Below are 115,343 nucleotides of genomic sequence, written 5' to 3' on the forward strand. Positions count from 1 at the left end.
CCTGCCCTCGCACCGCAAGAAGGCCGAGCCGCGCTTCTGACCCCGGGCGGCGCCCCACCCCCCCCCCCCCCCCCCCCCCCCCCCCCCCGCCCCCCCCCCCCGCCCCCCCCCCCCCCCCCCCCGGGGGGGGGGCCGCCCCCCCCCCCCGCGGCAGTGCGCGCCGCTCAGGACTCCGCCCGGTCGTCCCTCCGGATGCGGTGCAGCGGTGTGTCGTGCGGCTCCTCGGACTCCACGCGCGGCGAGTCCAGCACCACGTCGCTCAGGAGGTCGTAGCGCATGGCCACGACCGCCGCCACGACGAGCAGAAGCCCTCCGACCGCCAGCAGCACCGTGGACATCCCCAGGGCGACGCCGACGCCGCCCACGGCGAACCCGGCGCAGGCGAGCACCACCGCCACCCAGGAGACCGCGCGGCCCCGGTGGTTGCTGGAGGGCGCCAGGCTGCCGCCCTGGCGCTGGAACCCGCGTATGCGGCCGTTCCGCCGCTGCTCGTCGTCGCTGGGGCGGTGCCGTTCCCAGGCCAGGCCCGGGTCGTCGGCGTCGTCGGGGTCCGGCGTCGGGTGGCGCCTCCGGGAGATCAGGTCGTCGAGCACCTCCACCGGACTGCGCGTCGGTGACGCCGGGCGGGCCTCTCCCCTGTCGGCCGCCTCCGCGGCGGTCTCCCGCTTGCTTCCCCTCATGGTCGCTCCCTCGATCGCGTTCGCGTTCGGCGGGCCGTGGTTCGCATCCACGGCGTGACCTTCTACGAATGGCGTACCCGGGGAACGGGTCGCGGCTTCATGAATCGTAGGAAAAGGGTAAGAAAAGCCGATCGCCGACCGCTCCCGCCTTTGACCGGCGGCGGTGCGGGCGGGTGCGCGGGCGCCTTGGCGCAAAACCCGCGGAACGCGTTTGCGGAGGACCCAGGAGCCCGGCGCCGGGCGCCGTCCCGAACCCTCCCGCCGTACCGGGTGTGACGTGCGGGAACATTCGGGGGCGTTTCATCCGTTCCCCTGGGGGAAAGGCGTGCGAGCGCCCCCTCCCGCGGAGGGCGGGCGTATAGTTCGGGTCCTCTAGGATGTAGGCCCGAGGGCCCAGGAACCCCCGCCGCCCTCCGCGGCCACGGGAAAGCGGTCAGGCGGGCCTAGATCTGATCTCCACGTGTGTGGAGCAAACCGCGATCTGCGAGGAGCGCATAGGAAGTGCCAGGGATACTCAACAAGCTCCTGCGCGCGGGTGAGGGAAAGATCCTGCGCCGGCTGAACAAGCTCAAGGACCAGGTCAACTCCCTCGAGGACGACTACGTCGAGCTCACCGACGAGGAACTGCGCGACCTCACCCAGGAGTACAAGGACCGCTACGAGGACGGCGAGTCTCTGGACGACCTGCTCCCAGAGGCCTTCGCGACCGTCCGCGAGGCCGCCAAGCGCACCCTGGGGCAGCGTCCCTTCGACGTCCAGATCATGGGCGGCGCCGCGCTCCACCTCGGCAACATCGCCGAGATGAAGACCGGTGAGGGCAAGACCCTGACCGGAAGCCTCGCGGTCTACCTCAACGCCCTCGCGGGCAGGGGCGTCCACGTCATCACGACCAACGACTACCTGGCCCGCCGCGACGCCCAGAACCTCGGCCGCATCTTCCACTTCCTCGGGCTCGAGGTCGGCGTCATCAGCCCCCAGATGACCGCGGCCGCCCGGCGCGAGGCCTACAAGGCCGACATCACCTACGGGACGAACAACGAGTTCGGCTTCGACTACCTGCGCGACAACATGGCGCTCTCGCTCAAGGACACGGTCCAGCGCGAGCACTACTTCGCCCTGGTCGACGAGGTCGACTCCATCCTCATCGACGAGGCCCGCACCCCGCTGATCATCAGCGGCCCCTCGGAGCAGAACTCCCGCTGGTACGCGGAGTTCGCCAAGATCGCCCCGCGCCTCAAGCGCGAGGTCGACTACGAGGTCGACGAGAAGAAGCGCACCGTCGGCATCACCGAGGCCGGTGTGGCCAAGGTCGAGGACTACCTGGGCATCGACAACCTCTACGAGGCGGTCAACACCCCGCTCATCAGCTTCCTCAACAACTCCCTCAAGGCGAAGGAGCTGTACAAGAGGGACAAGGAGTACATCGTCAAGGACGGTGAGGTCCTCATCGTCGACGAGTTCACCGGCCGCGTCCTCGCCGGACGCCGCTACAACGAGGGCATGCACCAGGCCATCGAGGCCAAGGAGCGCGTCAAGATCAAGGACGAGAACCAGACTCTCGCCAAGGTCACCCTCCAGAACTACTTCCGCCTCTACGAGAAGCTCGCCGGCATGACCGGTACCGCCCAGACCGAGGCGGCGGAGTTCACCCAGACCTACAACGTCGGCGTGGTGCCCATCCCCACCAACAAGCCGATGGTGCGCGAGGACGTCAAGGACGTCGTCTACAAGCACGAGGACGCCAAGTTCCAGGCGGTCGCCGAGGACATCGCCGAGCGCCACGAGGCCGGGCAGCCCGTGCTGGTCGGCACCACCAGCGTCGAGAAGTCCGAGCTGCTGTCGCGGATGCTCAAGCGCGAGGGCGTCCCGCACGAGGTCCTCAACGCCAAGAACCACGCCCGTGAGGCGGCGATCATCGCCCGGGCGGGCAAGCTCGGCGGCGTCACCGTCGCCACCAACATGGCCGGCCGCGGTACCGACATCATGCTGGGCGGCAACCCCGACTTCCTCGCGGACGAGGAGCTCCAGGGGCGCGGCCTGAGCCCGCTGGAGACCCCGGAGGAGTACGAGGCGGCCTGGCCGGCGGCCCTGGAGAAGGCCCAGGCCGACTACGAGGAGGAGCACGAGAAGGTCGTCGAGGCCGGCGGCCTGTACGTGCTCGGAACCGAGCGGCACGAGTCGCGGCGCATCGACAACCAGCTGCGCGGCCGCTCCGGCCGCCAGGGCGACCCGGGTATCTCCCGGTTCTACCTCTCCCTCCAGGACGACCTGCTGCGACTGTTCAACAGCAGCCGTCTGGAGGTGTTCATGAACCAGCTGAACATCCCCGACGACCAGCCCATCGAGTCCGGCATGGTCAGCAAGGCCATCGCCTCGGCGCAGGGCCAGGTCGAGACGCAGAACTTCGAGATCCGCAAGAACGTCCTCAAGTACGACGAGGTCCTCAACCGGCAGCGCAAGGTCATCTACGCCGAGCGCCGCAAGGTCCTGGAGGGCCAGGACCTGCGCGAGCAGATCATCGGCATGCTGGAGGAGGTCCTGCGGGGCTACGTGGTCGAGGAGACCTCCCAGGGCGACCCCGACGAGTGGGACCTGGACAAGCTCTGGCGCGCGTTCAAGCAGGTCTACCCGATCAGCTTCACCGTCGACGAGTTCGTCGAGGAGAACGGCGACCTCCAGACGCTGACCGGCGAGATGATCGCCGAGCGCGTGGTCGAGGACGCCAACGCCGCCTACGAGACCCGCGAGGCCGACCTCGGCGAGGAGGCCATGCGCGAGGTCGAGCGCAGGGTCCTGCTGCAGGTCATGGACCGCAAGTGGCGCGAGCACCTCTACGAGATGGACTACCTCCAGGAGGGCATCGGCCTCCGCGCGATGGCTCAGCGCAACCCGCTGATCGAGTTCCAGCGCGAGGGCTTCGACATGTTCCAGCAGATGCTGGAGGCCATCAAGGAAGAGGCCGTCGGCTACCTGTTCAACGTCGAGGTGCAGGTCCGCAAGAAGGAGGAGCCCGCCCTCACCGCCGCGGCCGCGGCCAGGACCGCGGCGGGCGTGGGCGGGGCCACGGGCGCCACGGCCCTCGCGACCGCGGTGGAGGAGGACGAGGAGGCCGCCGACGCGGCGTCCCCGGACGTGGAGGCGGAGCCGGCCGAGGACGTGGTCGTCCCCGGGTTCGGCGAGGGCCAGCCGGACAGGCTCCAGTACTCCGCTCCCAGCGAGGACGGCACCGTCGAGCGCCACAGCGAGACGGCCGACGAGTTCGCCGGCACGGCGCGCAACGCGCCCTGCCCGTGCGGCTCCGGCAAGAAGTACAAGAAGTGCCACGGCGACCCGGCGGCGGCCAGGTAGGCCCCGGCCGCCGACACGCGTGCGGGCGCGTCCCCTCGGGGGCGCGCCCGCACGCGTTCGTGCTCCTCGGGACGGGTCAGCCCCGTCCGCCGCTCCCGGGGGAGGGGCCGTCGGCCCCGGAACCGGTGGCCTCCTCGGCCGCCCCCGGCGCCGCGTTCTCCTCCGGGTCCGCCTCACGCCCCGGCGTGGGCAGGCGCAGGCGCGTGATCAGCACGTAGAAGATCGCGAAGTACGCCGCGAAGTACAGCAGACCCAGGAGCAGGATCAACCCCAGGCCCTCCGTGTTGTCCTTGGACGCGTTCAGCAGCATGTCGATGAGCCCGGCGGAGAACCCGAACCCCAGCTGGGCGTCCAGCGCGTTCAGGATCGCCATCGAGAGCCCGGTGAGGACGATGTGCACCACGAACAGGGCGGGCGCGACGAAGATGAAGGCGAACTCGACGGGTTCGGTGATCCCCGTCGCGAAGGCGGTCAGGGCGGCCGGGATCATGATCGACCCGATCTGGGCGCGGCGCTCCCGGTGCGCGGCCAGCCACATGGCGAGCGCGGCCCCGGGCAGGCCGAACATGAGGACGGGGAAGAAGCCGGCCAGCAGGCCCCCGGCGTCGGGGTCCCCGGCGAAGTACCGGGTGATCTCCCCCTGGACGACCCCGTCGGGGCCCTCGTACGTGCCCGACACGAACCAGATGAACGAGTTCACCACGTGGTGCAGGCCCAGCGGCAGCAGGATGCGGTTGACGACGCCGTAGATCCCCGCGCCCAGGGCGCCCGCCCCGACGATGCTCTCGCCGAGGTTCTGGATCCATCCGCCCACGACCGGCCAGAGCAGCCCCAGCGCCACGCCCAGGAACAGGCCGGCCAGTGCCGTCACGATGGGGACGAAGCGGCGTCCGCCGAAGAAGCCGAGCCAGGTCGGCAGCTGGATCCGGTGGTAGCGCTGCCACAGCACGGCGGCGATCAGGCCGATGGCGATACCGCCCAGCACGTCGGTGGGGTTCTTGACGGCGTGGTTGATCATCTCGCCCACCCCGGCCACCGCATCGGGGTCGGTGAGCGGTTGCCGCGTCGCAGGGTCGACCGGGAGCGGGTACGTGACCAGCCGTGACCCCAGGTCGCCGGCGGGGCCGTCGAAGGTGACCATCGTCCACGTGGACACCCGGTCGAACACCAGGTAGCCGACGACCGCGGCCAGGGCGGTGGAGCCGTCCGAGCGCTTGGCGAAGCCGATCGCGACGCCCACGGCGAAGAGGAGGGGCAGGGCCTGGAACACCGCGTCGCCCGCGGTGCCGACGGCCCCGGCGACGGGGACCATCCATCCCATGCCCGGGAGCCCGGCCAGGCCGTCCGCGCCGAGCAGGTCCGGCTGGCCCAGCCGGAGCAGGATGGCGGCGGCGGGCAGCACCGCGATGGGCATCATCAGGCTGCGGCCGAGCCGTTGGAAGACGGCGAGGGCCGAGGAACCGGTCTTGCGGGTCCGTGCACCGCCCGCGGGGACGGGTGGTGCCGGGGTCTGGTCCGAACTCATGGTGGGGGGGTCCTCCCTCGGACGCGCGCCCCGCGGGCGCGGGGCGTCAGTCGCCGTGCCGGCGCGGGTCCAGGCGGGAGTGCAGCTGGTAGCGGTCGGCACGGTAGGTGGACAGCGCGAGTTCCACGCACTGTCCCTTGGCGAAGCTGCGGCGCTGCATCACCAGCACCGGGCTTCCGGCGGGCAGGCCGAGGAGCCGGGAGTCGGCCGAGTCGCAGATCCCGGCCTCGATGGTCTGTTCCCCGGAATCCAACAGGATGTCGAACTCGTTTTCCAGCACTTCGTAGAGGGAGCGCTCGGCGAGGTCGAAGTCCTCCAGCCCGGGGACCATGGCGGCGGGGATGTTGGAGCGCTCCACGGCCATGGGCTCGTCGTCGGCGGTGCGCATGCGCTCGATGTGGTGCACCAGGGTGCCCGGTGCGATGTCGAGCATGCGCGCGGTGTGCCCGCTGGCCGGGATGACCTGGCGGATCAGCTCGCGCGCCCCCGGCTCGAAGCCGCGTGCGCGCATGTCCTCGCTGAAGGAGGCCAGGACCAGGGACATCTCGATCTTGGGTCGGGCGATGAAGGTCCCCTTGCCGGGAACCCGGTAGAGCCGCCCCTCGGCCACCAGCAGGTCGATGGTCTGCCGGACGGTCATCCGCGACAGCGAGTACGTCGCGCTGAGCTCCCGTTCGGAGGGGATCATGTCGTCCACGCCCAGACCCGCCGCGGTGATCCAGTCCAGGAGGAGGTCGCGGAGTTGGCTGTACTTGGGCAGCGGGTTGCTGGGGTCGATCGACATGGCGAGCGGCCTTCTCGGTAGGCGGGTGGGGTCGGCGTCAGAACCTTAGCGCGGGAGGCCGCCCGAACATCGGTCGAAGCCGGACATGACTGGTATAGTCCGGACTAGACCATAGCTCCATCCGCGTGTCAATCCACCCAACGGCAAGCGGTGTGAACCGGTATCGCGGCAGGCCGCGGCCCACCCGGTGCGGAGCGTCCAGCGCGGCCCCCGGCGCAAGACCCGGACCGCCCGTCACATCAGGGGAAGGTTCCGCATGACCACCACCACGACGAGCGTGATGCGCTCCGAGATCGCCGAGCAGCCCGAGGCGCTGCGCCGGACCTTCGCGGAGCTGCTGCCGCTGCGCTCCGAGGTCGAGGCGCTGGGCCGCACCACCAAGCACGTGCTGTTCATCGCGCGCGGCTCCTCCGACAACGCCGCCGTCTACGGCAGCTACCTCCTCCAGGCGCACGCGGGCCGCCTCGCGACCCTCGGCTCGCCCTCCATCGCCACCACCTACGGCGCCAAGATCGACCTGTCCGACGTCCTGGCCGTCGCCATCTCCCAGTCCGGGAAGACCGAGGAGATCGTCGAGACCATGCGCTGGGCCGCCGACTGCGGCGCACGCACCGTCGGCGTCACCAACGGCGCCGACTCCCCCCTCGCCGCCGAGGCGGACGTCGCCCTGGTCACCCGCGCGGGGAGCGAGGTGGCGGTGCCCGCCACCAAGACCTACAACACCCAGCTGGCCGCTCTCGCGGTCCTCGCCCTGGGCCTGGGCGCCGACCTGGACCCCGCGGACCTGTCGCGCGTGCCCGACGCCATCGAGGAGACCCTGGCGGCCCCGGCCGACGCCCTGGAGGAGATCGTCGAGCGGATGGTCGCCGTGCAGGGAGCGGTCATCTCCGGGCGGGGCATGGCCTTCTCCAGCGCGCTGGAGGCCGCGCTGAAGCTCAAGGAGGCCTGCTACCTCCACGCGATGGGCCTCTCCTACGCCGACCTCCTGCACGGCCCCATCGCGGTCGTGGACCCGCGGACCCCCGCGCTGCTGATCGCCGCGCCCACCGGGCCGACCCTGCAGGGCACGGTCGCCCTCGCCGAGCGGGCCCGCTCCGCCGGGGCGCCCGTGTTCGGCTTCGGGGGCGGGGACTCCCTCGCCGCCGCCAGCGACGTGTCCGTGCCCGTTCCGGACGTCCCCGAGTGGGTGTCCCCGATGAACCTCATCGTGCCCGCCCAGCTGCTCACCGAGCGCCTGGCCCGTCGCCTGGGCTACAACCCGGACGTCCCGCGGGGCCTCAACAAGGTCACCCAGACCGGCTGACCCCTCCGGGACGGGGCGGCGCCGCGGTCCGGGGCCGCCCCAACACCCCGGCCCGCCCTCGGGCACTGGTGTGTGGCCTGCGCCACCCCTAAGCTCGCCTCAGGTCCCGGGGACATCCCCGTTCCCACGGCACAGCACGGAGGACACATGGCGGACAAGGCAGCGGCGATCGTCGCCGGGTTGGGCGGCGCGGGCAACATCGAGGACATCGAGGCCTGCATCACCCGCCTGCGCACCGAGGTGGCCGACCCCTCCCTCGTGAACGAGATCGCCCTGCGGGCGTCCGGCGCCCACGGGGTCCTCGTCTCGGGCAACGTTGTCCAGGTGGTGGTCGGCCCCGAAGCCGACGCCCTCACCGACGACATCCGCGACATCCTGGATTAACTCTCCCCGTGAGGGAAGGGAAACCCCATGTCAGACGTGATCGGTGCGCTCCGCGTGCTCTCTCCCGTACCCGGAACCGCACTACCCCTCACCACCGTGCCCGACCCGGTGTTCTCCCAGGCCATGGTCGGCCCGGGGGTCGCCATCCACCCCGAACCCGGGCAGGAGGGCGGACAGGAGGGGTGGCAGGAGGCCGTCGCCCCCATCGCCGGGACCCTGGTGAAACTGCACCCCCACGCGTTCGTCGTGCTCTCCCGCGACCAGGGCAGGGGCGTGCTCGTCCACCTGGGCATCGACACGGTCCAGCTCGCGGGGGAGGGGTTCACGCTCCTCGCCGCCGAGGGGGACGCGGTCGAGGCGGGCACACCGATCGTCCGCTGGTCGCCGGGGAGCGTCGCGGCCCGGGGCAAGCCGTCGGTGGTGCCGGTGGTCGCCCTGGACGCGCGGCCCGGGGACCTCGGCGACGTCGCCGACGGCGGGGTCGGCCTCGGGGACCCCCTCTTCACGTGGGGATGACCGCCCGGCGGGGGGGGGGGGGCCGGCCCCCCCCCCCCCAACACCCGCGCCCCCCCCCCCGGGGCCGGGCCGCGCCCCCCCCGGGGGGGGGGTGGCCGCCCGCCCCCCCCCCGCGGGGGGGGGGGGGGCCGGGGCGCCCGGCGCCCCCCCCCCCCCCCCCGCCGAACTTCTCCGGCCGCCCCCGGCGGAGCCTCGGCCCGGCCCCGGCCGGGAGGGGGTAGTCTCCGGCGGCGAACCCCCATGATCCGCCGGAGATGAAACCCGCCATGAAACTGCCCGTTCCGCACGCCCTGGCCCCGGCCTGCGTGGGACTAGCCCTGATCGCCACCGCGTGTTCCACAGAGGAGGTGGGTTCCTCGCCGGAGGACAACGAACCCCAGCCGTCGCCCAGCGCGGAGCCCTTCGAGCCGGTGCTCGCGCCGCGGCTTCTCGCGGACATGGACCTGGACGACAAGATCGGCCAGCTCCTCGTCCTGACGGCGCAGGGCACCTCGGCCGCCGAGAACGCCCTCATGATCGAGACCTACCGCCCCGGCGGGGTCATCTACTTCGACGCGAACCTCACCGACACCGAGCAGATCGCGACCATGTCCGCCGGGGTGCAGGAGCTCGCCGCCGAACAGGGGCAGGGCGTCCCCCTGTTCGTCGGCATCGACCAGGAGCAGGGCCTCGTCGTCAGACTGCCCGTCGGGACCCGGTTCCCCGACGCCATGGCGGTCGGCGCCACCGGGGACCCCGAGCTGGCGGCCCTGCGCGCGTCCACCACCGCCGCCGAGCTGTCGGCCCTGGGCGTCAACCTCAACTACGCGCCCGACGCGGACGTCAACACCGACCCGAACAACCCGGTCATCGGCATCCGCTCGTTCGGCTCCGACCCGGACCTGGTCGCGGAGATGGCCGTCACCGAGGCGAACGCCTACTCCGAGAACGGCGTCGCCTCGGCCGTCAAGCACTTCCCCGGCCACGGGGACACCGACGTCGACAGCCACAGCGGCCTGCCCGTCATCGACCTGCCGCGCGACCGGTGGGAGGCCGAGCACCTGCCCCCGTTCAGGGCCGCCGTCGAGGCCGGCGTCGACATGATCATGACCGCGCACGTCCTCATGCCCCGGCTGGACGGCGGGGAGGACCCCGAACCGGCCACCCTCTCCCCGGCGCTCATCGACGGCATCCTCCGCGACGAGCTCGGCTACGACGGCGTGGTCACCACCGACGCCCTCAACATGGAGGGCGTGCGCCAGCGGCACGACGACGGCGAGATCGCCGTCCGCGTCCTGGAGGCGGGCGTGGACCAGCTGCTCATGCCGCCGGACCCGGCCGCCGCCGTCGCCGCGATCAGGACCGCCGTCGAGGAGGGCCGCCTCACCGAGGAGCGCATCGACGAGTCCGTGCTGCGCGTGCTCGCGCTCAAGGAGAAGCGGGGCGTGCTGGAGGCCGGCCCCGTCGACCCGGCGGCCGCCGCCGAGGTCGTGGACGACCCCTCCCACGCGGAGGCCGCCCAGCGGGTGGCCGACGCCTCGGCGACCCTGGTGCGCAACGAGGGCGACCTGCTGCCCCTGGCCGCGGGAACCTCCGTGAGCGTGCAGGGCGTCGGCTCGGACGTCCTCTCCGAAGGGCTCACCGGGGCGGGGATGGACGTCGTGGCCGACGGCGCCGACGTGGTGGTCGTGGGAACCAACGGCGCACGCGGCTCCCAGGAGCAGCGCGGGATGGTCGAGTCCGCCCGCGCCCGGGGCCTCCCCGTCGTCGTGGTCTCCCAGGGCGGACCCTACGACCTGGAGGCCTTCCCCGAGGTGGAGGGCTTCCTGGCGGTCTACTCCGCCGTGGACGTGTCGGCGAACGCCGCCGCACGCGTGATCGGGGGGCAGGTGAGACCGACCGGCAAGCTGCCCGTGGACATCCCCGGGGCCGGGGTCGAAGCCGGAACCGGCCTCACCCTCTGAACCCGCCCCGGACCAGGTGGCCCGGGGAGCGCCTCGGTGGTTGAAGCGGGCGGGGAACGGGAAGAACCGTTCCCCGCCCGCCCCTACGCGCGTCCGGGAGGCCGGGCGGTGTCCCGGCAGACGGACGCCCGAGGAGGCGATCGGATGGACGGCCGGACCAACGGCACCCGGCGAGGGGTCATCTCCGACTGGGGAGGCGTGCTCACCCCGCCCCTGGCGGACGGCATCCGGGCCTGGCTGGACGCCGACCGGATCGACGTGGAGCACTACTACGAGGTCATGCGGCCCTACTTCGACGGCAGCCTCGCGGACGCCAACCCCGTGCACGCCCTGGAGCGGGGGGAGGTCGACACACGCGAGTTCGAGCGCGCCATCGCGGCGCTGCTGCGCTCCACCCACGGCGGCCCGGTCGTGGCGGAGGGCCTGATCCACCGCATGTTCTCCAACTTCGACCCCGTGCACGCCATGTACGAGGCGCTGCGCGGGGCCCGGCTCGGCGGCGCCGGCACCGCCCTCCTGTCCAACTCGTGGGGCAACGGCTATCCGCGCGAGCACTTCGAGTCGACCTTCGACGCCGTGGTGATCTCGGGCGAGGTGGGCATGCGCAAACCCGAGCACCGCATCTACCTGCACACCTGCGACCTCCTGGGGCTACGGCCCGAGGACTGCGTGTTCATCGACGACCTGGAGCACAACGTCCGCACCGCCGAGGAACTCGGGATGACCGGGATCCTGCACACCGACGTGGCGCAGACGCAGCGGGCGCTCGACCGCTTCCTGGAGCCGGACGGCGACGGCGCGCCGCCCGGGGCCGACCGCCGGGGGCGCGCGGCGGCCTGACCGGTCGGCGGCGCCACGCCCCCTGGCGCGCCCACCTCCGGTTCCTTGGCAGACTCGAGGGGTCCCGCCCACGTCCAGGAGAGCAGCCGCGCCCATGTACGTCTTCCTGCCCAGCACCGTCCCCGCCCTCGCCGCGCTCCTGGAGGAGGGCCGGCTGGAGGGAGCCCCCCTGACGGCTTTCGCGGCCGACCCGGGCCCGGAGGGCGACACCGAGGAGGCCGAGTACGAGGCCATGTACGCCGCCGCGGAGGAGTCCCTGGCCCTGCTGGCCGCCGACCCCGACGCGCCCCGCCGCCGGGTGGTGCTGGCCGCGAACATGCCCGACGCCGTGGTCGAGCGTGAGGGCGGCGCGGCCGACGGGGTGGTCCGCGTGCGGGTGACCGCCGCCGTCCCCTACAAGAAGCTGGCCTCGGCGCACGTGGACGACCCCGCCGCGGCCGCCGACGTCGCCGCCGCCGCGGCGGAGCCCGGATCCGGCGCCGCGGACGACCACGAGCTCATGTGGTTCGCCGTCCAGGAGCTCCGCCACCTCGTGTCCGGGGAGTGACGGGAGCACCCGTCGCCGTACCCGGGGCCGGTCGGCCCGGCGGGGTTTCGGACGGGCCCCGGCCCTGCCGCGCCGGCCGGGAGCGGGCGTGGTTTTCGCCGGGAAACACCCATACGGCAAAATGGGGCCGTCCCTCCATCCCCGAACGCCGAGGAGTCAGCCATCAGCCGCCTGGTGCTATGGAACATCGACCTCACCCTCCTCGACGCGGGCCAGGTGATGAGGGCGGCCTACGCCGAGGCCTTCGAGAAGGTCACCGGCGAGCCGCTGGTCTACCTGACCTCGTCGGCGGGCCGGACCGACTCGGAGATGTTCTTCGAGTTCTGCGCCCGCAACTACGTCGACGTCGACCCCGACACAGCGGTCCTCGGCGAGTTCCTCGCCGCGCTGGAGGAGTCCTTCGGCAACCGCGCCGACGAACTCCTCGCCCGGGGCCGGGTCATGCCCGGCGCGGCGGCCTCCCTGGCCGCCGTCGCCTCCCTGCCCGACACGGTCCAGACCGTCGTCAGCGGCAGCACCCGGGTGAACGCCACGGCCAAGCTGGTCGCGTTCGGCCTGGACACCCACCTGAACCTGGCCATCGGCGGGTACGGGTCGGTCAACTACCCCAAGTCCAGCCTCATCCAGTCCATCAGGCTGCACGCCTCGGGCGAGGGGGGCCGGGCGTACACGGAGGCGGAGACGGTGTTCGTCACCGACTCGGCCCCCGACGTCCGCGCCGCGGTGATCGGCGGGGCCACCCCGGTGGCGGTCCTCAACGGGTCGACCACCGAGGGGCAGCTGCGCGACGCCGGGGCCCGCATCGTGCTGCCCGACCTGACCGACCCGCGGGCCGTGATGACGGCGGTCCACCAGGCGACCGCCGGGTGAGGGCATGTTCGCTCCCGTGAGGGGCAGGATGGCCCCCGTGCGTATCGCCGACGACCACCGCAATCCAGTTCTAACAGTACGTAACCGTCGTGTAACGGTGTTGGTCCTGCCCTCGCGTCCGAAAAGCAGTAGCCTGGTCAGCGGACGAGGCCGGAACAACGAGGTCCCGCGCCTCGCCCCTCCACCGCCTGTGCGCACAGGCTCAACCCAACACCATGGCCGTGGGGGTTCCTTGCGGCCCAAGGCCCTCACGTCGAATCACACCCATGCACAGAAGTTCACAGGTCATATGACCGGGTGTTCTCTCAGCGCTCGTGCGACGTTGCTCACAAAGGAGTGAGATAGCCACATGACCGGGCAATCCGACGTCATCCTCCAGAAGCTGCTCAGCGAGGCGGCCGCCAAGTGGTCCCCGGGGACGCGACTCAGTCCCGAGGAGGCCGACGCGGTGCGGCGCTTCCTTCCCCTCTACTACCGCCACACGGACCCCGAGGAGATCTCCGGGCGCACCCCGGAGCAGATCTGCGGTCCGGCCGGGGCCCACCGCGCCTTCGGCGCCGAACGCGCCCCGGGGCGGGCCAAGGTCCGCGTGTACACCCCCTCCGCGGACCGCGACGGCTGGGAGCAGCAGACCAGCGTCGTCGAGGTCGTGACCGACAACGCGCCCTTCCTCGTCTCGTCCGTGACCATGGCGCTCAACGAGCTCGGAGCGGGCGCCCGGCTGATCATCCACCCGCAGATGACCGTCGGCCGCGACCTCGCGGGCCGCCTGGTGAGGGTGGACCCGGAGCTCGGAGGGGAGGGCCTGCTCCCCACCGACGAGTCCTGGATGCACATCGAGATCGACCGGCAGTCCGACCCCGAGCGGGTCAAGGAGATCACCGACCGCGTGGAGAGCGTCCTCAACGACGTCCGCTACGTGGACGAGGACGCCGCCAAGATGAGCAACCGGGCCATCCGGATCGCCGACGAGCTCGCCGCCTACCCCGACCGCCTCGCGGCCGGAGGGGTCGACCCGCGCGAGATCGGCGAGAGCGTCGACTTCCTGCGCTGGACGGCCGGCCGCCACTTCACCTTCATGGGCTACCGCGAGTACGCCCTGGTCACCGACGAGAACGGCGACGACTCCCTGCGCCCCGAGCCCGGATCCGGCCTCGGCGTCCTGCGCATGGACTCGCCCGCCTCCACCAGCTTCGCCGCACTGCCCCCCGAGATCCGCGCCAAGGCACGCGAGCCCTACATCCTGGTCCTCACCAAGGCCAACTCCCGGGCCACCGTCCACCGCCCCAAGTACCTGGACTACATCGGGGTCAAGAAGTTCGACGCCCAGGGCAACATCGTCGGCGAGCGCCGGTTCCTGGGGCTGTTCACCTCCCAGGCCAACACCACCAGCATCGCCCAGATCCCGATCCTGCGGCGCAAGCAGGCCGAGGTGCTGGCCCTGGCCGGGTTCGAGGCCGACAGCTACGACGGCTCCGACCTCATCGAGCTCCTGGAGACCTTCCCCCGGGAGGAACTCCTCCAGATCCCCGTGAACGAGCTGTACAACATCGTCCGCGGCGTCCTGCGCCTGCGCGACCGCCGCGGCACCAAGCTGTTCATGCGCCGCGACCCCTACGGGGGCCGCTACATGTCCTGCTTCGTGTACATGCCGCGCGACCAGTACAGCACCCGGGTGCGCCTCGACATCCAGAAGGTCCTCGCCGACGCCTTCCAGGGCGCCACGATGGACCACAACGTGATGATCGGCGCCGCGCCGCTCGCCCGCCTGTACCTGGTGGCCCGCGCGGAGCACGGCCGGACCCTCGCCGACATCGACCAGGTCTCCCTGGAGGAGAAGGTCCGCAACGCCGCCCGCTCCTGGGACGCCGACTTCGACGACGCGCTCACGGAGGCCTTCGGCCCCGTCCGGGCCACCGCGTACAAGGAGCGCTACGGCAGCGGCATCACCGAGGCCTACAAGGTCGACAACAGCCCCGCCACGGCCGCCGGCGACATCGGCGTGCTGGAGGAGCTGATGGGCCGCACCGACCCCGACGAGCGGCACGGCGCGTTCTCCGCCAGCCTCTACCGGAGGGAGGCGGACGGCCCCCGCGCCTGGCGGTTCCGGCTCTACCGGATCGGCGAGCCCATCTCGCTGTCCCGCGTCCTGCCCGTCCTGGAGGACCTCGGGGTCGAGGTCGTGGACGAGTGGCCCTCCGACATCTCCGTGCAGGGCGTCGGCAAGGTGTGGGTCTACGACTTCGGCCTCGGCCCCATCCCCGAGTCCGACCTCCGGCCCGACCGCCTCAAGGCGCTGTTCGAGGAGGCCTTCGACGCCTCCTGGCGCGACCTCGGCGAGTCCGACCGGTTCAACGCCCTGGTCGTGCGTGCGGGGCTGGACTGGCGCCAGCTCACCGTCCTGCGCGCCTACGCCAAGTACCTGCGCCAGACCGGGGCCACGTTCACCCCGGACTACCTGGCCGACGTCCTCGTCGCCAACGTCGGGATCGCCAACCTGCTGGTCGAGCTGTTCGAGGCCCGCTTCGACCCCGACCAGCCCGATGCTGGCCGCGACGAGCGCGCCGACGCGATCATCAGCAAGGTCGAGGGCGAGCTGGAGGCCGTGGCCAGCCTGGACCACGACCGCATCCTGCGCTCCTTCCTGGCGGTCATCCGCGCCACCCTGCGCACCAACCACTACCAGGGGCGCCCCTACCTGGTGCTCAAGCTCAACCCGCAGGCGATCCCGGACCTGCCCCACCCGCGGCCGCGGTTCGAGATGTTCGTGTACTCCCCCCGGGTGGAGGGCGTGCACCTGCGCTTCGGCTCGGTCGCGCGTGGCGGACTGCGCTGGTCCGACCGCTTCGAGGACTTCCGCACCGAGGTCCTCGGCCTGGTCAAGGCCCAGATGGTGAAGAACTCCGTGATCGTCCCCAGCGGGGCCAAGGGCGGGTTCGTCTGCAAGCGCCTGCCCGAGAACGGCACCCGCGAACAGGTCATGGCCGAGGTCGTCTCCTGCTACAAGGACTTCATCAGCGGCCTGCTCGACGTCACCGACAACCTCGTCGACGGCCGGGTGGTGCACCCCGAGCGCACCGTCCTGCACGACGGGGACGACTCCTACCTGGTCGTGGCCGCCGACAAGGGCACCGCGACCTTCTCCGACACGGCGAACGCCATCTCCACCGAGCGCGGGTTCTGGCTCGGCGACGCCTTCGCCTCGGGCGGATCGGTCGGCTACGACCACAAGGCCATGGGCATCACCGCGCGCGGCGCCTGGGAGTCGGTCAAGTACCACTTCCGCGAGATGGGCGTCAACGTGCAGGAGGAGCCGTTCACCGCCGTCGGCGTCGGCGACATGTCCGGCGACGTGTTCGGCAACGGCATGCTCCTCAGCAAGCAGACCAAGCTGGTGGCCGCGTTCGACCACCGCCACGTCTTCCTCGACCCGGACCCCGACCCGCACACCTCGTGGGCGGAGCGCAAGCGGCTGTTCGACCTGCCGCGGAGCACCTGGGAGGACTACGACCCCGCCCTGCTCTCCGCGGGCGGCGGGGTGCACCCGCGCACGGCCAAGTCCGTGCCGGTCACCCCGCAGGTGCGGAAGGTCCTGGGCATCGACGGGGACGTCGCCTCGCTCACACCGGACGAGCTGATCCGGCACATCCTCACCTCGCCGGTCGACCTGCTCTGGAACGGCGGCATCGGCACCTACGTCAAGGCCAGCACCCAGACGCACGCCGACGCCGGCGACAAGGCCAACGACCAGGTCCGCGTCGACGCCACGGAACTGCGCGTCAAGGTGGTCGGCGAGGGCGGCAACCTGGGCCTGACCCAGCCCGCCCGCATCGAGTTCGCCCGGGAGGGCGGCCGGGTCAACACCGACTTCATCGACAACTCCGCCGGTGTGGACACCTCCGACCACGAGGTCAACATCAAGATCATGCTCGACCGCGAGGTGCGGGCGGGCAGCCTCGGCAAGGGCGACCGGGACCAGCTGTTCATCGACATGACGGACGAGGTCGCCGACCTGGTCCTGGACAACAACTACGCCCAGAACACGGTCCTGGGCGCCGCGCGCAAGCAGGACCGGCAGATGCTGCACGTGCACGGCCGGTACATGCGGCACCTGGAGCGCACGAAGGTCCTCAAGCGCAAGCAGGAGGACCTGCCCTCGGACAAGACCATCGCGGAGCGGCGCGCCGCGGGCAAGGGCCTGACCGGGCCGGAGTTCGCGACGCTGCTGTCGTACACCAAGATCAGCCTCAAGGACCAGATCGCCGCGTCCGACCTGGCCGAGGACCCGTACCTGGCCGACACCCTGACCGGTTACTTCCCCACGCCCCTGCGGTCGGAGCGCTTCGCCGAGGGCGTGGCCTCCCACCCGCTGCGGCGGGAGATCATCGTCAACCAGGTCGTCAACCAGCTCGTCAACCGCTCCGGGGTGACGTTCGCGTTCCGCCTCAACGAGGAGCTGGGGTCCGGCGCCGCGGACATCGCCCGCGCGTTCCTGGTGGTCCAGGAGGTGCTCCAGCTCCGCAGGTTCTGGGGCGCGGTCGAGGAGCTGGACCACGAGATCTCGGTGGACAGCCAGCTCTCCCTCCTGCTGGAGACGCGCAAGCTGGCCGAGCGCTCCGCCCGGTGGCTGCTGCGCAACCGCACCTTCCCCTTCGACATCCGCAGCGAGATCGGCTTCTTCGCCGACGGCGTCGGGGAGGTGCTGCCCCGCCTGGTCGAGATGCTCCGGGGACGCGACCGCGAGGCGTTCGACGAGCGCCGCGACCGCTACGTGTCGATGGGGGTGCCCTCCGGCCTCGCCGAGCGGGTCGCCGCCATGGTGCCCGCGTACTCCACCCTGGACCTGGTGGAGATCGCGCGCCGCACCGGCCGACCGGTCGCCAAGGTCGCGGAGCTGTACTTCGCCCTGGCCGACCGGCTCAACATCAGCTGGTGGCGCGAGCGCATCATCGACCTGCCGCGCGACGACCGGTGGGCCACGATGGCGCGTTCGGCGCTGCGCGACGACCTGTACGCCGCGCACGCCGACCTCACCGGCCGGGTCCTGGAGAGCGGGCCGTCGGAGGACACCGCCGAGCTGATCGCCGCCTGGCTGGCGCAGAACAGCGAGACGGTGGAGCGCGCCGGCATCACCCTGTCGGAGATCCAGGAGCACGAGCGGTTCGACCTGGCCACGCTGTCGGTGGCCCTGCGGTCCTTCCGCTCCCTGGTCGACTAGCCCGGACCGGAGCGCCGGAGGGCCCCGCGCGACGCCGCGCGGGGCCCTGCCGCGTCCCGGGGTCCTACACTGGGGACCGTGGCAGACATGGACCCAGCAGAGAAGATCAAAGAACTCGCGGCGACCCTGGCGAGCGTCTCCGCAGTGTTGGACCTGGAGGCGATGGGCACCCAGATCGCCGAGCTGCGCGAGCAGTCCGCGGACCCCGAGCTGTGGGCCGACCAGGACAACGCGCAGAAGGTGACGCGCCGCCTCTCCGTCCTGGAGTCCACGGTCAACAAGGTCAACGGCATCAGCCAGCGGCTCGACGACCTCGGCGTCCTCTTCGAGCTGGCCGAGGTCGAGGACGACGCGGACACCAAGGACGAGGCCGAGCGCGAGCTCGAGCAGCTGCGCAAGGAGATCGGCGAGCTGGAGGTGCGGACCCTGCTCAACGGCCCGCACGACGAGAGCGAGGCCATCGTCACCATCAACTCCCAGGCCGGCGGCGTGGACGCGGCCGACTGGGCGCAGATGCTCCAGCGCATGTACCTGCGCTGGGCGGAGCGGCACGGCTACCCTACGGAGGTCTACGAGACCTCCTACGCCGAGGAGGCGGGCATCAAGTCCACGTCCTTCGCGGTCAAGTCGGCCTTCGCCTACGGCACCCTCCGCGGCGAGCACGGCACGCACCGCCTGGTGCGCATCTCGCCGTTCGACAACCAGAACCGGCGCCAGACCTCCTTCGCGGGCGTCGACGTCGTGCCGATGGTCGAGAAGAGCGACCACATCGACATCGACGAGAAGACCGAGCTGCGCATCGACGTGTACCGCTCCAGCGGTCCGGGCGGCCAGGGCGTCAACACCACCGACTCGGCGGTGCGCATCACCCACCTGCCGACCGGGATCGTGGTGTCCTGCCAGAACGAGCGCTCGCAGCTGCAGAACAAGGCGACCGCCATGTCGATGCTCCAGTCCAAGCTCCTCGCGCGCAAGCGCGAGGAGGAGCAGGCGGCGCTGGACGAGATCCGCGGTGACTCGGTGAGCAGCTGGGGGACCCAGATGCGCAACTACGTGCTCCAGCCCTACCAGAGCGTCAAGGACGTGCGCACCGGCATGGAGACCGGCAACACGTCGGCGGTCCTCGACGGGGAGATCGACGATTTCATCGACGCGGAGATCCGCTGGATGCGCAGCCGCGAGCGCGAGGACGGCTAGGCCGTGTCCCGCGGATCGTCCCGGGCCCGCGTCCGCCGGGCCGGACCGCGTCGCCCGCGGTCCGCGCCCGGCGGCGCCCCGGGAGCGGCCGGGACCCGCCGCGGGTGAGGAGACACGCCCGGTCGCGGAAGCGATACCGCGGGTGTCCGGGCGGGGCGGGCGGGGGCGCCGTAGCCCAATGGTGATGAGTACGACTCCGCAGTTTTACCGAAGTTGCTATATGTGAACGTTATCATCGGTTGACACCTCCGATATGCTCGTGGCTGCTGTCCGAGAGTGCACTGACGTTGCGGGCGAGACGCGACCTGGACAATCCGGGCCGCTCCCCCCTCTACACTGTCGGTTGGCCATGTGGCCGGTACGACCCGAGCGGAGTATCCTCCGCCAGGTCGCCCATACCTTCGAGAGCCTTGTGATGCGCCTGTGATCCACTTCGAGAACGTCACCAAGCAGTACCCGACCCAGAAGCGTCCCGCGCTCGACGGTGTTTCCATCGACGTGGACAAGGGCGAGTTCGTCTTCCTGGTGGGCCCGTCCGGCTCCGGTAAGTCGACCTTTCTCCGCTTGGTGCTCAAGGAGGAGAAGCCCGACAAGGGACGCGTCCACGTCGCCGGCAAGGACCTCGCGCGGCTTTCCAACTGGAAGGTCCCGCACCTGCGCCGACGCATCGGATGCGTCTTCCAGGACTTCCGACTCCTGCCGAACAAGAACGTCTTCGAGAACGTCGCCTTCGCCCTGGAGGTCATCGGCAAGCCGCGGCGCTTCATCCGCAAGGTCGTGCCCGAGGTCGTCGAACTCGTCGGCCTGGAGGGCAAGGCCGGGCGCATGCCCAACGAGCTCTCCGGTGGTGAGCAGCAGCGCGTGGCCATCGCCCGCGCCTTCGTCAACCGCCCGCAGATCCTGCTGGCCGACGAGCCCACCGGAAACATCGACCCCGCGACCTCCATCGGCATCATGAAGGTGCTGGACCGAATCAACCGCACGGGCACCACCGTCGTCATGGCGACACACGACGCCGCCATCGTCGACTCGATGCGCAAGCGCGTGATCGAGCTTGAAGAGGGCCTGGTAGTGCGCGACCAGACGCGCGGCGTCTACGGCCAGGCGTACTGACCTCCTTGCTGCGAGGACCGGCGCGGCAAAGCCCCGAAGGATGGACCTTTAACAGATCATGCGAGCACAATTCGTTCTCTCCGAGACGTGGATCGGCCTGCGTCGAAACCTGACGATGACCATCGCCGTCATCACGACGGTGGCCATCTCCCTCAGCCTGTTCGGCGCCGGTCTGCTGGTCAACCAGCAGGTCTCCGAGATGCGCACCTACTGGGACGAGCGGATCACGCTGACCGTCTACATGTGCACCGACATCTCGCCGACCAGCATCTGCGAGGAGAACGGCGCGGCGACGGAGGAGGACCGCACCGAGCTGGCCGCCAAGCTGGACGGCATGAACGAGGTCGCCGGCTACGAGTACCTGACCCCGGCCCAGGCCTGGCAGGACTTCCAGGACCGGCTCGGCGCCTCCAACGAGGCCCTGGCCGGCGCCGCCCAGGAGGGTGACATCCCGGACAACTACCGGGTGCAGCTCACCGACCCGTCGCACTACGACGCGGTGCGCGCCGCGGTCCAGGGGTCGCCCGGCGTCGACAGCGTCTCCAACGACAGGGGCCTGCTGGAGCAGTTCTTCGGTCTGCTGGACGTCCTCAAGTGGGCCGCCCTGGTCGTCGCCCTCGTGCAGCTGGCCGCGGCCGCGCTGCTGATCGGCAACACGATCAGGCTCTCCGCCTACAGCCGCCGCCGGGAGACCGGCATCATGAGGCTGGTCGGCGCGTCCAACTTCTACATCCAGCTGCCGTTCCTCCTCGAGGGCGCGATCGCCGGTTTCGCCGGCGGTCTGATCGCCTCCGGGTTCATCGTGGCCACACGGTTCACGCTGCTCACCCGGATCGAGGAGTGGTTCCAGTTCGACGTCGCCCTCGGCACGGGCGCGCTGATGTACGTCATCGGCGTGTCGATGATCCTCGGTGTGCTGCTGTGCGCCGTGACCTCGTTCCTCACCCTGCGCCGCTACCTGAAGGTCTGACGCGGCCGCCGGGGGGGCGGAAAGACCACAACCGGGGGGCCTCGTGCCCCCCGGACGTATGAAGGGACAGACCTGTGGCACGGGAAACCGGGCACAAGCTCATCGCGCAGAACAAGCGAGCCCGGCACGACTACCACATCGACGAGACCTACGAGGCGGGTCTGGTCCTCACGGGCACCGAGGTCAAGTCGCTCCGGCAGGGCCGGGCCTCCCTCGTCGACGGCTTCGCCCACATCAACGACGGCGAGGTGTGGCTGGAGAACGTGCACATCCCGGAGTACTCACAGGGAACCTGGACCAACCACGCGGCCCGGCGATCGCGTAAGCTACTCCTGCACCGCGAGCAGATCTCCCGGCTCATCGGGAAGACCCGGGAGCCCGGTCACACGCTGGTACCGCTTTCCCTGTACTTCAGCGACGGCCGGGCCAAGGTCGAGATCGCTCTGGCCCGCGGTAAGCGTGAGTACGACAAGCGCCACGACATCGCCGAGCGCGAGGCGAAGCGGGACATGGAACGCGCGCTCCGCCGCCGCAACCGATGAGGCGCCCGAAAGGAACACACACGGTGTCCCCCCGTCCCCTTGGCCGGTTCACGGCCGTCGGCAGCGCACTGATCCTCGCCGCCACCCTGGCCGCCTGCACACCGAACCCCAGTCCGGAGGTGGCGGTCAGGTCCTTCCTGCTCGCCTGGCAGGACGGGGACCACGAGGGGGCCGCGGCGTACACCGACGGCGACCCCGAGGAGGTCGCGGGCGCGCTCACGGACATGCGCGAACAGCTCGACCTGGCGTCCCTGCGCTTCGGCCTGGGCCCCATCACCCGTGAGGGCGACGCGGCCGACGCCGAGTTCGAGGTGCACGCCGACCTCGGCATCGGCGACCCGACATGGAACTACACCGGCCGTATGCCCCTGGTGTGGGGCGCGGACGGCTGGAAGATCAGCTGGTCGTCGAGCGTCCTGCACCCCGACCTCAGCGAGAACGAGCGGTTGGCGGTCAGCTACGAGAGCCAGGAGCGGGGGCAGATCCTCGACCGCGAGGGCGAGCCGCTGGTCTCCGCGGACAGCGTGACCGCGTTCGGCGTGTTCCCCGCCGAGATGGAGGACAAGGAGGCCGGGGTCACCCAGCTCGCCGAACTCCTGGAGGAGGACCCCGACCCGCTCCTCAACCGGGTGCGCTCCGCCCCGCCCGAGCAGTTCCAGCCGCTCGTGCTCATGCGCGGCTCCAGCGTGGACGAGAACCTGCTGAGCGAGGCCGGGAGGATCTCCGGCGTCGACACGCAGGAGGTCGAGATCAACCTGACGCCGTCAATGGCGCCGTTCCTGCTGGGCGAGGTCGCCGGCACCTCCGAGCACCGGGTGTCCTCCCGTGTGCCGGGCCCCTACCAGGCGGGCGACACGATCGGGCTGAGCGGCCTCCAGAACATCTTCCAGCACGAGCTGGCGGGCTCCGGCACCACCCAGGTCGTCTCCCTGGACGACGGCGGAGAGGTCACCGACGTCCTCGACTCGTGGGCGGGGGAGCTCAGCGGGGTCATCGACACCACCCTGGACTCGGGCGTGCAGCGCGCCGCGGAGACGGCCCTGGGGACCCTGCCCGACAACGGCTACCTGGTGGCCGTGGACGCCGCCAGCGGCGAGGTCCTGGCGGCCGCCAACGCCTCCGGCAACACCACCGACGACGCGGCCCTCACCGGCTCCTACGAGCCCGGGGGAGCCTTCACGATGGTGTCGGCCCTGGCGGCGCTGGAGTCCGGCGCCACCACGCGCGACGGCGTGGTGCCGTGCGGTTTCTCGGCCGAGGTCGGCGGACGGACCTACGTCAACCCCAGCAGCGGGTTCCTGTCCGGGGAGCCGGACCTGGCCCGCAACCTGGCCTTCATCTGCAACGTCGGGTTCGTGGAACTCGGCTCCGAGGTGGGGGCCGACGCCCTGGCCGAGACGTCGCAGAAGCTGGGCATCGGCGCCGAGTGGCAGCTGCCCGTCCCCGCGTCCTCCGGCGCAGTCTCCATCGGCGGCGCCGACGAGGACGTCGCCTCCGCCATGATCGGCGAGCACGGCGTCCGGGTGAGCCCGCTGAGCATGGCGCTCGCCGCGGGGGCCGTCGCCGACGGCACCTGGCACGCTCCCACCCTGGTCCGGCAGGAGGGCCCGTCCCCGGCCGGAGCCGAGGCCCTGGACGAGGCCCACCTGGAGGTGGTGCGCACGGGGATGCGCGACGCCGTCGTCAACCGGATGCCCGAACTGCTCGCCGGCGGGGGAGAGGTGTACGGCCAGGCCGCCCGCACCGAGCAGGACGGCACCGCGCTGCACTGGTTCGTGGGCTACAAGGACGGGGTCGCCTTCGCGGTCCTGGCCGAGGTGGACCCGAGCATGACCGCGTGGTCGCAGTACGCGGTGGACGCCACGAACGTCTTCCTGAACACCCTGGCCTCCGGAGCTCCCCCCGAGGGGACGGCCCCGCTGAACGAGGCCGAGCTCACCGGGGGCGGGGAGCAGGTCGGCTGGTAGCGGCCGGCGGGCCCCGCCCCCGCCCCGGCCGGCGGAGGTTCCGCGCCGGGCAAGGAGCGGCAAAGAACGGTCCCCCCGGGCAACTCCCGGGGGGACCGCTCGCGTCTTCCCCTGTGACTGGGACCGCCACGGGGGTAGCGGACCAGTACGTGGGGCAGGACCTCATCTCGGGGGAGATCCTGCCGGTTCCCACGAGGTCGGCCGGACCCTGCCGACCGCCCCCCGTGAGCCGCGTCGACCACTTCTCGCGTCCGCGCTCACGGGGGTTCTCCGCGTCCGGGAGGATTCGGCGTCCCGGGCGGGAATCAGCTTGGCCCCCGTGCCGTTGTAAGGGTAGAGTGACGGACGCACGGGCGTTCGCCGCTCGCGTGTCGGCCGCCCGCCTGACGGGGGGCTTTGACAATTCCACAGGGGGTGATCGGTTTCGACTTCGGTAGTCGTTCCAGGGGAAGCGGGTCGAGGGTTGCGTTTGTGACCTCGTTAATCCTGCATTCGCATAAACACAAGTGCCAATTCTAAGCGCACTGAGTTCGCTCTCGCTGCCTAAGCGATAGCGTCTCTGTCGACCTGGGCATGTCATCGGCCCAGGACTCGGCATCAACAAGGTGACTTACCGCTCAGATCAGGCCACGGGGCCTGAGCGGGACATTTTCGTGGCTGGGCCTGTCAGCGATGTGTCTGTGCAAGCGCTGGGGCCGAGCAGAACGACAGCGCAGACTGCACCCGGAGAAGCCCTGGCTCGGTGCTGAAGGACGCGGGTTCGATTCCCGCCACCTCCACGCGATGACGGGACGGTCCCGTGCGACGGCTCATGCCGCCGCGCGGGACCGTCCCGTCGTTCTGTCCGTGGACGCCTTCCCGGACCCGGCGCGCGGCCTCGCCCCGCGTCTCGCGGTCGGTTCGCGTCACCCCTGTTCCATGACGGTACGGCCCCGCCTGCGCGTGATCGCGCTCGCGGGGCCGTCCGTCGTTCCGGGCCCCGGTCCGCCGCGGTCGGCGGGCCGGGGCCCTCCGTGTGCCCGGACCCGTGACCACTCGGCGACGCCCACCGGGTTGTGACGCGGCCCGGCGCCACCGGCGCCGACCCGGAGGACGAGGCCCTCGTGCGGACCGCCGACGCCTTCGAGGCGCCCGGCCGGCGGCCCCCGGCCTCCCTTCCGCCGCCGGGGCGGAAGAAGTAGCCTCGTGGTCCCCTTGCCCGCGACCCGGCGGGCACGCGGAGCGCCTTCGACACGAGAGTCCTGCTGATGCCGAACAAGACAGCCGAGTCCCTCAACGCGAACCGTTCGTCCCTGGCGCACAAGGTGCGCTACGCGTTGCGCAACCCCGGGAGGGTGGTGCCCCACGTGCGCCGGGCCGTCCGGGACTGGAGACTGCGGATGACCCACCGGGACCACGTGGACTACTACCGGGCGGTGATGGCCTCCGACGCCGCCAGGGACCCCAGGGCCGCGGTGGGCAGCCGGAACGAGGAGCGCTGGCTGGCCCTGGGCCGGATGCAGTTCGACTACCTGGTCGAGCACGGCCTCGAGCCCGGGCACCGGATGCTGGACATCGGCTGCGGCAACCTGCGGGCGGGGTGGCGGCTGATCGACTACCTGGACGAGGGGGGCTACTACGGGATCGACATCTCCCCGGACATCCTCATCGCCGCCAAGGGGGTCCTCGTGGAGCGGGGGCTCCAGTCCAAGCTGCCGCACCTGACGATCACGCGGGACCTGACGTTCTCGTTCCTGCCCGAGGGCCGCTTCGACGTGGTGCACGCGCACAGCGTGTTCTCCCACTCGCCGATCGAGGTCATCGACGAGGCCCTGGCGAACGTGGAGAGGATCCTGGCGCCGGGCGGGTTCTTCGACTTCACGTTCGACCGCACCGAGGGCGAGGAGCACCAGGTGCTGCGCGAGGACTTCTACTACCGCACCGACACGCTGATCGCCCTGGCGGAGAAGCACGGGCTCGACGCGCGCTTCATGGAGGACTGGGAGGAGCGGCCGCACGGCCAGTCCAAGATCCGCGTCACCGCACGCGCGCCCCGTCCCGGGGCGGGCTGAGGCCGGGGCCCCGGGGGCCGCTTCCCGCCGGCCCCGGTCGTCCGCCCCCAATGAATCTACGTCGTAAAGGCCGGAGGGGATGCCACGCCCGCCGGGGGGAACGACCGGTTCCGGCGCACGCCCACGGGCGGCCCCGGACGCGTACGGGGGCGGCGCCGGTCGGCGCCGCCCCCGTACGCGCGGATGCGTGGTCGTCACGCCTCGGTGGCGCCCACCAGCCAGGCGACCTTGTGGGCCGTGACCCCGAGGCTCCCGCTGCTGCCGAGGTGGACCCCGAACGAGGCGAGGAACGCGTAGTCGAATTCCCTGCGTTCACAGATCACGTCCTCGACCGCGCAGGTGGACGCCGGATTGCTCACCCGCAGGTAGGGCGAGCGGCCGTCGACCACGTCCGCCCGGACGGAGTAGCGGGACAGTTCGCCGGCGAGTTTGCCGAGGTGCCCGTGTTCCTCGGAGGGCTCCTGGGTCGACTGCTCGTCCTCGGTCTGTCTCGACTGGGCCATGGCGCAGATCCTTTCGTGTCGAGCGCGGATGCTCTCCTCGATGCCCTGCCGCCATTGTGACTCAAGGTTATAATACCGTTACGCACCCGGATGGCGACACGCCGTCATGCCGTCCAGGCCCCCCGGTACATCACGTCGGACACGGTGAGCCCATCCGACATGACGACGAGGTCGGCGTGGCCCCCGACCTCGATCCGTCCCGCGCCGGCCAGGCCCAGCGCCGCCGCGGGGACCGACGACGCGGACCGCACCGCCTCGGGCACGCCGACCCCCAGCCCCTCGACCGCGTTGCGCACGGCCCGGGGCAGCACGATGGTGCTGGAGGCGATCGCCCCGTTCTCCACCAGCCGCGCCTCGCCGCCGCTCACGCGCACCCGCAGATCGCCCAGCGTGTACTCGCCGTCGCCCAGACCGGTCGCCGACATCGCGTCCGTCACCAGGGACACCCGGTCCGCGCCCGCGGCCGCGAACACGAGGGCCGCCGCGCCGGGGTGGACGTGCACGTTGTCCATGATCAGTTCGAGGGTCACCCGGCCGTCGTTCAGCGCGGCCGCGATCGGTCCCGGATCCCTGTGGTTGAGCGGCCTCATCGCGTTGTACACGTGGGTGGCCACCGTCGCCCCGGCGTCGAAGGCCGCCAGGGTCTGCTCGTAGCCGGCGTCGGTGTGCCCCACGGCGGCCACCACCCCCGAGGACACGGCGGCGCCGATCAGGTCCAGCGCGCCCGGGAGCTCGGGGGCCACCGTGACCATGCGCACGTGCCCCCGGCCGGCCTTCAGCCAGCGGTCGAACTCGGCCGTGTCCGGGTCGCGCAGCAGCTCCGGGTCGTGGGCCCCGCACTTCGAGCGGGCGATGAACGGCCCCTCCAGGTAGATCCCCGCGAGCTCCCCGGCGTCGCAGAGCTCGGCGAGCGCCGCCACCTGGCGGACGGTCTCCTCGGGGGTGGCGGCCACCAGGCCCCCCACCAGGGAGGTCACCCCGTGGCGGCGGTTGAAGGCGACGATCTCGCGGACGCCCTCCGGGTCAGCCTCGGGGAAGGCGTGCCCGGCCCCGCCGTGGATGTGGGTGTCGACCAGGCCGGGGACGACCCACGAGCCGGCGAGGTCGCGGACCTCGCCGGGGGAGGCTCCGGGGGAGGGGGCGTCCGAGCCGAGCGCGGCCACGCGGCCGTTCTCGACCCGCAGCCAGCCGTCGTGGACTCCGTCGGGGGTCACGACGCGCGCGTTGGTGAGCGTGACGGGGGTGTGGGCCATGTTCGAGCTCTCTCTGCGTCTGCGGCGCCCGGTGAACGGGAGGGCGAAGGTTGTGTGGCGCAAATTACATCGGCGTGCCGGCGCCGTGTGGAGGGGGGTGCGCTTCCCGCCGGTGCGCCCCGTATCCCCAGCGGAGCTGGGGCGTTCCGTCCCCTGGGACGGCTGTCCGAGGGCTGGACGGTACGTCGTCGGGGCCTGTCGTCGCGAGGCGGGGGGTCGGCACGCATTGACGATAGCGGCCGCCGCGCCTCATGATGGAGGCATGTCCGCCGGTGAGCTGCTTGTCCAGCGCCTGCATGTCGATCTGAGACAGCAGGCGAGCGCGCTCTGTCGTAGCTAGTGCCTTGCGGGGCCGCAGCCCCGCGCCACGGGTGTACCCCGTGACCGTGCCCTACCGCAGACACCGGACGCTCATCACTCCCAGTTCTGGGCCCGGGTCGTACCCCGGCCCGCGGAGCCTCCCTGCCAGGCCCGACGCACCGAGTCCCGGACGACGAGGTCCGCTCCCCGTGTCGGTAAGAGGAACGACGTCCTCTCCGGTGTCAGCACCCCGATCGCCGCCCCCCGACGTTTCCTCCGGTCGATCCCGGCTCGCTCTGACCGAACCCAGGAGTTCCGCATGACCCGCTTCACCGTGCTCGTCGCCGCCCCCCGCTCCCGTTCCGCCGTCCGCGACGCCGCCCTGCGCGCCGCCTCCGAGGTGGCCTCCCGCGCGGGGGTCGCCTCCGCCCCCGACGTCATCGACCTCGCGGAGCTGGGCCCCGAACTGCTCTCCGAGTCCTCCGAAGCCGTGGACGCCGCCCTGGACACGGTGCGGCGGAGCGACGTCCTGCTCGTCGCGTCCCCGCAGGCCCACGGCACCTACACCGGCCTGCTGAAGGTGTTCCTCGACCGCCTGCCCGAGCTGGGCCTGGGCCACACCGTCGCGGTCCCGCTGGCCGTCGTGGACGACCTGCGCAACAGCCACGGCATCGAGGAGGACCTGCGGATCCTGCTCGCCGACCTGGGCGCCTGGGTGGCCGAGCCCGGCCTGATCCTGGCCGACGACGAGACCGGCCGGCCCGACAGCGTCGTGCGGGCCTGGGCGGACGTCGCCGCTCCGGGGCTGCGCCAGGCCGTCTCCGTGGCCGCCTGACCCGCACCTGTCGTCCCCCGGCGGCGGGCCCGTGGCCGCCTGGCCCGGGCCCGCCGCCGTCTCCGGTGCGCGGCGGCGGCGCGGGGCTCCGCCGGGCGGCCGGGGTCAGGCCCCGGGCGCGTCCGTGCCGTGCGGGGAGGGGCCGGTCGGCGCGGCGTCGGCGAGGTGCGCCCGCCTGCGGCTGGTGTCGGCCTCGGCCCGGGCCACGTTGCCGCGCACCAGGACCACCACGACCAGGGTCAGCGCGAAGCCGCCGATCCGCAGCGCCAGCATGAGCGGGTCGTCGGGCAGCCGCTCCCCGAACAGGATCGTGCCCGTCACGACCATGAACACGTTGCCCGCCACGTTGGACACCGGTGCGGTGATCGACGCCCGGGAGCGCTGGAGCGAGGTCTGGAAGAGGACGATGCCCACCGCCCACCCGACCGCGTACAGGTAGGGGTAGGGGGACAGGAGCGCGGGGACCACGGCGGCCCACAGGCCGTGGTCGGCCAGCAGCCCGCCCAGGCCCTTGCCCTGGAGTCCGGCGCTTCCCTGGGCGAAGCCGGCCGCGGCGCCCAGGGCCGCCGCCGACATGGACCGGCCGCTGCCGCCGGTGAGGGCGACCACGGCCAGGCACACCGCCACGGTGGCCAGGCTGACGGTGACGAGCAGCCCCGGGTCGGCGGTGGTCCCGGTCTCCGCGCCGTCGGCGGTCGACAGGGTGAGCAGGCCCAGGGCGACCGGCATGAGGGCCAGGGCCACGTATTCGCCCCGGGTGATCCGGTCGCCCACGACGAGGGTGATGACGAGGATGCCGCACGCCACCCCGGCGGCGAACGCGGGCTGGGCCACGGACACCGGCGCCAGGCCGAGGGAGACGATGAGCCCCACGCTGCCGAGTGCGGTGAAGAGGCAGCCGAACACCCAGCGGGGGTTGCCGAGCAGTACGCGGGCCAGGTGGAGGGGGCGGTTGACCGAGATCGACTCCGACCCGTGCAGAGCACGCTGCTGCACGCTCAGGCCGACGGTGTAGACCACGGCGGACAGGAGCGCGACCAGGAGTCCGATCACGAGAGGGCCTTTCGGCTCGGAGGCGGCGGCATCGGGAGGGCCCGCGCGTCGGCGCCCGGCGCGGCGGCGCCGGGGCGGGGGGTTCGGCGGACGCGGGTGGCGCTAACGTCGGGATGCGCGGTCCCACATCGGCCGCCGGAGGACTTTGGACGGTTGACGACCTCCATATAACCAGTTCTAGTCTGGTCTGACGAGCCCCATGTCCTCGTCTGAACAGCCAGGGACGGAGCAGCTCCGGGAGTAGGCATAGAACCTGTTCCGGGGCTGTCGAAGGGCGCGACGGCGAGGAATGGGGCATGGTGAAGGACCCAGGCGAGCCCGGCGAGGACACCTCCGAGCCCCGGGGCGGGGCGGCCGGCCCTCTGCGCGCGGAGGCGGGGGACGGCGCGAACGGTGCCCCGGAACCGGACACGGAGGAGCACTCCTCCGCGGCGGGCGGGGCGGGCCCCCCGCCGTGGTCGCGGGCGGCGGGGCTGCTCCCGCCCGCGTGGCGCGGGTACGCGCGGGGCTTCTCGTGGCGCGGCCTGCCCTGGCCGCGCCCGGCCCCCTGGCGGTACCGCTCCTCGCGCTTCGAGCCCGGCCCGCTCGGGCTCCTGGGCGTCATGCTCGCGGCGATGGCCGTCACCCTCTTGCTCCTCCAGACCGGTTCGGGAGGGGTACGGGGCGAGGGGGACGGCGTCGCGGAGGAGCCCGTCACGGTTCCGGGGCCGCCCGCGGGCGAGCTGCGCCTCATGCTGGTCGGCGACTCCCTGACCCAGGGGAGCAGCGGCGACTACACCTGGCGCTTCCACCTGTGGTCCCACCTGCGGGAGGCCGGCGTCGAGATCGACTTCGTCGGGCCCCGCGACGACCTGTACGGGCTCGACGACGGGGAGCCCGGGAACCGGGACTACGCCGACCCCGGCTTCGACACCGACCACGCGGCGCGCTGGGGCACCTCCACGAGGGAACTCGCCACCGGCGTGGCGGAGGTGGCGGCCGAGCACGCCCCCCAGTACCTGCTGCTCCTCGCCGGGACCGAGGACATCCTGGCCGGGCGCGGGGCGGACCACGCGCTGGAGGGCATCGGCGAGACGGTGTCCACGGTCCGTGTCGTGCAGGGCGAGACGCGCTTCGTCATCGGTGAGCTGCCCGCGGTGGAGGGCACCGGCGACGACGGCCGGTTCAACGGGGAGATCGCCCGGTTCAACATGGGACTGGTCGACCTGGCCCGGCAGCTCACCTCCAGCGACTCGCCCGTGGTCGTCGCCCGGGTCGCCGACGGCTACGCGCCGGCGCGCGACAACTGGGACGAGGCGCACCCGAACGCGCGCGGCGAGCTGCGGATCGCCGCGGCGTTCGCCGACGCGCTCGCCGAGCCGCTGGGCGTGGGCCGGGCGTTCGAGCGCCCGCTCCCGCGCGTGCCCGTCGGGCCGCCGACCGCTCCCGAGCCCGTCGCGGAGGAGTCCGGGGACGGGCTCGTGCTGAGCTGGGAGGCCGTGCCCGGGGCGACCGGCTACCGGGTGGTGCAGCGCCGGGTGGAGCCCGATCCCGACGAGGCGTCGGTGCTGCCCGTCGAGGTGGAGGACGACGGCGGCGACAGGTCCGTGCTGGTGGGGTCGCTGTTCAGCGGTGCGCGGTACGAGTTCGTCGTGCGACCGTTCAAGGGCAGGGACGAGGGCGCGGAGTCCGAGCCCCTGCAGCTGGTGTGGGACGACGACCCGCCCCCCGGCCCCGACGGGATCGCGGTCCGGGACGGCGGGGCGACGGTGGTGTGGGACGCGGTGGAGGAGGCCTCCCACTACGAGGTGTGGGTGCGGCCGCTGGACTGCGTGTCCGCCGACGAGCGGAGGTCCCCGGCGGCCCCCGAGGACGCGGACGGGGTGCCGGGCCGCCCGGACGACGGGAACGCGGCCCCTCCGGACGGTGGCGCGCCCCCGTCGCCGCCGGCGCCGGACCCGGCCCCCACGGACCCGCCCCCGCCGGCCCCCGGTCCGACCCCGGAGCCCGAGGCGCCGCCGCCCGCCCCCTCGGAGCCCGACGGGGGCTGTGAACGGCGCGACGGCCGCGGCCCCGAGGACGGGGAGGGCTGGCGCACGCTCGGCTCGGCGGGGGAGGAGCCGCGCTGGACGGCGACGGTGTCGGGCGCCTACGAGGTCGTGGTCCGCTCCTACCGTGACTACGTGGAGGGCGGTTTCTCCGACAGCGCGCTCCTGGCGGGCGGCTGATGGCCGTGCGGAGCGGTGCCGCGGGCGGCGCCCGGGGGCTCCGGTGGGCGGCACGCCTGCTGCCGTGGGCGGTGGGCCTGCTCGCCGGTGTCCTGGCGCTCGGTCCGGCGCTCGGCCCCGGGTACGTGCTCCGCTACGACATGGTGTTCGTGCCGGACCTGTCCCCGGGCACGGTCCTGGAGGGGGCGGACGGCTTCCCCCGGGCCGTCCCCAGCGACGTGGTGGTGGCCGCGCTGTCGCGCGTGCTGCCGGGTGACGCGGTGCAGGCGCTGGCGCTGCTGGCGGTGTTCGCCGTGGGAGGGGCGGGGGCGTCCGTCCTGTTCGTCCGCGCGTCGGCGGGGAGCGGGCCGGTGCGGGCCGGGGCGCTGGCGGCTTCGGCCGCCGCGGGCCTGGCGTACGTGTGGAACCCGTTCGTCGCCGAACGCCTGCTGCTGGGCCAGTGGGCCGTGCTCCTGGGCTACGCGGGGCTGCCGTGGGTGGTGGGGGCCGTCGTCCGGTCGGCGGCGGTCCGGCCGGCAGCGGGGTTCGCCGGGGTCGTGCGCGCGCTCGTCCCGGCGGCCGTGGGCGGGTTCTCGTCCGTGGTGCTGACCGGGCTCACGGCGGGCCCGGTGGCTCTGTCGGGGGCCCGTCGGGCGCCCGACGGCGCCCCGCCCGGGGCGGTCGGACACGGCGGAGGCCGGTGGGCGCGGACCGGGATCTTCCTCGCGGCGCTGGTGACGGTCGCGCTGCCGTGGCTGCTGCCGTCGCTGACGAGCGGGGCGGGGACCGACCCGGCCGGGGTGGAGGCGTTCGCCGCCAGGTCCGACACCCCGTTCGGCACGGCGGTGTCCCTGCTGCTCCTGGGCGGGGTGTGGAACTCGGGGGCCGTTCCGGCGGGCTACGGCGAGCCGGTGACGGCCGCTGCGCGGCTGCTCCTGTGCCTGGCGGCGCTCGCGGGCTGGGCGTCGCTGCTGCGGAGGCGACGGCCCCCCTTCGGGGCGGGGCTCTCCGCGGCCGCCGTCGCGGGCCTGGCGATCGCCCTGCTCGGCGCCACCGCCCCCGGCCGCGAGCTCCTGGCCTGGCTGGTCGGGGTGTGGCCGGGGTTCGGGGTGCTGCGGGACGGACAGCTCTACGTCGCCCCCCTGGCGCTGGTGCAGGCGCTCGGGCTGGGTGCGGCGGTGCTGTGTCTGTCGGGCTCCTCCTCGGCGGGGGAGGGGGGCGCCCCGCCGGAGGGCCTCTCCGCGGCGGGCGCCGTCCGTTCCCCGGGGGGAGACGGCCCCCCGCCGGGGGGCGGCTCCCGCACGGAGCGCGCAGGACTGTGGCGGATGGTGCTGGCGGTGTTCGCGGGGCTCCTTCCCGTGGTGACCCTCCCCGGTCTCCTGTGGGGCGCGGGCGGTGCGCTGGCTCCCGCCGACTACCCGGCCCCCTGGCTGGAGGCCCAGCGGGCGGTGGCCGGGGACGGGCGCCCCGGGGCGGTGCTGGTGCTCCCGTGGAGCGCCTACCGGGGGATCGACTGGTCCGGCCGGCCGACCGTCGTGCTCGACCCGGCCACCAGGCTTTTCGACCGGCGGACGGTGTGGAACGACGACCTGGTGGTCGGCACGCCGGACGGCGGCGCGGTGGTGGTGACCGGCGAGGACGTCCGGGCCCGGGAGGTGGCCGGGCTGCTGCGGCCGGACCCGGGAACCGGCCTGCCCGAGCGGCTGGACCCCGGGGTCCTGGCCGGGGCCGGGGTGCGGTACGTGGCGGTGTCGGCACCGGTCGATAACCAGTTCTGGTCGGGGGTCGACGGGCTGTCCGTGGTGGTGGAGGGGGCCGACATGGTGCTTCTGGAGGTCCAGGATCACCACATCAAGGCGGATAAAGCCACCATCCCGGGGTTGGAAGTTACCGGCGGGTTAGTTACAGTTGGGGCAATCATCTGGTCTATGGCTAGATCAGGTTCTAGTCTCGTTTTCCAGTGCCTCGGCCCCAGTTCGGGGTCGGGCGCGCGGAAGGAGATCCCCAAGTGATCAAGGTAATCGCCGCCTGCGTCATCGGCGCGGCCCTGGCGGGGGGTGGCACCGTTCTGGCCACCAGCCTCGCCACGGACTCGACCGCGACCGTGGAGCCGGTGAACGAAACCCTCTACAACTACGGCGACCGCTAGGAAGCCCGAGTTCGACGGAGGACAGCGGGCGCCCCGTCCCCAGCGGGGCGCCCCCCCCGAAACCCCGCGGCCCCCGTCCCCGGCCGCCCCCCCACAGACGTCCGGTCGACGGGTCTGTTCGGCATGCGTTCCACCCTTCCCCCGCGTGATCGCCGTGCGTGTCCGGACGCGCGCGGAGGGTGTCCTCGGCCGATCCTCCCGGACTCCGCGCGGAAGGAGAGCGTGTGGTCTTCCAGAAGGTCCGCCCCGGGGCGGAGCCCGCCCTGCCCCGGGTCGCCGCGTCCCCGGCCGCCGTCACCGCCCCCGCCCCGGCCGAAGCCGGCACGGAGGCGCCCCCCGACCTCGGACCGCGCCTCGACGGGGTCCGCCTGGTCATGATCAACTGGCGCGACCCCTGGCAGGCCGCCGCGGGGGGAGCCGAGGAGTACGCCTGGCGGATCAGCCGCCACCTGGCCGAGCGCGGCGCCATCGTCACCTTCCTCACCAGCCGCGAACCCGAGCAGGCCCGCGTCGAGACCCGGGACGGCATCGTCATCAGGCGCATGGGCGGCACGTTCACCGTCTACCCGCGCGTCATGGCGTGGCTCGCCCTGTGGCGGCGCGAGTACCTGCTCGCCTTCGACTGCATGAACGGCATCCCCTTCCTGTCCCGGCTCGTCCTGCGCCGCAGCACCAGGGTGGTCAGCGTCGTCCACCACGTGCACGACCTCCAGTTCAACGCCTACTTCTCGGCCCCGCTCGCCCGGGTGGGCCGCTTCATCGAGTCGGCCGTCGCCTCCCGCGTGTACCGCGGCTGCACCACCGTCACCGTGTCGGAGTCCTCCCGCCGGGCCATGCGCGAGAAGCTCGGCTGGAGGGCGCCCATCGAGATCGTCCACAACGGGGGCACGCCCCCGGAGCCGCCCCCGCGCCCCGCCGCCCTCCACCACCCCCGGACCGCGCCCTCCGGCCGGCTCCTCCCCGGTCCCCCCGGCCCCGCGACCGGGCTCGGGAGCCCCGCCGTCGTCAGCCTCGGCCGCCTCGTCGTCCAAAAGCGCGTCTCGCAGGTGGCGGACCTGGCGCGCAGCCTGCGCGGCGAGCATCCCGGCCTGAAGGTGCACATCATCGGGCGCGGCCCCGAGGGCGACCACCTCGCCGAACAGGTCGTGCGCGACGGCACCGGCGACCGGGTCCGCCTGCACGGGTTCCTCTCCGAGGAGGACAAGAACGACGTCCTGGCCTCGTGCGACCTCCACGTGACCGCCTCCGAGTTCGAGGGCTGGGGCCTGACCGTCATCGAGGCCGCACGCCTCGGCGTGCCCACCGTGGCCTACGATGTGGACGGACTTCGCGATTCGGTGCGGGACGGTGAGACCGGGTGGCTGGTCCGCGAGGGCGAGGACCTCGCCGACGCGGTCGCCAGGGCCCTGGAGGAGCTGTCCGACCCCCGCCGGGCCGAGGCCGTGCGCCGCGCCTGCCTCGCGTGGGCCGCCCGGTTCACCTGGGAGGCCAGCGGCGCGCGGATGGCCAGGCTGGTCGCCGCCGAACTCGGCCTCCCCGGCGGGACCCCCGACCATCCCGGCGCCGGAGAGGCCCCGGCCACCACGACCACCCCGGGCGCCCCGGCCGGGGCAGCAGGCAGGAAAGAGCGAATGTGACTTCGGCGGAATCCACCGCCAGGCGCGAACCGGAGGATTCCAGCACACCGACCGCCCCCCGCGGAGGGCTGGACCAGAAGCTGATCACACGGCTCAAGGTCCTCACGGTGTGTCTGCTACTGGGCGCTCTGGCAGCGAGCATCGACCCCGGCAGGATCGTCAGCGACACCAAGATCGACCTGACGGCCGACCCCCTGGGGTTCATGGAGCGGGCCCTGCACCTGTGGGACGCCTCCTACTTCGGGCAGATCCAGAACCAGGCCTACGGGTACTTCTTCCCCAACGGCCCCTTCCACCTGCTGTTCGACTCGCTGGGCATGCCCGACTGGCTCGTCCAGAGGCTGTGGATGGCGGTCCTGCTCGTCGCGGCCTTCACCGGCGTCTACAAGGTCGCCGGGGCCCTGGGCATCGGCACCCCCGACACGCGCATCCTGGCCGGGGTCGCCTACGCCCTGGCCCCCCGCGTGCTGACGCTGCTGTCGTACAACTCGGCCGAGCTCCAGCCCATGCTGCTGATGCCGTGGATCCTGCTCCCCCTGGTCCTGGGGGCCCGGCACGGGTACTCCCCGGTCCGCGCCGCCCTGCTGTCGGGCCTGGCGTTCCTCCTGTGCGGCGGCACCAACGCCGCCTCCGAGCTGGCCGTCCTGGTCGTCCCCGGCCTCTACCTGCTGACCCGCGCCAACGGCCCCCGCAAGCGGCGGCTCATGGTGTGGTGGACGGCGGCCCTGGTCATGGCCTCGTCCTGGTACGTCGGGCCGCTGCTCATCATGTCGCGGTACGTGTACTCGTTCATGCCCTACACGGAGGACGCCGCCGTCACCACCGGTGTCACGTCCCTGGTCAACGCGCTGCGCGGCACCTCCAACTGGATGGGGTTCCTCCCGGACCAGGGCAACACCGCCCTGCCCTCCGGCGCGGAGCTGTCCACCACCCCCTGGCTGATCGCGGCGACCGCGGTGGTCGCCGGGCTCGGCCTGGCCGGGCTGGTCAACCGGCGCACCCCCGAGCGGCTGTTCCTCATCACGAGCCTGCTGACCGGCACCGCGGTCGTCGTCGCGGGCTTCACCGGCGACCTCACCGGGCCCTTCGCGGAGACGGTGCGCACCCTCCTCGACGGTGCCCTCTCCCCGTTCCGGAACGTGCACAAGTTCGACGCGCTGATCCGCCTGCCGCTGGTCCTGGGCCTGGCCCACCTGCCGGTCGTGGTGGCGCGCGACCGCGCGGACCGCGGCGGGGGCCCCGCCCCCGGGCGCGTCCGCCGGGCCGTCGCGGGCGGCGCCTCCTCCGTCTTCCTCGTCACCCTCGTGCCCGTCGGCACCGTCGGCATCGCCCCCGCCGGGGGCTACGAGCGGATCCCCGAGTACTGGTACGACGCGGCCGACTGGCTGGAGGAGCGCTCCGACGAGCGCGGCATGACCATGGCCCTGCCGGGCTCCGCGCGCGGCGAGTACGAGTGGGGGCGCCCCCTCGACGAACCCCTGCAGCCCCTCCTGGACGGGGCCTGGACCAACCACCAGATCATCCCGTGGGGTTCGGCGGGCGTCTCCCGCATCACCCACGAGATCGACCAGAGGGTCTCCTCGGGCCGCGGCTCCGCCGGGCTCTCCGCCACCCTCGCCCGCATGGGCGTCACCCACCTCCTGGTCCGCAACGACCTCCAGCGCACCGCCAACAACGGCGGCTGGCCCGCACGCGTCCACCAGGCCCTCCGGAACTCGCCCGGCATCACCGAGGCCGCCGAGTTCGGCCCGGTGATCGGCTCCCTCGACCACCAGTCCGCCTCCCAGTGGTTCGACCAGCCGTACCCGGCCCTGACCGTCTACGAGGTCGGGGAGGCGGCCCCGACCGTGGGCACCGTTCCCTCCGACGGGACGCTGAGGGTCACCGGCGGACCCGAGTCCGTGCTCCACCTGGCCGAGCAGGGCCTGCTCACCGACGACCGCCCGGTCCTCCTGGGCGACGACCCCGGCACCGCCGGGATCGCCGCGGAGGACACGATCGTCACCGACACCGCCCGCCGCCGCGAGGTCGTCTACCCCGACGTGCGCCGCAACGTGTCCGCGACCCTGACCGAGGACGAGGAACTCGAACGCGACGTCCCCGCGCCCGACGTCCTCGACCCGGCCTGGGAGGACCACGTCGCCCACGCCGAGGACATCGGGATCGACTCGGTGAGGGCCTCCTCGTCCGAGAGCGGTGCGGGGGCGCGCGCCGGCGACCGCGACCCCGGGCACGCCCCGCACGCCGCGCTCGACGACGACCTCACCACCTCGTGGCGGTCCAGCGCCTTCACCGGGGCCCTGGGCCAGTGGCTCGAGATCGAGTTCTCCGAGCCCCAGGACCTCACGGGGCTGAGCATCGCCTTCGAGCAGCTCGCCGACGAGCCACCGCCCTCCCGCGTCACGCTGGTCACCGACAACGGCGAGGCGGAGGTCCCCGTCGCCGCGACGGCGGAGCCGCAGGAGCTCATGGCCCCGCCCGGGCCCACCGGCACGCTGCGCGTGCGCGTGGACGAGCTCGCCTGGGAGCCCGAGTACCGGTTCGGCACCCGCGTGGGCATCGCCTCCGTCTCGGTCCCCGGCCTCGAACTGGACCGCACCCTGCGCGTGCCCGGCCCCGCGGACGCCGGGACGCTGCTGTTCACCGGCTCCACCGGGACCGCGCCCGGCTGCATGGAGGGCTCCCACGTGTGGGTCTGCAACCCGCGCCTCCAGGTGCAGGGGGAGGACGCACGAGGGCTGGACCGCACCTTCGACCTGTCGGCGGACGCGGCCTCCGCGCCGCACTCCGTGACCGGCGAGGTCGTGCTCACCGACCCCAGGGAGGCGGAGAACGCCGCGAACCGGGCCGGCCCCCACCCGCACGTGACCGCCTCCTCCACCGCGGTGGAGCACCCGGCGGCCATGGGCCGGGGCGTCCTGGACGGTGACGAGAGCACCGTCTGGTACCCGGACCCGGAGGAGAAGAACCCCTGGCTCGACATCGACCTGGGGGCTCCCACCGGGATCGGGTACCTGGCCGTCGAGTTCCCGCGCGCCGACAGCGTGATGCGGCCGATCCGCGTGACCGTCGAGGGCGGCGGCACCGTACGCGAGGGCTGGATCGACGGCAGCGGCCGGGTGGACTTCGCCGAGTTCACCGCGTCCTCGCTGCGGGTGACGTTCGAGCGCCCCGAGGGGCAGGCGCTGGAGATCGGCACCGTCGAGATCCCGGGCGTCGAACCGGTCGACCCGCTGCCCGAGGGCGACGCGTCCACCGCCTGCGGCCTGGGCCCCACGCTGCGGGTCAACGGACAGCGCGTGGAGACCCGGATCAGCGGGGGAGCCCTCGCCGACCAGCTCACCGGTCGGCCGGTGCCCTACGAGAGCTGCACGGACCTGGACCTGGTCGAGGGCGAGAACCGGGTCGTGGTCGACCCGGGCAACCGCTACGAGGTGCGCTCGGCGCTCATCGGCTCCGCCGGGCCCGCCGCGGACCGGGCCGAGGTCACCACGGCCGAGGTGGAGGCCCTGCACGAGTGGGGGCCCGGCGAGCGCCGGTTCGACGTGGACGTCGACGAGGACAGCTTCCTGGTCGTCAACGAGAACTTCAACGAGGGCTGGCGTGCGGTCCTGGAGGGCGGGGACGCGCCGCTGGAGCCGATCCGCCTGGAGGGGTGGAAGCAGGCCTGGGTCCTCCCGGAGGGCAGCGCGGGCACGGTCACCCTGACGTACACGCCCGACGCCGCCTACCACCGAGCCCTCGCCGCCGGAGCCGTCCTGGCCGCGGTGCTGGTGGTGGCGGCGCTGTGGCCCCGCCGGCTCCTGCCGGGCGGGCGCGCCCACCGGTCCTCGCCCCCGCGCGGCTCCCGGTCCCTGCCCGCGGCCGGCCCCGGCTGGGCGGGCCGCTGGGCGGTCCTGCCGCTCGGCCTGGCCTACGGGGTCTGGGTCGCGGGCTGGGTCGGCGCGGCCCTGGTCGGTCTGATCCTGCTGTGCATGTGGTGGCTGGGCCGCCGCGCGCCCCGGCGGCTGAGGCACGCCAGACCGGGACGGCCGTCGATGGGCGGGCGCCTCCTGCCCCACCTGGCCGGGCCGTGGCCCCCGGTGGTGTCGCTGGGCCTGGCCGGGCTGTCCCTGGCCCTGGGCACCCACCTGGCCCTGTACATGCCCTTCCACGACGTCACGGAGGCGTTCGGGGGAGCGCTGCGCGGCTGGGCGGCCCAGCTGCTGTGCCTGCCCGCGCTCGCCAGGCTCGTCCTGGCCCTGGGGCAGCGCGGCGACGGGGACCCGGACGACGCCGACCCGGCCCCGGCCCGGGGGGAGGCCCGGGCGGATCCGGGGGCCGCCGGGTCCACCCGCCGTCCGGACCCCGGCGGGGCGGACGGGCGGGGCGCCCCGGCGGCGGAGCCCCGTGACGACGACCTGAGGGAGCCCGACTCCGAGGAGGCCCGAGCATGAGCGCGATCGGGACGCCGGCCGACAGCCAGGTCGGCCCGCCCGGGTCCCCCGCACGCGCCGTGCCGCGGGGCGCCGTCATGGTGGCGCTGGGGGCGTTCCTGCTGACACTGGCCGCCCTGCTGCCGCTGTACGTGCACGAGAGGATCGCCCTGCTGCCGGCGCAGACCCGGTTCGACGTCAGGATGGTCGACGAGGACGCGGGCTACCTCGACACCTCCACCTGGCGGTGGGTGGAGGCCGCGGAGCTCACCCGGGTGACCCGTGTGGACGGCTCGGCCCACGGCGGGGACTGGTCGGCGTGGGAGGTGTCCGTGGACACCTCGGCGCCCGACCGGATGATCGACCACTGGAGCCGGCGGGTGATCGTGGACCGCGAGACCGGCAGGGCGGTCAACTGCTGCGGCGAGCACGTCGACGGCGACCGCGCGGTCCGCCAGGCGGGGCTCGTGTACTCGTGGCCGCCCGGGGCGGAGGAGGGCGACCACCCGTTCTACGACGCGGAGGTGCGCTCCGCGCCGATGCTGGAGTTCCAGGAGTGGGATGAGGTCGCCGGGGTCCCCGTGCGCCGGTACAGCCAGTGGGTCGAGGCCGCCCAGGTTCCGGAGTCGGCGCGCCCGGTGCCCGCCGAGCTGTTCCGGTCCGGCGCCCGGGGGACGGTCACCGCCACGCGCTGGCTGGAGGTGAGCCGCACGTTCTGGGTGGAGCCGGTCAGCGGGATCGTGGTCGACGCCCACGAGACGCGTGCGGAGACCCTGCGTCCGCAGGACGACGGGGGCGAGGTCCCCCTCCTGCACGCGGAACTGGCCATGGCGGACAACCAGGTCTCCGGCTACGCCGAGCAGGCCCGCGTCAGGTCGGTGCTGCTGCGCGCCCTGGACTCCTGGGCGCCCCGGACCCTGGGGCCGCTCGGAGGGCTGGCGGTCCTCGTCGGCCTGGTCCAGGCATGGCGGGGCCACCGCGCGGACGGCGCACCCGCGGACGGTGCGCTGAGCGGGGACGCGGACGCCGGCCGGGAGGCCCCCGCCCGTGGGCGCGGGCGCCGGCGCGCCGGGGAGCCCCTCGACCCGCAGTGGTGACCGGGCCCCGTCCGCGCCTGTGTTCCGGCGGTGGGCGGGAAGGCCACGCCGTAGTATCGGACACATGTGCGGTCGCTATGCCCAGTCCCGGAACGTGCACCAGCTGCAGCTCGCCTTCGGGCTGCCCGAGCAGGCCCTCACCGAGGAGGCGGATCCCCGGTCGTGGCCGCCGCTGGAGGAGCTGGAGCCGGACTACAACATCTCGCCGGGAAGACCGGTGTACGCCGTGCTCGGGTCGCCGCCCCGGGCCGGCGACCAGGGCCCGCCCGGGCCCAGGAGCCTGCACACGCTGCGCTGGGGCCTCGTCCCCTCCTGGGCCAGGGACCGCAACGTCGGCTACCGGATGATCAACGCCCGGAGCGAGACGGTCGCCGACAAGCCGGCCTTCCGCACCGCCTACCGGCGCCGCCGGTGCCTGCTGCCCGCCGACGCCTACTACGAGTGGCAGCTCGTCGGCAAGGACGGCACCGTCCAGGCCAGCACCTCGCCCGCGACCGACCCCCAGCACAAGAAGCGCAAGGCCAAGGCCGACAAGAAGCCCTACGCGATCCACTACCGGGACGACCGCCCCCTGGCGATGGCGGGCATCTTCGAGCGCTGGCGCGACCCCGAGGTTCCCGAGGACGACCCCGCCGCCTGGGTGTGGAGCTGCGCGGTCATCACCACGGGGGCGGCGCCCGGGCTCGACCACATCCACGAGCGCATGCCGGTCGTCGTGCCTCCGGAGGACTGGGCCGCCTGGCTGGACCCCGCCTCGGGCGCCGACGAGCTCGCGCACCTGCTGGGGGAGACCCCCGTCGACCGGTTCGCGGTCGACGAGGTGTCCACCGACGTCAACACCATCAAGAACAACCGTCCCGACCTGCTCGAACCCCTCACCGACACCGGGGGTGGCGAACCGGGGACACTTTTCTGACCCCTGTGGCGGTGGACACAGCGGGGGCGGACCTGTGTATGGTGTGCGGGGCCGCAGGGCCCCGGCGCCGGGATCGAGGCGCCGCGGCACGCACGACGTGCCCACACATGTGAATACGCAACGCGGGAGCTCGCGCCATGGCGGGCTGAGAGGGCGACTCGACGGTGTCGCCGACCGCAGAACCTGTTCGGGTAATTCCGACGTAGGGAGGCATGCCATGACGGCTACCGACGGTCGTGACGTCAGTTCCACCAGAGGTTCCGACACCGCCGTTCACCGGGTGACCACCGGTCCCATCATGGGATCATCCAAGGTCTATCGCGAGGTCGTGACCCCGGAGGGCCACACGCTCCGCGTGCCCCGGCGCAGGGTGGGACTCAGCAACGGCAGCCACTTCGACCTGTACGACACCTCCGGCCCCTACACCGACGACGCCGTGTCCGTCGACGTCCACCGGGGCCTTCCCCCGACCCGCCTGGCCTGGGCCGGGGACCGCCCGCCGGCCGGCGGCGCGTCCACCCAGCTCGCCCGCGCGAAGGCCGGGACCCTCACCCCCGAGATGCGCTTCGTGGCCGAACGCGAGGGCGTGGACCCCGAGTTCGTCCGCTCCGAGGTGGCCCTGGGCCGCGCGGTGATCCCCGCCAACCGCTGCCACCCCGAGTCCGAGCCGATGATCATCGGCAAGAACTTCCTGGTCAAGATCAACGCCAACATCGGCAACTCCGCCGTCACCTCCTCCGTGCCCGAGGAGGTCGAGAAGATGGTGTGGGCCACCCGCTGGGGCGCCGACACCGTCATGGACCTGTCCACGGGCAGGCGCATCCACGAGACCCGCGAGCGCATCCTGCGCAACTCGCCCGTCCCGATCGGCACCGTGCCCATCTACCAGGCACTGGAGAAGGTCGACGGGGACCCGGCCCGGCTCAGCTGGGAGGTCTACCGGGACACCGTGGTCGAGCAGTGCGAGCAGGGCGTGGACTACATGACGGTGCACGCGGGGGTGCTGCTGCGGTACGTGCCGCTCACCGCCCGCCGGGTCACCGGCATCGTCTCCCGGGGCGGCTCCATCATGGCCGCCTGGTGCCTGGCCCACCACAGGGAGAGCTTCCTGTACACCCACTTCGAGGAGCTGTGCGAGATCCTCCGGGAGTACGACGTCACCTTCTCCCTCGGCGACGGGCTGCGCCCCGGGTCGATCGCCGACGCCAACGACGAGGCCCAGTTCGCCGAGCTCCGCACCCTGGGGGAGCTCACCCACGTCGCCCGCGCGCACGACGTCCAGGTGATGATCGAGGGACCCGGGCACGTCCCCATGCACAAGATCGCGGAGAACGTGCGCCTGGAGGAGGAGCTGTGCGGCGAGGCGCCGTTCTACACGCTCGGCCCCCTGGCCACCGACGTGGCCCCCGGCTACGACCACATCACCTCGGCGATCGGCGCCGCGCAGATCGGCTGGCTCGGCACGGCGATGCTCTGCTACGTCACGCCCAAGGAGCACCTCGGGCTGCCCGACCGCGACGACGTCAAGACGGGCGTCATCACCTACAAGCTCGCCGCGCACGCCGCCGACCTGGCCAAGGGGCACCCCGGGGCCCAGGAGTGGGACGACGAGCTGTCCAAGGCGCGTTTCGAGTTCCGCTGGCAGGACCAGTTCCACCTGTCCCTCGACCCCGAGACCGCCCGGTCCTTCCACGACGAGACCCTGCCGGCCGAACCGGCCAAGACGGCGCACTTCTGCTCCATGTGCGGGCCCAAGTTCTGCTCCATGAAGATCACCCAGGACGTGCGCCGCTACGCGGAGGAGCACGGCCTGGACACCGTCGCTGCCATCGAGCGGGGCATGGCCGACAAGTCGGCGGAGTTCTCCGAACAGGGCAGACGCGTGTACCTCCCCCTCGCCGAGTAGCCAGTGTCCCCCGAGGCGGGGGAACCGCCCCGAGGTTCCCCCGCCCGCCTTCCGGCTCCTAGGGCTTGAGCACTCGTACCTTGCGGCTGATGTTGAATCCCAGTCCGTGACGGTAGATCTCCGGCACCCTGTACTGCCCGCTGCTGTCGTCGAAGTAGAACACTCCCGCGGTGAGGAGGGCGTCCGCCTCCTCCGTAGTCAGGCCGACGTCGTCGAGGCTGAAAGGCACGGTGACCGTGGCTCCGCGGCTCTGGAGACGGGCGAGAAGCTTGCCGATATCCTGGTTCTCCGTCTTGATCGCGTCGATCTTGATCTGACTGCACCGGGCCAGGGCGGTGCGCATGGCAGAGGGGGCCAGCACCCGGTCCGTCCAACGGCTGTTGCCGGACCCCAGGGACAGTTTGGCCGACTCGGCGAGGAACGCCGTGACGTCACGGGCCTGGACCTGTTTGTTGTAGTCCGCCAGAGCGGCGGGGACCCAGAGGTGGGAGCGTGCCTCCCGGGACTTCTCGGAGCCCATCTTCCAGCCCCAGAGGGGCACCAGGATCTTGGGCAGGTCGTCCTCAGCGATGTCGGATATGTCCAGTTCGGGCCGGTCCAGTGCCCCGGCCTGGGAGGCGATCCACACGGTCAGACGCAAGGAGTCCGTGCTGTCCCAGCGCAGCGCGTACGACTTGTACCGGTCCGCGAGCTGGCTGCTGTTCTGCTGTACCGCCCAGTTCACCAGGTCCCTGCGGACGAAGGCGATGATGCCGAGTGGTCGCCCGCGCAGGGCACGGAGCCAGTTGAGGGTGTCGATCAACAGCGTTCGCAGCGCGGTGCGCTTGACCTCTGAGTCCAGTTTCTGGAGCATGTCCTCCAAACCGTCGATCACGAAGACGGCGCGCACCCGCGCTCCGAGCGCGACCAGCGCCTCCTCGGGAGAGCGGTCGGACACCTCGGCCCCTGCGGCCATGGCGAGGCAACGCAACCACATCGACCGCCACCGGAGGGTGTCGTCGGCGGGGAGGTCGGAGAGGGCCCGGCTGAGGGTGTCACGGATATCGATGGTGGTCGCTGCCGTACCGCCGTGTCGCTCCGCGAAGGAGTCCCGCAGGGTCTGTGTCGTCAGGCTCGCCTGGTTCTGCTGGAGGGAGTCCGGCTCCAGGACGGGCACGATCGAGGCGTCCAAGGTGACATCGGAGACGTCCGACTGCTCCGCGAAGAGGCGCCATTCCCGTGCCGCGCACGCCTTCGCGTACGTGAAGGTCTTGCCCGCTCCCTTGGCTCCGAGCACCAGGGCGATCGGGGGTTCGGTCCGGTGGTCGCCGACCAGGCGCCGCAGGGGCTCGGTGGCGAGGAACCCGGTCGCCGACGTGAGGCCCTGGTTCTCGGCGTAGACGAGGTCTTCGGCCGAGCTCGCCAGGTGCCGGCGCTGGTCTCGGACGTCGATCCGTTGTTCTTCCGGTGACGGGGTGACCTGGACCGGTGGTTCCGGCACCAGCGCGGACAGCGTCTCCCTCACCCCTGAGCGTTCGATGGCTGCCACCACCCCGTCCCACTGGGGCGGGAGCGCCAACAGGTTCTCGTTGAAGGGGCTCAGCAGCGGCGGCGTGAACACGTCGGTGTCGAGAAGCGTGTTCTCGTCCTCAAGGCTCTCTTCCGTGACGATGACCGAACCGGCCAGTGCGTCCGAGAGGTTCCGCTGCGCGGTCTCGACCTGTTCCCGGTGCGCGTCGTGGCGGAACTGGGTGATCACTGCGGAGCTGACAGGATCGGTGCCGTGGATCGACGGCGCCCGGTGGCCGAGTTGCCTGATGAGTCGGGTCGTCCCGGAGAGGGACTGGCCGCTCAGGGTCGTGACGAAGACGCGCTGGATCCTGGGGTCGAGCAGGAGTGGCGCGGACAGTTCGGAGGAACCGGCACGAAGGTCCACGATGACGACGTCTGCCCCGGCCGACTCCGTGAGTTCCGCCAGGGCCTCGGAGACGAAGTAGCGCGAGCGGTCGGGCGTCAACAGATCGCCGGGGTCGATCCTCGGCGGAGTGAGGAGACTCCGTCGGCTGGCGGGCAGCACGAGCACGGCTCCTCCGCCGGGATACCTGCCGATGTGCTGGTTGGGCAGGTACGACGCGGCCAGGGCGACGGCGCGTGTTCTGTCCTCGTCGACCGAACCGTGCAGGCTTGCCAGGAAGTCCTCGTAGGCGAAGTCCATCTGCCCGCCCTGCTCCTGGTACATCCACGTGATGCCGGGAGCTTCCAGGTCGGCGTCCACGAGAAGGACACGGCTGCCGCGTCGGGCGAGGTGGTCGGCGAGGGCGACGGCATGGAGGGTTCTTCCCACCCCGCCCTTGAAGGAGTGGAACGCGAGAACCTGGACCCCGGAGGCGAACTGGTCGGATCCGGGACGTGGTAGCGGGTCGGCCAGCTCGCGAACGATGCGGCGTTCACGGAGCTGGGGCAGACGGCGAAGGTCCGAACCGCCGTGACCGGCTCTGATATCGATGGGAAGAGCCGGAGCCGGGTCTTGGGACGGCCCGTCGAGGAGCAGAGCCGGCTCCCCGCCCACTCGTGAGACAGATCCGGGGCCGAAGCACTTCTCGTCCTCCAACCAGGCGAGGACGGTACTCGGCTCAGTGCCCTTCACGACCTCCATCTGCAGCCCGTCCCACCAGGCGTCGACTTCGAGAAGCCACGTCGGCCAGCCGCCGCCCAGAGCGAGCTCGCTCAGCCTCTCCTCGACGTCCACCCATGTGTACAGGCGGACGGGTGCTGATGAGACCAGGTCCTCCACTGTTCCTCCTCGTTCCCTGTCGTCAGTTCACAGGACTCGGTTCACGCCTGCTGACACCAACGGATCAGCGATCGGAGTGCGACCAGGGCCTTCTTCTCATCCGACGGATCCAGTCTCGCACCGTAGCGCCAGGCTTCGTGGAGGTCCCTGATCGGGACGCGCTGGTTCGCGTCGTGTCTGGCACGGCAGTCGGTGAGCCCGCTCATCACGGAACCGGGCAGGTTGAGCTCCCTCGCCAGGCTCCGCAGATCGTGGGACCTCTCCAGACTGACGGAGTCCCGGCTCCCCGACCGGCGGATCAGCTCCGCCTTGAGTCCGCACTCCGCGGCGTAGAACAGGAGAAGGCAGGCGACGTCCCTCTGCTCGTCCACGATCTGCTCACCCCACCTCGCCAAACGGTCGCGGTTCGCGAGGAGAGCGGCGCGCCCAACATTGACACCCATGTGGGAGATTGTTCCAGGATCCCATGCCCGGCGGAGCATATCCAGGCCACGGGATCGGGCCGCCCGAGGGGCGGCGAAGCCGGCGTGCCACCCGCCGCTCCCGGGTCCCGGGCGGCCCGTGGCACGGACCGCAGAACCCACGGGCACCATCGGCTCCGCAAAAGATCCACCGACTCGCGCATTCCGCCCACCGCCGGTTCCGCCGGCCTCGGCCTCCGACCGCCCGGGCGGTCGGAGGCCTCAGCCGGGCTTGCGGGCGCTGGCCACCAGGTGCACGCCGACGTAGTCGTCGGACTCGGTCGCCCGCAGTTCCATCTCCACCAGGCGCCCCATCGACCTCGGGTCGCGGGCCAGCATCATCTCCACCGTGGAGGCGGACAGCACCGTGCGGGGCTTGATCCACTCCAGTTCCAGACCCGCGTCCGAGAGCGTCTCGGTGAGCTGCTCGGCGGTGAAGCACCGTGTGATGGAACCGTCGGGCCAGGGGACCAGGAGCACGTCCGCGCTCGGCGCGTGGCTCAGCTCCGGCCAGCGGTCCTGCTCGGCGAGCAGCGCCATGCCCAGCACCACGGAGTCCACGCACAGCAGGGCGCGTCCCCCCGGGCGCAGCACCCGGGCGACCTCCGCGACGGAGGACTCGGTGGCCAGGTGGCGCGACAGGACCCGGTTGTCGGCGATGACCCCGTCGAAGACCTCGGAGGCGAAGTTGCGCAGGAAGGCGGAGTCCCCGACGACGTGGCGCAGGCGCCCGCGCCGCGCCGGGCGCGGCACCACCGCGCGCCCGTTGACGAGGGTGAGCGGGCGGCGCACCGCCATGTCGGTGGAGGGGAGCAGGGTCACGACGTCGTGGCCGGCGGCCACCGCTCGCGGGGTGCCCTGGTAGTCGGGGCTGGACACGTCGAGGAGTCGGGAGGGCGCCTCGGGGAGCCAGCGGGCGATCTGCGCCTCCGCGACCGCCCAGTAGAACCGCCAGTAGTCCGAGAGGCGGTCGGGGGTGGCGAACTGCGCCGCGGGCGAGCGGGGGCGTTCGGAGGCAGGGGTTGAGGACGGTTGCACGTGCGCTCCTCTCCCATCCTTCAAGTGGTCCTACCCGCACTCTGCCATGCCTCACCTCCGATGACCGAGGCAAACGACAATTTCGGGCGGGTAAGGGACCTTCGTCCCCCGGGTGGGGCGGAATCAGCCCGGCGCGAACGTTGTTGTCCTCCACACCGCCGCCGGAAGCGGACGTCCGGGGCGGACGAAAGTCCTATGAGGAGGGTCGTCAGAGCATGCCGACTGCCGGTTCATGTCTCGAGCGCGGGGAGACGGCGTTGCCGCCGCGCGGTGGCGGTGCGCGGGTCAGGGCCACGGGACCGTATCGTTGGGGTATGGATGCCCCAGCTGGGACCAGTGCGAGGAGGCCGACGGGCTTGGAACAGGGCCAGGAGACAGCCGAGGAGAGGGACGAGCGGTTCGAGAGGGACGTGCTCCCCTTCCTCGACCAGCTCTACTCCGCGGCGTTGCGGATGACACGCAACCCCGCTGACGCGGAGGACCTCGTCCAGGAGACCTTCGCCAAGGCGTTCGGTTCGTTCCACCAGTTCAAACAGGGGACGAACCTCAAGGCGTGGCTGTACCGCATCCTCACCAACACCTTCATCAACTCCTACCGCAAGAAGCAGCGGGAGCCGAAGCAGGCGGGGACCGAGGACGTCGAGGACTGGCAGCTGGCCCAGGCCGCGTCGCACACCGCGGCCGGTCTGAAGTCGGCCGAGGCCGAGGCGCTCGAACACCTCCCCGACAGCGACGTCAAGCGGGCGCTGCAGGAGCTTCCCGAGGACTTCCGGATCGCCGTGTACCTCGCCGACGTCGAGGGCTTCGCGTACAAGGAGGTCGCCGAGATCATGGGGACGCCGATCGGGACGGTCATGTCCCGTCTGCACAGAGGCCGTCGCCAGCTCCGGTCGCACCTGGAGGAGTACGCGGCGGAGCGCGGCTTCCTGCCAGCGAGGGCGGCCGCGGCCGCCGGCGTCGCCTCGGGAACGTCCGCTGGTGCGGGTCAGGACGGGTCGGATCGAGGAGATCTGCGATGAGCGGCGGTCACGGCGAACACAGCGACACCCCGTGCAGCGAGGTGCTCGACAAGCTCTACACCTATATCGACGGTGAGCTCGAGGAGCGCAACTGCGAGCAGATCAGGGAGCACCTGGACGGGTGCAGCCCCTGCCTGGAGGAGTACGGGCTCGACGAGGCGGTGAAGAAGCTCGTGGCCAAGCACTGCGGTTGCGACCCCGTCCCGATGGACCTGCGCGACAAGGTGCTGGGGCGTCTGGCCCTGGCGCGCACGGAGCAGTTGGCCAAGGAGGCCGGCGCGGAGGCGCCGGGGACGCCCGCCTGAGGGCCGTGTCCTCGGCCCTCCCCACCCGAGACGGCGGTACCTGGAATTCCAGGTACCGCCATTGTCTATTTTGTGCCCCATTTCTGAATTGACTGACTCTGCCTCCTTGTGTGGCGCTTTAGGGCTTTTGCGTGAATGCCTTCCCGGTTCCCCCGTGGCTGCCGGAGTTTTGGTCACGTGTGGGCGCGGCAACCTTCCTGCGACGTTCTTCGACACGCCCGGAACACCGGCTCCGTCCCCGGCCGTAACCGACTCGGAATGTTTTTTCCCCCGAGTCCCCCAGACTGTTGCGAATGGTTACTTTCCGTAGTCGTTCGAGGTGGTCTCGGCTGGGTGGGCGGGGAGCAATCGTCTTGACGGTGGGTAGTCCGACCTGCTTGTCCGGTGGTTCATGGTTACTCAGGGTAATACAAAGAAATTACTAATTGAATTCGTAATTCCGTATTCCGGAACTTGTGGCCGTCGTGGGGTTCCGGATCTCCGGTGGTTCGGGTCGGAGGTAAACGGGAGTCCGTCGTTGCCCGTTAAACTGGACGCCATATCCAACGAATGGGGTAATTTACGCGGCGTGCCCGGGGGAATGGGGGCGCGCCCGCGTCGGGGAGAGGGGAACAACGATGTTCATCAGCATGCTCCACACCGCGATCGGCGCTCTTTGGGTCGTAACCGCCTTCACCGGGTGGTCCTGGTGGTAGAACAGAACCGGTGAAACCATGACAGTCCGGTCGTCATTGGCGGGGGGTGAACGGGGGTGCGGGCTCTTCCTCGGGGCGCGCGTGTCTACGTCGGAATCATCGTTGTCAGTGCTGTCGCCATCGTGCTCGTCGGTCCCTACTCGGGGATCGATCTGCAGACGCTGGTCCTCGTCGCGATCCTCTTCGTGGTCGCGGAGTCGATCAGCACAGCCGTCCTCAAGGGCGTCAGAGCGGGGATCTCGCCGAGCTCGGCCGTCTCCCTGGCCGCGGTGGTCCTGGTCGGACCGGTCGGTGCGGCGGTGGTCGGTTTCGCCTCCTGCCTCACGATCCGCAGGATGGACCTCGTCAAGAGGGCGTTCAACGGCGCGCAGTTCGCACTGGCGGCCTACGCGGCCGGACACGTCTACCTTCTGCTCGGCGGAACGGTGGGGGAACCGGGCCGGGAGGACTTCCCGGCCGTGGTGCTCCCCTACGTCGCCGCCGTCCTGACCCACTCCCTGGTCAACTCGGCCCTCATCGGCACCCTCATGTGGGCGCTCGGGGTCGTGCGGCCGGGGAGCCGGAGCAGGCTCCACTGGCGCCCCCTGGTCGCCGTCGAGCTGTCCTCCATGGGCTACCAGATGCTGGGGCTCGCCATCGCGGCCGTCTGGGGAGGGGTCGGACTCGTCGCCCCGCTCCTGGTCCTGCTGCCCCTGTTCATCGCCCGCTGGACCTTCGCCCAGCAGCTGGACGAGGCGCGCGCCCACGAGGCGACCCTCGCCACCCTCTGCCAGGCGGTGGAGACCAAGGACTACTACACCCGGGGCCACTGCATGCGCGTCGCCGAGGGCGCCGCCATGATCGCCCGGGAACTGGGTATGCCCGCCGAGCGGGTGCAGAAGATCCGGTACGCCGGAATGCTGCACGACATCGGCAAGCTCGGAGTACCCACCAAGGTGTTGCAGAAGACGGGCAAACTCACCGACGACGAGTACGCGGCCATCAAGCTCCACCCGACCCGCGGCTACGAGATCGTTCGCGAGATCAGCTTCCTGGACGAGGCGCTGGCCGGGATCCGCCACCACCACGAGCGCCTCGACGGGCGCGGCTACCCCATGGGGCTGGTGGGGATGGAGATCCCCGAGTCCGCGCGCATCATCAGCGTCGCCGACGTCTTCGACTGCCTCACCTCCACGCGCTCCTACCGGCAGGCGTGGTCGGCGGAGGACGCCATCGCCGAGCTCCGCGCCTGCGCCGGCACCCAGTTCGACCCCAGGATGGTGGAGGCCCTCGTGCGCGCCGTCGAACGGGAGGGCTGGGAGACGCCGGACATCGCCGAGCCCCCGGGCGGCTGCTACACCGAGGCGGACCCCACGAACCGGACCCGCCCGGGGGCCGCCGACACCGCGGCCGGCGACGAGGCGCCGACGACGCCGGCGCCCGCGCCGGAGGAGGAGGCGTCCGACGCGGCCGCGCCCGCCGACGCCGTGACGGGCGGGAGCGAGCGATGATGACGCAGAAGCAGTCCGACGGCGCGGGGACGTCGCGCCCCGCGCTGAGCGGCCCCGAGGGCGGGGCCCTCAGCCACCAGCGCCCGCGCGGCCCCCTCTGGCGCACGGCCCGGCCGTTCCGCGCCGTGCTCGTCGGCTCGGTGGGGGCCGGGGCCCTGGCCGCGCTGGTGTGGACGGCCGCCACCGGTTTCGTCGAACCCTACGTGGCGCTCGCCTTCTGCCTGGTCATCGCCGTCGGAGAGCTGGCCAGGATCACGCTGCCGGGTTCGCGCGAGGTCGCGCCGATCGCCTCGGCCGGCGCGATCAGCTACGCCTTCCTGCTGACCCTGGGCGCCGGGCCGCTCCACCACTCCGCCTGGCAGGTGGTGGCGGTGGTCGCGCTGGGCGTGGCCCTGGGAGAGCTCCCGCACGTCGCGGTGGGACGCAGCCCCCGGGTCGAGGACGCGGCCCGCAGGGTGCTCGCCGCCACGGTGCTCGCGGTGGCCTTCCGCCCGGTGGCCGAGCAGTTGGGGCTGGCGGGGCCCTCGGTGACGGCCACGCTGCTGATGGCCGCACTGGTCCTGCTCACCTGGTTCGCGGACTCCCTGGTCGCGGCCGTGCTCAGGGCGGAGCGCCTGCGCACGAGGCTCCTGGTCGCCGTCCGGGACGAGCTGCGCGCCCAGTTCGCCACGGGCGCCGCGATCGGCTCCAGCGGTGTGCTGATCGCGCTCGCCTGCACGGTGACCGGCCTGGCCGGCCTCCTGGTGTTCACGGCGCCGCTGCTGGTGTCCCAGGCGGCCTTCCGCCGCCACGCGGAGGTGCGGCGGACCTACCTGGAGACGGTGCGCGCGCTGTCGCGGGTGACCGAGGTCGGCGGGTACGTCGAGAACGGCCACTCGCGCCGGGTCAGCCAGCTGTCCCACGGGATCGCCTGCGAACTGGGGCTGGCCGAGGCCGAGCTGCTGGAGCTGGAGTACGCGGCCCTGATGCACGACATCGGCCAGCTGTCGCTGCGGGAGCCCATCGCGGGCGGGGCGACCGTGCTCGCCTCCCCGCGGGAGCAGAGGCGGATCGCCGAGCTCGGATCGGCGATCATCCGGGAGACCGGCGTGCTGGACAACGTCGCCGAGACGGTCCGGCGCCAGTGCGAGCCGCTCGCGGGCGACGGTGACGAGGGGGTGCCGCCCCTGGGCAGCAGGATCATCAAGGTCGCCAACGCCTTCGACGACCTGGTGGGGGAGAACGGGGACGCGGAGCGCCGCGCCGCCGTGCTGGAACGCCTGCGGATGGACACCGACAGCGAGTACGACCCCCGCGTGGTCGACGCCCTGTCCTCGGTGCTCGCCAGGCTCTGAGACGCCTCCCGGCGTCCGGGGCCGCCCCGCCGCCGCGGCCCCGGACGCCCCGGCGGGGCGCGCACGAGGGGAGCGGCGGGGCCCGTCAGTCCAGGGGCGGGCGCAGGCGGGTGACGAACTTGTAGCGGTCGCCGCGGTACAGCGACCGCACCCACTCCACCGGGTGGCCGTCGCCGTCGAAGCTGTGCTGGCAGTGCAGCACCAGGGGCAGGCCGACGTCCACACCCAGCAGCCGGGCCTCGTTGGGGGTGGCCAGGACCGTCTCGATCGACGCCTCCGCCTCGGCCAGGGAGACGTCGTAGGCGCTCGCCAGGGCTTCGTACAGCGACGCGTAGCGGTCCAACTGGCGCCGGAGGCCCGGGAAGCGCCGTGCGGCGAGGTGGGCGGTCTCCACGGCCATCGGCTCGCCGTTGGCCAGGCGCAGCCGCTCGATGCGCAGCACGCGGCCGCCCGAGCGGATCGCGAGGAGCTCGGCGAGCTGGTCGTCGGCGTTGATGTAGCTCACGTCCAGGATGCGGGTCGCCGGGTGCAGGCCGTGCGCGCGCATCTCCTGCGTGTAGCTGGTGAGCTGGAGCACCTGGGCGACCTTCGGCTTGGCCACGAACGTGCCCTTGCCCTGGATGCGGAGGAGGCGGCCCTCCACCACCATCTCGGTCAGCGCCTGGCGCACCGTCGTCCGCGACGTGCCGAACTGGGTCGCCAGTGCCCGCTCCGGGGGGACCGGGTTGCCCGCGGGCATCGCCTCGATCAGCTCAAGGAGCTGCTTCTTCACCTGGTAGTACTTCGGCACCCGGGGGTTGCCGTCCAGTGTGCGCTGACCAGTCATCAGTCTCCTCCGCCGCGTCCCGCGCTTGCCGCACACACCCCGCCGGCGTGGCCGGTACGGCGGGCGGGCGGCCGCCGATTGGTGTGGACCACTGGTCGAGTGCGTACCCCTTGAGTATGCACGCCTTCATGGGATGATTTGTGAGTGCCTCACCTCAGTGATCTCATCCGGCGACACACGTCACTCAAACAAGCGGACCTGGAGTGGATCCACTCCCTGGTCTCGGACTGGCAGCTCCTCGCGGACCTGTCCTTCGCGGACCTCGTGCTGTGGGTGCGTCTGCGCGAGGACGACGGCTGGGTGTCGATCGCCCAGATGCGCCCCACCACCGGCCCGACCGCCTTCCAGGACGACCTGGTCGAGGCCGTGCTCCTGGACGACATGACGGATGTCACCTCGCGGTCGGCGCCGCGGGCGGTCGGCCGCAGGGCCCTCATCGACCGCGCGTGGAACGAGGGGCGGATCTGCCGCGACGGCGACCCCGACTGGTCCGGGGGGGTCCCCGTGCGGGAGGAGACCATCCCGGTGCGCCGCGAGGGCAACCTCATCGGCGTCATCCAGCGCAGCACCAACCTGAGCTCGGCGCGCACGCCCAGCCGCCTGGAGCTGACCTACCTCCAGAGCGCGGGCGACCTGGCGCAGATGATCGCCGAGGGGGCGTTCCCGTTCAGCGACCAGGGGCCGCTCATGGTGCGGTCCCCGCGCGTGGGCGACGGGCTCCTGCGGCTGGACCAGAACGGCGAGGTGGTCTACGCCAGTCCCAACGCCCTCTCGGCCTACCGGCGGCTCGGGCTGGCGGCCGACCTCGTGGGCGCGCGCCTGGACCGCACCACCCTGGAGCTGGCCGCCACGGGGGAGGCGCGGGACGAGGCCCTCACCTACACCGCGAGCGGCCGGGCGCCGCAGGAGGCGGAGGTGGAGACGCGCGGCGTCACCGTGCAGCTGCGCGCCATCCCCCTGGTCATCGACGGGGTGCGCATAGGGGCGCTGGTGATGGTCCGCGACGTCACCGAGCTGCGGCGCCGCGAGCGCGAGCTGATGACCAAGGACGCCACCATCCGGGAGATCCACCACCGGGTCAAGAACAACCTCCAGACGGTGGCCGCACTGCTGCGGCTCCAGTCCCGGCGCCTGGACGTGCCCGAGGCGCGGGCGGCGCTGGACGAGGCGGTGGGCAGGGTCGGGTCCATCGCGATCGTGCACGAGATGCTCTCGCACACCCCGGACGAGGTCGTGGACTTCGACGACATCGCCGACCGGGTGATCCAGATGGCGGCGGAGGTCTCCTCGACCGGCGGAACGGTCGTGCCCCGCAGGGTCGGCGGCTTCGGGCTGCTCAACGCCCTGGTGGCGACGCCGCTGTCGATGGTGCTCGCCGAGCTCGTGCAGAACGCCGTCGAGCACGGGCTGGAACAGGGGCCGGGGCGGATCGAGGTGCGGGTGCGCCGGTTCGACCCCGAACCCGCCCATCCGGGCTCGGGGAGCCTGGAGCTGGCCGTGTCGGACGACGGCGGAGGACTGCCCCTCGACTTCGACCTGGAGGGCGCCACGAGCCTGGGGCTCCAGATCGTGCGGACCCTCATCGTGGGGGAACTGGGGGGGACCCTGGCGATCAAGCCGATGGAGAGCGGCGGGACCGAGGTCGCCATCAGCCTGCCGCTGGAGCGCGAGGAGGGCGAGGTGCCCTGAGGGGGCCTCCCCGGAAGGGGAGGGGCGTGGGTCCCCGTCGCGCCGCGGGGACCTCTCGTGCTTCCCCGTGCGTGCCCGGGGAGCACCGTCCCCCGGGACGCGCCTCCCGCGGCGGGCCGCGCCGCGGGGGTTCCGCCCGTGTCACCGGAGGGGGTGCGCCGGTGCGGCGGTCCACCGCCGTGGCCGCGGGGGCGGCAGAGGGGGTGTCAGCTGCGGACCATGGAGCGGTGGGAGGAGCCGCGGCGCTTCTTGAGCAGGCGGCGCTCGTCCTCGCTGGTACCGCCCCACACGCCGCCGTCCTGGCCGCTCTCCAGCGCCCACTTCAGACAGGCCGAGCTGACGGGGCAGCGCTGACAGACCGCCTTCGCTTCCTCGATCTGGATCAGTGCGGGGCCGAAGTTCCCGATGGGAAAGAAGAGTTCGGGGTCTTCGTCACGGCAGGCTGCGTCATGGCGCCAGTCCATGCGGTCCACTCCTCACGGTGAGGCGATCGGATGCTTGTGAAGCTTTTCACGATCGTGCGCGTGTGCGGATTGTGCGAAGGGCGCCCGATGGATGGGTCCCATCGGAGGATGTCCAGGCCGAGATGGTTCAGGTTTCACCCCACGGCCATGTGGGAAGCGCCCAAATTAACTCGCCCGTAACTCGCGGCGATATCTTGAGCGTGACAGGGTTCCCCGGGGCATGCAAGAGGTCCCGAGGTCCAAGGTCCTGATCGGTGTGTCGGGTGCGTCACAGTGCTTGCGAATGGCATCTATCACCGCAATTAACAGATGATTCGTAATGCCTTCGGTACAGAGTGGAAGTTGACCTGTTCTCGGTCGCCCAGGTATTCGCCGTCGATTTGGAACGCCCTGGGGTGCGACGACGTGATGCGGAGAGAGTCCTGGTCATGCCACGTGGCGTAGCCGTCCCCCTGCGCCGGCAACCCTTTGGGGAAGAACATTTGGGAAAGAACCCAGCCGGTGATCGCATGGGACGAGTGGGTCAGGGCGAAAGCGTCCAGCCCCAGCTCGAAACGGGACGCGGGGGTCGGCTGAAGGGGGAGGGCGCCCGCGTACGTCCACGGTGTGGTGTTGGTGACGAGCGCGAAATACACCTCTTCGAGGGTCCTTCCGCGGCTGGCCACGCTTAGTGACGGATCGCGGATATCGCCCTGGAAGAACAGCTTTACCGCGACTTCGGCGTACAGCGCCGGGGTGGCCTTGCGGCCGTTCGCGCGCTCGTGCTCCACCTGCTGGACCACATCGGCGTCCCATCCGAAGCCGGCACAGAAAGTGAAGTAGCGGTCGTCCTGGTCGCTGGTGATCCGCCCGAGGTTGATCTCGCGCTCGCGCCCCTCGCGGACCGCCTCGAGCACCGCGCCGGTCGCCTCCACCGGATCGCCGGGCACGCCGAGGGCGCGGATGAACACGTTGGCGCTGCCGCCCGGGATCACCGCGTAGCGCGGTCGCTTCAGCCCCTCGGGGGCCGTCAGGAGGCCGTTGACCACCTCGTTGACGGTGCCGTCGCCGCCGAGGCTCAGCACGAGCTCGTAGCCGCGGGCCGCGGCCTCGCGGGCGAGGACCACGGCGTGGTCGCGGTACTCGGTCTCGGCGACGGTGATGTCCAGCTCCGAGGCCAGGGCGCCCAGGATCACCTCACGGGTCCGTGACGTGGTCGTGGTCGCCTGGGGGTTCACGATGAATAGGGCGCGCACCCGCTCAGTGTAGGCGTTCGGGGGGTACGGGGCCCGCCGTGCCCGTGACGAGCCCCCGCGGGCGTCAGCCGCGGGGCCGGCCCGTCCGGGGGGCGAAGCCCGGGGGCGGGAGGCGGGGCCGCGCGGGCGCGTATAGGCTCGTCGGGTGTCTTCTCGTCCCGTCACCGTCGTCGCCGCAGCAGCGCTGGAGGCCCTGATCGGGCTGGCCGCGGCGGTCGGCGGACTCTACAGTTTCTTCATCGCCGTCACCGGCCGGGCCGGCGACCTCACCAACGCGATCCCCCTGGCCGCCCTGGGCCTGGGCGTGGGCGCGCTGCTGGTGTTCGTCGCGCGGGGGCTCTGGCAGCTCAGGGAGTGGGCCCGGACGCCGGTGTTCGTCACGCAGCTCTTCCTCGCGGTGGTGTCCTACTACATGTTCACCAGCGGGCAGTACGCGATCGGGGCGGTGCTGCTGGGCGTGGCCGTGTGCGCCTCCGCCGCGGTGCTCTCGCCGCCGACGACCGCGGCGCTCTTCCCCGAGGAACGGGGGAAGTAGCTCCGCGGCCGCCGCGGCGGACCGCCGTCCGCTCAGTCGTCCGTGGTCAGGGCCTGGCGCAGCTGCGCCAGTGTGCGTGCCAGCAGACGGGACACGTGCATCTGTGAGATCCCCAGCTCCTGGGCGATCTGCGACTGCGTCATGTTGCCGAAGAAGCGCAGCAGCAGGATGCGCTTCTCCCTCGGCGGGAGCTGTTCCAGGAGGGGCTTGAGCGACTCCCGGTACTCCACGCCCTCCAGGGACTCGTCCACGATGCCCAGCGAGTCGGCCACCGCGGGGGCGTCCTCGTCACCGCTGTCGGGAGCGTCCAGCGAGACCGTCGAGTAGGCGTTGGCGGACTCCAGGCCCTCCAGCACCTCCTCCTCGGTCATCTGGAGGTGGGCGGCGAGCTCCGCGACGGTCGGGGAGCGCCCCTCCCGCTGCGACAGGTCGCTGACCGCCTTGGTGAGCGAGAGCTTCAGCTCCTGGAGGCGGCGGGGAACCCGCACCGCCCAGCCCTTGTCGCGGAAGTGGCGCTTGATCTCACCGACGATGGTCGGGGTCGCGTAGGTGGAGAACTCCACCCCGCGTTCCAGGTCGAACCTGTCGATGGACTTGATCAGCCCGATCGTGGCCACCTGGGTGAGGTCGTCCAGCCACTCGCCCCGGTTGCGGAAACGGCGGGCCAGGTACTCCACCAAGGGCAGGTGGAGCTCCACCAGCTCGTCGCGGATCCGCCGGCGCTCCTCGGAGTCCGCGTCGAGTTCGTTCAGGCGCTCGAACAACAGTCTCGCTCGCGCCCGGTCGGGCACCGCATGTTCGGTCTTCGCTGTCAGAGCGGGCCCCCTTTCGCTCACGCCGACTCCAGGGTGCCGCGGCGTTTGTACAGGACGATGTAGACGCGGTCGTCCGGACCGACCCCCGAGTCGACCTCGCCCGCCAGGGCGGAGAGGACGGTCCACGCGAAGGTGTCGCGGGCGGGAAGGCGGCCGTCTGCGGTGAGCACCGAGACGGAGATGCGCATTCCCTCGGGGGTGAGTTCAAATTCCGTGGTCAGTTCTGTGCCGGGCAACGCCTGGGAGAGGAGCATCGCGCAGGCCTCGTCGACACCGATCCTCAGGTCCTCGATCTCGTCGAGGGTGAAATCGAGTCGCGCGGCCAGGCCGGCCGTCGCCGTCCGCAAGACGGACAGATAAGCGCTGTCCGCAGGCATGTTGACGGTGACAGCGTCCCTGACGCCAATGGCGTCGGCCGTGGGCACAGCGGTTTCTTCGGTCACGTCCCTCCTTCGGGGGGCGAGGTTGCCGCTTGAAAGCAATGTATCTCGTTTCACCCTGCCACTGACGCAGGGAGAACGGATCGTGTCCGGTGGATCCGGAATGAAGGCGAGACGATCGCCCCCTCTCAGTCCCGCGATGAGCTCAGGGCGGTCAGCGCCGCGCCGTCCAGACGGCGCACCGTCCATCCGTCCATGGGCCGGGAGCCGATCGCCTCGTAGAAGCGGATCGAGGGCTCGTTCCAGTCGAGGACGGACCACTCCAGGCGGGAGTAGCCGCGCTCCACGCAGATCTCCGCCAGGGTCCGGAGCAGGGCCAGGCCGTGGCCCCTGCCGCGTGCCTCCTGGCGCACGTAGAGGTCCTCCAGGTAGACGCCGTGCCTGCCGGTCCAGGTGGAGAAGTTGAGGAACCAGAGCGCGAACCCGACGGGGACGGCGTCGCCGTCCCCGCCGACGTCCTCCGCGACGTGCGCGAACACCGACGGGTCCGGGCCGAAGAGCGCGGTGCGCAGGTCGTCCTGGGTGGCGACCGCGGCCTCGGGCTCCTTCTCGTACTCGGCGAGCTCCCGGATCATCCGGTGGATGACGGGGACGTCGTCGGGCCGGGCGGGGCGGATCATCGGGTCACCTCGGGTCACGGATCGGCGGACACGTTCACCCACAGCCTATGCGCTGGGGAGGGAGGGACCCGTGGGCCGCCCGCGCGGCCGGGGGCGGGGAGCCCGGACGTCCGTCCGGGGGAGGGCCGTGGGCCGCCCGCGCGACCGGGGCCGGGCAGCGGGGGCGGCGGGCGCGGTCCGGGGACGGTCCCGCCCGCGCTCAGGGCCGGTGGGCGACCACGCGTTCGACGAGGCCCAGCGCCAGGCGGTCGTGGTGGCCGATCTCGAAGCCGACCTCGGCGGCGACCTCCCGGGGCAGGCGGCGCGGGTTCTCGCGGCGCTGCTCGACGAGCCGTCCGGGCAGGCGGGTGTACTCGATGTGGTCGACCATGAGGAGCCTGCCGCCCGGCACCAGGACCCGGTACATCTCCGCCAGCGCGCGCCTCTGGTCCGCCACGGCGCACAGCGCCAGCGTGCACACGACGGTGCCGAAGGTCTGGTCGGGGAAGTCCAGGTCCTGGGGGTCGCCCTCGACGAGCCGGGCGGGCATGCCCAGCTCGTCGGCTCTCTCCCGGGCCCGGGACAGCGCCTCCGGGTCGGGGTCGATGCCGGTGAGCCGGACCTGGGGCGGGTAGTGGCGCAGGTTCCTGCCCGCGCCCACCGCCACCTCCAGCGTGTGCCCCCGCGCCCCGGCGCACAGGATCTCCCGCGTCCGGCGCATGGCCGGGCTCTGGAAGCGCCCGCCGTGGTCGTGACGGGCGGTCGGCCGCCCCCCGCGCCTGCGGCCGTCCTCGGTGCGCGAATCCATGTCTCCCCCTGGCAGCGGCGCCTACACCACGACTCTGGGTCCCCGCCGTCTTCGGGTCAAGGGGAAGACGGGGCGCGTTCCCGGCCGGTTCCGGCCTTCCGGCCCCGGGCGGGCCCTCCCGGGACCGGGCCGGAAGACGCGGGCGCCCCGCACCGGCGGTGCGGGGCGCCCGGGGAAGGAGACCGACTCTAGAGCACCTTGGACAGGAAGGCCCGGGTGCGCTCGTGCCTGGGGGAGGAGAGCACCTCGGAGGGAACCCCGGACTCCACCACGAGGCCGTCGTCCATGAACACCAGGGAGTCGCCGACCTCGCGGGCGAACCCCATCTCGTGGGTGACGACCACCATGGTCATGCCGCCCCGGGCCAGGTCGCGCATGACGTCCAGGACCTCGCCGACCAGCTCCGGGTCGAGCGCGCTGGTGGGCTCGTCGAACAGCATGAGGGCCGGTTCCATGGCCAGCGCGCGGGCGATCGCCACGCGCTGCTGCTGGCCGCCGGAGAGCTGGTCCGGGTAGGCGTCCGCCTTGTCCGGCAGGCCCACGCGCTCCAGGAGCTCCAGGGCCTTGGCGGTGGCCTCCGCGCGCGGAACCTTCTTGACCTGCACCGGGGCCTCGATGATGTTGCCGACCACGCTCAGGTGCGGGAACAGGTTGAACCGCTGGAAGACCATCCCGATGTCGCTGCGCTGGGCGGCGATCTCGTTGTCGCGCAGCTCGTACAGGCGGCCGCGCTTTTGCCGATAGCCCATGAGTTCGCCGTTGACCCACAACCGTCCGGCGGAGAGCTTCTCCAGGTGGTTGATGCACCGGAGGAACGTCGACTTGCCCGACCCCGAGGGGCCGATGACGCACATGACCTCACCGCGCCTGACCTGGAGGTCGATGCCCTTGAGGACCTCCAGCCGCCCGAAGCTCTTGTGCACGTTGTCGGCCACCACGAGCGCGTCGGCGGGCAGCTGGGCGCCCTCTGCCGTCTCGATTACCTGCTCGCCCATCAGTGAGCCCCTCCGACGATGCGGCCGCGGATACCGCCGTACTGCCCCGGATTGAACCTGCGCTCGATGAAGTACTGGCCGACCATCAGCACGCTGGTGATGGTGAGGTACCACAGGCAGGCGGCGACCAGCATCGGGAAGATCTGGTAGGTCCGGGACCCGATGGCCTGGAGCTGGTAGAACAGCTCGATGGTGACCGGCACGTACGCCAGCAGCGCCGTGTCCTTGAGCATGGCGATGGTCTCGTTGCCCGTGGGCGGGATGACGACCCGCATGGCCTGCGGCAGGGTGATCCGCCGCATGATCTTCCCGCGGCCCATGCCCAGGGCCTGCGCGGCCTCGGTCTGCCCCTTGTCGACGGACTGGAGCCCGGCCCGGATGATCTCGGCCATGTAGGCGCCCTCGGAGAGCGACAGGGCGAGCAGTCCCGCCACGTAGCCGCTCAGGAGGGTGCGGGTGTCGATCTCGAAGAAGCGGGCGTCGCCCTCCAGCCCGAGCCACGGCATCCAGTAGTTGTCGAACGGCAGGCCGATGGCGATCGTGGTGTACAGGATGGCGATGTTGCCGAAGAGCACCGCCAGCACCAGGCGGGGCACGCCCCGGAAGAACCACGTGTACAGCCACGAGACCGCCACCAGGACGGGGTTCCCGGAGAGCCGCATCACCGCGAGGACGATGCCCAGGACGATGCCGATGAGCATCGAGAGCACGGTGGCGCTGATGGTGACCCACACGCCGCGGACCACCGGGTCCGAGAACATGTGCTCCAGCATGAACGGCCAGTTGAACGCGTCGTTCGTGAACAGCATGTGCACGAACATGGCGGCGAGGACCAGGATCACCGCCGCGGCGGCCCACCGCTCGGGATAGCGGACGGGGACGGCGGTGACGGGCTCGGAGGAGCGGCCCGGGGTCGGATTCGGCGACCCCGGACCGCTCACCGGTTCGGTCGGTGAGGACACAGGTCAGTCTTTCGCTCGGTGGATGTCTGCGGGGGTTGTGCCCCTACAGCTCGGGGTTCACCTCGGCGGTCTCCAGGACACCGGCCTCGACGCCCCACTCGCCCAGGATCTCGGTGTAGGTGCCGTCCTCGATGATGGCGTTGAAGGCCGCGGCGACGGCCTCGGCGAGCTCCGTGTCCTCCTTGTGGGTGAGGACGCCGTACGGGGCTGCGTCGTACTGCTCCCCGATGAACTCCAGGACGCCCTCGCCGGTCTGCTCCAGCGCGTAGGCGGCGGTGGGCATGTCGGCCAGGGACGCGTCGTTGACCCCGGAGACGACGGTCTCGGTCGCGAGCGGCTGGTTCTCGAACTTCTGGATGGTGATGGCGTCTTCGCCGGCCTCGACGCAGGCCTCGCTGCGCGCCTCGATGTCGGCGTCGTGCGTGGTGTCGGACTGGACCGCGATGCGCATGCCGCAGGCGTTGTCGGGGTCGACGTCCTGCGGGTTGCCGGTCTGGGCGAACCACTGGGTGCCCGAGGAGAAGTAGCTGATCATGTTGACCTGCTCCATGCGCTCCTCGGTGACGGTGAAGGAGGACGAGCCCAGGTCGTAGGTCCCGGTGTCGACGCCGATGATGATGGAGTCGAAGGCGGTCGGCACCCACTCGGCCTCCAGGCCGAGCTTGCCGAGGGCCGCGGTGACCAGGTCCACGTTGAAGCCGAGGGCCGTCTCGCCGTCCTCGTCCAGGTACTCCCCGGGCGGGTAGGAGGCCTCGACGCCGATCGTGACGGAACCGGCCTCGGCGATGTCCGCGGGCACCAGCGCGGCGAGCTCCTCGTCGACCTCGACGGCGGGGGCCTCGGGCGTCGCGGTCTCCTCCGAGGCGCCGCCGTCCCCGCCGCACGCGGTCAGGGCCAGGACGCCGGCGACGGACAGGGCGCCGAGGGCGAGAGGCGCGGAGTGGGGCTTGAGCAGAGCCATCGTGGGGTCTCCTTCAGAGCACGGAGTGCCTGGTCGGAGGCGGGTTCACGGCCCCACCGCCCGAGCCAAAACGACTATTGAGATCATTGTGCGACAAAAGCTAATAAGTCGGTGCCGTCCCATGGTGCCGACCCGCGATTTTCCTGTGGTCACCGTTGTGAGAGGATTGCGTAACGGGTCATCCCCGTGAGAGGCGACCGCGCAGTACTCGCATAAGAGTCCGGCGAAGAACGACTCGCCCCCGGCGACACCACCGGTCATGGCCGACCGGCGCCGGAGGAGAGCTCCCCTGGCACCTTCACTTCTTCGCGCGCGGTCCGCACCGCTGCCAAGGTCCGCCCCCGTCATGGCCGACGGCCGGGTGGACACGCATACCGAGGGGTTTGAGTAGTGACGACCGTTTCGCGTACCCACCACCAGCATTCCCACCTCGACGAGGACCCCGCCTTCGCGCTGCACCGCGGTGGCAAGCTCCACATCTCCTCCTCCGTCGACGTCCACGACCACGAGGGGCTGTCCCTCGCCTACACCCCCGGCGTCGCCCGCGTCTGCGACGCCATCGCCGAGACCCCCGAGCTCGTCGAGACCTACACCTGGAAGAGCAACCTGGTCGCCGTCGTCACCGACGGCACCGCGGTGCTGGGCCTGGGCGACATCGGCCCCGAGGCCTCCCTGCCCGTCATGGAGGGCAAGTCGCTGCTGTTCAAGCAGTTCGGCGACGTCGACTCCGTGCCGATCGCGCTGGGCTGCACCGGCGTCGACGAGATCGTCGAGACCGTGGTCCGGATGGCCCCGTCCTTCGGCGGGATCAACCTGGAGGACATCGCGGCCCCCCGCTGCTTCGAGATCGAGCGCCGGCTCCGCGAGCGCCTCGACATCCCCGTCTTCCACGACGACCAGCACGGCACCGCGATCGTCACGGTCGCCGCGCTGCACAACGCCGCGCGCCTGACCGGCCGCACCCTCGCCGACCTGCGCGTCGTCGTCTCCGGGGCGGGCTCCGCCGGGGTCGCCGTCACCAAGATGCTCATCGACGGCGGGATCGGCGACATCGCCGTCGCGGACTCCAAGGGCATGATCCACGAGGGCCGGGAGGGCCTGAACCCGGTCAAGCAGGAGCTGGCCGGGATCAGCAACCGGGCCGGGCTGAGCGGCTCCATCGAGAGCGCGCTCGCCGGAGCCGACGTGTTCATCGGCCTGTCCGCCGGTGAGGTCCCGGAGTCGGTCGTGGCCACCATGGCCGACGACGCGATCATCTTCGCGATGGCCAACCCCAAGCCCGAGGTGCACCCCGACGTCGCCCGCAAGTACGCGAGCGTCGTCGCCACCGGTCGCAGCGACTTCCCGAACCAGATCAACAACGTGCTGGCCTTCCCCGGCGTGTTCCGGGGAGCGTTCGACGCCCGAGCCACGGACATCACCGAGAACATGAAGCTGGCCGCCGCCGAGGCGCTCGCCGGACTCGTCGGCGACGACCTGGCCGCCGACTACGTCATCCCCAGCCCCTTCGACCCGCGGGTGGTCCCGGCGGTCTCCGCCGCGGTCGCCGCCCAGGCCCGCGAGGACGGGGTCGTCCGCCCGTAGGACCGCGCGGACCGGTCCGCGGCCGCGGGGCGGCCGCACCGGCCGGACGCGGCCGCGGGACGCACCACGCGGGACCGCGGTGACACGACGGGGCCCGGGCGCGCACGCGCCGGGGCCCCGTTCCCGTGTGCGGGGGCCCGGGACCCGTACACGGGAACGGGGCGGCCGGTGGCGTCGAGCCGCCTCGGAGGACCCTGCCCGGCCCCGAGGTCCCGGCGGGCGCAGCCCGTCCCTCCCCTGTGCGCGGACGGCCCCGGCGCCTCCGGGGTGGGGCCGGCCCCACCCCGGAACCGGGGGAGGGGCGTAGAGCGGAGCCGGGGGTCGCGGCCGTAGTTTCTTCCAGGTCACCCGCGCCACCGAGGGCGCGGACCCGAGCGAGGAGCCCCGCCGCCGATGAACGACCCCGCCCCCGACAGGCGCCGCCCCCGCGGGCGGTGGGCGGCGAAGGCGCTGCCCGCCGTTCTCGCCGTCCTCGCCGCGGTCTGCGCGGTGACGGCAGTACCGCGCCCCTACGAGCTCGGACCGCGGTCCGGCGGGGACGCGGAGCTGGCCGCACAGGTCCGGGACGGGATCACCGACCCCACCGGCTACCACGGATTGGCGGTCGCCGTCGTCGAACCGGACGGGTACGGCGCGCTCCGCGTGCGCACGGCGGAGCTGGGCGGTGCCGGGACCGGCGGCGATCCGGTGGGCCGACGGACCTTGTTCGGATCCGCCTCGGTCGCCAAGGTCCTCCCCGGGATGCTGCTCGCCGACATGGTCGACCGCGGCGAACTCACCCTGGACACACGCGTCGGCGACCTCCTGGACGGCCTCGACTTCGCCGACCCGGCCCTGTCGGGGGTCACGGTGGAGGAGCTGGCGACGCACACGTCGGGGCTGGACAGGGAGGAGACCAGCCTGCCCCAGACCCTGTGGCAGTTCGCCGCCAAGCGCCACCCCGAGCCCCCCGGCTCCGTCGAGGAGTTCCTGGACGACGTCGCCGGGCGGGCGAGGGTCGACCCGGGGCTCAGGGGGGCCAACCACTACTCCAACACCGGCGTCGACCTGCTGGGGCACGCCCTCGCGGCCCGCGCGGGGGCCGACTACGCGGACCTGGTCCGGGAGAGGATCCTGGAGCCCCTGGGCATGGACGACAGCGCGGTCTGGACCGACGGGGCCGGGCCGGGGTTCGGTGTGCACGACGCGGACCGCGGGCGCCCCCTCGTCCCGGACCGCGCCGAGGCCAACAGCCCCTCCGGCGGGCTGGTCACGACCGCGTACGACCTCGGCCTGCTCCTGGCCGCGGTGATGGACGGCTCGGCCCCGGGCGCCGGGGCGGTGCTGCCCGTCGCCCCCGGCGACGTCGAACGGCGCGAACAGGGCCTCGGCTGGTACGTGGAGACGCTGGGGGGCGTGCCGATCACCGGCCACGGCGGCAACGCCACGACCAACGGCCACACGGCGTGGATCGGCTACGCCGGCGACCGGGGCGCCGTCGTCCTGTCCGACACGCACCGGTTCAGCGAGGACATCGGCATCAGGTTGCTCGGAGTCGAGGAGTCCAGCCCGGACAACGCGGCGGGGGAGCGGCTCTACGGGGCGGCCACCGTCCTTCTCGCGCTCGTGCCGGGCCTCCTCGCCCTGGGGTTCGCCGCCCGGCGCCGACCGGGGGTCCTGTGGCGCCGTCCCACCGACCGGCTGGGCCTGGTCGCCCACGGGCTCGCCGGGGCGGCGCTGCTCGAGTACGCGCGCCTCGCCGGGTTCTGGCACCTGGTGTCCCCGTGGGCATGGGTGGCGGGGGTGTGCCTCCTGGCCGCGTCCCTGGCGGTGGGCGCGTACCGGTGGCCGGAGCTCCCGACCGCGCGGGGGACCCGGCGGTGGGCGCGGTGGGTGCTGATGCTCCCCGTCGCCGCGGCGGGCACGGCCCTTCTGGCGGCCCTGGCCTTCCTCTGACCCCGCCGGGGCGGGGGAGGGGACACGGGAGGGCCCGGCAGGCGCGCCCCCGCGACGCCTGCCGGGCCCGAACGCCGGACTACCGGTCCCTGCCACCGCTCCCGTCGGCGGAGCCGCTCCCGGGTTCCGGGGCGTCGCCGCCCTCCGCGGCGCCGTCCGCGCTCCCGTCACCGGGCTCGCCGACGGCCTCGCCCCAGGGGTCCCCTCCCGGGGCGGAGGGCATCGGCCGGGCCTCCGGCCCGTCCTGGGTCCGCTCCCCGGGGGCCGCGTGCGTCCCGGCCGGTCCGCCGGGGCCGCCGGAGCCCTCGGGGCCGGGGGAGTCCCCGGCGTCCCGTGCCTCCTCGGGGGCGTCCCCGGACGTCCCGGGACCGGTGCCGCCGTCCCCGGTCGGCCCCCAGTTCCGCGCGTCCCTGCGGATCACCTCGACCGTGTCGTCCAGGATGCGCCGGAGGTCGTGCGCCGCCGCCTCGCCGACGTGGCCCGCCTCGCGGACGACGTCGCGCACCCTGTCGCCGAAGTCGCGCAGCGCCCGGTCGAACTCGGGCCCCTCGGACCGGCGGTCCGAGTCGCCGCGGCTCCAGACCGCGCCGAACGCGCCGAAGCCCTGGGCGAAGCGCTCCCACTCACGGGCCCAGCGGGGGCCGTCCTCGCAGCCCTGGTCCCCGGGCTCGTCCCGGGGGCCGTCCTGCCGGCCGGAGGTGCCCTCCGACGGCTCGTCGCCCTCCGGGGCGCGCCGTTCCGAGGCGCCGGCCTCCTCCGCGGAGGGGGCGGGCCCCGTGGCGTCGTCGGGACCGCGGCCGCTCCGGTCGCCCCCGGCCGGGGGCTCGGGGCGGCGCGCGCCGCCCGCGGCGAACTTCAGCTCCTCGCGCAGCGAGCTGATGGTGGCGCGCACGTCCTGCTTGACCGCCCGCGCGACGTCCCGGACGGAGTCGGTGAGCTCCTTCTCCAGGTCGTCGAGGTCGCCGCTGCGGCCGCGCAGTTCGGCGCGGCCCTTGTCCGTGAGCCGGTAGACCTTGCGGCCGCCCTCCTCGGTGTGGGTGACCAGGCCCTCCTCCTCCAGCCGCGCGAGGCGCGGGTAGATGGTGCCGGGGGAGGGCGAGTACACCCCGAGGAAGCGGTCGCGGAGCAGGCTGATGATCTCGTAGCCGTGCCGCGGGCTCTCGTCCAGCAGTTTGAGCAGGTAGAGCCGGAGTCTGCCGTGGCCGAAGATGGTGCTCATTCAGGCCCCCTCGGGGATCGCGGCCGGTGCCTCGGGCGCGCGCCGCAGCAGCGCGGTCCGTCCCGACGCGGAGTTGACGGTGATGGAGGCGGGGTCGACACCGCTGCCGATCTTTCCGCTGAGGATCGTCCTGGCCGGGGCGCTGCGCCGGTCCAGGCCGAAGTCGGAGTTCACGGGCGAGGTCGAGGTGCGCAGCTCGACGGTCGCCGAGGTGTCGGCGGGGACCCGCAGGGCGATCTCGCCGGACACCGAGTTGAGCCGCACCCGGCCGGCGGGCGCGATGTCGGTGTCGGCGAGCAGCTGGCCCGACACGGTCTTGGCGCTCAGCGCGGAGAGCCGGCCGCCGGCCACCGCCAGCTGGCCGCTGACGCTGTTGAACTTGAGGTTGCCGCTGGCGCCGCGCACGGCGGTGTTGCCCGAGACGGTGGCGATCTCGGTCTCGCCCGAGGCCTCGTCGAGGGTGATCTCGCCGGAGGCGGTCCGCAGCTGGCTGCGCGCGCTGATCCCCGCCGCCACGATGGGCGCGGTGGCCGTGGTGACCTCCACCGGGCAGTCGTGGGGCAGGCGCAGGTTGACGGTCGCCCTGCGGTGCTGCACCCGCTTGTAGGCGGAGAGCTGCATCGGGCGGAGCCGGTCCAGGAAACCGGGCCCGGTGAGGTCCTCGTACTGGATGGTGAGGATGCCCGCCTCCTGGGTGACCAGGAGGGGGTCGCCCACGATGTCGGTGACTTCGAAGGTGGCCGGGTCGTCGGTGGGCAGGATGTTGACGTGACCGCCGATGATCCGGACCCGCAACGCGACGATGCCGTCCAGGGTCTGGGTCATCGGCCTGTCGATGGTCCAACGCGCCATCGTGTGATCCCTTCGCTTGCTCTGTGCCTTCACGATATGTCGCGAGTGGGGGGAACTCAAGATATGTCGCGTAGTTTCGGGGGCGGTTCAGGGAGGAGCAGGGGTTTCCCCCGAGGCCGGACCGGGGCCCGGGCCCCGGTCCGACCCGGCGGACGGGCGCTGCGGCGGGTCGCCCGGGGGAACGGGCCGCGCGTACGGCCTCCCCCGGGCCCCGGCCGGGCGCGTCCCGGTCCGGCCCCGGACACGCGAAAGGGGCCCGGGTCGCCATGACCCGGGCCCCTCACACCCCGCCGCTCACGCGGAGGGGCGGTGACTACTCCTCGTCGTCCTCGTCGTCCAACCGGGCCAGCCAGGTGGCCAGCCGGTCGACCGGCGTCTCGAACTCGGGGTGGACGTCGGTGAACACCCGCAGCTGCTCGGCGAGCCAGGCGAAGCTGACCTCCTCCTCGCCGCGGCGGCCCTCCAACTCCTCGATCCCGCGATCGGTGTAGTACACGCTCCGCCCCGTCCTCAGTCGGCGGGCGGGAACACCGTGTCCACCAGGGCACGCTGCTCGGCCTCGTGGCGCTTGGCCGAACCGGCCGCCGGCGCGGAGGAGGCCGGACGCGAGATCCGGGTGAACGGACGGTCCAGCTGCTCGGAGAAGACCAGCGCGACGAAGGGCCACGGGCCCATGTTCGCCGGCTCCTCCTGCACCCACAGGACCTCGCCCGCGTTCGGGAAGGCCTTGAGCTGCTCGCGGATCTCCTCGATCGGCAGCGGGTAGAGCCGCTCCGTCCGGATGATCGCCGTGTGCTTGTCACCGCTCTTGCGGCGCGCGGCGTCCAGGTCGTAGTAGATCTTCCCGGAGCACAGCACCACGCGGCGCACCTTGTCGGGCGCGATCGAGTCGTCCGTGATCAGCGGCTGGAAGTGCCCGGACGTGAAGTCCGCGGTGGCCGAGGTGGCGGCCTTCAGGCGCAGCACCGACTTGGGCGTGAACACCACCAGCGGGCGCTGGAACGGCGACTTGGCCTGCCAGCGCAGCAGGTGGAAGTAGCTCGCCGGGGTCGACGGCATCGCTACTGTCATGTTCTCCTGCGCGCACTGCTGGAGGAACCGCTCGATGCGGGCGGACGAGTGGTCCGGCCCCTGGCCCTCGTAGCCGTGCGGCAGCAGCAGGGTCACGCTGGAGCGCTGGCCCCACTTCTGCTCGCCCGCGGTGATGTACTCGTCGATGACGGTCTGGGCGCCGTTGACGAAGTCGCCGAACTGCGCCTCCCACATGACCAGCGCCTCGGGCCTGGTCAGCGAGTAGCCGTACTCGAACCCCAGCGCCGCGTACTCGCTCAGCAGCGAGTCGTGCGCGTGGAACCGGGTGGTCCCCTCGTCGAACTGCTTGAGCGGCGTGTAGGTCTCACCGGTGTCGCGGTCCATGATGGCCGCGTGCCGCTGCCCGAAGGTGCCGCGGCGGCTGTCCTGGCCGATCAGGCGGACGGGGTGGCCGTCGATCAGTACCCCGCCGAAGGCCAGCAGCTCACCGGTCGCCCAGTCGATGGCGTCGGTCTCGACCATCGTCGCGCGACGGTTCAGCTGGGGCGTGAGCCGCGGGTGCGGCGTGAAGCCCTCGGGCAGCGACACCTGGGTGTCGATGATCCGCTTGACCGTCTCGGCGCTGATCGCCGTCTCCACCGCGGAGTGGTCCAGACGCCCCTCGGTGAACACCTCGGGCTTGACCACGGCGCCCGGCTCGATCGGCTTCTTCTCGACCTCGCGGGTCTCGGTGAAGGCCCGTTCGAGCTCGGTCTGGTAGTCGCGCAGGGCCGACTCCGCCTCCTCCACGGTGATGTCCCCGCGGCCGATGAGGGCCTCGGTGAACAGCTTCCGGGTGGAGCGCTTGGCGTCGATGACGTCGTACATCAGCGGCTGGGTGAACGCGGGGTTCTCACCCTCGTTGTGACCGCGCCGCCGGTAGCAGATGAGGTCGATGACGACGTCCTTGTTGAACGCCTGGCGGTACGCGAAGGCGAGGCGGGCGACCCGGACCACGGCCTCGGGGTCGTCCCCGTTGACGTGGAAGATCGGCGCCTGCACCATCCGCGCCACGTCCGTGGCGTACACGCTGGAGCGGCTGTCGGACGGGGAGGTGGTGAAGCCCACCTGGTTGTTCACGATGACGTGCACCGTGCCGCCGGTCCGGTAGCCGCGCAGCTGCGACAGGTTGAGCGTCTCGGCCACCACGCCCTGGCCGGCGAACGCGGCGTCGCCGTGGATCAGGATCGGCAGCACCGTGAAGCCGTGCGGGCCCTTGTTGAGGAGGTCCTGCTTGGCACGGACGATGCCCTCGGCGACCGGGTTGACCGTCTCCAGGTGGGACGGGTTCGCGGCCAGCGAGATCTGGATCTTTTCGCCCTCGCGGGTCTCGAAGACGCCCTCGGTGCCCAGGTGGTACTTGACGTCACCCGAGCCGTGCGCGCTGCGCGGGTCGAGGTTGCCCTCGAACTCGCCGAAGATCTGCCCGTACGACTTGCCGCAGACGTTGGCGAGCACGTTGAGGCGGCCTCGGTGGGCCATGCCGATGACGACCTCGTCCAGTTCGGCCTTGGCCGCCCGCGAGATGACCCCGTCCAGCAGCGGGATCAGCGACTCCCCGCCCTCGAGCGAGAAGCGCTTCTGGCCCACGTACTTGGTCTGGAGGAAGGTCTCGAACGCCTCGGCGCTGTTGAGCCTGTGCAGGATGTGCAGCTGCTCGTCGCGGTCGAGCTTCTCGTGCTCGCGCTCGACGTGCGACTGGATCCACTCCCGCTCCTCCGGGCTCTGGATGTGCATGTACTCGATACCCACCGTGCGGCAGTAGGTGTCGCGCAGCACGCCCAGCACGTCGCGGAGCTTCATGACCTGCTTGCCGCCGAAGCCCCCGGTGGGGAACTCGCGGTCCAGGTCCCACAGGGTGAGCCCGTGCTCGAGCACGTCCAGGTCGGGGTGCTTGCGCTGCTCGTGGTCCAGCGGGTTGGTGTCGGCCATGAGGTGGCCGCGCACGCGGTACGCGTGGATGAGCTCCTGGACCCGGGTGGTCTTGTCGAGCTGCGTCGCCTTGTTGACGTGGATGTCCTGCACCCAGCGCACCGGCTCGTACGGGATCCGCAGCGAGTTGAAGATCTCGTCGTAGAAGCCGTCCTCGCCCAGGAGGAGCTGGTGGATCCGGCGGAGGAACTCGCCGGACTGCGCGCCCTGGATGATCCGGTGGTCGTAGGTCGACGTGATCGTCATGACCTTGCTGATGCCGAGCTCGCTCAGGGTGTCCTGGGACGCCCCCTGGAACTCCGCCGGGTACTCCATCGCGCCGACGGCGAGGATGGTGCCCTGGCCGGGCATGAGGCGCGGGACCGAGTGCACGGTGCCGATGCCGCCCGGGTTGGTCAGGCTGATCGTGGTGCCCTGGAAGTCGGTCACGCCCAGCTTGTTGGCGCGGGCCTTGCGGACGATGTCCTCGTAGCCGCTCCAGAACTCGTTGAAGTCCATCTCGTCGGAGCCCTTGATGCTGGGCACCACGAGCTGACGGGATCCGTCGGCCTTCTGGAGGTCGATCGCGAGACCGAAGTTCACGTGCTCGGGCTTGGCCACGCCCGGCTTTCCGTCGACCTCGACGTAGGAGTAGTTCATCTCCGGCATGGCCTTGGCGGCCTTGACCATCGCGTAGCCGATGAGGTGGGTGAAGGAGACCTTCCCACCGCGTCCGCGCCGGAGGTGGTTGTTGATGACGATGCGGTTGTCGAACAGGAGCTTGACCGGCACCGCGCGCACACTCGTCGCGGTGGGCATGGTCAGACTCGACTCCATGTTGGTAGCGGTCCGCGCGGGTGCACCGCGCAGACGCTCCTGCTTGACCTGGAGTGCCTCGTCCTTGCTCCCCTGCGCGGGCGCAGGGGGGGCAGCGGACTTCTTCGGCGCCGGGGCTGCGGGAGTCTTCTGGTCCTGCGCCTTGGCAGCACCCCCGCCCTTCGCGCCGGCAGTCTCCGCGGGCTTGTAGTCCGCGAAGAAGTTCCACCAGGCCTTGTCGACGGAGTTCGGGTCGTTCAAGTACTTCTGATAAAGCTCCTCGACCAACCACTCGTTGGGACCGAAGTCTGTCAGGGGTTGAGACGCCTCAGACGACACGGCGGAGATCGCCCACTTCCGCAGCTCGCTTGTGAATGTGTATGAAGACGGGTGGCTGCTGGCAAGGCGGGCTCGAAGGAACGTGGGAGCATCCCCGCGCATGCGGGAAGCATCTGACCTGGCCAGCACTCGTCGGATACCAGGCTACTTGTACCGGCCTCCTCGCGGGGAACCCGGGCGTTGTTGAAACTAGGAGATAGGTAACAATGTTTCACATCGTTGCTCTCCCTACGCACGGGTAACTAAGCGAAGCGTCGTTATGCCGTCTGTTTTGGGTGGGTTTCAGGGGATTTTGAGGTGTGAAGACACTGTCCTCCTCCGGCCAACCGGGGTGTGGTGCGTGCCACTCGGGGGCCCGGTGGGGGCGGGAACCGGCGGCGGCCGGACCGCGTCGGAGCGGGTGTGAGCGGCCGGGCGGGACGGCCGGGTTCCCACCGCCGGCGTTTCCCGGCGGAGGCGGGGGGACCCGGGCCCGGCCGCGGACCCCCTTCCCCTTCCCCGGGCCCGGGCCCGGGTGGCCCGGTGGTCGGCATGCCGACTCTTTCCCTGGTCCCCGCGGGCCGCCGACGGGCGAAACGCCGGTCCGGGGCGCCGAGGATGCGCGGATCTGCGCGCTCTCCGGAGTTCTCCCACGGAACAGGCCCCGCGCTGTCTACGATCTCGGTGACGAGCACACCGACGTCGCGGGGTAGGGGAGGCCCATGAGGGGGCTGGGGGAACTGGAGGCGGCCATCATGGACGCGCTGTGGCGGTCGGACGCACCGCTCTCGGTGCGCCAGGTCCGCGAGAACATGGTCTACGACCGCGACATCGCCTACACGACCGTCATGACGGTCGCGAACATCCTCTTCCACAAGGCTCTGCTGGACCGGGAGAAGTGCGGGCGCGCCTGGGTGTACTGGCCCCGGGAGACGCACGCCGAGTACACCGCGCGGGTGATGGACGAGGTCCTCAACACGGGCCCCGACCCGCGCGCCACGCTGCTCAGCTTCGTGGAGCGCTTCAGCGACGAGGACATGGTGCGCTTCCACCAGATGCTCAGCCAGGTGCGGGGCCGCCGCGGCATCGCCAGCTGACCCCGGCCGACTCCGGGCGGGCCGGGCACGGTCGTGCCCGGCCCAGGGCTACTCCAGGACCCAGCTGCGCCCCTCGGCCGCCAGCTTCTCCACGAGGGTGGCGCTGTCGTGCTCCTTGGCGAACAGGTGCTCGGGCCGGGTGATCGGCACGATCCACAGCCAGCGCACCGGGTCCCCCTGGAAGGAGAGCCCTGAGGTGTCCAGCGGCCGGTGGTCGGGGTGCGCGACGAGGGGGGCCGGGTCCTCCATCAGCAGGACGGCGCCCGCGCCGCCGCGCATCGCCCGGTCCTCGGGGTTGTCCAGCCACTTGACCGTGTGGCCGGTGCCGAACCACGTGACCGCCCGCCAGGGGAACGCGCCGATCCACCGGAAGATCCTGGCGGCCCGGTGGGCCGGCATGGTCGTGGCCAGGGCCAGTTCGACGCGCGCGTGCTGGGAGGTGTTGGCCATGTAGCGGTCCAGGGTGGGCATGCGCTGGCCGCACATCCCGACGGTGGACAGGACGGTGAACGGGCGCTCCGCCGTGGGCGGGCGCTCGGACACGCGGAGCAGGGGCGGGTGTCCGTCGGACACGTCCCAGTAGTGGCCGGGCTCGCCGACGCGGCGGTTGAGGTGGCTCAGGACGGTGCGCTGCACGCTCCGCCACGCCCCCGAGGCGCGGCGCCAGTCCCAGTAGGCCTCGGCGTGCACGACGCGCGGCCACAGCTGGCCGCGCACCGAGTCCAGCTCCCAGGCGTAGGCGCTGCGGCCGATGGCCTCGCGCGCGTAGCCGGGAAGCCCGCTGTCCGCCTCGGCCCAGCCGGGGATGACCGCGAGCAGGCCCTCCTCGTCGACCAGGGCCACGCCGTCGCCCTCCTCGAACCACACCGCGCGCAGGCACGAGGGGTCGAAGCGGGGGCGGCCCTGCGGGTGCTTGGTGTACGCCTCCGGCATGAGGGGCGCCTGGCCCTCGTACAGCCCGCCCGACTCGCTCGTGCGGGGGGCCATCTCGTGGTTGGCCAACCACACCGGCACCCGGATGCGGCCCCGGGCGTCCAGCAGGTAGGCGGCCGTGGTGTGGGAGTCGCACTCCACCACGACACGGCGGCTCTGGTACGGGCTGATCTCGTCGAGCAGGACGTCGATCCCTGTCACCGGCCCTCCAACGCGCCGATCCCCTGATTGTCGTGGCTGGTGGACGAACTCGTCCGGGCCGTCCACACAGTGCGTAGAATCGACGGTAGTGCCCTGACAGGCGGAGCTGCACCGCAGCCGCGTATAGGTCGTATAACGACCCGAGCCGCTGCCACCCGCGCCGGGCCGAGACCATCGACTCCACCCCTTACGGACTCTCTATGCCCGCCGAGCTCACCTTTGTCGCCCCGCGCCGTGCCAAGCCTCCCCGGCACCTGGCCGACCTCAGCCCCGAGGAGCGGGCCGAGGTCGTCACCGAACTGGGGGAGAAGCCCTTCCGTGCCAAGCAGCTCGCCAAGCACTACTTCGGCGGGCTGGAGTCGGACACCGAGGCGATGACCGACCTGCCGGCGGAGTCCCGGGCGCGCCTCGGCGAAGCCCTGCTGCCGACCCTCCTGACGCCCGTCAGGCACGTCACCGCCGACAAGGGGATGACGCGCAAGACCCTGTGGAAGGCGTTCGACGGGGTCCTGTTCGAGTCCGTGCTCATGCGCTACCCGGACCGCGTGACCCTGTGCATCTCCTCACAGGCCGGCTGCGGCATGAACTGCCCGTTCTGCGCCACCGGCCAGGCGGGCCTGACCCGCAACCTGTCCACGGGCGAGATCGTGGAGCAGGTCGTCGCCAGCGCCCGCGACCTGGCGCGCGGCGAGGTCGCCGGGGGGCCGGGCCGGATCAGCAACATCGTGTTCATGGGCATGGGGGAGCCCATGGCCAACTACAAGCGCGTCCTCCAGACGGTGCGCCGCATCACCGACCCCGTGCCCAACGGCATGGGCATCTCCCAGCGAGGCGTGACGGTGTCGACCGTCGGCCTGGTGCCCGCGATCAACAAGCTCATCGACGAGAGGATGCAGGTCCGCCTCGCGATCTCCCTGCACGCCCCCGACGACGAGCTGCGGGACGAGCTGGTGCCGATCAACACCCGCTGGAAGGTCGGGGAGGTCCTGGACGCCGCCTGGCGCTACGCCGGGACCACCGGCCGCCGGGTCTCCATCGAGTACGCGCTCATCAAGGACATCAACGACCAGGCGTGGCGGGCCGACCTGCTCGGCAAGCTCCTCAAGGGCCACCTGGTGCACGTCAACCTCATCCCGCTCAACCCCACCCCCGGCTCCAAGTGGACGGCCTCGCGGCCCGAGGACGAGCGCGAGTTCGTCCGGCGGCTCCAGGCGCACGGGGTGTCGGTCACGGTCCGCGACACGCGCGGACAGGAGATCGACGGGGCCTGCGGGCAGCTCGCGGCGGCCGAGAACTGACCGGGCCCGGGGGCCGCAGGTGATCGAGACAGCGCTGGCCTTCGCGGTCGCCCTCGTCTCCGGGGCCGTCCCGGTGATCAACATCGAGGTCTACCTGGTGGGCGCCGTCGTCGCGATGGACGACGGCGCCCTCGTCGGGATGGCCGTCGCCGCGGGGCTGGGGCAGACCCTCGGCAAGCTGCCCTACTTCTACGCGGGGCGGGGCACGATCGCCGTGCCGTGGATGCGCCGCAAGGCGCAGACCCCGGGCAAGTGGGCGGAACGCGCCGAGGGGTGGCGGCGCAAGGCGGAGGCGCGTCCCGCCTGGGGCGCGGGGCTGGTGGCCCTGAGCTCCTTCGCCAGCGTCCCGCCGTTCGTGGTGGTGTCGGTGCTGGCCGGGGTGGTGCGCATGAACGTCGTGCTGTTCTCCGCGGTCACCTTCGCCACCCGCACCGCGCGGTTCCTCGTCGTGGTGTTCGCCCCCGCCTGGGCGATGTCCTTCCTGCCCTGATCCGGCTGGGCCCGCCCCCGCGGCCCGCCGGCCGTGCCGCGGGCCGCCCTCCGACCCGCCTCCGGGGGCGGGTCACCGTGTCCGCCCGCCGGGACGGGCCGCCGCGCCCGCACGCGTCCGCCACCGGCCGGGGACGGGAGGGGACGCGGCCGTACACTCGGGGCACGGCGTCCCAGGGCGCCCCTACAACCACGAGGAGAGGTCCATGGTGCAGGTCGCGGTCGCCCAGTTCGCCCCCGGGAGGGACAAGGCGGAGAACCAGCGCTCGGTGGCGCGGCTGACCGCGCGCGCCGCCGCGGAGGGGGCGCGCGTGGTCCTGTTCCCCGAGTACGCGATGTTCACGGCGTCGCGCATGGACCACCGCTACGTCGAGGCGGCCGAGCCCCTGGACGGCCCCTTCGTCGCCTCGGCCGCGGACACCGCCCGCCGGGAGGGCGTGCACGTCGTCCTGGGCGTCAACGAGGCGGGGGAGGACGCGGGGCGTTTCACGAACACCCTGGTGGCCCTCTCGCCGGGCGGGGACCGGGTGGCGCACTACCGCAAGATCCACCTGTACGACGCGTTCGGCGTGAGGGAGTCGGACGTGCTGAGGCCCGGGCCCGTCGAGGAGCCGGAGACCTTCGCCGTGGACGGCGTGGTGTTCGGACTCCAGACCTGCTATGACCTGCGCTTTCCCGAGGTGACGCGGCGGATCGTCGACGCGGGGGCGCACGTGGTGCTGCTGGCGGCGCAGTGGGTCCCCGGCCCGCTGAAGGAGGAGCACTGGCGGACGCTGGCCCGCGCCCGTGCCATCGAGAACACCGTGTACGTCGCGGCGTCCGGCCAGGCGGCCCCGACGGGGTCGGGCAACAGCATGGTGGTCGACCCGATGGGGACCCCGGTCGCGGCCCTGGGGGAGCAGCCCTTCGCGGTCGCCACGGCCCAGGTTTCGGCCGACAGGGTCGAGGAAGTGCGGAAGGTCAATCCCGCGCTGTCACTGCGCCGTTTCTCGGTCTGCGAGCGTCCTTCGAGCTGAAGGACACGCTGTCAGTCCGTTGTAGATATCAGACAAAGGGTATGAACATGCAGTTGATGGCAGGGGTCTTCCCAGGCTTGATCACTTAGGGTTATGATCTCCCTGCACGGAGTGATTTAGTTCGGTCCGGACCCTTCCAGGCGCCCAGCGCTTCTGATTCAATAAAGAGCCGGTAACTATCGGCCCGCCAGACTGTCCTAAACCACGGGGGGAGCAAGGACATTGCGCGGAACGAGCACGATGTGCGATCCAGACACGCTGCCTGACGACTCACACGACACCTACGTCTACGACCCGGGAGCGCTGAGCGGGGCGCAGTGCATGGGGGATGCCTGCGTCGTCTGCCACGCCAAGTGGCCGCGGCCCCGGAAGGTCCTCGGGGAGCTTCCGGACGGAAGCCGCGTCTTCGGTTGTGACGAGTGCGCGGGGATCATCGGCGTCGATTCGGGGATACCCGCCGGTGAACGGCTGTTCGCGGTGCGGTAGGAGCGGCAGGACGGTCGCGCTCCGGGTCCAGGGGGAGAGACGGACCCGGAGCGCTTCCGCTGACGCGCCCGCTTCCATCGGGGAGGAGGGGAAATGAGCGCGTCTATCCCGGATGGTCTCCTGTGACGGCCGACGCCGCCGAACACGCCCCGTGAGGGGCGTCCGGGGACAACGATACTCCGTGTCGTCCCCCGTCGACCGTCAGTGAGAGACATCCGTCCGGTATTTCCCCGAACTCGGACTAGCCGTTGGTGGGGAACCCCAGGTCGACGCCGCCGGAGGGCCGCCGCCCCGGGTCCGTCCAGCGCGCCGTGACCGCCTTGGTGCGGGTGTAGAAGTGGACACCCTCCGTGCCGTGCGCGTGGGAGTCGCCGAAGAGCGACTGCTTCCATCCGCCGAACGAGTAGTAGGCCACCGGCACGGGGATCGGGACGTTGATCCCGACCATGCCGACCTGGACCTCGTTCTGGAACCGGCGCGCGGCGCCGCCGTCGTTGGTGAAGATCGCGGTGCCGTTGCCGTACGGGTTGGCGTTGACCAGCCGCACCGCCTCGTCGTAGTCGCCCACGCGCAGCACGCTCAGCACCGGGCCGAAGATCTCGTCCCGGTAGCAGGCCATCTCCGGGCCGACGTGGTCGAGCAGCGAGGGGCCCAGCCAGAAGCCGTCGGGATCCCCGTCCGGGACCGGGTGCGCCCGGCCGTCGATCGCCAGGGTCGCGCCCTCGCGGACCCCCGACTCCAGGTACGAGGCGACCTTGTCGCGGTGCTCCCGCGTGACCAGCGGGCCCATGTCGCTGCGGTCGTCGTCGCCGGGGCCGACCCTCAGCCGGGACACCCGGTCGCGGATCCTCTCGACGAGCCCGTCCGCCACGGAGTCGACCACGGCCACCGCCGAGACGGCCATGCAGCGCTCGCCCGCCGAGCCGAAACCGGCCGACACCGCCGAGTCCGCCGCCAGGTCCAGGTCGGCGTCGGGCAGCACCACCATGTGGTTCTTGGCCCCGCCCAGCGCCTGCACGCGCTTGCCGTGCTCGGCGGCGGTCCGGTAGACGTACCGGGCGATCGGGGTGGAGCCCACGAAGCTGACCGCGGCCACGTCGGGGTGCTCCAGGACGGCGTCCACCGCCTCCTTGTCGCCGTGCACGACGTTGAACACCCCGGCGGGCAGCCCCGCCTCGGCCCACAGCCCGGCCAGCAGCACGGACGCCGAGGGGTCCTTCTCGCTGGGCTTGAGCACGAACGTGTTGCCGCAGGCGATGGCGATCGGGAACATCCACATCGGCACCATGGCCGGGAAGTTGAACGGGGTGATCCCGGCGACCACGCCGAGCGGCTGGAGGATCGAGTAGGAGTCCACCCCGGTGGACACGTTCTCGGAGTAGCCGCCCTTGAGCAGGTGCGGGATGCCGCAGGCGAAGTCCACGACCTCCAGGCCCCGGGCCACCTCGCCCCGGGCGTCGGAGAGCACCTTGCCGTGCTCGGCGCCGATCACCTCCGCGAGGCGGTCCTGGTCGCGGGCGAGGAGCTCGCGGAAACGGAACAGCACCTGCACGCGCCGGGAGAGCGAGGTGTCCCGCCATCCCGGGAAGGCCGCCCGCGCGGCGGCGACCGCCGCGCCGACCTCCTCGGCCCCGGCCAGGTCGACCGTGCCCGAGACCCGTCCGGACGCCGGGTCGTGGATGTCGCCCCGCCGCCCGGCGGTCCCCTCGTGGGCGCGCCCGCCGATCCAGTGGGTGACGTGCTTGCTCATGTGATCCCTCTCCTCGTCCACAGGCGTTGTCCACAGCTGCGGGGGCGCGGGCGTGCGCGGAGGGGGCGGGGGAATCCCCTGCATGGGGGACTCACAGTCACACCGGCCCCTCCGGCACACCGGGCCCCGCAGGGGCCTCAGGCCCCGTCGTTCACGGCGTGTACCGCGTCCAGCAGCACGTCGCGGCCCTCCACGGCCTCCTCCTGCGACAGCGTCAGGGGCGGGGCCATCCGCAGCACGTTGCCGTGCACGCCCCCCTTGCCCACGAGCAGCCCCCGCTCCCGGGTCTCCTCCTGGACCCGTGCGGCCAGGGCCGGCGCCGGCGCACCCGTGGCCGGGTCGGACATCTCCACGGCGAACATCAGCCCCTTGCCGCGCACGTCCCTCACGCTCGGCAGGGCGGTCAGCGCCTTCAGCCCCTCCATGATCAGGGAGCCCTGACGCCGCGCGTTCCCCTGGAGGTCGTGCTCCAGCACGTAGTCCAGGGTCGCCCCCGCGGCCGCCATCGCCACCGGGTTGCCGCCGAACGTGGCCACGCCCAGCGCGCCCAGCCGGTCCATCAGGTCGCCGCGGGCCACGACCCCGCCCACCGCGAAGCCGTTGCCCAGCCCCTTGGCGAAGGTCATGGCGTCCGGGGTCACCCCGTGGTTGCCGATGCCGAAGAAGCTCGTCCCCGTCCGGCCCCACCCCGTCTGCACCTCGTCGGACACGAACAGGATGCCGTGCTCGTCCAGCACCTCCTTGTACGCGGCGTACAGGCCGTCCGGCGGCATCGCGAACCCGCCCACGCCCTGGATCGGCTCGGCGATCAGGCAGGCCACGCCGGGCGCGGCCGTGTCCAGGACGTCGCGCAGGTCGGCGACGCACGCCTCGACGTACTCGCGGTCCGACATCCCGCGGAAGGCGGGAGCGGCGTGGTCGGTGCCGTGCAGGTAGTGCACGTTCAGCGGCGACAGGGAGGAGTTCTTCCACGCACGGTTGCCGGTCACCGCCACGGTGCCGAAGGAGCGCCCGTGGTAGCTGCCGCGCATCGCCAGCACCTCGTCGCTCCCCCGCGCGAACGTGGCCAGCAGCAGGGCGGTCTCGTTGGCCTCGGTGCCCGAGTTGGTGAAGAAGACCTTGGCGTCCGGGATGCCCGACAGGCCGGCGATCCTCTCCGCCAGCTCGACCTGGTTGCGGATCAGGTACAGCGTGGAGGTGTGCACGACCCCCTTGGCGATCTGGCGCTCGACCGCCTCCCGGACCTCGGCCACGTCGTAGCCGAGCATGTTGGTCACGATGCCGGTGAAGAAGTCCAGGTACGTGTTGCCGTCGGCGTCCGTGACACGGGCGCCCTTGCCGCTGGTGATCTCCAGCGGGGAGTCGTAGTAGAGGGGCAGCCACGAGGGCATGACCGCGCGGTGGCGCGAGAGAAGTTCCGACATGGCTCCAGTCTCGCCCGGACCCACCCGGATGGCCAGGATCACCGTGTTGACGACATGGTGGCCGGGTTTACGCTCTGTCAAGCGCGGTCGGCGGCGCCCCGACCCGGGGGCTCGGGCCCTCGCCGGGAACACAGTGTAAGGAACGGCAGCCCCGTGCCGACACTGCGTAGGCGGCGGTCTCCTAGACTGGGCCGGTGCTCCCCACCCTCGCCGAGGTCCTCCGCCTCCCCGCCCTGCGACGCGCCCGCCCCCGGGTCGTGGTCGGGTCCGAACTGCTCGACCACGTGGCCGTGCGCTGGGTCCACATCGCCGAGGTCACCGACCTCGCCCACCTGCTCCGGGGCGGTGAGCTGGTGCTCAGCACCGGCATCGCCCTGCCCGACGACCCCGAGGCGCTCCGCCGCTACATCGACGACCTCGCCGCCGTGGGCGTCAGCGGCATCGCGGTGGAGCTCGGGCGCAAGTACCACGCCGAGCTGCCCCCCGCCTTCCTCGACGCCGCCCGCGACGCCGGTGTGCCGGTCGTCCTGCTGGACCGCGAGGCCAGGTTCGTCGAGATCACCGAGGCCGTGCACATCCGCGTCGTGAACGAGCAGCTGGAGGAGCTGCGCGAGTCCGAGAAGCTGCACTCGGTGTTCACACAGCTGTCGGTGGAGGGCGCGGACGCCGGCCGCATCCTGCGCGAGGTGGCCCAGCTGTCCGGCTGCCCCGTGGTCCTGGAGAACCTCACCCACCAGGTGCTGGCCTGCGACCTCAACGGCGAGGACCCCGGCACCCTGCTCACCTCCTGGGAGAGCCGCTCGCGCGCCGTCCGCTCGGGTTCGCGCACGGTCCACGTGCCCGCCACCGGGTGGCTGGTCACCATGGTCGGGGCGCGCGGACAGGACTGGGGGAGGCTGATCCTCGTCGCCGGGGCCGGCCCCACCCCGCGCCAGAGCATGCTCATCGAACGCGCCGCCACCACCCTGGCCCTGGGCCGGCTGCTCGAACGCCACCAGGAGAGCCTGGAGCGGCAGACGCACCGGACGATCATCGCGGGCATCATCGACCGCGCCTACTCCGACCCGGAGGAGGCGCTGGTCCGGGCCCGGGCCGTGGGCGTCCCCCTCAACGGCCGCGAACTCGTGGGCGTGGTGCTGCGCCTGCGCGAGAGCGGGACCGGCCTCGCCGCCCAGGCACGGCTGTCCGACACGGCGGAGGGGGCCGCGCGCGCGTGCCGCGAACTGCGCCTGCCCGCCCTGGTCGGATCGCTGGACGACCTGCGCGTGGGGATCCTGCTCGCGCTGCCCGGCAGGCAGCGGCTCGACCCGACCCTGTCCATGCTCTCCGAGCGGGTGCGGGGCGCGATCGGGGACGCGGCCGTGCTGGCCGTCGGCTCCTCCGTCGACGGCATCCGGGAGGTGCGGCGCTCCTTCCTGGAGGCGCGCCAGGTCGGGGACGTGGCCGTCCGCCGGAGCGACGACCGGCCCTACTACCGGCTGCCCGACCTCCACCTGCGCGGACTGCTCCACCTGTTCCGGGACGACGAGCGGTTGCAGACCTACGTCGAACGCGAGCTGGGGCCCCTCCTGGACCACGACGCCCGGCACGGGAGCGACCTCACCGACATGCTCCGCCACTACCTCGGAGCCGGCCGCAACAAGGCGCTGGCGGCGAACCGCGCCCACTTGTCCCGCCCCGCGTTCTACGACCGGCTGCGGCGCGTCTCCCACGTCCTCGAAGCGGACCTGGACTCGGTGGAGACCTGCGTGTCCCTGCACGTGGCGCTCCTGTCCCTGGACTCGGTGCGCGACGAGCACTGAGGCCTCCGCGGTCGCGGGGCCCGCTGTCCCGGCACCGCGCGCGGCCCCGCGCCTCCGCGCCGCCGACACCGCGGCCGCACCCGGACGTTCCCGCGTCCGGGGCCGCGCGGGCCGACCCGCCCGGGGAACGCGGCGGCGCCGGGCCCCGGCGGGTGCCCGGCGCCGTCGGGGACCGGTCAGAGGCGGTCGAACGCCTCGGCCAGGATGTCCAGGCCCTCGTGCAGGAGGTCGTCGCCGATGACCAGCGGAGGCAGCATGCGGATCACGTTGCCGTAGGTGCCCGCGCTCAGCAGGATCAGCCCCTGGGAGTGGCAGTGCGCCAGGACCTTGGCGAGCGCCTCGGGGGCGGGGGACTTGTCCTCGCCCGCGACCAGCTCGATCGCGATCATCGCGCCGCGGCCGCGCACGTCGCCGATCACGTCGTGCCGGGAGGCCAGCTCGCGCAGGCGCCCCAGCATCAGCTCGCCGATCTCCCGGGCGCGCCCGACCAGGTCGTCGGACCCGATCGCGTCGAGCGCCGCCAGCGCCGCCGCGCACGCGGCGGGGTTGCCGCCGTAGGTGCCGCCGAGGCCCCCGCCGTGCACGGCGTCCATGAGCTCGGCGCGGCCGGTCACCGCGGCCAGCGGGAGGCCGCCCGCGATGCCCTTGGCCGTCGTGATCAGGTCCGGGACGACGCCCTCGTGATCGCAGGCGAACATGTCGCCGGTGCGCGCGAAGCCGGTCTGCACCTCGTCCGCGACGAACACGATCCCGTTGGCGCGGCAGAACTCGGCCACCGCGGGCAGGAAGCCCGGCGCGGGCTCGATGAAACCGCCCTCGCCCTGGATCGGCTCGATCACCACGGCCGCGACGTTGCGGGCGCCGATCTGCTTGGTGATCTGGTCGACGACCATGGCGGCGGCCTCGGGCCCGCAGTTCTCCGGGCCGGTCGGCCAGCGGTACGGGTAGGCCATGGGCATGCGGTGGATCTCGCCCGCGAACGGCCCGAAGCCCTGCTTGTAGGGCATGTTCTTCGCGGTCAGCCCCATGGTGAGGTTGGTACGGCCGTGGTAGGCGTGGTCGAACACCACGACGGCCTGGCGGCCGGTCGCGCTGCGGGCGATCTTCACGGCGTTCTCGACGGCCTCGGCCCCGGAGTTGAGGAGGACGGACCGCTTCTCGTGGTCCCCCGGGGTGATCCGGTTCAGGGCCTCGCACACGTCCACGTACGCCTCGTACGGGTTCACCATGAAACACGTGTGGGTGAACCGTGAGAGCTGCTCGGCGGCGCGCTCCACCACACGGGGGTCGGCGTTGCCGACGTTGGTCACGGCGATGCCGGACCCGAAGTCGATGAGGGCGTTGCCGTCGACGTCCTCGACGATGCCGCCGCCCGCGCGCTCGACGTAGACGGGCAGGACGCTGCCGACGCCCTGGGCGACGGCCGAGCTGCGGCGCTCCTGGATGGCGCGGGACTTGGGACCGGGGATCTCGGTGACGATCCGGCGGGACTGGACGACCTGGGTCGCTGCCATGCGGCTGCCTCCTTCTGCGGTGGGCACGGGGCGGGACGGATGCGGGACCGCCGGGGGTGGGCTCCCCGACTCGCCCGACACTAGGACGACCGGCGCGGAGCGTGCATGGACACAGTGGATAATCGATGGAGGGCCTTGCGCCACCGCGGCGGGGTTCGGACGACGGACACGTCTGGAGGGAGACCGGGATGCCCCCGACTCTGGGAGCCCTGCTGCGGACGCCGCACCTGCGGTTGAGCCTGCTCGCGGGACAGGAGAACCAGGACCGGCGCGTGGAGTGGGTCGCCGTCAGCGAACTGGAGGACCCGACCCCCTACCTGGAGGGCGGCGAGCTCCTCCTCACCACCGGCGTGCGCTGGGCGGGCGGGGTCCCCGACCTGCGCGACTACACGCGGCGCCTGGCCGAGCGCAGGATCACCGCGCTGGGCTTCGCCGTCGGCGTGGTCCTGGAGGAGACCCCCGAGCAGCTCCGAGGGGCCGCGGACGAGTACGGGCTCGCCCTGGTCGAGGTCGGCAGGGAGACCCCCTTCATCGCGGTCGGCAAGGAGGTCTCCCGCCTCCTGGCCAAGGAGGAGTACGAGGGCCTCAGCCGGGCCTTCGCCGCACAGCGAGGGCTCACCCGCGCCGCCCTCACGGGGGCTCCGGCGATCGTGGACCTCCTGGCCCGCGACCTCGGGGCCTGGGTGCTGCTGCTGTCCGCGGACGGCTCGGTCCGCCACGCGGCGCCCGCGTCGGCGGCCGGACGCGCGGCGGGCCTGGGGCCCGAGCTCGACCGGCTGCGGGACGCGGGCATGCGCGCCAGCGTGTCCCTGACCTCCGTCGGGGAGCAGGTGTCCGCCCAACCCCTGGCGACGGGCCGCCAGGTCCGCGGCTTCCTGGTCGTGGGCGCCGGCGGTGTGCTGGGCCCCGACGAGCGCACCCTCGTCAACGCCGCGGTGTCGCTGCTCTCCCTGGAACTGGAGCGTACCGCGCACAGCCGCACGGCGCAGGTGCACGAGGGCGTGCTCTCCGCCCTGCTCTCCGGGGCGCTGGACCCGCTCCACCCGGGGGCGGAGCGGCTGAGGGAGACACTGCCGGCCCCGCCGGTCGTGGTGGCCGCCGCCGGAGGGGTCGGTCCGGCGCACCCCCCCGAGGGGGTCCTGGTCACCGAGAGCGACGGGAACGCCCTTCTGCTGGCGGGCTCGGAGGTCGGCGAGGGCGTGCTCCGGGAGGTCCTGGAGGGGCCGGTGGGGGTGAGCGACCCGGTGGCCTACGGCGACCTCGCCACGGCGCTCTCCCAGGCGGAGCGCGCGCTGGAGGCCGCCGCCGCGCAGGGCCCCGAACAGCGGATCGTCCGCGTCGGCGACCTTCCCGGCGGGCTGCTCGGCCTGGCGGACAGCCCCGCCGGGGCGCGCATGGCCGGCGACCTGCTCGCGCCGCTCCTCCGGGAGCGGGCCGCCGCCGAGCTCCTCGCCTCGCTGCGCGCCTACCTCGCCGCGTCGGGCCGCTGGGACGCGGCCGCGGAGGCCCTCGGCGTCCACCGCCACACGCTGCGCTACCGGATGAACCGCATCCGCGAGCTCCTCCCCGGCGACCTGGACGACCCCGACCACCGCGCCGAGCTCTGGATCGCCCTCCGCCTCCGCGGCGTCCCCGGACGGTAGGTCCGGCGCCGCGCACGGTGAAAATCCGGCGGGTTCCCGCGTTCCCGGGATCCGGGGTTGCTCCATCCTCCACAATGGACCCCGATAGCAGCGTGTAACCGCTTGGTCACGCGAGCGGGGTGCGGGGGGCGACGTGAGGTCACTACGGGACGACGCGCAGGAGATCGACGAGGGGATCGGCCCGGGAAGGGTGACGGGGATCCCCGGCGCCGCCCCCGTCCACGGACCTGTCGGCCGGACGGGGGTCGGCGCCGCCTCGCTCCGCTGGAAGCCGCCCATCGACCGCTCCGAGGTGCGCTCCCTCCTCGCCTACCTGCGCGCCTGCGTGCGCCGCGAGGCCGTGCACACCCACGCCGTCAGAGCCGACAGCCTCGACTCCGACACCTGTGCCTGCCTTCCGGAGGGCCCCGAGGTCCTGTTCAGCGGGGCGGGGGAGACCCTCGCGCCCCACCCGGAGGCCGCCGGGGTCCTGCGCCTGGGACGGCGCCGGGGGCAGGCGCTGCGCTACGGGTACCCGCTCGTCGTCCTCCGCGAAGACGGGAACCGGGTCGCGCTGCCCCTGCTGACCGTCGACGTGCGGATCGTGGACGACCTCGACGAGAGCCGCCGCGAACCGGACGTGCCCCTGGTCAGGGCCGTGGGGCCGCCCGACGTCAACACCGGCCTCCTGACACGCCTGGGCATCACCGACCCCGAGGACCTGTTCGAGCTCCGCGCGCGGCTGAGGTCCGGCGCCCCCGACCCCGCGCACCGCCCCGCCGCGGTCGCCGACCTCGCCGCCAAGGTCCGGGGCCTCCTCGCCCGCCTGGAGATCGAGCGGGTCGACGACATCGACCCCCTCTCCACCCGGGGCGCCCCGCGCACCGTCGAGGCAGGGGCGCACAACGTCGCCGTGGTCTTCCTGGCCGGCCCCAGCGGGCAGGCCGAGGCCGAGGGCGCCGAACCCGGGACCGTCGAGGGCGTCCTCGCCGACCTCGACCCCTCCGACCGCGCCGGCCTCGACCCCGACGCCGTCACCGGGACCGCGCTGGAGCCCCTGCTCGGGCAGCCGTCCGCCGGGCGCGGGGCCGGGCCCGACACCGCCGACGCGCCGGGGCGGCTCTTCCGGGGGGGACGGGCCGCCGCCCGCCGCGCCGCCCGCGACACGGCGGAGGAGGACGGCGCGGACGACGCCACCGTCCCGGTCTCCGCCACCCCGCTCGACCAGGCCCAGTACGCGATCCTGCGCGCCGCCATGAGCGAGCAGATCACCGTGGCCGCCGCCCCGCCCGGGAGCGGCGCCCACGACCTGGTGGACGCCATCGTCCGCACCGCCGTCAGCAACGGCCAGCGCGTCCTGGTCTGCGGGAGGACGGAGACCGACATCGACGAGACGGCGGCCAGGGCCGACGCCTCTCCCGCCCACCCCGTGGTGCGCGTCGGCGGGCGGGGGCACCGCGCCGGAGAGGCCCGCATGCTCACCAGGCTCCTCGCCGAGCAGGCCGGCGGCCTCCCCGCTCCCGGCCCCGGCGCCGCCGGGGAGGACCCCGCCGCCCACTGGGCCGCCCTCGCCGAGGACTGGGCCCGGGTCCGCGGGGCCTGGAGGGACATGGACACCATGGCCTCCGGCGGGCACGCCCTCGCCCAGCTCGCGGAGGAGCGCGGACGCGGCATCGCCCGGGGCTGGGACCCCGACGCCCTCTTCACGCCCGAGCGCGGGGGGCCCGAGTACTGGCTGCACCGGGTCGAGCGCGCCCAGGCGGGCGGTTTCGTCGGCTTCCAGCACCGCGGCGCCATCCGCCGCGAACTGGGGGTCAGCACCGACCCCGACAACCTCGCCCGCCTGGGCGCGGTCGCCCGAATGGAGAGCGAGTGGCGCTCCGCCGTCGACCGGCGCACCCGCTGCGCGCCCCTGGGAGAGCTCACCTCCGAGCTGGCCGACGCCCTCACCCGGCACCGCAGGTCCAGCGCCGCCTGCCTGCGGTCCGTCTCCGGCCCCCGCCTGCGGCGCGGCCGGGCGGCCGTCGAGAACCGCCTGGAGACCCTCGGCTGGCACCACGGGAACGGGTGGCCCGGGGTCGCCAGCCTGTTGGACGCCCTGCCCGCGTGGACCTGCCGCACCGACCAGGTCAGGGCGCTGCCGCCGCAGGCGGGCCTGTTCGACCTGGTCGTCGTCCTCGGCGCGGAGCGCACCCGGGTCGCCGAGCTGCTGCCGGCGCTCTACCGGGCCGGCCGGGCCGTGGTGTTCGGGGACCCGGCGCACCCCGGGCCGACCACGGTCCTGGAGCCCGACGAGGAGCGCCGGGCCCTGGCCGCCGCGGGCCTGGCGCCCGACCAGCTGGACGCCCGCGGGCTGCGCCACGGGTCGGGTTCCGCGATGCGCGCCCTCCACCGGGCCGCACCGGCCGTGCTGTGGCTGGACGAGCACGAGGGCGCCCCGCCCCTGCTCGCCGGCGCCGCCTCCCGCCACTGCTACGGCGGCAGGCTCGTGGTGCGCACGAACCCCGACCCGCGCTGCGGTCCGCCGTTCGAGTGGCGCGACGTCGCCGGATCCTGTGAGGCGGCGCCGGGCGCGTCCTTCGTCAACCGCGACGAGGCGTACCGCGTGGCGGTGGTGGTCGGGGAGGTCGACGGCCGACTGCCCCCGGGGCGGGTGGTCGCGGTGGTCGCGCCGACACAGCCCCAGGTCGCCCTGATCCGCCGACTGCTGCGCCGACGCGTCCTGCTGCACGAGGTGAGGATCGGCGGTCCGGAACTCCTGGACGGCGACCGTGCCGCCGCGGACGTGACCGTGCTCTCACCGGTGCTCGCCGCGGGTGCGCCCGCGGCCGCCGAGCGCCGGGTCCGCGGCATGGGCCACCTGTGGTCCTCGGTGCTCACCCGGACCCGGCAGCTGCTCCTCGTGGTGGGCGACAGGGCGTACTGGTCGGGGGACGACGGCCCGCTGGGCGACCTGGAGGCCCTGGTCGCGGGCGCCTGCGTGGTCGGCGCGGACCCGGCCGCCACCGTGCTGGTGGAGGAGCTGCGTACCGTCGGCACGGGGGTCGCGCTCCAGCAGACCGTCGAGGGGTGGGCGGTCGACATGGTGGTCCGCTTCGGCTCGCGCCGCCTGCTGCTCCTGCTCGACCGCGAACCCGACGGCAGGGCGCTGCGCCACCTGCTGGCCAGGGGGGAGGCGCTCAACCGGGCGACCGGGGACCCCGTGGTGGTGGTTCCGGCCTGGCGCTGCCTCGCCGACCCCGGCTCCCTCGTCGGGGAGATCCTCGCCGCCTGCTGACCGGCCCCGGGCGGCGTGCGCGCCGCACTACCCTGGGACGGAAACGCCCGGAACCGGAGGATCCGAGTACCTGCCGGGCGGAGGGGAGAGGGGAACACCGGTGCCCGAGGGTCACACGCTGCACCGACTGGCGGCGCACTTCGAGAAGGCCTTCGGCGGCGGGACGGTCCGCGCCACCAGCCCCCAGGGCCGCTTCGCGGAGGGCGCCGCGCGGGTGGACGGCCGCGTCCTCACGGAGAGCGAGGCCCACGGCAAGCACCTCTTCCTCGGGTTCGACTCGGGCGAGTGGCTGCGGGTGCACCTGGGGCTGTACGGGGCGTGGACCTTCGGCGACGCGGACGGCGAACGCCATCTCGGCGCGCCCCGCTCGCGGGGCGCCGACCTCGCCCCCCTCGTCCGTGACGGGGACGGGCTGGTCGTGCCGCCCGCACCCGTCGGCGCGGTGCGCGCCCGGCTCGTCAACGCCTCCGGGTGGGCCGACCTGCGCGGCCCCTCCGCCTGCGAGGTCGTCACGGAGGACGAGAAGCAGGCCGTCCAGGACCGGCTCGGCCCCGACCCCCTGCGCGACGACGCCGACCCCGAACGGGCCTGGCGGACGGTCAGCCGGTCCAGGACCAGCATCGCTGCGCTGCTCATGCGCCAGGACGTCATCGCGGGGATCGGCAACATCTACCGGGCCGAGTCGCTCTTCAGGGCGGGGATCGACCCGGCGACGCCGGGCCGCGACCTGACCGCCGAGCAGTGGGCGGCGCTGTGGGAGGACCTCGCCGGCCTGCTCCGCGACGGGGTGCGCGACGGCTACATCATCACCACCCGCCCCGAGGACCGGCCCGATCCCGACGCGCGTCCCGTGCCCCGGCCGGACACGCTGTACGTCTGCTACCGGACCGGCGAGCCGTGCCGCGTGTGCTCCTCGCCCGTCGCCGCGTCCGAGCTGGCCGGACGCACCCTCTACTGGTGCCCGGGGTGTCAGCGGGGCTGACCCGCTCCCCGTCCCGGCCGTCGCGGGGATCTGGACGCCGACAGGCCATGCAGTACACTCCCTAGCCGTCTGCTTAACCGGTTCAGTTTCTGTGATCAGGGGGGCGAATGGGGGGGTTGATGCGGCGTCCGACGATCGTGGACATCGCCAAGGCCGCCGGGGTGTCCAAGGGGGCGGTCTCGTACGCGCTCAACGGGCGGCCCGGGGTCTCCGAGGAGACCCGTCGGCGCATCCTGGCGATCGCCAGCGACATGGGCTGGGCCCCGAGCAGCCCCGCGCGGGCGCTCTCGCCGGGCGGCCGGATAGGGGCGATCGGCCTGGTGGTCGACCGCCCGGCGCACTCGCTGGGGCTCGAACCCTTCTTCATGCAGCTGGTCTCCGGCATCGAGACGGAACTGGCCTCCTCCAACAACGACCTGCTCCTCCAGGTCACCGAGGACATGGGCGCCGAGACCGCGGCCTACCGGCGCTGGTCGGCGGAGCGCCGGGTCGACGGCGTGATCATGGTCGACCTGAGGGTGGACGACCCCCGGATCGGCCTGGTGGAGGGCCTGCCGCTGCCCGCGGTCGTCCTGGGCGGCCCCGAGGGGGCGGGCTCCCTCCCGTGCCTCTACACCGACGACTCCGTGGCCATGCGCGAGGTCGTCCACTACCTGGCGGCGCTGGGGCACCGGCGCATCGTGCGGGTGGCGGGCCCGGAGGAGTTCGTGCACACCAGGGCGAGGACCGCGGCGTTCCTGGACGCGGCGGAACAGGCGGGTCTGGCGGAGGCGTACTCGGTGCACGCCGACTACACCGGCGAGGCCGGGACGCGGACCACGCGCAGGCTGCTGGCACGGACGGACCGCCCGACCGCCCTGGTCTACGACAACGACCTCATGGCCGTGGCCGGCCTCGGCGTGGCGCGGGAGATGGGCGTCGGCGTGCCCTCCCAGCTGTCGATCGTGGCGTGGGACGACTCCGTCCTGTGCCGCCTGGTGCGGCCCTCGCTGACCGCCATCGCCCGCGACATCGTCTCCTACGGCCGTCTCGCGGCGGCCATGCTCGGCGAGGCGATCGAGGGCAGGCCGGTACGCAACCAGGAGACCTCGCGGGGCGAGCTGTACCCGCGGGCGAGCACGGGCCCCATGGGGGCGTGACGGTGCGGCTGGGCCGACCGCCGTCCGCCGGCCGGCGAACGCCTGTGCGGAACCGGTTCAGTAAGGGCGAATTTACTGACGTACCCGCATCTTCGCTGTTACAAGCGAATAACAGCGAAGTGTCGGGGATTGACGGCCTTCCCGTGGGCGTGTTGTTGTTAACCTCACTTACCCGGTTCAGCAACGGTCCTGTGCTCCCTCTGCTGGGAGCGCTCCCAACCCTCCGGTTCCCGGAGGGGCGCCCCCCCACAGGCCGACCGGGTGACAAGGAGGAGTCCGGATGAGAAGTCTGCGGATTCCGGCGGCACTCGCGGCACTGGCCATCACGGCCACTGCGTGCACGGGTGGCGGCGGGAACGAGGAGGGCTCCGGGTCGTACCCCCGGAGCGAGACGCTGTACACCACGGGTACGGCTTGGGGTCCGCCGGTCAGCTGGAACCCGCTCATGAAGGGCCAGTACGCGCCCGGCACGATCGGTCTGGCCTACGAGACGCTCTTCCTGTACGACCCCAACGAGGGCGAGTACGTCCCCTGGCTCGCGGAGAGCGACGAGTGGACCGCGGAGAACGTCCACGAGATCACCCTCCGCGAGGGGATCACCTGGTCGGACGGCGAGCCCCTGGTCGCCGAGGACGTCGTCGCCACCCTGGAGCTGGGCCAGTTCGGCTCCGTCTCCTACAGCAACATCTGGAACTTCATCGAGAGCGCCGAGGCCACCGACGAGCGCACGGTGACCGTCACCTTCGCGGAGAACCGCCCCCAGGAGTGGATGAACTGGGTCTACCTCAACCCGATCCTCCCCGCCCACATCTGGGCCGACATGGAGGAGACGGCGCTCACGGACAGCGCCAACGAGGACATCGTCGCCACCGGCCCCTACGTCTACGAGTCGCACACCGACGACCGGATGGTCTGGGAGCGCAACGACGAGTGGTGGGGCACCGAGGCGCTCGACCTGGAGATGCAGCCCCGCTACATCGTGGACATCGTCAACGCCTCCAACGAGGTGACGATGAACATGATCAACCAGGGGGACATCGACCTCTCGAACAACTTCCTCCCGGGGATCGACCAGGTCCTCAACAGCAACCCCAACGTCACCAGCTTCTACGACGGTCCGCCGTACATGAAGAGCGCGAACACCGCGTGGCTGGTCCCCAACGTCACGCGCGCGCCGCTCGACGACACGGCCTTCCGCCAGGCGCTGGCCCACGCCGTCGACATGGAGCAGATCATCTCCGGCCCCTACACGGACCTGGTCCAGGCGGCCAACCCGACGGGCCTGCTCCCCGAGTGGGACGAGTACATCGACCAGGAGCTGGTCGAGCAGGAGGGCTTCTCCTTCGACGCCGACGAGGCCGTCGCGATCCTCGAGGACGCCGGCTACATGGACGAGGACGGCGACGGCTACGTCGAGACGCCCGACGGCGAGCCCATCGCCCTCACCCTGGAGGTCCCCTCCGGCTGGACCGACTGGATGGAGGCGGCCCGCCTGATCGCGCAGCAGGCCCAGGCGGTCGGCATCAACGTCGAGGCCCAGTTCCCCGAAGAGGACCTGCTGGTCGAGAACCGCAACTCCGGTGAGTTCGACCTGGTGATCAACAACGAGCGCCAGATGAGCAACACGCCGTGGACCTACTACGACTACCTCTTCCAGCTGCCCATCAACGAGCAGCAGACCACCGTCAACTTCGGGCGGTACGAGAACGAGGAGGTCTGGCAGCTCGTCGAGCAGCTGGCCGCCGTCCCCGCCGACGACGTCGAGGCCGCGGCCGAGATCACCTCGCAGATCCAGGAGATCCAGCTGGCCGAGCTCCCGGCCATCCCGCTCTGGTACAACGGCCTCTGGTCGCAGTCCACGAACGAGACCTGGACCAACTGGCCCAGCGAGCAGGAGGGCGCTCCGCAGAGCGCCGCCACGCTCTGGAACGGCTGGCTCGAGATGGGCGCCATCTACACCCTCGCGGAGATCGAACCGGTCGGCTAGGGGGCACGCGGACACCCCCCTCCGCGCACCCGTCGACCCCTCCCACCCCGGCCGGAGCACGGCGTACGCGCCCGGCCGGGGAGCCCCCGAGGGGCACGGGGCGGACCCCTTCCCCTTCCCGGGTCCGCCGCCGTGCCCCTCCGGGGACCCCCGCCTGTCCGCCGCCATCACCTGGAGGAACGTGTGTGGCGCTACATCGGCCGTAAGCTCTTCGTCTACCTGCTTACGTTCGTCATCGCGGTCACCATCAACTGGATGATCCCGCGCTTCATGCCGGGCGACCCCGTCCGCAGCATGCTCGCGCGGGCCTCGGTCGGCAACCCCGAGGCCCTCGAGCGCATGACCACCTACTACAACGAGGTCTTCGGCCTCGACACGCCGCTGTACCAGCAGTACCTCAGCTTCTGGGGCGGGCTGTTCCGGGGCGACCTGGGCGTCAGCGTGATGCTCTACCCCGAACCCGTCACCGACGTCATCATGCGCTCGGTGCCCTACACCCTGGCCGTGCTGCTCCCCGCGATCCTGCTCAGCTGGGTCGTCGGCAACCACTTCGGGGCCTTCGCCGCCCGCAGCAAGATCCTCGACAACACGATCCTGCCGCTCGGGTACGTCCTCACCGCCACGCCCTACATGTGGCTGGCCCTGCTGCTCGCCTGGAGCCTGGGCGTCGTCGCCGGGGTCTTCCCGGTCTCGGGCGGGTACAGCTTCTCCCTCCGGCCCGAGTTCACCTGGCTGTTCATCTCCGACCTGATCAGCCACTGGTTCCTGCCGTTCCTGTCCATGTTCGTCGTGGCGCTGGGCGGCTGGGCGATCGGCATGCGGAACATGATCATCTACGAGCTGGAGGCGGACTACTCGAACTACCTCCAGGCCCTCGGCGCGCCGCGCAGGCTGGTCCGCAAGTACGCCTTCCGCAACGCGATGCTGCCCCAGATCACCGGGCTCGCGGTGCAGCTGGGCACGATCATCGCCGGATCGCTGCTCACCGAGATCGTGTTCAACTACCCGGGCCTCGGCACCCTCATCATCCAGTCGCTGAACAGCCGGGACTTCTTCCTGCTCCAGGGGATCTTCCTGTTCGTGGTCGTCGGGGTGCTGATCGCCAACTTCATCATCGACATCGTGTACGTCCTGGTTGACCCGCGCACCCGGGTCCAGATGACGGGAGGCTCGTCATGACCAACGTCGCCGGGGCGCCCGGAGCCCAGTCCGCAGCCGAACCCGCGGCTCCGCGCAAGGGCTCCGAGACACTGCACTACGCCCGCCGCAACCCCAAGCTGCTCATCGGCCTGGGCATCGTCCTCGTGTTCCTCCTGCTCGGCCTCATCGGCCCCCTCTTCGTCGACCACGGGCCCAACGAGTACGTCGGCCCCCAGAGCCAGCCCCCCAGCGGCGAGTTCTGGCTGGGCACCACCTCCTTCGGCCAGGACATCTGGGCGCAGTTCGTGTTCGGGGTCCGCACCACGTTCCTCATCGGCGTGTTCGGCGGCGGCATCGCGTTCGTCATCGGCACGGCGGTCGGCTTCGTCGCCGGGTACAAGGGCGGGATCGTCGACGAGATCCTCAACATGCTCACGAACGTGGTCCTGGTCCTGCCCGCGATGGTCGTGCTGATCGTCGCGATCGCCTACCTGGACGCGCGCGGCGTGTTCGTGCAGGGCCTGTTCATCGGCCTCACCTCCTGGCCGTGGGCCGCGCGCGCGGTCCGCTCGCAGGCGCTGACGCTGGCCACCCGCGACTACGTGGACCTGGCCCGCCTCAGCGGCCGGCGCACGGGGAAGATCATCACCACCGAGATCGCCCCGAACATGAGCTCCTACCTGGTGATGTCCTTCATCCTGCTGTTCGGCGGCGCCATCCTCATCGCCGCGGGCCTGGACTTCATCGGGCTCGGCCCCTCGGACGGGGTGTCCCTCGGCCTGATGCTGGAGAGCGCCGTCGCGTGGAGCGCCCTCCAGTTCGGGATGTGGTGGTGGTTCGTTCCGCCGGGCCTCGGCATCACGGTGATCGTGAGCTCGCTGTACATCCTCAACGTCGGGTTGGACGAAGTCTTCAACCCCAAGCTGCGGGAGCTGTAATGACCCTGCGCGTCAACGACCTGAAGGTCTACTACCAGACCCTGCGCGGGGACGTCCACGCCCTCGACGGGGTCACGTTCGACCTCGCCGACGGCGAGATCATGGGCCTGGCGGGGGAGTCCGGCTGCGGCAAGACCACCCTCGGCAAGAGCCTGATCCGGCTGGACTCGCGGATGCGCCACGTCGGCGGCACCATCGACCTGGACGGCAAGGACGTGCCGATCGCGGACGACGACGCGATGGTGCCCCTCCGCTACAACGAGATCTCGCTCATCCCGCAGTACGCGATGAGCGCGCTCAACCCCACCCGCAAGATCGGGCGGATGATCAACGAGCTGCTGCGCTCGCGCGGCGTCCGTCCGGCCGACATCTCCCAGGAGCTCACCCGGCGCCTGGAGCTCGTCGGGCTCGACCCGGACGTGCTGAACCGGTTCCCGATCGAGCTGTCGGGCGGCATGAAGCAGCGCGTCGTCATGGTGATGGCCACGCTGCTCAACCCGTCGCTGCTCATCGCCGACGAGGTCACCTCCGCGCTGGACGTGTCCACGCAGCGGTCGGTCGCCGAGTCGCTCGTGGAGTTCCGCGACCGCGAGTACGTCAAGAGCATGGTGTTCGTGACCCACGACATCTCGCTCGTGTACCAGATGGCCGACACGATCATGGTGATGTACGCGGGCCGCATCGCGGAGAAGGCCCCCGCGAAGACCATCATCAACGCGCCGCGCCACCCCTACACCCAGATGCTCATCTCGGCTCTCCCCGAGGTCGGCTCGACCATGGAGCAGGGACGCCTGGAGGGCATCCCCGGGACGCCGCCCGGCCTGCTGAACCCGCCCACCGGCTGCCGGTTCAAGGACCGCTGCCCGATGGCCTTCTCCAAGTGCTCCGAACAGCCGCCGCTGCTGGAGATCGAACCCGGCCACTGGGCCGCCTGCTGGAAGACGGGGTGAGGTAGACCGTGCTGGAACTCAGCCATGTGCACAAGGTGTACCGGGTCGGCGCGTTCGGCGGCGGCCGCCTGCGCGCGGTGCGCGACGTCAGCCTGACGGTGGAGCCCGGCGAGGTCGTCTCGCTCATCGGTGAGAGCGGCAGCGGCAAGAGCACCCTCGGCAAGATGGTGCTCGGCCTGAGCAGGCCGACCGGCGGCACGATCACGTTCGACGGCACCGACATCACCACCATCCGGGGCCACGCCGCGCGCAAGGAGTACTACCGCAGGGTGCAGGGGGTCTTCCAGGACCCGTTCAGCTGCTTCAACCCGATCTTCAAGGCCGATCGCGTCTTCGAGATGATCAGGACCTCCTACTTCCCGGAGGTCTCGGACGCGGACTGGCGGGACCGGGTCCTGGCCGCGCTGGCCACGGTCCGACTGGACCCGGGCAACGTCCTGGGCAAGTACCCCCACCAGCTCAGCGGCGGCCAGTTGCAGCGGGTGCTGATCGCGCGGGCACTGCTCCTGGACATCAAGCTGCTGGTGGCCGACGAGATCATCAGCATGCTGGACGCGTCCACGCGCATCGACGTGCTCAACCTGCTCAGCGACCTCAAGGAGCGCGGGCTCGGCATCCTGTTCGTGACCCACGACCTGTCGCTCGGCAACTACGTCAGCGACAAGTCGGTGATCCTGCGCAAGGGCGCCGTCGCGGAGATGGGCCCCACGCTCAGGGTGTTCGAGAACCCCCTCCACCCGTACAGCCGCCACCTCCTCTCGTGCGTGCCGCAGCTGCACCGCACCTGGGCGGAGGTCGACGCGGAGCTGGCGGCGAACCCGCCGGAGGACGTCGTCCTCCCGGTGGCGGCGGACGAGGAGTCCGCTCCGCTGCTCGAGGTGGAGGAGGGCCACTTCGTCGGGATCGACCAGGGGTAGCCCGTGCGCGCCGCCACGCCGCCCCGGACCGGGAGGACCGGGGCGGTGCGCGTGGTGGGGGCGGTCGGCCGAGCGCGCCGCTCCCGCCGGCGCCGCGCGGTTCTTCGGCCGCGGCCGCCGAGTTCGACGGCCGAAAACGGAATTCACCTACGAAACCAGTGGGGATCGTTCTCCTACGCACCCATACGCGCGCGACCGCGAAGTCGTCGGCGCGCGCAGGGCCCCGGATCGCGTCCTCCGGGGGTGTTCCGCGGGGCTCCCCGGGTGCGTGCGGCGCCTTCCTGCGGGGCCGCGCGGAGGGGCTCCGCGCCGAGGGGGCGGGCGGGCGGCACGGGGACGCACCCGGAGAGCCCTCCGCGCTGACGTGCGGGAACGACATCGCGGTGACGGGTTCGCGAACAGACCGTGACACGCCCGTGACCGCAGGGCCCCTCGCACGCGGTTCCCTCCCCGCCCGCCGGTATTCCTGACGGAGCCGTGCGGGTTGCCACACCGAAATCCTTCGCGAGCTGGCCGGGCTGTGGTAAGTTCGGTGAAGATTGTTAGTCGTTGAATTTCGCAGTTGGTGTCTTGCCCGCGGAGTTTGTGACCGGCGGGCGGTTTCTCTTGGAGTCGGCTCGCGGCAATTCTCGGACGTGAGTATGCGTTCGTGTACACCGAGCTGAAGGAGAGAACATGGCTCAGGGAACTGTGAAGTGGTTCAACGGCGAGAAGGGCTTCGGCTTCATCTCCCCCGACGACGGTGGCCCCGACGCCTTCGTTCACTACAGCGCCATCCAGGGTAGCGGCTTCCGCAACCTGGAGGAGAACCAGCGCGTGGAGTTCGAGATCGTCGCCGGCACCCGCGGCCCGCAGGCCGAGAACGTCGTCGCGCTCTAAGACGTAGAACGTCGTAGGACGCCCCGGAAGGCACCGCCTTCCGGGGCGTTCGCGTGTCCGGGGTCCGATGCGGTCCCGGCCGTCCCGGGGCCCGCGTCCCCTCACGGGACCGGCCGCCGCCCCCAGGGGGCGGCGGCCGGGGCGGGTCAGTCCGCGAGCAGCGCCTCCGTGCGCTCGCGCACCTCCGGGGTGTCCAGGCCGCGCACGGTCACCGTGGTGCGTCGGCGCAGCACGTCGTCGGCGGTCACGGCCCACTCGCGGTCCCGCGCGAAGACCACCTGCGCCCAGATGTCGGGCCCCTCGGGGTGGATGCGCTCGCCCAGCTCCGGGAAGTCCCGGACCAGGACCGCGATGTCCATCGCCAGGCTTCCGTAGTGCGACGCCAGGTGGCGTGCGACGAGCGGGTCGAGGCGGGCGCCGGGCTCACGGTCGATGATGAGCCGCTGGGTCACCGCGTCCGGGCTGGCCAGCCCGGGGAGCGGCACGGTGCGCAGCGGGTCGACCATGTCCTCGCCCAGGGGCACCGCCGAGACCTTGCGCAGCTCCTCCAGGACGGTGCGGCCGATGTGCCGGTACGTCGTCCACTTGCCGCCCGCCACCGACAGCATCCCGCCGCGCCCCTGGCTCACCACGGTCTCCCGCTTGGCCGCGCTGGTGCCGCCGGGGCCTCCCGGCAGCACCCGCAGGCCGGCGAAGGAGTACGTCACCTGGGAGGCGTCCAGGTAGGGGGCGTCGATGCCCACCGCGGCCTCGCCCAGGATCTGCTCGACGTCGGAGGGGACCACCCCCACCTCGGCCGGGTCGCCGGTGTACTCCTCGTCGGTGGTGCCGAGCAGCAGCCTCCCCTCCCACGGGATGGCGAACGAGACCCGGTACCGGTCCACGGGGATGGTCAGCGCCGCGCGCCACGGCTCGGGCGTGCGCAGGACCAGGTGGGCGCCCTTGGACAGCCGCACGCTGGGGCCGGCCGCCGGGTCCTCCATCCGCCGCAGGCCGTCCACCCACGGCCCGGTGGCGTTGAGGACCAGGCGGGCGTCGATCCCGAACTCGTGGCCCCCGACGCGGTCGCGCAGGTCGGCGCCGGTGACCCGGCCCCGTGTGGTGCGCAGGCCCACCACCTCGGCGTGGTTGAGGACCACCGCTCCGGCGTCGGCGGCGGCGCGCACGGTCATGACGGCCATGCGGCTGTCGTTCATCTGGTGGTCGCTGTAGGCGGCCACCGAGCGCAGGCCCTCGGTGCGCAGTCCGGGCGCGAGGCGCTTGGCCTGGACGGGGGAGAGCAGGCGGCCCATGCCGTCGCCGAACGCGGACAGGGCCGAGTACAGGAAGACCCCGGCGCCCATCTTCGCGGCGCCGTGGGGTCCGCCCGAGTAGACGGGGACCAGGAACGGCATGTGGTTGACCAGGTGCGGGGCCACGTCGGAGGCGAGGGAGCGGCGCTCCCGGTGGTTCTCCGCGACCAGGCGCACGTTGCCGGTCTGGAGGTAGCGCAGTCCGCCGTGCACCAGTTTGGAGGAGGCGCTGGAGGTGGCCCCGGCGAAGTCGCCGGAGTCGACCATGGCCACCCGGAGCCCGGCCTGGGTGGCGGTCCACGCGGCGGACGTGCCGAGGATGCCGCCGCCGACGACGAGGAGGTCGAAGGTCCCCCGGGAGAGTTCGTCCCGGGTGCGGGAGCGGGCGGAGGAGGTGTCGTTCTGGCGGGCGCTGGTGGTCATGGGCTGGTGCTCCGTCCGTTCGGAGGGATGGCGGGGACTCCGCAAGCGCCTGAACGGGCTCAGACCCTTCAGACGTGTGTCGCCTGCATAATACGACAATGCCGAACGGCGGCACGATCTGAGGTCGCCCGGCCGGGGTGTCGCCGGTCCCGTACTGGTACTGGCCGGTCCATCGTGCTGCCGGTGTGACCGGAGGGGTTGGTGTGAATCCGCTTCGTGAGCGATGTGCGGCATTGTCGAATACTTTGCGACCGTTCGCATGCGCGCCCCTCCGGACCGCGCCCGCGCCCATGTCCGCGCCCGCGTACGGGCCCGCGCCCTCGCCCTCGCCCACGTCCACGTCCGCGTCCGCGTACGCGTACGGGCCCGTGCCCACGTCCGCGTCCGCGTACGGGCCCGGACCCGGCGGGTGTGATCCCGGAGGGCGGGGCTCCGGAACCGGGCCCGCGGGAGGCCCCGGCGCGCGATGCCGGGGCGGGGCGCGGTTCCGGGCCCCGGGTTCCTCGGATTGCCCCACTGGAGGGACATCCCGAGTCCTACGATTGGGGCATCATGGCGACCAGGTACTCACCCACGATCCGGCGCCGCCGCCTCTCCGCCGAACTCCGGCGGCTGCGGCTGGCCGCGAGGAAGACCAGCGAAGAGGCCGCCGCCGCCTCGGGCCTGTCCAAGTCCACCTACTCCAACATCGAGTCCGGCGTGAAGAAGCGCCCCAGACTCAGCGAGGTCCGGGCCGTCCTGGACGCCTTCGGGGTGGGACCCGGCCAGGAGTACGACGAGATCCTCAACCTGTGCCGGCAGGCCCTCGAACGCGGCTGGTGGAGCCGCTACCGGGACGTCCTCGCCGCGCGCTACGTCGGCTTCGAGACCGAGGCGAGCTCCATCACCACCTGGCAGCCGATCGTCGTGCCGGGCCTTCTCCAGGTGCCCGAGTACATGAGGGTGACGGCCCTGGCCGGGATGGCCGACCCCCAGGACATCCGCAGGGTGACGGACGCCAGGATGACCCGTCAGCGCATCCTGGACGACGAGGACCCGCCTCAGCTGTACGCGGTCTTCGACGAGGGTGCGCTGCTGAGGCTCCGGGACTTCCCCGAGGCCAAGCGGGCCCAGGTGGCGCACATCGTGGAGATGGCGGAGCGCCCCCACGTCACCGTCCAGATGACCCTGGCGGCCAAGCTCAACCCCGGCGCCGGCGGCCCCTTCGTGATCATGGAGTTCCCCGAGCCCATCGACCCGATGGTCGTCTACCTGGAGACCGACACCGACGGCATCTACCTGGAGGAGCCCGACGAGGTGGTGCGCTACCAGAACATCCTCCACCACCTCCGGCTGGTCGCCCTCCGTCCGGGGGAGACCCTCGACTACCTCCGCGAGGTCCACCTCGGAGCCTAGGGCGTGTTCCGCGGGCACCCGCCCTGCTGCGCGTCGCCCCGGCACGCCCCTCGCTGCGTTCTCCTCTGTCGACAGGACCCCGCCCTGACTCCTTCGTCGGCCTTGCGATGAACGCACCGGATGCGCCGCTCGCGACGGACGGCATCCACGGAACACGCCCCGGGCGTACCGACCACGGGTGCGGGGCACGCGTGCGGCCCCCGCCGGATCCCGCCCCCGGGGCGGCCGGTCGGACGCGGACGGGGGCGTCCGGCGCGAACGCCGGGCGCCCCCGTTCCACCGCGGGTCGGGGCGGTCAGACCCCGAACCCGGTCAGCTTCCAGATCCACGCGCCGATCACACCGCCCACGAGCGGGCCGACGACCGGGATCCAGGAGTAGCCCCAGTCCGATCCGCCCTTCCCCGGGATCGGCAGCAGCGCGTGCGCCAGGCGCGGGCCCAGGTCGCGGGCGGGGTTGATGGCGTAGCCCGTCGGCCCGCCCAGGGACAGGCCGATCGCGAGCACGAGCAGGCCGATCATCAGCGGCGCGATGCCGTTGGTGAACAGGCCGCCCAGGTCCACGTCCCCCTCGGAGACGAAGCCCGAGTTCGCGCCGATCCCGAGCACGCCCAGGAGCAGCATCGCGGTGCCGATGACCTCGGTGACGAGGTTGGCGACCGGGTTGCGCACGCCGGGCGAGGTGCTGAACACGCCCAGCTTGGCCTCCGGGTCGTCGGTCACCTTCCAGTGCGCGAAGTAGGCCAGGTAGACCAGGACGGCGCCGGTGAACGCGCCGCCCAGCTGGGCCAGCATGTAGCCGGGCACCTGGGCCCAGGCGAACTCGCCGATGCTGGCCAGGCCGAGGGTCACCGCGGGGTTGATGTGCGCGCCGCTCGTGGAGCCGACGACGTAGACGGCCATCGCGACCGCCATGCCCCAGCCGAACGTGACCACGATCCAGCCCCCGTTGAGGGCCTTCGACCGTGCGAGGGAGACCCCGGCGACGACACCGCCGCCGAGCAGGATGAGGATCGCCGTTCCGACGAACTCTGCCAGGTACACCATGGAGGACCTCCGCCCCGGTGAGGGGCAGCCGGGTCACGGGAGGCCGAGTGTGCTCGCGGGGCGCGACCGCACGCCGGACGCGGGCATAATCAGACACACCCGTCACAGGATGGAGATGGGACGGGGGCGCGGTCGCGCCCCCTGTACCGCCTCCCAGGGGAGCAGGTGGCAGCCGTGGCGCCCCTGGGCGGCGGTCGTTCGGACGGGACCCTGCCCCGTCCTACGCTTCCTCGTGCTCGACCCAGTCCAGGGTGCGTCGCACGGCCTTGTTCCAGTTGTGGTACTCGCGCTCGCGGACGGCGGGCTCCATCTCCGGGTTCCACTCGGCCGCCTTGTGCCAGTTGGCGCGCAGCGTCTCCACGTCGGGCCAGTAGCCCACCGCCAGCCCCGCGGCGTAGGCGGCGCCGAGACAGGTGGTCTCGGCGACCATGGGCCGCACGACCTCGGCGTCCAGGACGTCGGACAGGATCTGCATGAGCAGGTTGTCGGCGGTCATGCCGCCGTCCACCTTGAGCGTCGTCAGATCGATCTGCGAGTCGGCGTTCATGGCGTCGACGACCTCGCGGGTCTGCCACGCGGTGGCCTCCAGGACGGCGCGCGCGATGTGGCCCTTGGTGACGTACCCGGTCAGGCCCGCCATCACGCCCCGGGCGTCGCTGCGCCAGTGCGGGGCGAACAGGCCGGAGAACGCCGGAACGATGTAGCAGCCGCCGTTGTCGTCCACGGTGCGGGCCAGCGTCTCGATCTCCGGCGCGGTCGAGATCAGGCCGAGGTTGTCGCGCAGCCACTGCACCAGCGACCCCGTGACCGCGATCGAGCCCTCCAGGGCGTACACGGCCGGTTCGTCGCCGAGCTTGTAGCCGAGCGTGGTGAGCAGGCCGTTCTGCGAGGTCACCGGCTCGGTGCCGGTGTTCATGACCAGGAACGTGCCGGTGCCGTAGGTGCCCTTGACGTCGCCCGGGTCGAAGCAGGTCTGACCGAACAGGGCGGCGTGCTGGTCGCCGAGCGCGGACGCGACGGGGGTGCCCTCCAGGTAGCCGCGGGCCTCGCCGTAGACCTCCGAGGACGAGCGGATCTCCGGCAGCACGGCCGCCGGGATGCCCAGTGCGTCGAGGATCTCGGGGTCCCACTCCAGGGTGGCCAGGTTCATGAGCATGGTGCGGCTCGCGTTGGTCACGTCGGTGACGTGGCGGCCGGTCAGGTTCCAGATGATCCAGGTGTCCATGGTGCCGAACAGGACCTCGCCCCGCTCGGCCCGTTCGCGGAGCCCGTCCACGTTGTCGAGCAGCCAGCGCAGCTTGGGGCCGGAGAAGTAGGTGGCCAGCGGCAGGCCGGACCTCTCGCGGAACCGGTCCTGGCCGCCGTCGGCGGCCAGTTCGCGGACCAGGTCGTCGGTGCGGGTGTCCTGCCAGACGATGGCGTTGTGCAGGGGCTTGCCGGTCTCCCGGTCCCACACCACGGTGGTCTCGCGCTGGTTGGTGATGCCGACGGCGGCGACCTGGTCGGGCGTGATGTCGCTCTTCTCCAGGGCCTCCTGGACGACCACCTCGACGTTGGTCCAGATCTCCTCGGCGTCGTGCTCGACCCACCCCGGTCGGGGGAAGATCTGCCTGTGCTCGCGTTGGTCGACGGAGACGATGCGTCCGTCCCGGTCGAAGAGGATGCAGCGGCTCGACGTGGTGCCCTGGTCGATCGCGGCGACGTACTGCTGACTCATCGGGTGCTCGCCTTCAAGGTGGAGGGCTCGGGATGGGGGCCGGACACACACGCACACGGGTTATCCCCGCACGTTGTACGACATTGACGCATGGGTAGGCGTTAGTTTCATCCGTTCTTCCTTCCCATGTCAAGGCCGTGTGACGCAATCGTGTCGCGTGGGTCACGCAGCCTGCCGGCCAACGGTGCCAGGGAAGGGGCGGCTCACGGAAGCCACCGCGCGGAGCCGGCGCGGGGCGGCCGGGCCGGGGCGCGGCGGGACGCGCTCAGTACGGGGTGACGCCCAGGTCCCGGGAGATGGCCCTCGCGGCGTCGCGCACGTACGAGACCTGCTCCATGTCGGGCCGTCCCTCCTCGCCGCGCAGGCGCTCGACGGCGCCGCGGACGCCGATGGCGCCGACCGTGGTGCCGCGCCGGTCGCGGATGGGCGCGGCGATCGACACCTCTCCCTCGACGAGCTCCTCGACCTCCCAGGCCCAGCCGTTCTCGCGGACCTCGTCCAGCCGCCGCTCCAGGACGGCGGGGGAGGTGACGGTGTGACGGGTGAACGACGGCAGGGCCACCGCCCCGTCCGCCTCGACGGCGTCCGCGTCCTCCTCGGGCACGGCCAGGGGGTCGAAGGCCATCAGCACCCGGCCGATGGCGGTGGCGTGCAGGGGGAGCAGGGTGCCCACGTCGAGCGTCTGACGGGAGGAGTCCGGGCGGAACACGTGGTGCACCACCAGCACCTGGTGCTTGTGCAGGGTGCCGATGCGCACGCTCTCACCGCTGCGGGAGGCCAGGCTGTCGGCCCAGTTCAGGGCCCGGGTGCGCAGCTCGTTGCCGTCCAGGTAGCGGGTGCCCAGGCTGAGCATGCCCCCGCCCAGGCGGTAGCGGCCGGACTCGGGGTCCTGCTCGACGAACCCCACGTGCTGGAGGGTGCGCAGGATCCCGAGGGCGGTGCCCTTGGGCAGCTCCAGCGAGCGGGAGATCTCCGCCAGGCTCAGCCCCCGGGCGCCGGTGGCCAGGATCCGGAGGATGGCCGCCGCGCGTTCGATCGACTGGATTCTTCCCGGCATTGAGGTGCTACCACTCTCTAGTACGACAATGTCATACGCGAAATGCTACTACGCGATGTGATGCCCGGCAGGGGAACGGTCGTCCGGCGGCGTGCGGGATCGGGCCAGTGTAGCCGCCCCTCCCGCCCCGACCTGGGTCGCGGGTGAGGTCACAGCCCCTCGACGGCCTCGGCGATCCTCCGGGCCGCGTCCTCGACGTCGCGGTCGGTGATCTCCAGGTGCACCACGAGGCGGATCGACGCGCCGTTGCCCAGCCCCGCGACACCGTGGCGCGAGAAGGCCCCGGCGTACCGGCCGGCCTCCCCGGCCGGGGTCCGCACCAGCACCATGTTGGTCTGCGCCTGGGCGGGCAGGCCGGACAGCCCGGTGATCCGCTCGGCCAGGACGGCGGCCCGCTCGTGGTCCTCGGCCATCCGCTCCCTGTGGTGGCGCAGCGCGTACAGCGCCCCGGCCGCGATGACGCCCGCCTGGCGCATCCCGGCGCCGAGCAGCTTGCGCCCGCGCCGGGCGCGCGCCACCGTGTCGGCGTCGCCGGCCAGGGCCGACCCCACCGGGGCGCCCAGCCCCTTGGAGAAGCACACGGAGACGGTGTCGAACCCGTCGGCGACCGCGGAGGGGGCCGTGCCGAGGAAGACGGCCGCGTTCCACAGGCGGGCGCCGTCCAGGTGGGCGCGCAGCCCGTTCCGGTGCGCGAACCCCGTCACCCGCGCCTGCTCGGCGAGCGGGACCACCCGGCCGGTGAACGTGTTCTCCAGCCACACCAGGGCGGGCTCGGCCCGGTGGATGTCGCCGCGGCCGGCGATCCACGACTCCAGCAGCGCGTCGGTGGGGGAGATCCCGTCGGAGTACAGCCGGGGGAGCGCGCGGGCCAGCACCGCCGTGGCGCCCTGCTCGTCCCCGATGAGGTGGTGGTGCTCGTGCGCCCAGACCTCGTCGCCGCTGCGGGTGGACACGTACAGGCCCAGCTGGTTGGCCATGTGCCCCGAGGGCACGTACAGCGCCGCCTCCTTGCCGAGCAGGTCCGCGGTCTCCTCCTCCAGGGCGCGGACGGTCGGGTCCTCCCCCCACACGTCGTCGCCGACCTCCGCCTCGGCGATGGCCCGGCGCATGGCGGGGGTGGGGCGGGTGAGGGTGTCGGAGCGCAGGTCGATCACGGCGGCTTCCTTCGGGTGGGTACGGCGCCCCCGGCCCTCGGGGACGGAGAGCGCGCCCCGGGCTCGCGGCGCGCGGAGCCCGGGGCACGGGCGGAGGGGCGGCCCGGCGGAGCGCGCCGGACGGGTCGTGGAAGGGACGATACCGCCCCGCCCTCACCCCTCCCCGAGCCGGTCCAGGGCCCGGGAGAGCCGGTGCAGGGACTCCAGGGCGTGCTCGGCGCCGTCCTCCCCCAGTTCGGCGACCAGCGCGTCGGCGACCCTGCCGTGGTCCGGGTCGATCCGCCGCAGGGCCTCCAGTCCCTCCTCGGTGGGCGCGAGCAGCTTGGCCCGGCTGTGCGCCGGGTTGGGGCGGTACTCGGCCAACCCCCTCTCCACCAACAGGTCGGCGATGCGCTGGACGCTCTGCCGGGTGGTGCCGAACCGGCGGGCCACCGCCGACACCGGCAGGGGCTCGTCGGTCACGGCGCCGAGCACCTGCCAGCGGGCTGCGGTCAGACCGGCCGAACGGGCCAGTTCCTCCGCCACCGAGAGGAGCTGCCCGTTGAGGCGGAAGACGGTGAGCGCCGTGCCGGTGAACAGCTCTGCGTGTCTGTCGGCGGTCGACGCCATGCTCAGGCCCCCTCCAGCAGGACGTGGTAGGCGTCGGGGTCGTGCTGGGCGTGCAGCCTGTACCAGGCGTCGAGGACCCGGGGCGTGAAGAGGTGGAGGGCGGCGAAGATCGCGCGGGCGAACTCGAGGGGCGCGGTGGGGCCGGCCGTGATGAGGCCGCCGTCGGAGACGGTGAGCTCGGAGCGGTAGCGGCCGGCGCCCGCGTACCCGGTGCCGAGGAGGTACTCGGGCGCGGCGCTGGTGTGGTCGCGGTAGTCGAGCAGGCCCTCGCGGGCGAGCCCGGCGGTGGCGCCGCAGATGGCGGCGACCGGCGCCCCGGCGTCGAGGAAGATCCCCGCGGCGGACGCGAAGGGCGCGAGCGCCTCCGGGTCGGCGTCCCAGCCCGAGGCGCCGGGCAGGATCAGCATGGAGCTGGCGGAGGGCACCAGCTGGGGCAGCGCGAGGTCGGGGAGGACCGTGATCCCGCCCATGGTCGTGACGGGCGCGCCGCTGAGGCCGACGGTGACCACGTCGTAGCGGCCCGGGTCGTGCTGCCACTCGCCACCGCGGATGGTGGCCACGGCGTGGCCGATCTCCCAGTCGGCGAGGTCGTCGTAGACGGCGAGGTGAACGGTCTTCCTGTTCTCTGCACTCATGACAGCATGCTGTCACTTCGACAGGATGTTGTCAATGGAGTCGGGCGAGGGGCCCCGGGGCGGGGCGCCGCCGCTCCCGTCTGTCCGGCCACCGTTTTCGGGCGGTCCGCAATGCGGGCATGTCGCCGGACCTTCGAGGAGGTTCGTCCTGGTAGGGGGAGGTAATAGCGGTTTGTCCGGGCGCATCAGGGGCGTCCCGGCCAGGAACTCCTACCCGCGCGGGGGGAGTTTGGCAAGGGGTCGCCGTCCGGCCGGGGCTCCGGGGGCGGCCCCGCCCGCGCGGACGGGGCGGGCGCGGGGGTCGGCGGCCGGGCCGCGTCCGGCGGTCGCCCGGCCTGCGCGGACGGGGCGGGGCCGCGCGCGGGCGTGACGTGTGTCTCGCGGGAGTAACAGAACCGCACGGGTGGTTCACAGAAGCTCACAAATGGTATTACCATTGCCGAGACCTGTTCCAAGCGCAGGTCAAGGCCGTTTCATGCTGCGGTCGTGTGCCACCCCATCAGTCCACTGGAAGGCTCCGTCGTGGAGAACTTCGAGCCCGTCTACGGGACGGGTCCGCTCCTCGGGATCGCGGCGGGCGCCATCGCGCTCCTGCTGTTCCTCATCATCCGCTTCAGGATGCACGCGTTCATCGCGCTCGTCCTGGTCAGCGTCCTGACCGCCCTCGCGGCCGGCATCCCGGTCTCCGGGGTCATGCCCACCCTCCTGGACGGCTTCGGCGGCACGCTCGCCAACGTCGCCCTCCTGGTCGGCCTCGGCGTCATGATCGGGCGCCTGCTGGAGATCACCGGCGGCGCCGCTGTGCTGGCGGGGGCGCTCATCAGGCTCTTCGGGGAGAAGCGCGCCCCGCTCGCCCTCGGTGTGTCCTCGCTGCTGTTCGGCTTCCCGCTGTTCTTCGACGTCGGCCTCATCGTCATGCTGCCGATCGTCTTCAGCGTGGCCCGGCGCGTCGGCGGGTCGGTCCTGACCTACACCCTGCCCACCGCGGGCGCCTTCGCGGTCATGCACGCCTTCGTGCCCCCGCACCCCGGCCCGGTGACCGCCGCCGTGGAGGTCGGCGCGGACATGGGCCTGACCCTGCTGGTCGGCCTCGTCCTGGCGATCCCGACCTGGTACCTCTCCAGCTACCTCTACGGGCTCTGGGCGGGCAAGCGCTTCGAGATCCCGGTCCCCGACGACGTCATGTCCGACGGCACCGTCAAGCACGACGACCCGCCGCACCTGGCCACGGTCCTGGGCATCCTCCTGCTGCCGATGCTGCTGATCTTCGCCAACACCGGCGTGTCCGCCTTCGCCGCCACCGGCGCCGTTCCCGCGGACGCCCTGTGGGTGCAGGCCTTCCAGCTGATCGGCCAGACCCCGATCGCCCTGCTCATCACCGTGCTCGTCGCCATGACGGTGCTCCGCCGGGGCCGCTTCACCCGCCAGGGGGTCGAGGAGATCGTCGGAGGGGCGCTCGGCCCCGTCTGCGCCATCATCCTTATCACCGGCGCCGGCGGCATGTTCGGCATGGTGCTGCGCACCAGCGGCATCGGCGACGCGCTGGCCGGCTCGCTGGAGGCCACGGGCCTGCCGGTCATCGTCGCCGCCTTCGTCATCGCCCTCGCCCTCCGCGTCGCGCAGGGGTCGGCGACCGTCGCCATCACCACCGCCGCTGGGCTCATCGCCCCGGCCGTGCAGGCGGCCCCGGGGCTGACCTCCATCGACCTGGCGCTGATCGTCATCGCGATCGCCTCGGGGGCCACGGCCCTGTCGCACGTCAACGACTCCGGCTTCTGGCTGGTCGGGCGCTTCCTCGGCATGGACGTCAAGACCACGCTCAAGACCTGGACCGTCATGGAGACACTCATCGGCTTCATCGGGTTCGGTCTCGCCTTCGGGCTCAGCCTGGTGCTGTGACGCGCGGGCGGGCGGGCCGCTGCCCGCCCGCCCCTCAGGGGGCCGGGTACGCCCTCGGGTCGTGCTCCAGGGCGTCCGAGACCTCGGTGACGATGGACCGCATCGCGGCCTCGGCCACGTCGGGGAGGCCGTCCCGGATGGCCTGGGCGACGGTCTTGTGCAGCCGCAGCGCCTCCGGGCGCGGGTTGCGCGGCATCAGGTCGTAGGAGGTCCGGCCGACGAGGACCTCGGCCACCACCTGCGCCAGCCCGACCAGCATCTCGTTCTCGGAGAGCTCCAGGATGCGGCGGTGGAAGGTGATGTCGAGTTCGAGGAAGGTCGCGAGGTCCCCGGCCCGGCCGGTGAGGACCATCTGGTCGGCCACCACCACCAGCTGGGCCCGCTCCTCCTCGCCGCCCCGCGCGGCGGCGAGCGCGGCGGCCCCGGGCTCGACGGCGGCGCGCAGCTCGTTGAGCGAGCGCAGCTGCTCCATGCGGCCCGGACCGGCCAGGCGCCAGCGGATCAGCTGGGGGTCGAAGACGCTCCAGTCCCGCCGGGGCCGCACCCGGATCCCGGTGCGCGGGCGGCTGACCACCAGGCGCATCGACTCCAGGACGCGCACGGCCTCGCGCGCCACGGTCCGGGAGACCCCGAAGTCCTGTTCGAGCCCCTGGAGCGTGAACGTGTGGCCGGTCGCGTACTCGTCCGCGGCGATCGCGGGCCCGAGGACCGCCAGCACCCGGTTGTGCAGCGTGCGGTGGTCGGTGCCCATGGTGCTCCCCGTGCTCCGCGCTCGTCCGATCCGGCCACAACCGGCCGAGTTCCAGCCTGAAGCCTAGCCGGATTGATTGATATCACTATTAGTGGTGGCGCTTGCGGCCCCGCAGGAGCACCAGGACACGGAGAGACCATGCACTTTGTCTTCATGGGCGTCGCCGGGAGCGGCAAGACCACCGTCGCCGAGTACGTGGCGAAACACCTGGGACTGCCGTTCGCCGAGGCGGACGCCTTCCACCCCAGGGCCAACATCGAGAAGATGGCGGCCGGCGTCCCCCTGACGGACGACGACCGGTGGCCCTGGCTGCGCGACCTGGCGGCGTGGATCTCGGCGCACGACGCCCTCGGGGAGTCGACGGTGATGGCGTGTTCGGCGCTCAGGCGCGAGTACCGCGACGTCCTGCGCGAAGGGGCGCCCGGGGTGTGCTTCCTGCACATGCAGGGGCCCGCCGAGGTGATCCTGGAGCGGATGGCGGCCCGGGCCGACCACTTCATGCCGCCCGCCCTGCTGGAGTCGCAGCTGGCCACCCTGGAGAGGCTCGGCCCGGACGAGCCCGGCCGCGAGTTCGACGTGCGGAGCGACGTCGACACCCTCACGGAGCAGGCGCTGGAGTACGTCGGCGAGTGCATGCGGGCGGCGGACGCCTGACGGGCGGGCCCGCCCGCGGGGCCGGGACGCGCGCGCCGCGTCCCCGCCCCGGGGCGTCCTACTCCTCGTCCTCGGCGTCCGCGAGGGAGTGCAGGCGCGCCAGGTGCTCGCTGTCGTCCTCCCCGTGGCGTGTCAGGTAGATCTCGCGCGCCTCGTCGGCGATGTCGGACGTCTCGTCCTCGAAACCGTAGTCGGCGAGGTCGTCGAGCAGGTCGAGCACCCGGTGCAGGGCGTCGTCGTCGGAGTCCTCGGCGGCCTCATCCGGGCGGTGGTCCGCGACCGCGGAGAGGACGGCCGCGCGGGCGTCGTCCACGGCGCTCTCGGAGCCGGCGGCCCCGGTCAGCCGGATCCTGGTGATGGGGTCCTCGTCGGCGATCAGCATGAGCTGCTCGGCGAGCCAGGCGGTCTCCTGGCCTTCGAGGAACGCGGTCAGGGCCGCGTCGTCAAGGGGTGTGGTCATCCGGAGATCATAGGGCTGTCGAGGGGCCTCCGAGTATCGGGGACCAACGTCCCGAGGGGGACTCCGTGTCGCATACGTTAATTCGTCCGATGATCGGATAATGCGTGCCGCAATTCCACGGGCACCCCGGCGAAAGCGGGACGGGTGTCGTCGCTGCGGCCTCCCGTGGTAATGGGCGGCCGTTGGACAGCGCGCACGCCAAAACGCGCCTATGGATCACGGCACAGATCTGAAACGGTTGTATTAATACCCAGCCGTCTACCTTCCCTGTCGGTCTCCCCCCGGTCTAGGGTCCACTCAATCGATCTCGGGCCTCATACCCCCGCCCCACATTGAGGTGGACCATGTTCACGAAGTCTTCCCGAAAGCCGCTGGCCCTCGTGGCCACCGCGGCGGCGCTCACGCTGGTGGCGACAGCGTGCGCGGAGAGCACGCGCGAGGGCGGCGGCACAGACGAATCCGCCCCGTTCGTCTTCGCCTCCGCAGGCGACATCAAGTCCCTCGACCCCTTCCTCGCCAGTGACGGAGAAACCTTCCGTTACAGCCGCCAGGTCTTCGAAACCCTTCTCGAGCACGAATCAGGCGGCAGCGAGATCGTCGGCGGACTCGCCGAGACCTGGGAACAGTCGGAGGACGGGACCGTCTGGACCTTCAACCTCCGCGACAACGTGCAGTTCCACGACGGCGACGAATTGACCGCCGAGGCGGTGTGCGCCAACTTCGACCGCTGGAACAATCTGACCGGCGCCTGGCAGAGTTCCAACAACTCGTACTACTGGCAGTCGATCTTCGGCGGCTTCGCTGAGAACGAGAGCGAGGCCACCCCCGAGTCCCGCTACGTCTCCTGCGAGGCCGAGAACGACCTGACCGCGGTCATCACGATCTCGGAGTACTCCTCGATCTTCCCCGGCGGGTTCAGCCTCGCCGCGTTCGGCATCATGAGCCCCACCACGCTGGAGACCATCGCCGACGAGGAGATCACCGGGGAGGAGGGCAACTACTCGCTGCCCGACTACACCCAGAACGTGGGCACCGTCGCCGGCACCGGCCCGTTCACCGTCGAGGAGTGGAACCGCGACCAGGCGGAGGTCACCCTCGGACGCTTCGGCGACTACTGGGGCGAGGAGGCCGGGTTCGAGACCATGATCCTGCGGGCCATCCCGGACGAGACCGCCCGCCGCCAGGCGCTGGAGGCCGGGGACATCCACGGCTACGACCTCGTCGCCCCCGCCGACGTCGAGCCGCTGGAGGAGGCCGGTTTCCAGGTGCCCACCCGGGACGTCTTCAACGTCCTCTACCTGGCCTACCAGCAGGAGACCAGTGAGGCACTGGGCGACCTGGAGGTCCGCCAGGCGCTCTCGCACGCGGTCAACCGCCAGCGCATCGTCGACACCATCCTCCCCGCGGGCGGCGAGGTGGCGACCCAGTTCCACCCCGACACCCTCGACGGCTGGTCCCCCGACGTCCAGACCTACGACTACGACCCGGAGCTGGCCAGGGAGATGCTCGCCGACGCGGGACAGGAGGACCTGGAGATCGACTTCTGCTACCCCACGGAGGTCACCCGCCCCTACATGCCCGCACCGCGCGACATCTTCGACGTCATCGTCTCGGACCTGGAGGAGGTCGGCGTCACGGTCGAGGCCAAGTCCTTCGAGTGGACCGAGTACGTCCCGCAGACCGACAGCGGGAACTGCTCGATGTACCTCCTCGGCTGGACCGGCGACTACAACGACGCCTACAACTTCATCGGCACCTGGTTCTCGTCCCCGAACGACGCCTGGGGCATGGACGAGCCCGAGCTGTTCGACGCCATGGCCGAGGCCAGCAGCAACCCGGACAACGAGGAGCGCGTCGCCGCCTACCAGGACCTGAACGAGCAGATCATGGAGATCCTGCCCGGACTGCCCCTCTCCAGCTCCCCGCCGTCCATCGCCTTCTCCGAGGACGTCAACCCTCCCCAGGTCAGCCCGCTGACCCAGGAGGAGTTCTTCGAGGGCTCCTGGAAGTAGCCCGCCCCGCCCCCTGACCGGGGGAGGGGAACCGGGCCCGGCCGTCCCCCACCGGCCGGCCGGGCCCGGGGGGGGGGGGGGGGGGGGCGCCCCCCCCCCCCGCGGGCGCCCCCCCCCCCCCCCCCCCCCGCGGGCCCCCCCCCGCCCCCCCGGGGGGGGGGGGGCCGGCCGCGCCGCCCCCCCCCCCCCCCCCCCCCCCCCCCCCCCCCCCCCCCCCCCCCGGCGCCCCCCCCCCCCCCCCCCCCCCCCCCCCCCCCCCCCCCCCCCCGCCACCGGGAGAGCGCCCCACGGGAGCCCGTGGGGCCGTCCGGACGCCGGCGCCGCCGGAGCCGCTCCCGGGCACGCGCACGACGTCCACCGGCCGCCGCGCCCCCCGACCGCACCGACCGTGCGGCTCCGCGCCGACCGGGACACCCGTACAACCCGAACCCCCGCCACACCCCGGCGGGGCTGCTTCGCGTCCATCGTTCCCACACTGGCGAAAGGCGGCGAAGGTGCTGCGTTTCATCGTCAGGCGTCTCCTTCAGCTGATCCCGACACTGGGCGGCCTGTCGATCCTGCTGTTCGTCTGGCTGCAACGGCTGCCGGGCGGACCCGAGTACGCCCTCCTCCCCGACGACGCGACCTCCGAGCAACGAGCCCAGCTGCGGCGCTCCCTGGGCCTGGACGAACCGATCACGGTCCAGTACCTGGCGTTCCTGCGCCGCATCCTCCAGGGAGACCTGGGCACCTCCCTCCAGACCGGCAGACCGGTCCTCGAGGAGTTCCTCACCCGCTTCCCGGCCACCTTCGAGCTCGCCGTCACCGCGATGGTCATCGCGACCGCGGTGGGCATCCCGCTCGGCTACCTGGCCGCGCGCAGGCGCGGGTCCGCACTGGACTTCGCCGCCGTGGGCGGGTCCCTCCTCGGGATCTGCACCCCGGTCTTCTTCCTCGCCTTCATCCTGAAGGTGGTCTTCGCCGAGCGGCTGGGCTGGTTCCCGTCCGCGTTCCGGCTCTCCCCGGGCCTCAGCCGCACGGACCTCTCCGGGTTCGCCGTCCTGGACGGGCTGCGGACCGGCGAGTTCGACGTGGTCGCCGACGCCCTCGCGCACCTGGTGCTCCCCGGGCTCGCGCTCGCCTCGATCCCGCTCGCGGTGATCGTCCGCATGACCCGGGCCAGCGTCCTGGAGGTGCTGGAGGAGGACTACGTCCGCACCGC

89 protein-coding genes, 1 other RNA gene and 1 riboswitch (1 of these 91 running past the window's edge) are annotated in these 115,343 nt (G+C 72.2%); of the genes, 54 read left to right on the plus strand and 36 right to left on the minus strand.

The window, feature by feature from the left end; genetic code table 11:
* Positions 1–164 precede the first annotated feature (164 nt).
* Positions 165–680, minus strand: coding sequence for a hypothetical protein (locus tag ACIRPH_RS14715; RefSeq protein WP_402914111.1), 516 nt, complete (start codon positions 678–680; stop codon positions 165–167).
* 501 nt (positions 681–1,181) lie between these two features.
* Here ACIRPH_RS14715 and secA point away from each other — a divergent pair.
* Positions 1,182–4,028, plus strand: a complete 2,847-nt coding sequence (gene secA / locus ACIRPH_RS14720) for a preprotein translocase subunit SecA (RefSeq protein ID WP_402914113.1) — start codon at positions 1,182–1,184, stop codon at positions 4,026–4,028.
* A gap of 76 nt (positions 4,029–4,104) precedes the next feature.
* Here secA and ACIRPH_RS14725 read toward each other — a convergent pair whose 3' ends face one another.
* Together ACIRPH_RS14725 and ACIRPH_RS14730 are read right to left on the minus strand one after the other, a co-directional pair.
* A complete protein-coding gene (locus tag ACIRPH_RS14725; protein ID WP_402914116.1) occupies positions 4,105–5,553 on the minus strand; it encodes a PTS transporter subunit EIIC in 1,449 nt (482 codons plus the stop codon).
* Positions 5,554–5,599: 46 nt separating this feature from the next.
* Positions 5,600–6,337 (minus strand): GntR family transcriptional regulator, encoded by a 738-nt coding sequence (locus ACIRPH_RS14730; RefSeq protein ID WP_402914118.1) that lies wholly within the window; start codon positions 6,335–6,337, stop codon positions 5,600–5,602.
* A 280-nt stretch (positions 6,338–6,617) separates the two neighbouring features.
* Here ACIRPH_RS14730 and ACIRPH_RS14735 point away from each other — a divergent pair, with 280 nt between their 5' ends.
* The 15 genes from ACIRPH_RS14735 (at position 6,618) to ACIRPH_RS14805 (ending at position 25,798) form a co-directional block, all read left to right on the plus strand.
* The gene (locus ACIRPH_RS14735; protein WP_402914806.1) at positions 6,618–7,640 is read left to right on the plus strand and encodes an SIS domain-containing protein; all 1,023 of its coding nucleotides are present in this window, start codon (positions 6,618–6,620) and stop codon (positions 7,638–7,640) included.
* A 114-nt stretch (positions 7,641–7,754) separates the two neighbouring features.
* Positions 7,755–8,024: a glucose PTS transporter subunit EIIB gene (locus ACIRPH_RS14740; protein WP_267950263.1), complete on the plus strand. Its 270-nt coding sequence runs from the start codon at positions 7,755–7,757 to the stop codon at positions 8,022–8,024.
* A 27-nt stretch (positions 8,025–8,051) separates the two neighbouring features.
* Positions 8,052–8,540: a PTS glucose transporter subunit IIA gene (locus tag ACIRPH_RS14745; RefSeq protein WP_402914120.1), complete on the plus strand. Its 489-nt coding sequence runs from the start codon at positions 8,052–8,054 to the stop codon at positions 8,538–8,540.
* Between the two features lie 266 nt (positions 8,541–8,806).
* Positions 8,807–10,483 (plus strand): glycoside hydrolase family 3 protein, encoded by a 1,677-nt coding sequence (locus ACIRPH_RS14750; RefSeq protein ID WP_402914123.1) that lies wholly within the window; start codon positions 8,807–8,809, stop codon positions 10,481–10,483.
* Positions 10,484–10,627: 144 nt separating this feature from the next.
* Positions 10,628–11,323 carry an HAD family hydrolase gene (locus tag ACIRPH_RS14755; RefSeq protein ID WP_402914125.1) on the plus strand — a complete coding sequence of 232 codons (696 nt, stop codon included), beginning with the start codon at positions 10,628–10,630 and terminating at the stop codon, positions 11,321–11,323.
* A 94-nt stretch (positions 11,324–11,417) separates the two neighbouring features.
* Positions 11,418–11,870, plus strand: a complete 453-nt coding sequence (locus tag ACIRPH_RS14760) for a DUF6912 family protein (protein WP_402914128.1) — start codon at positions 11,418–11,420, stop codon at positions 11,868–11,870.
* Positions 11,871–12,044: 174 nt separating this feature from the next.
* Entirely contained in the window at positions 12,045–12,740 is a 696-nt protein-coding gene (locus ACIRPH_RS14765) for an HAD family hydrolase (protein ID WP_402914130.1), read from the plus strand.
* Positions 12,741–13,089: 349 nt separating this feature from the next.
* Positions 13,090–17,958, plus strand: a complete 4,869-nt coding sequence (locus ACIRPH_RS14770) for an NAD-glutamate dehydrogenase (RefSeq protein WP_402914133.1) — start codon at positions 13,090–13,092, stop codon at positions 17,956–17,958.
* 87 nt (positions 17,959–18,045) lie between these two features.
* On the plus strand, positions 18,046–19,155 hold the full coding sequence (gene prfB, locus ACIRPH_RS14775) for a peptide chain release factor 2 (RefSeq protein WP_402914808.1): 1,110 nt from the start codon (positions 18,046–18,048) through the stop codon (positions 19,153–19,155).
* 423 nt (positions 19,156–19,578) lie between these two features.
* Positions 19,579–20,268: a cell division ATP-binding protein FtsE gene (gene ftsE / locus ACIRPH_RS14780; protein WP_267948329.1), complete on the plus strand. Its 690-nt coding sequence runs from the start codon at positions 19,579–19,581 to the stop codon at positions 20,266–20,268.
* 58 nt (positions 20,269–20,326) lie between these two features.
* Positions 20,327–21,238, plus strand: a complete 912-nt coding sequence (gene ftsX, locus ACIRPH_RS14785) for a permease-like cell division protein FtsX (RefSeq protein WP_402914137.1) — start codon at positions 20,327–20,329, stop codon at positions 21,236–21,238.
* A 74-nt stretch (positions 21,239–21,312) separates the two neighbouring features.
* Positions 21,313–21,780, plus strand: coding sequence for an SsrA-binding protein SmpB (smpB, locus tag ACIRPH_RS14790; RefSeq protein ID WP_267948331.1), 468 nt, complete (start codon positions 21,313–21,315; stop codon positions 21,778–21,780).
* A gap of 23 nt (positions 21,781–21,803) precedes the next feature.
* Positions 21,804–23,747, plus strand: a complete 1,944-nt coding sequence (locus ACIRPH_RS14795) for a penicillin-binding transpeptidase domain-containing protein (protein WP_402914140.1) — start codon at positions 21,804–21,806, stop codon at positions 23,745–23,747.
* Between the two features lie 410 nt (positions 23,748–24,157).
* Positions 24,158–24,529, plus strand: a transfer-messenger RNA (tmRNA) gene (gene ssrA / locus ACIRPH_RS14800).
* Positions 24,530–24,994: 465 nt separating this feature from the next.
* A complete protein-coding gene (locus ACIRPH_RS14805; protein WP_402914142.1) occupies positions 24,995–25,798 on the plus strand; it encodes a class I SAM-dependent methyltransferase in 804 nt (267 codons plus the stop codon).
* 194 nt (positions 25,799–25,992) lie between these two features.
* Here the strand turns inward: ACIRPH_RS14805 and ACIRPH_RS14810 are convergent, their stop codons facing one another.
* Positions 25,993–26,301 (minus strand): hypothetical protein, encoded by a 309-nt coding sequence (locus ACIRPH_RS14810; protein ID WP_402914145.1) that lies wholly within the window; start codon positions 26,299–26,301, stop codon positions 25,993–25,995.
* Positions 26,302–26,405: 104 nt separating this feature from the next.
* The gene (gene nagA / locus ACIRPH_RS14815; protein WP_402914147.1) at positions 26,406–27,554 is read right to left on the minus strand and encodes an N-acetylglucosamine-6-phosphate deacetylase; all 1,149 of its coding nucleotides are present in this window, start codon (positions 27,552–27,554) and stop codon (positions 26,406–26,408) included.
* 619 nt (positions 27,555–28,173) lie between these two features.
* On the opposite strand from nagA, the gene ACIRPH_RS14820 reads away from it, so the two are divergent.
* On the plus strand, positions 28,174–28,689 hold the full coding sequence (locus ACIRPH_RS14820; protein WP_402914150.1) for an NADPH-dependent FMN reductase: 516 nt from the start codon (positions 28,174–28,176) through the stop codon (positions 28,687–28,689).
* Between the two features lie 105 nt (positions 28,690–28,794).
* Here ACIRPH_RS14820 and ACIRPH_RS14825 read toward each other — a convergent pair whose 3' ends face one another.
* A complete protein-coding gene (locus ACIRPH_RS14825) occupies positions 28,795–29,742 on the minus strand; it encodes a hypothetical protein (RefSeq protein ID WP_402914153.1) in 948 nt (315 codons plus the stop codon).
* Positions 29,743–30,038: 296 nt separating this feature from the next.
* Between ACIRPH_RS14825 and ACIRPH_RS14830 the strand changes: the two genes are divergently transcribed.
* The 8 genes from ACIRPH_RS14830 to thiC all read left to right on the plus strand — a co-directional run bounded on the left by ACIRPH_RS14830 (position 30,039) and on the right by thiC (position 44,048).
* Complete coding sequence (locus ACIRPH_RS14830) at positions 30,039–31,949, plus strand: GDSL-type esterase/lipase family protein (protein WP_402914156.1); 1,911 nt, start codon at positions 30,039–30,041, stop codon at positions 31,947–31,949.
* A complete protein-coding gene (locus ACIRPH_RS14835) occupies positions 31,949–33,940 on the plus strand; it encodes a hypothetical protein (RefSeq protein WP_402914159.1) in 1,992 nt (663 codons plus the stop codon). The genes ACIRPH_RS14830 and ACIRPH_RS14835 overlap by 1 nt, the downstream gene beginning before the upstream one ends.
* Positions 33,937–34,077 carry a hypothetical protein gene (locus ACIRPH_RS14840; protein WP_402914162.1) on the plus strand — a complete coding sequence of 47 codons (141 nt, stop codon included), beginning with the start codon at positions 33,937–33,939 and terminating at the stop codon, positions 34,075–34,077. The genes ACIRPH_RS14835 and ACIRPH_RS14840 overlap by 4 nt, the downstream gene beginning before the upstream one ends.
* 224 nt (positions 34,078–34,301) lie before the next feature.
* The gene (locus ACIRPH_RS14845) at positions 34,302–35,714 is read left to right on the plus strand and encodes a glycosyltransferase family 4 protein (protein ID WP_402914165.1); all 1,413 of its coding nucleotides are present in this window, start codon (positions 34,302–34,304) and stop codon (positions 35,712–35,714) included.
* Positions 35,711–40,150: an alpha-(1->3)-arabinofuranosyltransferase gene (locus ACIRPH_RS14850; protein WP_402914167.1), complete on the plus strand. Its 4,440-nt coding sequence runs from the start codon at positions 35,711–35,713 to the stop codon at positions 40,148–40,150. Before ACIRPH_RS14845 ends, ACIRPH_RS14850 begins: the two co-directional genes overlap by 4 nt.
* On the plus strand, positions 40,147–41,226 hold the full coding sequence (locus tag ACIRPH_RS14855; protein WP_402914170.1) for a DUF3068 domain-containing protein: 1,080 nt from the start codon (positions 40,147–40,149) through the stop codon (positions 41,224–41,226). The genes ACIRPH_RS14850 and ACIRPH_RS14855 overlap by 4 nt, the downstream gene beginning before the upstream one ends.
* Positions 41,227–41,290: 64 nt before the next feature.
* On the plus strand, positions 41,291–42,142 hold the full coding sequence (locus ACIRPH_RS14860) for an SOS response-associated peptidase (RefSeq protein WP_402914173.1): 852 nt from the start codon (positions 41,291–41,293) through the stop codon (positions 42,140–42,142).
* Between the two features lie 112 nt (positions 42,143–42,254).
* A riboswitch (TPP riboswitch) is annotated at positions 42,255–42,366 on the plus strand.
* On the plus strand, positions 42,360–44,048 hold the full coding sequence (thiC, locus tag ACIRPH_RS14865) for a phosphomethylpyrimidine synthase ThiC (RefSeq protein WP_402914176.1): 1,689 nt from the start codon (positions 42,360–42,362) through the stop codon (positions 44,046–44,048). Its footprint overlaps the riboswitch before it by 7 nt.
* 58 nt (positions 44,049–44,106) lie before the next feature.
* Here the strand turns inward: thiC and ACIRPH_RS14870 are convergent, their stop codons facing one another.
* The 3 genes from ACIRPH_RS14870 to ACIRPH_RS14880 all read right to left on the minus strand — a co-directional run bounded on the left by ACIRPH_RS14870 (position 44,107) and on the right by ACIRPH_RS14880 (position 48,320).
* Positions 44,107–46,821 (minus strand): KGGVGR-motif variant AAA ATPase, encoded by a 2,715-nt coding sequence (locus ACIRPH_RS14870; protein ID WP_402914178.1) that lies wholly within the window; start codon positions 46,819–46,821, stop codon positions 44,107–44,109.
* Positions 46,822–46,862: 41 nt separating this feature from the next.
* Positions 46,863–47,264 (minus strand): hypothetical protein, encoded by a 402-nt coding sequence (locus tag ACIRPH_RS14875; protein WP_402914181.1) that lies wholly within the window; start codon positions 47,262–47,264, stop codon positions 46,863–46,865.
* A 240-nt stretch (positions 47,265–47,504) separates the two neighbouring features.
* Positions 47,505–48,320, minus strand: a complete 816-nt coding sequence (locus ACIRPH_RS14880; protein WP_402914184.1) for a class I SAM-dependent methyltransferase — start codon at positions 48,318–48,320, stop codon at positions 47,505–47,507.
* Positions 48,321–48,676: 356 nt separating this feature from the next.
* On the opposite strand from ACIRPH_RS14880, the gene ACIRPH_RS14885 reads away from it, so the two are divergent.
* The 4 genes from ACIRPH_RS14885 (at position 48,677) to ACIRPH_RS14900 (ending at position 53,163) form a co-directional block, all read left to right on the plus strand.
* Positions 48,677–49,339, plus strand: a complete 663-nt coding sequence (locus ACIRPH_RS14885) for a sigma-70 family RNA polymerase sigma factor (protein WP_330157464.1) — start codon at positions 48,677–48,679, stop codon at positions 49,337–49,339.
* Positions 49,336–49,644 (plus strand): mycothiol system anti-sigma-R factor, encoded by a 309-nt coding sequence (gene rsrA / locus ACIRPH_RS14890; RefSeq protein ID WP_402914187.1) that lies wholly within the window; start codon positions 49,336–49,338, stop codon positions 49,642–49,644. Before ACIRPH_RS14885 ends, rsrA begins: the two co-directional genes overlap by 4 nt.
* 817 nt (positions 49,645–50,461) lie before the next feature.
* Entirely contained in the window at positions 50,462–51,829 is a 1,368-nt protein-coding gene (locus ACIRPH_RS14895; protein ID WP_402914190.1) for an HD-GYP domain-containing protein, read from the plus strand.
* Positions 51,829–53,163: an HD-GYP domain-containing protein gene (locus ACIRPH_RS14900; protein WP_402914811.1), complete on the plus strand. Its 1,335-nt coding sequence runs from the start codon at positions 51,829–51,831 to the stop codon at positions 53,161–53,163. Before ACIRPH_RS14895 ends, ACIRPH_RS14900 begins: the two co-directional genes overlap by 1 nt.
* Positions 53,164–53,248: 85 nt before the next feature.
* On the opposite strand, the gene ACIRPH_RS14905 is transcribed toward ACIRPH_RS14900, so the two are convergent.
* Positions 53,249–53,989 carry a GntR family transcriptional regulator gene (locus ACIRPH_RS14905; RefSeq protein WP_267948351.1) on the minus strand — a complete coding sequence of 247 codons (741 nt, stop codon included), beginning with the start codon at positions 53,987–53,989 and terminating at the stop codon, positions 53,249–53,251.
* A gap of 144 nt (positions 53,990–54,133) precedes the next feature.
* On the opposite strand from ACIRPH_RS14905, the gene ACIRPH_RS14910 reads away from it, so the two are divergent.
* Entirely contained in the window at positions 54,134–55,678 is a 1,545-nt protein-coding gene (locus tag ACIRPH_RS14910; RefSeq protein WP_402914192.1) for a sensor histidine kinase, read from the plus strand.
* Positions 55,679–55,884: 206 nt separating this feature from the next.
* On the opposite strand, the gene ACIRPH_RS14915 is transcribed toward ACIRPH_RS14910, so the two are convergent.
* Together ACIRPH_RS14915 and ACIRPH_RS14920 are read right to left on the minus strand one after the other, a co-directional pair.
* Positions 55,885–56,142 (minus strand): WhiB family transcriptional regulator, encoded by a 258-nt coding sequence (locus ACIRPH_RS14915; protein WP_267948353.1) that lies wholly within the window; start codon positions 56,140–56,142, stop codon positions 55,885–55,887.
* A gap of 302 nt (positions 56,143–56,444) precedes the next feature.
* Positions 56,445–57,377, minus strand: a complete 933-nt coding sequence (locus ACIRPH_RS14920) for a diacylglycerol/lipid kinase family protein (protein WP_402914195.1) — start codon at positions 57,375–57,377, stop codon at positions 56,445–56,447.
* Positions 57,378–57,522: 145 nt separating this feature from the next.
* On the opposite strand from ACIRPH_RS14920, the gene ACIRPH_RS14925 reads away from it, so the two are divergent.
* On the plus strand, positions 57,523–57,912 hold the full coding sequence (locus ACIRPH_RS14925) for a hypothetical protein (protein WP_402914198.1): 390 nt from the start codon (positions 57,523–57,525) through the stop codon (positions 57,910–57,912).
* Positions 57,913–57,944: 32 nt separating this feature from the next.
* On the opposite strand, the gene ACIRPH_RS14930 is transcribed toward ACIRPH_RS14925, so the two are convergent.
* The 7 genes from ACIRPH_RS14930 to ACIRPH_RS14960 form a co-directional block, all read right to left on the minus strand.
* Complete coding sequence (locus ACIRPH_RS14930) at positions 57,945–58,703, minus strand: RNA polymerase sigma factor SigF (RefSeq protein WP_267950266.1); 759 nt, start codon at positions 58,701–58,703, stop codon at positions 57,945–57,947.
* Between the two features lie 41 nt (positions 58,704–58,744).
* Entirely contained in the window at positions 58,745–59,170 is a 426-nt protein-coding gene (locus tag ACIRPH_RS14935; protein ID WP_267948356.1) for an anti-sigma factor, read from the minus strand.
* Positions 59,171–59,295: 125 nt separating this feature from the next.
* Positions 59,296–59,787, minus strand: a complete 492-nt coding sequence (locus ACIRPH_RS14940) for a GNAT family N-acetyltransferase (protein ID WP_402914201.1) — start codon at positions 59,785–59,787, stop codon at positions 59,296–59,298.
* Positions 59,788–59,986: 199 nt separating this feature from the next.
* The gene (locus ACIRPH_RS14945) at positions 59,987–60,574 is read right to left on the minus strand and encodes a methyltransferase domain-containing protein (protein WP_402914204.1); all 588 of its coding nucleotides are present in this window, start codon (positions 60,572–60,574) and stop codon (positions 59,987–59,989) included.
* Between the two features lie 188 nt (positions 60,575–60,762).
* On the minus strand, positions 60,763–61,569 hold the full coding sequence (locus tag ACIRPH_RS14950; protein WP_402914207.1) for an amino acid ABC transporter ATP-binding protein: 807 nt from the start codon (positions 61,567–61,569) through the stop codon (positions 60,763–60,765).
* The gene (locus ACIRPH_RS14955) at positions 61,569–62,531 is read right to left on the minus strand and encodes an amino acid ABC transporter permease (RefSeq protein ID WP_402914210.1); all 963 of its coding nucleotides are present in this window, start codon (positions 62,529–62,531) and stop codon (positions 61,569–61,571) included. The genes ACIRPH_RS14950 and ACIRPH_RS14955 overlap by 1 nt, the downstream gene beginning before the upstream one ends.
* Before the next feature lie 43 nt (positions 62,532–62,574).
* Complete coding sequence (locus tag ACIRPH_RS14960) at positions 62,575–63,492, minus strand: ABC transporter substrate-binding protein (RefSeq protein WP_402914213.1); 918 nt, start codon at positions 63,490–63,492, stop codon at positions 62,575–62,577.
* A gap of 390 nt (positions 63,493–63,882) precedes the next feature.
* On the opposite strand from ACIRPH_RS14960, the gene ACIRPH_RS14965 reads away from it, so the two are divergent.
* Together ACIRPH_RS14965 and ACIRPH_RS14970 are read left to right on the plus strand one after the other, a co-directional pair.
* Complete coding sequence (locus ACIRPH_RS14965) at positions 63,883–65,076, plus strand: NADP-dependent malic enzyme (RefSeq protein ID WP_402914216.1); 1,194 nt, start codon at positions 63,883–63,885, stop codon at positions 65,074–65,076.
* A gap of 393 nt (positions 65,077–65,469) precedes the next feature.
* A complete protein-coding gene (locus tag ACIRPH_RS14970; protein ID WP_402914218.1) occupies positions 65,470–67,011 on the plus strand; it encodes a serine hydrolase domain-containing protein in 1,542 nt (513 codons plus the stop codon).
* 79 nt (positions 67,012–67,090) lie between these two features.
* Here ACIRPH_RS14970 and ACIRPH_RS14975 read toward each other — a convergent pair whose 3' ends face one another.
* The 4 genes from ACIRPH_RS14975 to ACIRPH_RS14990 all read right to left on the minus strand — a co-directional run bounded on the left by ACIRPH_RS14975 (position 67,091) and on the right by ACIRPH_RS14990 (position 73,219).
* Positions 67,091–68,230, minus strand: a complete 1,140-nt coding sequence (locus ACIRPH_RS14975) for a PadR family transcriptional regulator (RefSeq protein WP_402914221.1) — start codon at positions 68,228–68,230, stop codon at positions 67,091–67,093.
* Positions 68,231–69,082 carry a DUF4097 family beta strand repeat-containing protein gene (locus ACIRPH_RS14980; RefSeq protein ID WP_267948365.1) on the minus strand — a complete coding sequence of 284 codons (852 nt, stop codon included), beginning with the start codon at positions 69,080–69,082 and terminating at the stop codon, positions 68,231–68,233. It lies immediately after the preceding gene.
* Positions 69,083–69,395: 313 nt separating this feature from the next.
* Positions 69,396–69,578: a DUF6104 family protein gene (locus ACIRPH_RS14985; protein ID WP_267948366.1), complete on the minus strand. Its 183-nt coding sequence runs from the start codon at positions 69,576–69,578 to the stop codon at positions 69,396–69,398.
* Between the two features lie 14 nt (positions 69,579–69,592).
* Entirely contained in the window at positions 69,593–73,219 is a 3,627-nt protein-coding gene (locus ACIRPH_RS14990) for a multifunctional oxoglutarate decarboxylase/oxoglutarate dehydrogenase thiamine pyrophosphate-binding subunit/dihydrolipoyllysine-residue succinyltransferase subunit (protein WP_402914225.1), read from the minus strand.
* A 701-nt stretch (positions 73,220–73,920) separates the two neighbouring features.
* Here ACIRPH_RS14990 and ACIRPH_RS14995 point away from each other — a divergent pair.
* Complete coding sequence (locus ACIRPH_RS14995) at positions 73,921–74,295, plus strand: BlaI/MecI/CopY family transcriptional regulator (RefSeq protein ID WP_330157451.1); 375 nt, start codon at positions 73,921–73,923, stop codon at positions 74,293–74,295.
* Positions 74,296–74,343: 48 nt separating this feature from the next.
* Here the strand turns inward: ACIRPH_RS14995 and ACIRPH_RS15000 are convergent, their stop codons facing one another.
* Complete coding sequence (locus tag ACIRPH_RS15000; RefSeq protein ID WP_267948369.1) at positions 74,344–75,429, minus strand: suppressor of fused domain protein; 1,086 nt, start codon at positions 75,427–75,429, stop codon at positions 74,344–74,346.
* 200 nt (positions 75,430–75,629) lie between these two features.
* Here ACIRPH_RS15000 and rlmN point away from each other — a divergent pair, with 200 nt between their 5' ends.
* The 4 genes from rlmN to ACIRPH_RS15020 all read left to right on the plus strand — a co-directional run bounded on the left by rlmN (position 75,630) and on the right by ACIRPH_RS15020 (position 78,718).
* Positions 75,630–76,727 carry a 23S rRNA (adenine(2503)-C(2))-methyltransferase RlmN gene (gene rlmN, locus ACIRPH_RS15005; RefSeq protein ID WP_267948370.1) on the plus strand — a complete coding sequence of 366 codons (1,098 nt, stop codon included), beginning with the start codon at positions 75,630–75,632 and terminating at the stop codon, positions 76,725–76,727.
* 19 nt (positions 76,728–76,746) lie between these two features.
* Entirely contained in the window at positions 76,747–77,217 is a 471-nt protein-coding gene (locus ACIRPH_RS15010) for a hypothetical protein (protein ID WP_402914229.1), read from the plus strand.
* Between the two features lie 205 nt (positions 77,218–77,422).
* A complete protein-coding gene (locus ACIRPH_RS15015; RefSeq protein WP_402914231.1) occupies positions 77,423–78,232 on the plus strand; it encodes a carbon-nitrogen hydrolase family protein in 810 nt (269 codons plus the stop codon).
* A gap of 240 nt (positions 78,233–78,472) precedes the next feature.
* Positions 78,473–78,718: a hypothetical protein gene (locus ACIRPH_RS15020; RefSeq protein ID WP_402914233.1), complete on the plus strand. Its 246-nt coding sequence runs from the start codon at positions 78,473–78,475 to the stop codon at positions 78,716–78,718.
* A gap of 241 nt (positions 78,719–78,959) precedes the next feature.
* Here ACIRPH_RS15020 and ACIRPH_RS15025 read toward each other — a convergent pair whose 3' ends face one another.
* Together ACIRPH_RS15025 and ACIRPH_RS15030 are read right to left on the minus strand one after the other, a co-directional pair.
* Complete coding sequence (locus ACIRPH_RS15025; protein WP_402914235.1) at positions 78,960–80,468, minus strand: CoA-acylating methylmalonate-semialdehyde dehydrogenase; 1,509 nt, start codon at positions 80,466–80,468, stop codon at positions 78,960–78,962.
* A gap of 137 nt (positions 80,469–80,605) precedes the next feature.
* Positions 80,606–81,892 carry an aspartate aminotransferase family protein gene (locus tag ACIRPH_RS15030; RefSeq protein ID WP_402914237.1) on the minus strand — a complete coding sequence of 429 codons (1,287 nt, stop codon included), beginning with the start codon at positions 81,890–81,892 and terminating at the stop codon, positions 80,606–80,608.
* A 194-nt stretch (positions 81,893–82,086) separates the two neighbouring features.
* On the opposite strand from ACIRPH_RS15030, the gene ACIRPH_RS15035 reads away from it, so the two are divergent.
* The gene (locus tag ACIRPH_RS15035; RefSeq protein ID WP_402914238.1) at positions 82,087–83,694 is read left to right on the plus strand and encodes a PucR family transcriptional regulator; all 1,608 of its coding nucleotides are present in this window, start codon (positions 82,087–82,089) and stop codon (positions 83,692–83,694) included.
* 176 nt (positions 83,695–83,870) lie between these two features.
* Here the strand turns inward: ACIRPH_RS15035 and gabT are convergent, their stop codons facing one another.
* A complete protein-coding gene (gabT, locus tag ACIRPH_RS15040; RefSeq protein WP_402914240.1) occupies positions 83,871–85,208 on the minus strand; it encodes a 4-aminobutyrate--2-oxoglutarate transaminase in 1,338 nt (445 codons plus the stop codon).
* Positions 85,209–85,396: 188 nt separating this feature from the next.
* On the opposite strand from gabT, the gene ACIRPH_RS15045 reads away from it, so the two are divergent.
* The 10 genes from ACIRPH_RS15045 (at position 85,397) to ACIRPH_RS15090 (ending at position 99,039) form a co-directional block, all read left to right on the plus strand.
* Complete coding sequence (locus tag ACIRPH_RS15045; RefSeq protein ID WP_402914243.1) at positions 85,397–86,851, plus strand: PucR family transcriptional regulator; 1,455 nt, start codon at positions 85,397–85,399, stop codon at positions 86,849–86,851.
* A gap of 133 nt (positions 86,852–86,984) precedes the next feature.
* The gene (locus ACIRPH_RS15050; RefSeq protein ID WP_402914245.1) at positions 86,985–90,107 is read left to right on the plus strand and encodes a DNA helicase; all 3,123 of its coding nucleotides are present in this window, start codon (positions 86,985–86,987) and stop codon (positions 90,105–90,107) included.
* A gap of 100 nt (positions 90,108–90,207) precedes the next feature.
* On the plus strand, positions 90,208–91,089 hold the full coding sequence (locus tag ACIRPH_RS15055) for an Fpg/Nei family DNA glycosylase (RefSeq protein ID WP_402914248.1): 882 nt from the start codon (positions 90,208–90,210) through the stop codon (positions 91,087–91,089).
* A gap of 119 nt (positions 91,090–91,208) precedes the next feature.
* Positions 91,209–92,228 carry a LacI family DNA-binding transcriptional regulator gene (locus ACIRPH_RS15060; protein WP_402914250.1) on the plus strand — a complete coding sequence of 340 codons (1,020 nt, stop codon included), beginning with the start codon at positions 91,209–91,211 and terminating at the stop codon, positions 92,226–92,228.
* Between the two features lie 280 nt (positions 92,229–92,508).
* A complete protein-coding gene (locus tag ACIRPH_RS15065; protein WP_402914252.1) occupies positions 92,509–94,215 on the plus strand; it encodes an ABC transporter substrate-binding protein in 1,707 nt (568 codons plus the stop codon).
* A gap of 183 nt (positions 94,216–94,398) precedes the next feature.
* A complete protein-coding gene (locus ACIRPH_RS15070; RefSeq protein WP_402914254.1) occupies positions 94,399–95,394 on the plus strand; it encodes an ABC transporter permease in 996 nt (331 codons plus the stop codon).
* The gene (locus ACIRPH_RS15075; protein WP_402914257.1) at positions 95,391–96,293 is read left to right on the plus strand and encodes an ABC transporter permease; all 903 of its coding nucleotides are present in this window, start codon (positions 95,391–95,393) and stop codon (positions 96,291–96,293) included. The genes ACIRPH_RS15070 and ACIRPH_RS15075 overlap by 4 nt, the downstream gene beginning before the upstream one ends.
* Positions 96,293–97,243, plus strand: coding sequence for an ABC transporter ATP-binding protein (locus tag ACIRPH_RS15080; RefSeq protein WP_402914259.1), 951 nt, complete (start codon positions 96,293–96,295; stop codon positions 97,241–97,243). The genes ACIRPH_RS15075 and ACIRPH_RS15080 overlap by 1 nt, the downstream gene beginning before the upstream one ends.
* A gap of 8 nt (positions 97,244–97,251) precedes the next feature.
* Positions 97,252–98,160 (plus strand): ABC transporter ATP-binding protein, encoded by a 909-nt coding sequence (locus ACIRPH_RS15085; RefSeq protein ID WP_402914262.1) that lies wholly within the window; start codon positions 97,252–97,254, stop codon positions 98,158–98,160.
* Between the two features lie 675 nt (positions 98,161–98,835).
* A complete protein-coding gene (locus ACIRPH_RS15090; RefSeq protein WP_267948388.1) occupies positions 98,836–99,039 on the plus strand; it encodes a cold-shock protein in 204 nt (67 codons plus the stop codon).
* A 146-nt stretch (positions 99,040–99,185) separates the two neighbouring features.
* Here the strand turns inward: ACIRPH_RS15090 and ACIRPH_RS15095 are convergent, their stop codons facing one another.
* On the minus strand, positions 99,186–100,754 hold the full coding sequence (locus tag ACIRPH_RS15095) for an FAD-dependent oxidoreductase (RefSeq protein ID WP_402914264.1): 1,569 nt from the start codon (positions 100,752–100,754) through the stop codon (positions 99,186–99,188).
* A gap of 552 nt (positions 100,755–101,306) precedes the next feature.
* Between ACIRPH_RS15095 and ACIRPH_RS15100 the strand changes: the two genes are divergently transcribed.
* Positions 101,307–102,149, plus strand: coding sequence for a helix-turn-helix domain-containing protein (locus tag ACIRPH_RS15100; RefSeq protein WP_402914266.1), 843 nt, complete (start codon positions 101,307–101,309; stop codon positions 102,147–102,149).
* 295 nt (positions 102,150–102,444) lie between these two features.
* Here the strand turns inward: ACIRPH_RS15100 and ACIRPH_RS15105 are convergent, their stop codons facing one another.
* The 6 genes from ACIRPH_RS15105 to ACIRPH_RS15130 all read right to left on the minus strand — a co-directional run bounded on the left by ACIRPH_RS15105 (position 102,445) and on the right by ACIRPH_RS15130 (position 108,366).
* A complete protein-coding gene (locus tag ACIRPH_RS15105; RefSeq protein ID WP_402914269.1) occupies positions 102,445–103,194 on the minus strand; it encodes an MIP/aquaporin family protein in 750 nt (249 codons plus the stop codon).
* Positions 103,195–103,414: 220 nt separating this feature from the next.
* Positions 103,415–104,911: a glycerol kinase GlpK gene (gene glpK, locus ACIRPH_RS15110; protein WP_402914271.1), complete on the minus strand. Its 1,497-nt coding sequence runs from the start codon at positions 104,909–104,911 to the stop codon at positions 103,415–103,417.
* A gap of 265 nt (positions 104,912–105,176) precedes the next feature.
* On the minus strand, positions 105,177–105,968 hold the full coding sequence (locus tag ACIRPH_RS15115) for an IclR family transcriptional regulator (protein ID WP_402914274.1): 792 nt from the start codon (positions 105,966–105,968) through the stop codon (positions 105,177–105,179).
* 149 nt (positions 105,969–106,117) lie between these two features.
* Positions 106,118–107,122: a threonine aldolase family protein gene (locus tag ACIRPH_RS15120; protein WP_402914276.1), complete on the minus strand. Its 1,005-nt coding sequence runs from the start codon at positions 107,120–107,122 to the stop codon at positions 106,118–106,120.
* Between the two features lie 153 nt (positions 107,123–107,275).
* Positions 107,276–107,731 (minus strand): MarR family winged helix-turn-helix transcriptional regulator, encoded by a 456-nt coding sequence (locus tag ACIRPH_RS15125; protein ID WP_402914279.1) that lies wholly within the window; start codon positions 107,729–107,731, stop codon positions 107,276–107,278.
* A gap of 2 nt (positions 107,732–107,733) precedes the next feature.
* Positions 107,734–108,366, minus strand: a complete 633-nt coding sequence (locus ACIRPH_RS15130; protein ID WP_402914281.1) for a DJ-1/PfpI family protein — start codon at positions 108,364–108,366, stop codon at positions 107,734–107,736.
* A gap of 522 nt (positions 108,367–108,888) precedes the next feature.
* On the opposite strand from ACIRPH_RS15130, the gene ACIRPH_RS15135 reads away from it, so the two are divergent.
* Entirely contained in the window at positions 108,889–110,265 is a 1,377-nt protein-coding gene (locus ACIRPH_RS15135) for a GntP family permease (RefSeq protein WP_402914815.1), read from the plus strand.
* Positions 110,266–110,299: 34 nt separating this feature from the next.
* On the opposite strand, the gene ACIRPH_RS15140 is transcribed toward ACIRPH_RS15135, so the two are convergent.
* Positions 110,300–111,016: a FadR/GntR family transcriptional regulator gene (locus tag ACIRPH_RS15140; protein ID WP_402914283.1), complete on the minus strand. Its 717-nt coding sequence runs from the start codon at positions 111,014–111,016 to the stop codon at positions 110,300–110,302.
* A 138-nt stretch (positions 111,017–111,154) separates the two neighbouring features.
* On the opposite strand from ACIRPH_RS15140, the gene ACIRPH_RS15145 reads away from it, so the two are divergent.
* Positions 111,155–111,670 (plus strand): gluconokinase, encoded by a 516-nt coding sequence (locus ACIRPH_RS15145; protein ID WP_402914285.1) that lies wholly within the window; start codon positions 111,155–111,157, stop codon positions 111,668–111,670.
* 58 nt (positions 111,671–111,728) lie between these two features.
* Here the strand turns inward: ACIRPH_RS15145 and ACIRPH_RS15150 are convergent, their stop codons facing one another.
* Entirely contained in the window at positions 111,729–112,130 is a 402-nt protein-coding gene (locus ACIRPH_RS15150; protein ID WP_267948400.1) for a hypothetical protein, read from the minus strand.
* Positions 112,131–112,474: 344 nt separating this feature from the next.
* Between ACIRPH_RS15150 and ACIRPH_RS15155 the strand changes: the two genes are divergently transcribed.
* Together ACIRPH_RS15155 and ACIRPH_RS15160 are read left to right on the plus strand one after the other, a co-directional pair.
* A complete protein-coding gene (locus ACIRPH_RS15155) occupies positions 112,475–114,142 on the plus strand; it encodes an ABC transporter substrate-binding protein (RefSeq protein WP_402914288.1) in 1,668 nt (555 codons plus the stop codon).
* 494 nt (positions 114,143–114,636) lie between these two features.
* Positions 114,637–115,343, plus strand: partial view of an ABC transporter permease gene (locus tag ACIRPH_RS15160; RefSeq protein WP_402914291.1) — the 5' portion only. The gene runs 298 nt beyond the window's last position; only the first 707 of its 1,005 coding nucleotides appear in the window; the start codon lies at positions 114,637–114,639; its stop codon lies off the right edge, out of view.

It is taken from the genome of Nocardiopsis sp. NPDC101807 (assembly GCF_044766605.1).
In the GTDB taxonomy this organism is placed as follows: Bacteria; Actinomycetota; Actinomycetes; order Streptosporangiales; family Streptosporangiaceae; genus Nocardiopsis; species Nocardiopsis tropica.

Bases quoted from the DNA above. Each gene is read 5' to 3' on its own strand.
- ACIRPH_RS14715 (WP_402914111.1), bottom strand. From the start codon at position 680: ATGAGGGGAAGCAAGCGGGAGACCGCCGCGGAGGCGGCCGACAGGGGA.
- ACIRPH_RS14725 (WP_402914116.1), bottom strand. From the start codon at position 5,553: ATGAGTTCGGACCAGACCCCGGCACCACCCGTCCCCGCGGGCGGTGCA.
- ACIRPH_RS14730 (WP_402914118.1), bottom strand. From the start codon at position 6,337: ATGTCGATCGACCCCAGCAACCCGCTGCCCAAGTACAGCCAACTCCGC.
- ACIRPH_RS14735 (WP_402914806.1), top strand. From the start codon at position 6,618: ATGCGCTCCGAGATCGCCGAGCAGCCCGAGGCGCTGCGCCGGACCTTC.
- ACIRPH_RS14745 (WP_402914120.1), top strand. From the start codon at position 8,052: ATGTCAGACGTGATCGGTGCGCTCCGCGTGCTCTCTCCCGTACCCGGA.
- ACIRPH_RS14750 (WP_402914123.1), top strand. From the start codon at position 8,807: ATGAAACTGCCCGTTCCGCACGCCCTGGCCCCGGCCTGCGTGGGACTA.
- ACIRPH_RS14755 (WP_402914125.1), top strand. From the start codon at position 10,628: ATGGACGGCCGGACCAACGGCACCCGGCGAGGGGTCATCTCCGACTGG.
- ACIRPH_RS14760 (WP_402914128.1), top strand. From the start codon at position 11,418: ATGTACGTCTTCCTGCCCAGCACCGTCCCCGCCCTCGCCGCGCTCCTG.
- ACIRPH_RS14770 (WP_402914133.1), top strand. From the start codon at position 13,090: ATGACCGGGCAATCCGACGTCATCCTCCAGAAGCTGCTCAGCGAGGCG.
- prfB (WP_402914808.1), top strand. From the start codon at position 18,046: ATGGACCCAGCAGAGAAGATCAAAGAACTCGCGGCGACCCTGGCGAGC.
- ftsX (WP_402914137.1), top strand. From the start codon at position 20,327: ATGCGAGCACAATTCGTTCTCTCCGAGACGTGGATCGGCCTGCGTCGA.
- ACIRPH_RS14805 (WP_402914142.1), top strand. From the start codon at position 24,995: ATGCCGAACAAGACAGCCGAGTCCCTCAACGCGAACCGTTCGTCCCTG.
- ACIRPH_RS14810 (WP_402914145.1), bottom strand. From the start codon at position 26,301: ATGGCCCAGTCGAGACAGACCGAGGACGAGCAGTCGACCCAGGAGCCC.
- nagA (WP_402914147.1), bottom strand. From the start codon at position 27,554: ATGGCCCACACCCCCGTCACGCTCACCAACGCGCGCGTCGTGACCCCC.
- ACIRPH_RS14820 (WP_402914150.1), top strand. From the start codon at position 28,174: ATGACCCGCTTCACCGTGCTCGTCGCCGCCCCCCGCTCCCGTTCCGCC.
- ACIRPH_RS14830 (WP_402914156.1), top strand. From the start codon at position 30,039: ATGGTGAAGGACCCAGGCGAGCCCGGCGAGGACACCTCCGAGCCCCGG.
- ACIRPH_RS14835 (WP_402914159.1), top strand. From the start codon at position 31,949: ATGGCCGTGCGGAGCGGTGCCGCGGGCGGCGCCCGGGGGCTCCGGTGG.
- ACIRPH_RS14855 (WP_402914170.1), top strand. From the start codon at position 40,147: ATGAGCGCGATCGGGACGCCGGCCGACAGCCAGGTCGGCCCGCCCGGG.
- ACIRPH_RS14860 (WP_402914173.1), top strand. From the start codon at position 41,291: ATGTGCGGTCGCTATGCCCAGTCCCGGAACGTGCACCAGCTGCAGCTC.
- thiC (WP_402914176.1), top strand. From the start codon at position 42,360: ATGACGGCTACCGACGGTCGTGACGTCAGTTCCACCAGAGGTTCCGAC.
- ACIRPH_RS14875 (WP_402914181.1), bottom strand. From the start codon at position 47,264: ATGGGTGTCAATGTTGGGCGCGCCGCTCTCCTCGCGAACCGCGACCGT.
- rsrA (WP_402914187.1), top strand. From the start codon at position 49,336: ATGAGCGGCGGTCACGGCGAACACAGCGACACCCCGTGCAGCGAGGTG.
- ACIRPH_RS14900 (WP_402914811.1), top strand. From the start codon at position 51,829: ATGACGCAGAAGCAGTCCGACGGCGCGGGGACGTCGCGCCCCGCGCTG.
- ACIRPH_RS14905 (WP_267948351.1), bottom strand. From the start codon at position 53,989: ATGACTGGTCAGCGCACACTGGACGGCAACCCCCGGGTGCCGAAGTAC.
- ACIRPH_RS14915 (WP_267948353.1), bottom strand. From the start codon at position 56,142: ATGGACTGGCGCCATGACGCAGCCTGCCGTGACGAAGACCCCGAACTC.
- ACIRPH_RS14940 (WP_402914201.1), bottom strand. From the start codon at position 59,787: ATGATCCGCCCCGCCCGGCCCGACGACGTCCCCGTCATCCACCGGATG.
- ACIRPH_RS14945 (WP_402914204.1), bottom strand. From the start codon at position 60,574: ATGGATTCGCGCACCGAGGACGGCCGCAGGCGCGGGGGGCGGCCGACC.
- ACIRPH_RS14950 (WP_402914207.1), bottom strand. From the start codon at position 61,569: ATGGGCGAGCAGGTAATCGAGACGGCAGAGGGCGCCCAGCTGCCCGCC.
- ACIRPH_RS14960 (WP_402914213.1), bottom strand. From the start codon at position 63,492: ATGGCTCTGCTCAAGCCCCACTCCGCGCCTCTCGCCCTCGGCGCCCTG.
- ACIRPH_RS14970 (WP_402914218.1), top strand. From the start codon at position 65,470: ATGAACGACCCCGCCCCCGACAGGCGCCGCCCCCGCGGGCGGTGGGCG.
- ACIRPH_RS14975 (WP_402914221.1), bottom strand. From the start codon at position 68,230: ATGAGCACCATCTTCGGCCACGGCAGACTCCGGCTCTACCTGCTCAAA.
- ACIRPH_RS14980 (WP_267948365.1), bottom strand. From the start codon at position 69,082: ATGGCGCGTTGGACCATCGACAGGCCGATGACCCAGACCCTGGACGGC.
- ACIRPH_RS14995 (WP_330157451.1), top strand. From the start codon at position 73,921: ATGAGGGGGCTGGGGGAACTGGAGGCGGCCATCATGGACGCGCTGTGG.
- rlmN (WP_267948370.1), top strand. From the start codon at position 75,630: ATGCCCGCCGAGCTCACCTTTGTCGCCCCGCGCCGTGCCAAGCCTCCC.
- ACIRPH_RS15015 (WP_402914231.1), top strand. From the start codon at position 77,423: ATGGTGCAGGTCGCGGTCGCCCAGTTCGCCCCCGGGAGGGACAAGGCG.
- ACIRPH_RS15020 (WP_402914233.1), top strand. From the start codon at position 78,473: ATGTGCGATCCAGACACGCTGCCTGACGACTCACACGACACCTACGTC.
- ACIRPH_RS15025 (WP_402914235.1), bottom strand. From the start codon at position 80,468: ATGAGCAAGCACGTCACCCACTGGATCGGCGGGCGCGCCCACGAGGGG.
- ACIRPH_RS15030 (WP_402914237.1), bottom strand. From the start codon at position 81,892: ATGTCGGAACTTCTCTCGCGCCACCGCGCGGTCATGCCCTCGTGGCTG.
- gabT (WP_402914240.1), bottom strand. From the start codon at position 85,208: ATGGCAGCGACCCAGGTCGTCCAGTCCCGCCGGATCGTCACCGAGATC.
- ACIRPH_RS15045 (WP_402914243.1), top strand. From the start codon at position 85,397: ATGCCCCCGACTCTGGGAGCCCTGCTGCGGACGCCGCACCTGCGGTTG.
- ACIRPH_RS15060 (WP_402914250.1), top strand. From the start codon at position 91,209: ATGCGGCGTCCGACGATCGTGGACATCGCCAAGGCCGCCGGGGTGTCC.
- ACIRPH_RS15065 (WP_402914252.1), top strand. From the start codon at position 92,509: ATGAGAAGTCTGCGGATTCCGGCGGCACTCGCGGCACTGGCCATCACG.
- ACIRPH_RS15075 (WP_402914257.1), top strand. From the start codon at position 95,391: ATGACCAACGTCGCCGGGGCGCCCGGAGCCCAGTCCGCAGCCGAACCC.
- ACIRPH_RS15080 (WP_402914259.1), top strand. From the start codon at position 96,293: ATGACCCTGCGCGTCAACGACCTGAAGGTCTACTACCAGACCCTGCGC.
- ACIRPH_RS15090 (WP_267948388.1), top strand. From the start codon at position 98,836: ATGGCTCAGGGAACTGTGAAGTGGTTCAACGGCGAGAAGGGCTTCGGC.
- ACIRPH_RS15095 (WP_402914264.1), bottom strand. From the start codon at position 100,754: ATGACCACCAGCGCCCGCCAGAACGACACCTCCTCCGCCCGCTCCCGC.
- ACIRPH_RS15100 (WP_402914266.1), top strand. From the start codon at position 101,307: ATGGCGACCAGGTACTCACCCACGATCCGGCGCCGCCGCCTCTCCGCC.
- ACIRPH_RS15105 (WP_402914269.1), bottom strand. From the start codon at position 103,194: ATGGTGTACCTGGCAGAGTTCGTCGGAACGGCGATCCTCATCCTGCTC.
- glpK (WP_402914271.1), bottom strand. From the start codon at position 104,911: ATGAGTCAGCAGTACGTCGCCGCGATCGACCAGGGCACCACGTCGAGC.
- ACIRPH_RS15115 (WP_402914274.1), bottom strand. From the start codon at position 105,968: ATGCCGGGAAGAATCCAGTCGATCGAACGCGCGGCGGCCATCCTCCGG.
- ACIRPH_RS15125 (WP_402914279.1), bottom strand. From the start codon at position 107,731: ATGGCGTCGACCGCCGACAGACACGCAGAGCTGTTCACCGGCACGGCG.
- ACIRPH_RS15130 (WP_402914281.1), bottom strand. From the start codon at position 108,366: ATGAGTGCAGAGAACAGGAAGACCGTTCACCTCGCCGTCTACGACGAC.
- ACIRPH_RS15140 (WP_402914283.1), bottom strand. From the start codon at position 111,016: ATGGGCACCGACCACCGCACGCTGCACAACCGGGTGCTGGCGGTCCTC.
- ACIRPH_RS15145 (WP_402914285.1), top strand. From the start codon at position 111,155: ATGCACTTTGTCTTCATGGGCGTCGCCGGGAGCGGCAAGACCACCGTC.
- ACIRPH_RS15150 (WP_267948400.1), bottom strand. From the start codon at position 112,130: ATGACCACACCCCTTGACGACGCGGCCCTGACCGCGTTCCTCGAAGGC.
- ACIRPH_RS15155 (WP_402914288.1), top strand. From the start codon at position 112,475: ATGTTCACGAAGTCTTCCCGAAAGCCGCTGGCCCTCGTGGCCACCGCG.